This window comes from Streptococcus mitis (assembly GCF_000722765.2).
Taxonomy (GTDB): domain Bacteria; phylum Bacillota; class Bacilli; order Lactobacillales; family Streptococcaceae; genus Streptococcus; species Streptococcus mitis_AQ.
Window position 1 is genome coordinate 1856959 of sequence record NZ_CP028415.1, and the last position, 85149, is coordinate 1942107.

The window sequence follows — 85149 nt, forward strand, 5'->3', positions numbered from 1 at the left end:
GCCTTGGTATCTTCTTCTGTCAGACTTTCTAAAGGATTGAGAACATCAGTTTTGACACCTGCCTCTTTTGAAAGTGTGTTAGCAAGAGCTTGTGAAGCATTTTCTTCAAAGTAGATATAGGCAATTTTATTTTTCTTGACATACTCTGTCAATTCTGCCAGACGAGCAGCTGATGGCTCTGCATCTGGAGAGAGACCTGAGATTGCGACCTGCTTGAGTCCATAGTCCAAAGCAAGATAGTTAAAGGCTGCGTGTTGCGTTACGAAGCTCTTTTGTTTGGCTTGAGACAAGCCTTCTGCATAAGCCTTATCCAAGGCTTGCAATTTTTCGATATAGGCAGCAGCATTCTTCTCAAAGGTCGCTTTTTTATCAGGATAATCTGCTGACAAGCTATCACGGATGTGCTCTACAAGTTTAATAGCACGAACCGGTGATAACCAAACATGGGGGTCAAACTCATGGTGATGGCCTTCTTCTCCATGGTCATGGTCTCCCTCTTCTTCCTCACCACCTGGCAAGAGCAACATATCACCTGTCGCCTTGATGGTTTTCACTTTTTTCTTATCCAGGGTATCTAGCAATTTAGGTACCCATGTTTCCATGTTTTCATTTTCATAAACGAAGGTATCTGCGTCTTGGATTTTGGCAACTGCCTTGGCAGACGGTTCATATTCATGGGGTTCTGTACCAGCACCGATTAGGAGTTCTACATTAGCAGTATCTCCTGCGACTTGCTTGGTAAATTCATAGACAGGATAAAAGGTTGTCACAATATTTAGTTTACCATCTGCCTGCTTTTGATTGGAACAAGCCACTAAAAACAAGGCACATAGACTGGCTAGTAATAAGCTAATTTTTTTCATGTTGGTCTCCTATTTGATAAAACGTCTTACTAAACTAATAAGTAAAAAGACAGTTACAAAAATAATGGTAATACTTGCACTTGCAGGTGTTTCTGCGTAGTAGGAAATGTAAAGTCCTGCCACCATTCCCAAAAATCCAATAGCACTGGCAAGTAGCATAACCGATTTAAAGTTTTTCCCCAAACGCAGGGCAATACTAGCTGGTAAGACCATGATGGTCGATACCAGAAGAGCTCCCGCAGCAGGAATCATAAGGGCAATGGCTACCCCCGTCACCATGTTAAAAAGAATGGACATGGTACGAACGGGCAAGCCATCCACAAAGGCCGTATCCTCATCAAAGGTCAGGATATACATAGGACGAAGGAAGAGGAAGGTCAAAATCAAAACAACCACCGCAATGACAAAGAGGGAAATGACCTGCTCTTCACTGATAGTCACAATTGAACCAAAAAGGTACTGGTCCAAACTCATTGAACTAGAGCTTTTACCCTTGCTCATGACAATTAGAGAAACAGCCAGACCCGTTGACATGAGGATAGCTGTCCCGATTTCCATAAAGCTCTTGTAAACCGTACGGAGATACTCCAAAAAGACCGCCGCAATCAAGACAATGGCAATCGTAGAAATAGTCGGAGAAATCCCTAGGACCAGACCAAAGGCTACACCTGAAAGCGAGACATGACTGAGGGTATCACTCATCAAACTCTGACGACGTAAGATAAGGAAGGTTCCCAATACCGGCGAGAAAAGACTCATGGCAATAACGGCCAGAAAGGCGCGTTGCATAAAGTCATAAGATAACAAACTAAGCATGGCCCACCTCCTGATCATTCTCATGAACGTTGAAACAACGCCATGGAGAGTCTTGGTTACGGACTAGATGAATATTGCGGTCCGCATAGTCCTTAACTTCTTCAGGGTCATGGGTAATCATCAAAACAGCCTTACCATGATGATGGGCGCTGTGGTGCATGAGTTCGTAAAATTCATTTTTACTTCCTGCATCCATCCCCGTTGTCGGCTCATCTAGGATAAACACATCTGGATCCGAAGCAAACATGCGCGCAATCACCGCTCGCTGCTTTTGTCCTCCAGATAGAGACCCCAAGCGTTTGTCTCGGTGTTCCCACATGCCAACTGAGTCCAGGCTAGCCTTGATATGCTCTTCATCATGAGCATTCAAGCGACGGAACCAGCCTTTTCGCGGATAGCGACCCGACTTGACGAATTCATAAACCGTACTTGGAAAACCTGCATTAAAACTAGCAATCTGCTGGGGAAGATAGGCCATTCTCAATTTCTTACCCTGCGTATTTGTCTTTGAAATAGTCACCTTTCCAATGCGTGGCTGAAGAATTCCAAGACTGGCCTTGATCAGTGTCGTCTTAGCCGCCCCATTCTCCCCCGTCAAGGTAACAAATTCCCCACTATCAACACTATAATTGATATGTTCAAGAACGGGCTCCTTATCATAATAGAAGGATAAATCCTCTACCGTAATATATCTCATTATTTGATTTCTCCTACTAAAGCAGTCAAAAACCGCTGGATCACTTTTTGTTCATTTGGAGTAAACTGAGTCGCCACTTGTTCATAGGTTAAAAGCGTATGCTCATGGTGATGGTGGTGCTCCTCAGCGATTGGACGAGCCAAATCAGTCAACTGATAAAAAATTACACGTGCATCTTTAGGATCCTTGGATGTCTCCAACATCCCTTCCTTAACCAAAGACTTAATGGCCTTGGTAACTGCTGCCTGACTGACATTGAGGCGACGAGCCAACTCTGAATTTGTTAAAGATTCCTCTGACAAGAGCATGAGAATGTGCTCCTGAGTATTGGTCAGAGCCACCTCGCTAGTACAATGACCTATTAGGATTTCATGCTGATTTTCTGCCTGCAAAATCACCTCATTCAAAAAAGCATCGATATCCTTCGCTAGCTGTCTCATATCTGACTCCTTTCCTTTTAGACTTCTCTTTTTTAAGAGAAAATACTATTCTTTGAAATTATTTACTGGTTAATTATATCACAACCAAAAAAAGAGTCAAGAAAAAACGTGAAAACTAGTTTCATTCTTGAACTCTTCTATATCATGATCTATTGAAATGCCTTGACATCTCCATCATAAGTCGCCCATCATCTGAATCTATTTTAGAAGACACAACACTTTTTATTCAAATTATATATAAAATGGAGAAGAGCAAAGCCTTCTCCAAATACATACCTTACCTCACTCAAGAGGTCTAGCAATCTATAACTAGAAACTCATTAACATTTTGAACAAATTTTACTCATTATCCTTCTTACGAAGAACGATACTTAGACCACTCAAAATTCCAACAAATCCGAATGCTGCCAAGGCTGCGTTCGATTCCGTACCAGTATTTGGCAATTGAGTTACCTCAGTTGATGGAGCTGGATAAGTGTTTCCATCCGGATTGTAATTTGAAGGTACTGGTTTGTTCGGAACTGCCGGTGTTCCCGAATCTCCCGCCACAGGTACAGGTGGTTTTGGAGTCTCGTTTCGTTGAGGTGTTGGAGCTGGTTGTGGTGTAGGTGCAGGAGCTGGATTTGGCTCCGGAGTTGGACTTGGCTCTGGCTGTGGTTTTAGTTTTTCAGGAATCTTCAGCTCTGGAATTTCCACAGTTGGCGGATCTAACGGAACTACTCCACCTTCAAATTCTGGCACTTCAACTTTTGGAGCATCAATTTGCATTACATATTGGTAAACAATAGTAGTAACACCTTCTTTAACCAATCCTTTTTCTTCCACAGTATTTTTAAACTTATCACCTGCCGGAAGAACACGTTTCAATCGGAATGTTACTCCATCTACTACGATAGTTTCAGGAGCTGTCACAGCGTACTCTTCTCCTGTAGCTTTGTAAGTCATTTCTTCTTTATCACCAGTAGTTGTAGTTGTTGCTTCAGCTACAATTACATTATTCTTAGCGACTACATCATCCGCAAGGAAATTTTCATTAATATCTACGAATTTAACGATAACTGTTCCTTTTTTGTCTTTTGCGTAATCACGTACACTGTTTGGTTTATTCTGAGAATACTTAACAATAACCGCTGAATCTTTAGATTCATGTGTTACAGCTAATTCATCTACCTTAGCTTTATCCACAGTGTAATCTTTGATTTCTGGTGATACTACTTCTGCGAGTTTTTGTTCTGGAGTCCAATCTGTAGTGTAGGTTACTTCACCTGTTCTACTGTTGATTTCGGCAGTTCTTGTGAAGCGAGCAGTTTGGTTAACAGGCGCACTTGCTTCTTGTCCTGCTTTTGGTCCATTTTCATAAACATAAGTGATATCACGTTTGACTTCTTTTAAGAGACCTAAGTCTTTGTATGAACGGTTTTGTGGGTCATTAGGAATCTTGTCCTCTGGTTTTGGAGGATTATTGTCACCTTCGTTAGGCTTCGTTGGATCTACTGGAATAATGTAGTCATATTGGTATACAACTGTTGTAATTCCTTCTTTTACCTTGCCAGTTTCTTCTAATACGTTGTTGTACTTATCAGAAACTTCATATACTCCACGGAAGACATATTTCTTACCATCTTTAGTGATTGTATCAACTTTCTTCTCAGCAGCATTGTAGTTTACATCATTTTCCGTTACTTCATCACGAGTTGATAACACAACATCACCTGATTTTGTAGCATATGTTTTCGTTGTTTTTACCACCGCATCTGTCACTACATTCGCAGAATCTTTGATTTCATTACCTTCAGCATCAACGTATTTAACAACTACTGAGCCTTTCGCTTCAACTGTTTTAGATGGTGTTGTTTCTTCTTGTTTATCTAGAGTATAGCTGTAGATAACGTGTTTTTCACCTTCAGTTACGTCCCCTGCTGCTGGAGCTGAGTCAGAGGTTTGTCCTACATATTTATATACTAATCCTGTAGCTTTGTCTTTAAGAGTTGGGTACTGTTTATCAGTAGTGTCATATCTTTCTGTAATTGTACGTTTTTCTTTACGTTCAGATACTTTTACACCTTTTGAGTAAGTTACATAAGTATCTTCATACTCAACTGGTACTTTATCTTTTACTACTTCTGTTTCTTTTAATGTTTTTAACGTTCCATCTTCATTGATCACAACGTGTTTCACATCAACAGAACCTGTCTTAGTCACAACTGAGCTAGATGGTGTTCTTTCTTCTTCACTTACTAAACGGTATTCGTAAACAACTTCTGTTGTTCCTTCTACTACTTTACCACTTGCAGCTGGAGACCCTTGTTTCAGACCTACATACTCATATGTAAATCCAGTATCAGCATCCACTAAAGTTGGATATTGTTTTGGCGTTGTATCGTAGTTTTGTTCTACTGTTTTAACATCAGTACGCTCATCAACTTTTGTTTCACCTGAATATAAACTTACGATAGTTTTTGTTTCTAATGTAACATTATCTTTATCAGTTTCTGTTTTTAATTGTTTTCCATCAGTTGTGACATACTTGATGACGACACTACCTTGTTTAGTAGCTGTTGCTTCTCCTGCTTCTTCTTTTGTGATTTTTAAGTTGTAATAATGAGTTACAACTGGTTTTTCTTCACCCATTACTTTATAAGCACGGATTGGTGTGATGATTTCTTTTTTAGTGAATGTCGCTGATTCAGTTGTTTCTGTACGTGTTCTTGTACCGTAATCACCACTAATGATGTATTTATTTTCAGCAACAGTTTCTGTAGGAATATACTTTTCATCTGTTACTTTTGCATCTCCTGTAACTGTTACTGTACCGTCTGCAGCAATTTCAACTTTTCCTTTATTAACTAACGTAGTTACAGTCGTTTCTTTATCAGGTTCAGTTTCCACTAATGGAATATAGTCATCTGGTGTACCATTATAAACTGTATACTCTTTAATTTTTTAGTTGTTTCTACATCGATATAAGCATTAGATCCTTCTGGAGAATATTTATACTCTGTTGTCGAAACAATTTTTCGATAGGTATTACCATTCAGTTCACTAGTTTCTGTAGGGTTCCCAGCACTTACTGTCAATTCTCCAATGATTTCAGGGAATCTCGCCAATGCTTCATCAAGTTTAGTAGCATCAGGAAACCCTGAATTTAAATCTATAGGAGTATGCAGTACAACTCTTCCTTCATTATAAGAAGTATCTCCTGGAGCATGTTTTAAAAGTCCCATATCTAGTTTTCCAGATTGAATGTCATCCTCTAGTTTTTTTAAGTGTGCATCTAAACGGGCTCTAGCTGCTTTTATATTTTCTATTTCAGTTGCATCTGTTGCTTTTCCTTCCAAAAAGTCTAAAGCTTTATAATTGGCAATCGTATAATCTTTTAATACATCTTTTAAGGATTTATTGAGCCTATCTCTATCTATTCTGTGATTATAACTATACACTTCACCTGTTGCTACATTTTCAACCTGTGAACCGTCATATCCGCCATTAAAAGCCATTAAAGCATAGGTTGGGTCTTCACTTGGTTTTATTTCAATATCATCTGCTGTTCCATAAATTCCATCAGCTCCAGGTTTCAAATAATGGTTAGCTGGAGCAATCGGTGTATCAAAAGTTACATCTGTCGTAATATGACTTGAAAAACTTTCTCTTCTGAATTTTAATTCCTTTTCATCTGGTACACTAAGAGCCGAAAAGGAAGTTGTTCCTTTTTTAGTTTTTGTAACAACCTTTCCTTGCCCCACTGCATAAGTATCTTTATCAAGAACAAGGATAGTATCTCCTTCTTGAAGTGTTACATTCTCTTTCGTAAACTCTTTAGCGTCAGCTTGGCCGTCATTCCATTTTGTTACTGCATCTTCATCGCTAGTTACTCCATTATCTGCCACAACATACTTACCATATTGACCATCAGCTGTTTCTTCTACTAAGTAGACTTTTCCTTTTGTTTTGGTATAGTCAATCTCACCTAGTTTGTTGTGCATTCCTTCGGGAGAGACTGCTGCTTCAATATCATTGAAACGAGTTTTATCATAAGTAAGTTTATCAGCACCTTCTACTTCAGATTTTCCAGCATACTCATAGACTTTACCGTTAGCTTCTACCGTATCTTTTTTTCCAGTATCTTTAGACACAACAGCTCCTTGTTGAGTCACAGTTGATTCTCGGTAGTCTTTACCATCTGTATCGTAAGCAAGACCTTTTTTGTCGTAAGGAGTAGTAACTGTACCTGTTCCTGCTTCTACTGTGTCTGTTTTTAGTAATGACTTATCAGAATCCAGTTTGTAATTTACAGTTGCTTCTGATTTAACATTTAACGTATCAGTCCCATCAGCATCGCCTGTATTGCTGTTGGCTTTTGTCGGTTCAGCAGTACCTTTTTCTAATACCGCATCTACTTTTACTGTTTTAGAAGCATCTTTATCATCTGTAAAAGTTGTGGCTGCTGTCGAAGATACTTTCGATGTATCGGTCACCATTGTAGCCGTATCTGTACCATTAGAAGTAATATTAGCAGCTACTGGGCTTGCACCAACAGCTAAAGCCACACCTGTTGCCAAAATCGTTGCCCCAATTAACTTAGAATCTGTTCGACCATCCTTGTATTTACGAAGAGAAAATTTCTCCTGTCTATCAGTATGAAACATAAAACATCGCCTTCCTAAAATTTCATTGTTTTTTATATTCTGAACCTATAAAATGTGCGCTAAGAACTTTAAAACTAAGAAAGTTTTACGCTTTCAATTATATCATATTTCTAAGGATAATACATACTTATACATATCCAGAATTTCCTTTTTTTGATAGTCTTTAGAGAATGTTGCTGACAAGTAACGACCTTCTTTTTGATAAGCATTGAGCCACAAAATTAACTCCCCAATGTCACCAAATGTTGTGACACCTTTGGACTGATTCTTATAATACCTATGAGCTAAATCTGTATCAGACAAAAGACAAACCAAGCCCTTGGCAGATGCTTCTACAGCCGAGTTGGCAAAGCATTCACTCATAGAACAGGAAAGATATCCTTGGTGCTTCTCATAAGGAACCTCTTCTAGAAAACCTGCATAATGGACATTCGACGGCAAGTCTTTTTGGCTATAACCATCTGGTAAGTTGCCATAAACCGTTAACTGGCTATCCGGCACTTGTCGAAATGCTTCAATCGCCCAAGCACATCGTTTGATCATCGTCATATTGCCAACGATACACCAATCAGTGACGCTTGCATATTCTTTTTCCAAAACGCCATCCACAAACATTGGAGGCAAAAAGCGAACCTTTTCTTTCCCTATCAACTGCTCCAAAACTGGACTTGCAACGATATTTTGGCACCACCCTTGTAAGACAAACTTCATCATGGGATCTAGGATATTGTAGTGAGTATAAGCAAATAACTTTCTTCCCGTATTTTGGAAAAATTTCCTCAATTGAAGAGGATATTCGTTGACCATGTCAATGATAAAGCAATCATTTACTGTAGAATTGTTGGCTAGATAGAGACTGACTAACTGCCATTGGGTATAGGTTTCCCCACTTCTTAGGTTTTGGTAAGAATGGTAATTTTCACTCACATCCCCCTTCAGCAACTCCCCTTTACTATCATAAAGAGTAAAGAGATTTTCGTGATATTGGAAACGATACAGTAATTGAGAGGTATAACATTCTACATCTCCATTTTGATAATGAACGAGTCCTACATAGCCCTCTTTTGTGTACTCGACTTCACTGACATGATCTAGTTCCTGAACAAATGCTTTTTCTACAATCGGCTGTTGTCTAGCCAAATCGGATTGGTCAAAAATAACATGATAGAAGTTTTCAAAACCAAGTTTTTCTAACGTTTCGACAAAATTCGGTACAAAATTATCCAGATTTGTTAAAACAATTTCTTGCTCTACTTGTAGACTTTTAAAAATTTCTTGACGTGCCAATTGACTTCTTTCAAAGCCATAAGTGCTTACAGGGACACCTTCTTTTATCGTAAATACTTTCACCATAGTTTAGTCCATCACATCTTCCAATCTTAATCCACGACTTCTTGCTAGTCTTGCACGGAAAGCCATCCCTCGTTTATGACGCTCCGATAAGCGATAGTAAGTTGTCATAACATTCAATACTAAAGCATTGTCTTTTGTGACCATGCGAGCCCATAAATGCCAATCTTCAAATCCATCATAATTAGCATCATAGCCTCCTGCTTCATCATAGGCAGAGCGTTTAAAGATAACAGTTGAATGGTTAAATACATTTTGATAAGCAAGCTCTAACCATAATTTTTCTCCCGATAAGTGATGAGATCGATTTCGTTTGATTTTATCTGTTATAGCATCTTCTTCTGCGACAACTCTAGCCCCGATAAGGTCAAGTTGAGGATTTTTCTCTAACTCCTGCAAGAGAAAATCGAGATGCCAAGGCATCCATACATCATCTGCATCTTGTCTGGCTATATAAGCCGTTTGAGACAAACCAACTCCACGATTTAACGTTTCTGAAATCCCTTTATGACCTTCCTTGATATACTGTATTCGCTCGTCTACTAGATATGGCTTACATACTTCCTCTGTATTATCTGTCGAACCATCATCCACAATGAGCAGTCGAAAGGCTTGATGGGTTTGATTTAAAACAGAGTCAATCGTTTGGCTAATGGTTTCAGCGCCATTATAGACAGGCATGACAATATCAACAGGTGTGTCCGATTGGGACACATTTTGATAAGGCACACCTTGTTTTGCAAAAACATTTGATTCATGAGTTGTTAAAAAGGTCCGATACCCATGAACCGATACACCCTCTATATCTTTGATCAATAAAAGCGAAGTTGAGTAAAAACCATGTACCTCAACAAACTCATATTCCTCTAGCAAAAGATAAATTTCTTCTTCAAAGCAAAATCTAGTTTCTTTCAATTTATCTTGATAGGGATTCAAAGGTATTCTAGGATGGGGATAGTAGTAATCAATCTTCTGTTCATCTACAACTTTAGCAGTCAATTTTTGAGTAAGTTCCAAATCTTCCTGATAAAGGAGAGAGCCTAAAAATTGCCCCAGAAAAACGCTTATTTTCTTATCATTTTTAGCCCTATGAAAATGATTTGGTTCAAGATGAAACTTTAACAAAATCTGCTTGTCTTTTGGAAAAAGGACACAGTCCTCAAATACCGTATAATGTCTATTTGACAAAGACATGATCTCTCTCAAGGTAAAATTTGTATAGGGAATGACCCTCTCAAGATTTTGTGTATAGAGATTGAGAGGTACAATGGAAGTACTACCATCATCAAAGGTATACAAATTCATTGTGCTAGGGTTAAAGATACTAATAGCCACAGGATTGTCTAAGCTGGCTAAATAGAGATTGCGAATTGACTTGTCTTTCAAAAACTCCTGAATATCATTCAAGACTGCCTTTCCTTCTAAAACAAGGACTTCCTTACAAAATTCCTCCATCCGTTCAGCATAGTAAGTCTGTCTCTCATCATTTGACATCTTTAAATAAATCCCGATAAAGTCTTCTGAAACAGCCTGTACAACTTCTTTAGCGACTAAAACCTGGAAGGGAGATGAACAAAAAATTATATTCTCCAAATTTAACTTCTCCTAATATTCTTACAAACTCTTACTTAGCATCTTGCTTTTGTGCAATCATCTCTTGCCACCAATCTTCATGGTCTTGATACCAACGGATCACTTCTTTTAATCCCTTATCAAAATCCACGTAGAGAGGTGTAAAACCTAATTCAGTATATAACTTACTAGCGTCAATTCCATAACGAAGGTCGTGTCCGGGTCTATCTGCTATATACTTGAAATCTTCCTGAGATTTTCCTAACTGCAACAAGATTTTCTGTAAAACTTCGATATTCGTGCATTCATTATTTACCCCAATCAAGTAGGTTTCACCAATCACACCTTTATCAATAATGGTATCAATAGCTCGACAATGGTCTTTGACATGAATCCAGTCACGAATATTAAGCCCTGCTCCATATAGGACTGCCTGCTGACCAGTTAAAAGATTGGTGATTTGTCTTGGGATAAATTTCTCAGGATTTTGATAGGGTCCATAATTATTTGAACAGTTGGAAATCGTAGCCCTGACACCAAAAGAACGAACCCATGCTTTCACCAATAAATCTGCAGAGGCCTTTGTAGCAGCATAGGGAGAACTTGGATTGTACTGCGTTTTTTCAGTGAATTTATCCTTACTTTCTAATGGAAAATCCCCGTAAACCTCATCTGTCGAAATATGATGGAAACGGATATCATACTTCCTGGCTAACTCTAAAAGATTGTGCGTCCCGACAATATTACTTTTCACAAAAACAGACGTGTCATGCAAAGACTTGTCATTAAAAGATTCTGCTGCGAAATGAACAATCAAATCAACTCCTTCATCGATATGGTTGCTTAATTCTAACTCATTTGCGATATCCAGTTTATGGAAGGCTACTCCGTCACCCAACAAATCTTCAATGGTCTTCAGAGAAGAGGCGTAAGTCAAATTATCCAAAATCCTAATCTGAATATCCTTATAAGTCTCTTTTAGGTATCGAACAAAATTCGAACCAAGGAAACCAGCTCCACCAGTCACAACGATATTTTTATAGTTCATTTAATTTTCCTTTAACACATTTTACTCAAAGCCAGTACGGTCAACACTGACAACTTCCCAGTCTCTTGTATCTGCAATTTGTTTTCCATTTTGTTCAAGTAAAGTATTAAAATCAGGAACAAACACTTTTACAAAAGGCTTTGCTAATCTTAAAATATAACCTACCCAATAACAATAAGTCGAATTGGGACAAATGAAATACTTGTTACAGCTATACAGTTGTAAAAAGTTGTCTTGAATATCCTGCTCCTCAACTATAATCGGATTTTCAAAATGGTACTGAGAATGTAGAAAAGGTACCAATTCTTCACGACACCAGGCAACATCATCTGAAGTAATTCGGATGGTTAAATGTTGAAAATTATCCCTTTCAATTGCTGCTATCTTCTCTAAACAAGAACCGATATACAATTGAGCGTTATAACCGTAATTTTTTCTATTTCGTTCATTGAGAAAATCCGTTCTTCTAATGGCAATTGTCACATTTTTCTCTTCAAATTGAGTAGAAGCTGCTACTACTGGTTCAATCAAATACTCTCTACAAAAAGAGTCCAATTCTTCTGAAGAATAGTCAACACCTGCCTCTTGGAAATAACCAAAATCTTCTAATTCGATACCATTTGCTTTTGAAAATAAGACAGCGGTTTTTGGAAAAAAGGTTTGGGCAAACTGAAAATATCCTGTTCGTAAGACATAACTTTCCTCATAGCCCATCATCCGATCTCTATGCGCTTGTAGTAAGAGATAGAGCAAATTTCCTAGTTGAAAACCTCTATTATTTTCATAAATTTTCAAGATTCGAATCTCCTTTTTGCTGTTTAAAGTACTGTCCTAAAATGGAATCATCAGGATTTTTCACTAAATTCTTAATTTGTTTACCTGTAAAAACTTCAGAATTATCGATACCCAATTTCACTCCATCAATCCTATTTAAATTCGCTACCAGATGACCAACCAAATCTTTTATTGCTGTTACTTGATAGCACATCTCATCAGGATAAATATCAGAAATTGGCTCTAAATCCATCAACAATTCATCTGGAAGAAGCTCTACTAAAGCCCACAATTGATCATTTACTTTTTGATAATATTTTTCTAACTTAGGCTTGCCCAAAACAATATCATTTGAAATATAAGTCCATTGTCTAGAAAGCAAATCGTTAATAAAGCCCTTTTTCAGCGTTTTTCCATATAAGGTGTCCATAATATAAATAGTATTGCTATTTTGATGAGCCTCAATCACGCCATTATAAATCTTTTGATGAATAGCGCTATATCTGGAACCACTATCAAATACAGACTTCGTAGATACTAAAATCATATGACCTGTCTGAATATTTTTTAGGACATTTACTAATTTCTCTATTTCCGCATCATCGTTTTTCAAACTTAAATTGGTTAATAATTTTTCTGATGACGGAGCAGTACAAATAACCACATCATAAAAATCTTTCAAAGCTTCTTCAATATTATTTCTATTGAAACAACTTAAATCAATATCAGATAGTTTACTTAATGTATCAAATAAAATTTTCCCAACTGCACCTGTTGAACCAATTAAGGCCACTTTCTTCTTGCTTGATTCAATTATTTCAAGAACTTCTTTAAAAGTTTTAGCAGCTTGGTCTTTTTCAGAAATGATTGGTTTTAAAAGAGAATCCCACGACAAATCAGCGTCCTTGTCCAATGGTGTAATACCTAAATAGTTTTTATGTGGATCATAATAATCAGCAACCAGGTAATTCAATATCCCATTGTTAACTAACGACTGTACACCATTAGCAACTCCGCCAGGGACAAAAACAGCCCTACCAGGTTTGACATCTATCACATCTACAGATTTGTAAGTTGGAGAATCTATTCGTAGATCGATAAAAATCATTTTGAAAGTCCCACAGGCTACTGTCATCAATTTTTCATAGCCCTGACAGTGCATCCCTCTGATAACCCCCTGCTTTGAAACAGACACATTATTTTGAAGTTTATGATGAAAGAATGATTCTGGAACCCCATTTGCAAGCAAATCTTTCTTTCGCCAATTCTCTAAAAAATAGCCACGCTCATCATGATGAAGAGGACTTTCAAACACCAACAAACCTTGAATCTGTACTGAAATAGTTCTATCTATATCCATCTTTTCCCCTCTATATCGTAATGCATCCATACTAAAGCTATTTTCATTATGTTTCTTAAATTATACCACTATATGAGTTCTCTAGCCAGATGAAGTTCATTCTTTTTAAACATCAATATCTATAAATACACATCTTTATTAGCAAAAAGAAAACCCTAAAAATCAGACTAATTGCCTAACTTTTAGAGTTAAATCATTGATTATTTCGTCATTCATCTATTGAAATTCTTTGACATCTCCATCGTAAGTCGCCCAGTCTTTACTGAAAAAACGCTCATTCAGATGGTAAGTCGGAGCTGGGGTGGGATTGGATAGGAAGGGATCAACGGCCTTATCAAATGCCAACCAACCTAACCAACCAAGGTGAATGGTATCTTTCATAAAGAAAGCTTCCCCACCGTCCTTAGAAAAATCTGCTATATTGGTAAACCCTTGACTTTCTAACTGGTAGCGAATCTTCTGCACCGTTTGTTGGTACATATCTTCTCGTAAACCAGCATAGTCCATCCATTTTTTATTAACAGGTGGAATGATAAAAATCGGGTTTACCTTGGATTTAGAAAACTGGGTTAACACCAACTGCAAGTCATTGTACTCTGGTGATTTGAGGTAGGTAAAGTTTTTCTGAGAATCCTTTAATTTCTTCAAATCCTTCTTAATCTGCGTATTATAGAAATAATTCTCTATTCCCAGATCATTATTAGAAGTATTCTTTTCTGCATCTGCTTTGACAACATCTTCTATAGCTTGATAAGAAAACTGATCTGGCAAGGTCTTTAAATACTTAGCTACATGCTTATCATAATTGACATAGCCTCTAACTAAAAACTGACCAAAAAAGGAAGCTTGGCGTTCATTAAACCGAGCCAATAATTCAATCATTTCATTGTCTGCAGACGACAATTCTTCTCTACTTGCCAACTTCTGAACCAGGTCCTTCATAGCCACGTTTGGGAACTGCTGCAGTAAGCGAGTCGCTGCATATTGACTAGCCTGATCTCCAGATTGATGTTCCAGAAAACTGGTCAACTGGTCTCCATTAAAATACTGCTGAAAAGCTGCTGGCTCATAGCCATTTTTACTAAACCACTGGGGCGAGATAACATATACAACTTGTTTATTCTCCAGTTGTGGCAGCATCTGTTGCATCCCAAAATACTGATTGAGCGAGGCAGCTCCCCTCTGTCCTAAAAGATAGGGGCGATAAGAGCGGTTGTATTTCTCAGCCAATACCGCAGGATGAGCACCGTCAAAACGAAGCCATTCACTGGAGCCAAAGAAGGGAACAAAACGCATATTTGGATCAGATAGGGCTCTGACCTTTTGACTTCGCTCCTTAAAACTATCGATGGTAGTAGCCACCGCCGAACGCTTCTCAGCTCCCAGATCATGATTCATCTCAGCAGGATAGAAAAAGATAAGCAGACAAACCAACAAACCAGCTATCAAGACCGGCCCGAAGATCATCCATAAGCGTTTAAGCATTTTGTAGCTCCACAATGCCAGCTATGATTTTATTAGCTGTATTCCAGTCATCACGACCAAACTCTGTTACAGGGACACGAATGTCAAAACGGTTTTCAATCTCCACAATCAACTCAACCGTTCCCATACTATCCAAGACACCTGCATCAAAAAGATCTTCATCCATCATGTCAGAAACATCTTCCATAAACAACTCATCAATAATTTCGATAACTTCTGATTTGATATCCATATTTTATTTCCTTTTATTTTTTAAACCATAAATCATTCAAAAATCCAGAAAAGATCAAGAATGACAGCATAACGACATGGAAGGTGATAACCATGCCAAGCAACTGAATCCAGCGATTCTCAGGTAGAGCAGGCTTCCCTGCTTTTTTCCGTTCCTTATTGAGTGTTTTTTTCTTACGAATCCAAGCGTCATTGATGACCATTCCAATCCCATGAAAGAGTCCATAGGCGATGTAGTACCAGGTCACACCATGCCAAAATCCCATAATCAGCATATTTACAATGTAGGCCACACTTGAGGTTACATTGCGATTTTTAAAGACCTTCTTTCTGGTCAATACCATGACCATTCGCATAAAGACAAAGTCACGGAACCAGAAGGACAGACTCATATGCCAGCGATTCCAAAATTCCTTTAAATCTCTTGATAAAAAAGGTTTGTTAAAGTTGATAGGGCTACGAATTCCCATCAAATTTGAAATGGCTAAGGCAAACATAGAGTACCCTGCAAAGTCAAAAAAGAGCTCCAGACCAAAGGTATACATGACTGCCAAGGCATAGTGGTTAAAGAAGCCACCTGACTGCAAGGCTAGATTCTTCAGAGGAGGGAGTAAGGTTTCTCCTAAAACATGAGCTAGGATAAACTTGTACAAAAATCCCCACATAATATAGCGAACAGATTCATCCAACATATCCATCAACTCATCCCGCTCAAGAATGGTCTGATAATTTTCATTAAATCGCTTAAAGCGATCGATTGGGCCACTTGAAAAAGTCGGCATGAAGAGAAGAAAACGGAGGAATTCCCAGAGGGTAAAATCCTTAATCACTCCATCTCTCAGCTCGATGATAATCCCAACCGAACGAAAGGTCAGGTAAGAAATTCCCAAAAACCCAAGCAAAGACTGCGTTCCATTGATAGCCGGCTGCACCTTGACAAAGATAATCGGAAGGAGGGACAGAAAACTAACTAGGTAGAAGACCCACTTGCCATCCTTACTTTTTCGATAATGCTTGTAGAAGAGTACGAGCAATATTTCCCAGCACAGATAAATACCCAAGGCAGCTAATTGATTGGTCTTCCCACCTACCAGCATGGTAACGATAAAGAAGAGACTAACCAATACCTCGTACCAGGCAAAGCGTTTCTTGAAAAAGAGACCGATAAAGATGGGCAAGGTTGCAGCAATCACATAGACAAAATACTGAGGATTCCCATATGGCTCTAAATGAGGAAGCTGTTGAAAGAACTCCATCATCTCTTATTCACCTCGTTAATCAATCCTTTGATGTCAATTTTTCCATTTGGAGTCAGTGGCAAACTGTCTCGATAAAGGAATTTGGACGGCATCATGTAGGACATCATGATATCTATTAAATCTTCCTTGATAGCCTTGGTAATATCGATATCTCGCTCAAACTGCTCACGAACACCGTCTTTTAAGATGACATAAGCCAGTAGATTTTGTACCTTGTGGTCCTTGTTATAACGTGGAACAGCAACAGCAGACTCAATAAAGCGAGACTTGTTGAGGTTTTGAGAGACATCTTCTAACTCAATGCGGTAACCGTTGAACTTAATCTGGAAGTCCATGCGTCCGCCGTAGAGAAGCAAGCCTTCATCTGTCATAGTTCCCACATCGCCTGTGTGATAGGCTGGCAACCCTTCAAATTCAAAGAAGGCTTCTGCCGTTTTTTCAGGATTGTTCATATAACCTTTTGAAACGGCTGGTCCAGAAACAATGATTTCTCCCTGTTCACCATTTGGCAATTTATTGCCGTCCTCGTCAATGATAAAGGTTGGAGAATCAGCCTTGGTATAGCCGATTGGTAGGCGTTTGAGAGTCACTAACATCTCGTCTGTCACAGCAACTGCTGACAGGGCTACTGTCGCTTCTGTTGGGCCGTAAGCATTGATAATACGGGCATTTGGGAAACGTTCGCGTAGTTTTTGAGCCGTTTTAACCGTCAATTCTTCACCATCAAAGTAGAAATGCGTGATTCCAGGCATTTTCTCACTATTAAAGTCTTCTGACAACATAGCCAAATCTGCAAAGGAAGGTGTTGATGTCCAGATAGCAATTGGCAATGAAAAGATGGTCGCAAAGAGTTGCTTAAAGTCCTGAGTAATAGCTGAAGGAAGAGCGAAAAGTGTACCACCAAGTGCTAAGGTCGGTGCCCAGTACATGACAGATAGATCAAAAGAATAAGGTGGCTGAGCCAGCATTTGCGGACGACTCGGTGTCGCAAATTCCTTGTCCGTAATCATCCAGTTGGTAAAGCTGAGGAGATTATCATGGGAAATCTGCACTCCTTTAGGCTTACCAGTCGTACCAGAAGTAAAGATAATGTAGTAATTATCATCTCCCTTGACTGGATGCGTGATCTCATAGCTAGTCCCTTGAGTAAAGGCTTCTTGAACCTGATCCAGAGTCATCATCGGTGTAGAAACCTGCTCCAATGGAAAGTCTGAGATGGCAATAATCAAACTTGGCTCTGCTACTTCTAAAATAGCCAAAACTCGCTCCAAGGCCGAATGGCTATCAATTGGAATGTAGGCATGACCTGACTTAGTCAGCGCTACAAAGGTTGCCAATATTTCATATTCTTGGCCACCAAAAACAACCACAGGAGACTTCTCAGACAAGCCTAGTTGGTCAATGGCTGCAGCCAAACTATCCGAATTAGCCTTCAAATCTCCATAAGTGTGTTCCTGTCCCAAAACATTGTAAACAGGATAGCTAGGCTGTGTCTGAGCAAAATGCTCAATGGTTTCAATCATATCTACTATTGGTTTATTTGACACAATAGGAATTCTCCTTCAAGTTAAAATTCATTATAGATAAAGCTTCCTTGACCCTGACCAAGATAGCTAAAGAAGTAAAGCAGCCCTAGAAAGATAAGAAAATACAAGGCTGTCCGACCAAGAAAGAGGTACAATTCTTTTCTCTGTTTCATCAAGAAAAACCATTCATTTCTGTAATTTTTACTAAATAAGATAGACTCTTACTATAGTATTTTTCTACCATTATACCACTTTCTAGGGTAATTTCTCAATTGTTTGCCGTAGATTTTCATTATATTTAAGCCAATTTTAAAATTATGCGGTTTTTCTATGTATATTTTCAAATAGAGTGACCCTGCTTCAAAACTCTATTTCAGGAGACAATGAAGTAAATCTTCCCGTAATAAAACGCACAATATCAAGTTTTTCAACACCTGATACTATGCGCTTTTCTAATTTTTCAAGACTTTTTAACTAGTCTCTCACCTAAAATAATCTCGTCTGATATAAATTAAAATAGCTTCTATCATCAGACAAATGGCTGATAGCCAAAAACTGATGCTAATACCAAAACTCTCAGTAATATAGCTCATTAGCAAAACAAATACTGAAAATGATAGTGTCGAAATCACTTCCAGAACGGAATAGACATTAACCAAGTTATTTTCCTCTACTGTTTCCTGAAGAAATACACTTTCAGGAACTTCTTTTAGCTGCGATAACATACCAACTAAAGCTGAAAATACTAAAAACATCTGTGCATTTGGAAAAAATAGAATAGTCAGCGTCACTATTGCCATGGCTATAAGAGAAAAAAGAATACTTTCCCACTTAAGAGCAAGAAACTTTTCAGATAGCCGAAAAGCAATTAAGCCACTAATTATAATCCCGATAGAATATGCTGTATTAGAATATCCCCAGTAACTTTCCGTTTCATTTAATAACTCAGTTACAAAGACAAGTATGATAGACGAAACCCAAATCGTATTTGAGAAAATTTCAAATAAATTTGCTGATACAAAAAGTCTTAATCTAGGATCTCTAGCAACTAACTTCCAACCTTTGAGTAAAATTTCAAGATTAGTTTCTGACTCTAACACCTCCACTTCAGCCTTAGGAAGCAATAACATCAGAAAGCTAGAAATGATATACAAGATTAAAATGATAAACGTGGTAGGTAAAAAACCAATTGTTGCAAATAAGAGTCCACCTAATCCCCAACCCACCAATTGAACAGCTTCACTACTCATTGACAAGGCTGAGTTAGCCTTGCCCAAATCGGTCGCATAGCGCGGCACAATAGCATAGGAAACGGGTGCTGCAAAACCATCTAATATGGAAATTGCAACAACAAATAGATAGATCACCAAAGGCGCTACGGATTGCATTACGGTAAACATTCCTACCAGTATCGTTAATAATATAGTCTTTCCAAATTGGGATAAAGATAAAACCCTATTTAGCGCTATCCTTTTAGTAACTAAAGGAACTAAAAGACTCGCAACAAAAGAGGATATCCCTATTAAAATGGGAACTAGTGACGTGGCAATTACTGATTTTGAAATAATGTATATGTTAGCAATGATTGTTACTCTAAAGAAAATATCTGCTAAATTTGCAAACAATTGAGAGACTAACAACTTGATAAATGAATTAGACATATAGCGCTCCCCCTTTAGTTGCCAACTTTGGAATTAAATTTGATTTTTAATATTTTAGCATAAAATAGCAGAAAACAAAAGTGAGATTTTTCACATAAAAAAGCAAAAACTATTGCCTTTATTATTCCTACTTTTAAAGGAATGATTATTATCGTTGTTGGATAGTACTAATAAGTTATACTCAATGAAAAAAGCCTGAGATACTCATCTCAAGCTCTATCAACATAATTGTTTTCTAGATTAGAAAAGCGAGAATACAAGAACGGCCAAGGCTGCTCCGATAACAGGTCCTACAACAGGAATCCAGGCATAAGACCAGTCTCCGTCTCCCTTGTTTGGAATTGGCAAGATGCTGTGCATGATACGAGGTCCAAGGTCACGAGCTGGGTTCAAGGCATATCCTGTTGTCCCACCTAGTGATAGACCGATACCAACAATCAAAGTGCCCACTGCAAAGGTTCCGATACCTGCCTGAAAATCGTAAAGACCCAAAGCAAAGATTGTCAACACCAAAACAAATGTTCCAAGGATTTCGCTAATCAAGTTTGATACAGTATCCTTGATGGCTGGACCAGTACTGAAGGTTGCCAAGATATTTCCTGCATTTTCTTCTGCCTCATAATGCGGTTTGAATTGCAACCAAACCAAAATCTGACCCAGCATAGCCCCTGCGAACTGGGCTAATATATAAGGGAAAACGGAAGCCCAAGGCAAACCACCTTTCAAGGCCACACCGATGGTCACAGCTGGGTTTAAATGAGCTGGACTGAGCTTGCCAGATACAAATACTGCAACCGCAACTGCAATCCCCCACCCCATAGTAATCACAATCCAACCTGAGCTGTTGCTCTTGGTTTTAGGAAGAACCACACCAGCCACAACACCATTTCCTAGAAGAATCAGGATTAAAGTCCCCAAAAATTCTCCAAATAATTCATTCATCATTTTTCTGTCTCCATTAAAAAGAAGGGGCGGGCGACAAGGAGTCCTGCCCTCCACCTCTTTTATTTTTTCTTAATTTTTTAATTCTGCTAAATCGTTGTTAGTGAGGGCTGCTTCGACGTCCGCACGGTAAGCTGCTTTTTCTTCTTCTGACCAGTCATAGAATCGTCCCATTTCATCCAAAACTGGCTCAACGATGCTATCCAAGCTATCACGCATAAAGAGCATATGGTTGGTACGACGAAGAAGGAAGTCAACTGGGCTAAGTGCCAACTCATTGCGCATTGCATAGTGAAGGGACAAGGTGTCCGCCAAGCTGAGTCCTGGCGCTTGTTCCAAGCTGTGAGCAAGAGCAAAGACCTTCGGTGCATTTGAACCATAGAGATTTGCTAGGTAATGAGCTTCCTTGCTATCCAAGCCACGTGACACTCCAAGTTGCGCAAAGGCTTCGATTTCTGAGTCCACATTTGCTGGGTTCAATTCCCCACCTGAAACAGGGTAAGTCTTAGAGTTGATGAGTTTAAAGCTACGGTCAAATTCTGCTTTGAGGATGTCAACCACGCGCTCCATAGCTCCTTCAGCCATCTTACGGTAGTCTGTGATTTTACCACCAGCAAGGGTCAAGAGACCATTATCATCTCGGTCCAAGCTAGAACCACGTGAAACTGCAGATGGATCCAAATGTTTCTCAGAGGTGCTGCTTTCAAGCTTGCTGACAGCAGACTCAACATCTTCACGCGTTTTTTCTTTAGAAAGATAAGATTCAACAGTCGCGATCAAGTTATTAAAGCTTTCATCACTGATAGTTCCGTTATTTCCGCCATTGTAGTCAGAAGCGCTATTGCCTGCGATCAATGGACGAAGACCTGCCCAGCTGCTTTCGATATCATCAATGGTGATGTTGGCTTCTGGGAAGCGGTTGTTAACAATGCCAAGTAGGTAATCTACATCTTCTTTAGTCACTTTTGGATGTTCTAAATCACCTGTGTAGTCTGTATCAGTTGTACCAAAGTAAGTCTTGTTTTCACGTGGGAGAACAAAGACCATACGGCCATCACCCAAACCTGTATCAAAGTAAACTGGCTGTGAAACCTTGATCTTGCTTGAATCCACTACCAAGTGAACTCCCTTAGTTGGACGCATTTGTGAGAATTGTGTTCCCTTATTAGACAAATTGCGTACCTTATCACTCCAAGGACCTGTCGTATTGATAACCAGACGAGCTTTGATTTCAAAGACTTGGTCTGTCAAGAGATCACGAGCTACAACACCTGTAATCTTGCCACTTTCGTCAAATAGGAAGCCTTCTGCCTTAACATGGTTAGCAATGAGAGCACCATCTTGGTTGGCACGTTTGATGTTTTCAATCACAAGACGCGCATCGTTGTTACGGAAGTCAAGGTAAACCCCACCTCCTACCAAGCCTTCTTTCTTCAAGTTTGGCTGGCGTTCCAAGACTTCTTCCTTGCTCAATACCTTGTTTGCAGCTGGTGTGTTGTTAACTCCTGCCAAAAGGTCGTACAAATCCATAGCTACTTTAAGACGGAAGAGGCTAAAGGTCGCTCCATCTTCATCGTAAACTGGCAAAAGCATTGGGTCCGGTTTTGGAATGTGTGGTGCGATTTGTTGAACCACTGCACGTTCAGAAACCGTATCTGAGACCACTTCTACGTCAAATTGTTTGAGGTAACGAAGACCTCCGTGAACCAATTTTGTTGAACGGCTGGATGTTCCTTCTGCGAAGTCCTGCATTTCAATCAAACCAGTCTCAAGACCGCTAGCTGCCGCCTGCAAGGCTACACCAGCACCAGTGATTCCTCCACCGATAATCAAGAGGTCCAAGGTACGTTCCTGCATTTTTTTAATTGATAATTCACGTGTTTTCTTTGAAAATTCCATATTTACACACTTTCTAACTGAGTCGCTTTATTCTTCCAGTATTAGTCGTCTACTTCCGCAAAGACTTGAGTTGCTTTTACAGCCTTCTTCCAACCCTTGTAGAGTTGTTCCTTACGTGATTCGTTCATCGATGGCTCAAAGAGTTCTCCTGTCTCGTTCAAGAGTTTCAACTCATCCAAATCCTTCCAGTAACCTACTGACAAACCTGCTAAGAAGGCTGCCCCCAAAGCTGTTGTTTCCAAGTTTTTGGCGCGTGCGATATCGATTCCCAAAATGTCAGCTTGGAACTGCATGAGGAAGTTGTTCATAGCTGCACCACCGTCTACTTTCAAGACTTGGATAGCTGTCTGCGCATCCACTTGCATGGTGTCAATGATGTCACGCACTTGATAAGCGATAGATTGCAAAGTCGCCTTGATAAAGTCTTCTTTACTTGTTCCACGAGTCAAGCCAAAGACAGAACCGCGAGCGTTTTGGTTCCAGTATGGAGCACCTAGACCTGTAAAGGCTGGAACGACATAAACTTCATCATTGTTGTGAGAATCAAGAGCGTATTTTTCAGATTCTGGTGAATTTTCAACCATGCGAAGACCGTCACGAAGCCACTGAATGGCACTTCCTGCGATGAAGATAGAACCTTCCAAGGCATAGTAAACCTTGCCGTTAATTCCGTAACCAATGGTTGTCAAGAGGTTGTTTTCAGACAACTGCATTTCTTCACCAGTATTCATGATGATGAAGGAACCTGTTCCATAAGTATTCTTAACCATACCTGGTTCAAAGGCCAACTGTCCAAAGAGGGCTGCTTGTTGGTCCCCAGCCATACCTGAGATTGGCACTTCTCCACCATAGAAATGGAATGGGGCTGTTTTACCGTAGATTTCAGAGTTAGAACGAACCTCAGGCAACATTGCTTTAGGAATGTTGAGAATTTCCAAAATCTCATCATCCCATTTGAGTTCTTTAATGTTATAAAGCATGGTACGAGCTGCATTTGAGTAGTCAGTCACGTGAGCCGCACCGTCTGTCAATTTCCAAACCAACCAAGTGTCAATAGTACCAAAGAGCAATTCCCCTTTTTCTGCTCGCTCTTGAGCACCCTCTACATGGTCCAAAATCCAACGAACCTTGGTCGCAGAGAAGTAAGCATCGATGATCAAACCAGTCTTTTCATGGAATTTTTCCACATAACCTTGGCTTTTTAGTTGTTCAGCCAGAGGTGCTGTCTGGCGTGATTGCCAAACGATAGCGTTGTAGATAGGGAGCCCTGTTTTCTTATCCCAGACAACAGTTGTTTCACGCTGGTTGGTAATCCCGATGGCTTCGATTTGATTTGGCTTGACACCACTTTCGATGAAAGCACCCGCAATAACTGACTGAACAGAGTTCCAAATTTCATTGGCATTGTGCTCAACCCAACCTGCCTGAGGGAAAATCTGAGTGAACTCTTTTTGACTCGAGCTAACCTTTTCCCCTTTTTTGTTAAAAATAATGGCACGAGAGCTTGTAGTCCCCTGGTCAATGGCCATAATGAATTTTTCTTGTGACATGTGCTGTCCTCCTGATAATGATCTTGAGGATGTCTCCTCTTTACAGTAACTAGTATACAAAATAAAGCGCTTTCTTGTTTATCAACTTTTTTTAATTTTTAAAAAAATGTGAGGAGATTGTGTGAATTTCACAAAAAAGACCTGGAACAACCAAGCCTTTTAAGTGAATAATAACTGACGAATCCCTGCCAAATCTTCCATATCCAAGTCATTTTTTAAATAATAAACTGGTGTTTGCTCCTTCTTATGAATCGGGTTATTGGTAACCAGCAAATCATAATGCCGAGTTCGGTCATAGGCTTCAATGGTAATAAAGCGATTGTATTCCAAATACCGTTTCAAAATGGCTACCATTCTTGAAAAAACAAGAAAACCAGAGGTCAAATCCAGACCAATCCGCATATGTTGACCACCATTTTCTGCCATATATTCGATCAACTGGAGCCATTCCCAAAGAATTTTCTTATCTAAGTCTGTCCCCTGATGAAAGGCAGGTAAAGCATGAAAAATCTCCTCTGCCGTTCCCCTAAAATCATGTTCCATCAGCAAATAAGGATGGCGATTCTCTAACTGGTACTTGTAGCGATCCTGTAAAATATAGCCCTTATAGAGATAGACTTGAGCACAAAGCTGACTGAGTTCATAGGTAACATGGTCCTCTGTATAATCACCCAGCAACTCCTCCTTCTTCATTTCTTGAATCAATTGTGTCAGCAAATCTGCCAACTGCCCTCCAAAACCAAGGATATACTCCATAGTATGAAGGGGAAGAATGCGATGAGATAGGAGGAAAGAGAAGAAAATCATCATCTCCCCATCCTCAGTTCCTAGAGGAAGGTGTTGTCCAGCGAAAAAGGACGGAGCCTTTCGATGCAAACGAAGGTAGAAAATATTGTCAAAATACCCTCGCATTTTCTCTTCTATGACTTGAAACTGACAGGCATTGGCCCGAAGACGTTGCTGACTGATGTGACTCCACAAAACCAAGTCCAATTTCTGACCCGAAGACAAACTTGCACCGCAGATTTCTTCTAAACTGGCAATCTCCTGTTTTCTCTCTGGTTTCTGCATGTGACCTTCCCACTCCTGACTGGACCAGATCTTGCGGAAAAGGCAGAAATAGAAATAGCGAATCTGATGCTCTGGACCCCGCCAACGTCCATTTTGGATGGATAAATCAAATTCTGACAAAATCTGATTTAAGCTAGCTAAGTGGCGACCAAGCGTAGCCTCACTAATCATCAATTCTTGAGCCAGCTGATGGGCTAAAAACTGTTGGTGGTAGAGAAGATAAACCAAAATCTGGTATTTAACAGCATTCTCCAAAAATAAGCTCCGGATATCTCTCCCCTTGGTAGCTGCACCGATTGACAGGCGCAGATTTTCATCTTCTAAGGAGATGTTCATCTCTAAGCCACTGTCCAAAGCCTTGTCATTGAGCAGGGTGACATATTTGGTTAGGGTTGCTTTTGAAAATCCTGTTTCCTCCATTACAGCCTTGACGGTCGTCTGAGACTCTTGTAATAGAAAGGAAAGGATTGAAAATTGACCACACTCGGCTTTCTCCATCAAATCTCCTAAATACATTTGTTACCCCTTTCATTTTCTATCTTAAGCATAGCATAAATCTTACAAATGCTGAAATAATCTGTTTCTCTTTTTGTTTTCATGCTGATTTCCTGGTCCATTATCCTGAAAATCAGCAAACACACGGCTCCCTCTTTGGGCATTTTTATGCTAAAATAGTAGCTATGGATAAAATTATTAAAACTATATCAGAAAGCGGAGCCTTTCGTGCTTTTGTCCTTGATAGCACAGAAACCGTCCGTACTGCTCAAGAAAAACACCAAACCCAAGCTAGCTCAACTGTAGCGCTTGGTCGAACTCTTATCGCTAGCCAGATTCTCGCAGCCAATGAAAAAGGAAATACTAAACTAACAGTTAAGGTGCTGGGATCTAGCTCACTAGGTGCTATCATCACCGTCGCTGATACCAAGGGGAACGTCAAAGGTTACGTTCAAAATCCTGGTGTCGATATCAAAAAGACTGCAACTGGTGAAGTCCTAGTCGGACCTTTTGTTGGAAACGGTCAATTCCTCGTTATCACAGACTACGGTACTGGAAATCCTTACAACTCTATGACACCCCTCATCTCTGGAGAAATCGGTGAAGACCTTGCCTTTTACCTGACTGAAAGCCAACAAACGCCTTCAGCAGTCGGTCTCAATGTCCTTTTGGACGAGGAAGACAAGGTCAAGGTTGCAGGTGGTTTCCTAGTTCAAGTCTTACCGGGAGCCAAGGAAGAAGAGATTGCTCGCTTTGAAAAACGCATCCAAGAAATGCCAGCTATCTCAACGCTTCTCGAAAGCGACGACCATATCGAAGCCCTTCTCAAGGCTATCTACGGTAACGAGGCCTACAAGCGTCTTTCTGAAGAAGAAATCCGTTTCCAATGTGACTGTAGCCATGAGCGCTTTATGAACGCTCTTGCTAGCCTTCCAAGCTCAGACTTGCAGGAAATGAAAGAGGAAGACCACGGGGCAGAAATCACTTGTCAATTCTGCCAAACAACTTATAACTTTGATGAAAACGACCTGGAGGAACTCATTCGTGACAAATCTTAATACACCCTTTATGATTGGCAATGTTGAGATTCCCAATCGTACCGTTTTAGCGCCTATGGCTGGCGTGACAAACTCAGCCTTTCGTACCATCGCAAAAGAGCTCGGAGCTGGACTCGTTGTCATGGAAATGGTCTCTGACAAGGGAATCCAATACAACAATGAAAAAACCTTGCATATGCTTCATATCGACGAAGGCGAAAACCCTGTCTCTATCCAACTTTTTGGTAGCGATGAAGATAGCCTAGCACGCGCAGCAGAATTCATCCAAGAAAACACTAAAACCGATATCGTGGATATCAACATGGGCTGCCCAGTTAACAAAATCGTGAAGAACGAAGCTGGCGCTATGTGGCTCAAGGATCCAGACAAGATTTACTCTATCATCAACAAGGTCCAATCTGTCCTTGATATCCCCCTTACTGTTAAAATGCGTACCGGCTGGGCGGACCCATCTCTTGCAGTAGAAAATGCCCTCGCTGCTGAAGCAGCAGGTGTTTCTGCCCTTGCTATGCATGGCCGTACCCGTGAGCAAATGTATACAGGTCACGCAGACCTTGAGACCCTTCATAAGGTTGCCCAAGCTCTGACAAAAATTCCATTTATCGCCAACGGTGATATCCGTACGGTCCAAGAAGCCAAACAACGCATCGAAGAAGTTGGTGCTGACGCTGTCATGATTGGACGAGCTGCTATGGGAAATCCTTACCTCTTCAACCAAATCAACCATTACTTTGAAACAGGGGAAATTCTACCTGATTTGACCTTTGAAGACAAGATGAAAATCGCCTATGAACACCTAACACGCTTGATTAATCTCAAGGGAGAAAATGTTGCAGTCCGTGAATTCCGTGGCCTCGCTCCTCACTACCTCCGTGGAACATCTGGCGCAGCCAAACTCCGTGGAGCCATTTCACAAGCTAGTACCCTAGCAGAGATTGAAGCCCTCTTGCAATTGGATAAGGCTTAAAATGGTTCATACTGCTCTACTGATTATCGATATGCAAAAAGCATTTAATAGACCTATCTGGGGAGAACGGAACAACCCTCAAGCTGAACAACAAGCATTGAGGGTACTGGCGTACTTTCGTAAACACGCTCTTCCAGTCTTACATGTTCAACACATATCTGACAATCCCCAGTCGCAATTTCATAACAAACAAAATCAGGTGTTTAAAAGTGGATTTGAACCGATCACCTCAGAACCTGTCTTTCAAAAAACGGTTAATAGCGCCTTTATTGGAACAAATCTTGAAACATATTTACGAAAAAAACAGATTTGTCATTTAGTCGTTGTTGGTTTGACTCTGCCTCATTGTATATCCACTACGACACGAATGGCAGCAAATCTTGGTTTTGAAGTCACTTTACTAGCAGATGCCACTGCCAGTTTTACCCTATCTAACAAAAACGGTCAGACCATCTCTCCTGAGACTATCCATGAGATTAATCTCCTTTCTCTACAAGATGAGTTTGCTCAAATTCTTACTACAGAAGAATTTTTAACCCAAGTACAAGTATAAAATAATCCGTCAACTCTTATTGAGCTGACGGATTTTGAATGCAGTAATGCAGTGAACCGAAACACAAATAGATAAATTTGGACCTTATACTCTTCGAAAATCTCTTCAAACCACGTCAGCATCGCCTTACCGTAGGTATGGTTACTGACTTCGTCAGTTCTATCCACAACCTCAAAACAGTGTTTTGAGCTGACTTCGTCAGTTCTATCTACAACCTCAAAGCAGTGCTTTGAGCAGCCTGCGGCTAGCTTCCTAGTTTGCTCTTTGATTTTCATTGAGTATTAGAACTGATGATTAACAATTATTCATAAATGTCTATAGATTCACTCATAACTGACCATACTAGTCTACCCCCTTTAGAGCACTAATCATGTCAATCTTTCTCATACGAAGACTAATAAAATAAGCAGTCCCTAAAGATGTAAACCAAACCAATAACGTAGCAGAAGCAAGGACATACATACTGACATAAGCGGTATACTCAATTCGAATCGTCGAAAATGTTGCTACATATTCTTTCAAAAACCATATGCCTAAAGGAATTCCTATTATCCACCCAATAAAGGTAGTTAGTATAGTCTCAAAAAGAGTTACCATCTGTAGATATTGATTAGAAAATCCTAATACTTGTAATGTAGCATAGTCTCTCATTCTCTCTACAAAGTTTAAAGAACCTAGATTATATAGAACAATAATAACAAGTAATAAAGCAAAGCCAATAATCATTAGAAATACACTCATTAAACTAGCTACAAAATCATAGGCATTTTTTTCTTGACTCCCTTTTTCAATGACAGATAGAACACCTTTGTCTTGCTTAATAGTGTCTTGATCCACCTCTGACCCAACTAATAAAGTATGGGGAGTAAAATCTCCCCCTGCTTTTTCAAAGACTCTAGCATGAAGATAAGCCCCTTGATTGGTTTCACTTGTGACAATCCCTTTTACTTCAAACTTGTAAGTATGACCATCTTGATAAGGAGTTACAGTTAAAACATCTCCGACTTTAATACCTGCCAAACGGGCAAATGATCTAGTTACATACAAACCATCATCTTTCAAAGATTCAGCACTCTCTGTTTTTGCTTGTATCATATCTCCATCATCAAATATAATCAATAAACGATTGTATCCATCATCTGGACTAAAATGTGCTTGTGAAATTTGTACACCTTGCCCACCATATTTAGACTTAGAAGTAGGATAATCCGCCACAGTCAGTCGTTTTGAGTAAGAAAAATCTTCATTATATGCCTTATCAACAAGATGATTCATAGATACAGGCATACCAATTCCAGCAATCAGTAACATCATACTTCCTGCAACTCCCACGATTCCCATCAAAACTCGAATACGATTAAACGAGGCATCACGAATTGCCCATCTTGAAGGATAAGAAATTCGTTGCCAGATAGACGAATATCTTTCCATAAATACAGATTTAGCAACTTTTTCTTTACCTCTTAAAAATATTGCTGGTAAGCCTCTAGCTGACTCTCTAGAAGCTAAATAGGCAGCTAAAATACAAATAATAATGACTACAATACCAACGACTATTGATGAAGATGAATAAGAGATTTGCCAATTTGGAAGTGTAAACATTGATTTTTGAGTTTCTAGTACAAACCATGACATCAATGGAGAAATAGCAAAGCCTGCGAAACTTCCTAATAAACTTACTACTAAGCCAAATAAAATATAATGTAAACTGATGGCTTGATTTGAAAAGCCTAAAGCCTTTAATACAGCAATCTCTTTTGTTTGGCCATCAATCAAACGCTGAATAGTTGTAAACATAGCCAAAATAGCTAACAGAATAAAGATAAAAGAAAATAAGTAAGATAAGTTTCTAATTTGCCCCACTCGATCGGTAGCTTCTGATATTTCAGTTAAACTTTTTTGATCTTGATAAGAAACTAAATCGCTCCCTAAAATAGACTCTAAATCTCCTCGCAAATCTACCTTAGAACCATAAATTTCTAAGGCATTATCTGACGATAAACCCAGAATTCCTTTTGCAATTTCATTATCGGCAATATAACCATAGGCATCATTGTCAGGATTTGGAGCTATATATTCCATACTACCTGTAAAATAAATCTTATCTGTTGCCTGAACAAATCCTACAATTTCTAAATCTATCTGTTTCCCCCTTGATGAAATAGAAATTGAATCTCCAATCTGTAAATGATTCTTCTTCGCATAATTCCCATCAATCCAAATCGAATCTTGTTTTCCCTCAGAAAAAGGACTTCCTTCTGTTACTGTAACCAGTTGATTATCTGTAATCGTTTCAAGATTGATTCGTCCGTCAGTCTTGTCTAAACGAACAATATTAGCAAAGCCTTTCTTTTTACTGACAACTTTTTCAACAGAAGATAATTGTTCAACCTGCTTGATTTTTGATTCATCAATCTGTCTCGCTTGAACCCAAACAACAGGAAGTTCAGATTGTTTCAAATAACTCTCTAGACTCTTTTCAAGTCCATGCCAAGCTCCTTGTAGACCTACAAAGATTAATACACTTAATAGAGACATCAGAAAAACAGAGAAAAATTGTTGCCAATTTTGCCGGAGATCTCTTAATAATTTTATATGAAGATACCTCATCCCAACACCTCTTCATTATTCTCTATTTTTTCAATACTTCCATCTTTCAAATATATAACTCGATCTGCAAATTTAGCAAACTCTCTATTGTGTGTAACCATTACAACTGCAGCATTCCCATTTCTAGAAACTTCCTTCAATAAAGTTAAAATACTATCGCCTGTCTTTGAATCTAACGCTCCTGTAGGTTCATCACACAATAATAGACTAGGCTCTTTAGCCAATGCCCTTGCAATTGATACACGTTGCATTTCACCTCCAGAAAGTTGATTAGGAAAATTATTTTTTCTATGAAGTAAACCAACTTGATCTAAATACATATCAATTTCTTTATTGTTTTTCACTAAATTTGCTGCAATACCTATATTCTCCTTGGCTGTTAAACTTGGAACTAAGTTATAAAATTGAAAAACAAAACCAATTTTATCTTTTCGATAAGCAGATAATTCCTTGTCTGTAAATTTTGTTACTAGTTCCTCATCAAATATAAAGGTTCCCGATGTCGCACGATCCATTCCACCAAGTAAATTTAGTAACGTACTTTTCCCTGAACCTGATGGACCTAAAATAACTGTAAATTTCCCTTTCTCAATGGAAAAACTAACTTGATCTAAAGCACGAACTTCTTGCTCCCCCACCTTATAAATCTTACTAACATTTTGAAACTGAATCATACATACTCCTAATATCTTGTCATAAATTTTATTTTTTCCTTTAATGTAGGCTCTTCATACTGCTCTATGATACGTTTAGATACCGCTTCCCTGTTTTCTCGTATAACCTTTTCAGCTAAGGAAATAGCCTCATCTACTGGAACAACTATTGGCAACCTATAATGTTGAATGATCTGATTTAACCGTTCTTTCTGACTACCTTTTACACAATAAGGTGTTATACCTAAATTCCTATAAGCTTCATATAATTCCTCATCTGATAAATTTCGATACTCTTCAGATACTGGTCTATGCCCATCTGGATCCATTGCAAACTCTACTGGTAAATGAACAACATCTGTATACCACAATTTCGCATGATTCTTAGATACAACCCCATAGGCAGTCAAATATTTTTTGAAAAATCGTCGACCTGGAATACCTAAAATAGATTTCATCAATCGATGAATGAATGCTGATCCTGGGTTAATTCCTACCCTCATTCGAACAGTCCCGTAAATCCATTCATTCAATACTGAACCATCTGATAGAAAACTTCCATGTTCCTTGTATAAAATTCCTTCCGTACGAATTCTCTCTTCAAAACGCTTTAGCCCTAGTGCCATTAATTCGGTTGATGACATATCCTGAAATCTTCTGCCAGGATATAAATCTGTCAAAATTTCCCTCGCAGATAAAGCGTCAATTAAGGGAAGTCCCGTTGCAATCGAAAGAGCTGTAGCAGTTGTTGTCTTACCTGTAGAATAAGTTCCTGATATGACTAACCTTAATTCTCTATTTCCCATCACTGTCCCCCTCCATCAGGTAATTTTTGAGCTATTTTACTTTTAAAGACTACCTTATGATCTATATCATATCCGGACATTTCGTAGACTTTCCAATACTCTTCTCTAATTTTTAATAATCTATTTTTTGAAACACTACCACTAAGCTCTACTACTCCGTTCAAAATTGGTGAATTCAAGTCTGCACTCACTTGCTTCATCCACATGGTATTGCTCTCTTCTCGAGATATCTCTTCTATATGGTAGGCCAACATCTCTGCCATTTGAGAAAAAATAATCAGAAGTTCTAACAAACTATAATAATTCTTTTCTAGACTACCTACACCACTATATTCAATATCTTTGATCAATACTTGCTCTGCTTTACAAGATATACTACTATCTGAAAACTCAACATCGTATATATCATGTTGTCTATCTCTCAAATGAGTTGATAAAAAATCTCTACCTTGTTCTCCTATAGCAGCTACATTTTCCATACATTCTAATAATTGATATCCTAAACAAACTTTCATATCCATTACCAAGCAATCAAATTCAATTACTTGGTTCGTCATTTTGAAATTTTGTAATTCTAATTTTAAATTTACCAATTCTTCTATAGCTTTTATCCCTGACTTTATCTCACAATGGCTTAACCTATACTGATTTAAGCTCACTCCCATTCTTTTCAGTATTTCACTTCCAAATAAATGAGCTAATACTATTCCATCTAATGTACTCAGGTGCTGCTGTATGATTTCAGATTGTTTACTAGACCACAAACCTTCTTGATGAAGAGACCCAACCCCTTCTAAAATATTTTTCAACTTATACTCAATGAAAATCAAAGAGCAAACTAGGAAGCTAGCCGCAGGCTGTACTTGAGTACGGCAAGGCGACGCTGACGTAGTTTGAATTTGATTTTCGAAGAGTATTAACTTCATAAGTCGTCCTCTTATACCCTCTACCAAAATAGCGATTTTTATTGTCTCCAAGTAAATAATCTACTGTTAGCATATCCTTCTCCAATCTTTTAAACTGATTCTATCTTAAACAAAAAAAGACAAGAAAGAATCCGTAATTTACGAAAACCTTCTTGCCTTTTTAGGATAAAATTATAAAGACACTAGATTTAATCGAATAGCCTCACGTACAGCTCCAACTCTACTCGTCACTCCCAACTTTGAACAAATATTTGAAACATGGGTATCTACTGTTCTCCTGCTGACAAATAAACTATTTGCTATCTTTTCATTAGAATATTCTTTTACAATAAGTTCCAATACACTTAACTCCGTATCTGTCAATAGATTATTTTCTTGCTTTTCTAACAAACCATCTGGGATAACATGATTGCCCTTATAAACAGCATAAATTGCACTTTTAACATCCAAATAAGAACTTTCTTTGGGTAAAAAAGCTTGAATCCCAAAGTCCATCGCTCTCTTATGTAACAAAGTGTCATAAAATCCTGATAAAAGAACTATCTTTGGAACTGTATTCAGAAATCTATTTATTTGACTAATAACATCAAATGCCGTTACTCCTTTCAGCATAAAATCCATAACTAGCACATCTACCTTTTCATGCTTGAGACAAAGAAGTAAATCTGCTACTTCTGTATAGGAACCAACAATTTTAAAGTCATCTTCCTTTAAAAAATAGTTCTCCAATCCTTGTAATACTAAACTGTGATCATCAATCAAAACCAAACGAATCATTTTTCTTCCCTTCTATAGGTATTCGTATCTTCACACTTGTAGGTTCTATATTTATCTGAACAGTTCCCCCCAATAAATGAACCTTCTCTACAATTCTATTTAAACCAAAATGATATTCATTAGACTGATAGTTTCCCTTAAAAATACCATCATCTATAACTACAATTGATAAAATCTTTTCTTTTGTAGATAAATCTACAGTAATTTCTCTAGCATTCCCATGAAGAATACTATTATTTACTAGTTCTTTAACTGTCCTTAATACAAACGTGCCCACTTTATCATTAACTTTTTCTTCATCTATTGAAAAAGTTGTCATAATCGAAACAGTTTCCATCTTCATGAATTGGTTTAATATGCTAGTAATAGATTCTTTCAGCCCTAATTCATGCACCATTAAGGGATAGATATTGGAACATAAATCTCTTAATTCAAAGACAATATCATCCAACATCTCTAATAAAGCTACCCTATTAATTTGTTCACTAATTTCTAACTGCTTTTTATAATAAATAACCTTCTGAATTGTAGTATCATGTATAAACGTTGCAATTTCTTCCCTCTCCAATTCAGTAGCTACAAAAGTATGAAAACTACTAAAGATTCCCTCCATTTTATGACTAATCAACATCATTTTTCTTATTTCAGGTAACAAAGCTAGCGAAAAAAGAAAAGTGTAAAGAACGAAAAAAATTGGAGAAAATTCTCTTAATAACAGACTAAAAAGAATAATTAAACTAGTAAAAAAAACGGCAAATATCAAGTTATATATGAACGGGTTCCACTTCCAAGCAACATATATCATTCGCTCTAGTATCAAGTTATTTACAATAGAGAACAAAATAAGCAACAATAGAGGAATACTATAAATAAACGAAACTTCCTTACCAATCGGAAAAATATATCCAAAAAATAGAGGAAATAAGGCAAGAACTGCTAAAAATAAGGTATGAATTGGCAACATTTCTCTTATCTGAGAGTAACTTATAAGCATCTTTAACAGCAGGATAACTAAAAAGAAAAATACTAAATAAAATACCCCCCTAGAAAAAAAGATAGTCAAAAAATCAATGGGCTGTATAAGATTATAAACAAACAAAAGTTGAGTGATGAGTGAATAGCCCAGTATAATACGAGAAAAGTTAGAAATGGTTGAACCTTTTATCTTCAGGACTAACACTCTAATGAAAATATCCATGAATAATGGAAATAAAGTCAAGTATGAAATTAATAGACTACGACCAAATACATCTCCTATACTTGATGGAATAATCGATAATAACATCAGACTAGTATAAATAATAAAATAAAAATATCGTTTTCCAGTTTTTCCTCTACTTCTCCCTTTTATGTATAAGCGAAATAACAGTAGAATCAGAAAAGCAATGGTTGATAAAACAAGAAAGATAATTTGGCTTGATTTCCCAGATTCTATTATTAAATTCTTTGAAATTCCTCTATCTAACACTGTCACAGAATGAAGCGGTTCAACAATTAAGAATCGAGATAATAAGAAATTACTATCTGGACTCTGACCGTCTATTTGTATAATTGATGACCCTATTATCTCTTGATGATTTGCAAAGCTTCCCAGATTATGGACTTGTCTAACTATCCACTCATTATCATGTTTATCTACGGTGATTCCACTGTACGTTCGGTTAAATATTGAAAACGAAAAATAAAAAAAGAAAATAAATAACAAAACAAAATAAAATCGAAACATTTTTGACTTCATTGTTTGCAACACTCCACATTTCACTTGATATTGATGTTTATTCTACCATTTTTTCATTCAATAAAACAGGTTTTATAGTTAAATTTATTCTTTTTTCTTTCGAAATATAACTGATACAATCTTCTAGTAGGTAAAATCCTACCTGATTTGACCTTTGAAGACAAGATGAAAATTGCCTACGAACACTTGAAACGCTTGATTAACCTCAAAGGGGAAAATGTCGCAGTTCGTGAATTCCGTGGCCTCGCTCCTCACTACCTCCGTGGAACATCTGGCGCTGCCAAACTTCGTGGAGCCATTTCACAAGCTAGCACTCTAGCAGAGATTGAAGCTCTCTTGCAATTGGATAAGGCTTAATAGTTTAAAACCCGTAACTCTCTTAAAGGTTACGGGTTTTTGATTGTAAAAGCTTAAATACTGAGGATTATTATTGATTCAAAGCAACACTGGAAACCTTACCATCCGCTCCTGTTGTAATTTGGATGACTTTTCCTCCACCGATTTTGGCATTATACTTACCATCATCAAGAGTATAAGAATAGCCTTTGATAGAGTAGTTTTCTTTCTTTCCATCAGAAGATTCTACTGTAAATTGACCGCCGGATGAAACTGTGATAGTTTCGCCATTTGCTCCCTTCCAATTACCCGCTGCAGCTGAGAAATCACCATCTACCATGGTTAAAACACCCTTGTAGCGTTTATTTTGCTCTGCTTGCTTGTCTTGAAGTTTGCGGTCAGTTGTAGGATCATAGCTTGATTGGTTAGACTGGACTTGAGGAGCCTGTTGAGTTGAAGGAGCCTGAGCAGGAGTTTGTTGACTAGCCGCCTGTTGATTAGCCACTTCTTGACCTTGTCTTTGCTCTGGTGCAGGTGCCGCTTGTGATGGCGTTGCAGTTGCTGAAGATTGATCAGTAGATGCCTTGGCCTTTTCAGATGAAGCTGAACTTGAGGACTTCTGAGTCTTGCTTTCTTTGTTAGAAGAGGTTGCTTTAGAACTTGATGACTGGCTTGTCTTAGCAGAACTGCTTGCTTGAGTTGTTTCCTTTTTATTTCCACAAGCTCCTAATAGCAAGGTAGAAGCCAATACAGTTGCTGCCATCAATTTGATATAGGTTTTCTTTTTCATTTTTCTACTCCTTTGTAATACTTTAGAAATATAAAGAAATCTTTTTGTAATATAATTGTAACACTCGGATTTGAATATGTCAACAATTTATCTAAACTATTTTAAAAATCTTAAATACTTTAGATACATTTACTCCTACTACTCTTCTATTCGTAATAAAACAGAAAAACAGGAGATTTTTCTATTAAAAATTTGAATTTATTTTTGTGTAATCGCTTGCATCTTCAACTGCAAAGGAATATAATAACATTGAAATAGAATATAGGAGGTGTAGGCTTATGTTAAACAAGTATTACAAGTATCTTCCTTGGTTGATTGTGACAGCTATTGTCTCTTATCAATCAGCAACTTACTATGCGCGAACTGCATTTGATGTGTTTTATCTGACTACAATCTTTTTGATTTTCTATATCGCTTTGTTAGTTTTGCATGAGAAATATCTCAAGCAACGATACAAAGACTTCTTTACTCACATATTGAGCAATTCTAAGAAAGATAGCCACCCATAAAAGCAGCGGTCACAACACAAAACCATCTCATGATGGTACATAAAGAGGTCGGGAACTTTTTCCCGGCCTCGCTTTTTATTTCAATCGATAGGTTTTTCTTGGTTTCTTTTTAGGTACTCGTTTGAGTCCAACCTCTTCTACATATTCTCCGTATTTTACGAGAAAGTTATTGCTGACGATGGGACGACCGGGGTTGATAAGATTGACCAGTTCAGTCCCTTCATAGACAGTGAACTCCTCCTCCAGCAGATAAAGGAAGGTCGGATTCCAGTCGAGACGGCCTTGGATTCGTTTGATGGATTCTTGGATAATGGCATAATGGTCAAAAGCGAAGGCTTGCTCCTCCAACTCTACTCCCTCTAGGTAGCATTTTCCTGTCTGAAAATCGACATCTACGAAAACGACATCCTTGGCATCGTCTCCTGCTTGAACAAGTTCTAATGCACGACTAGGCAGATAAACCAAGTGGGCAATGGTCACTGTCCAGCCCCGTGGGTCACGGCCGGGAGTCGATACGGTCATCAATTGCTCGATTTTTTCCAAAGGAAGATCGAGATTGACTTCTTCTCTCACCTCACGCTGACAGGCATGCGCAGCATCTTCGCCCTTGTCCATAAATCCTCCAACCAAGGCCAAACAGTTTTGATAAGGGTGAGCCTTGCGGCGAATTAATAAGAGCTTGATCTTTCCTTCAACAAAGCAGTAGGCTACCATATCCACTGTCACACTTGGTTTTTCGTATTGAGGGAGTTCCTGCTTGTAGTACCAATCCAAAAACTCCTCCTGACTGGCATGGATTTCAAAATATTCTTTTTCCGTCATCCCTGCTGGAATCATCGTTTCCGTCATTTTACGCCTCCTTACGAACTGCCTTGGTCCATTGGTACCAACCTACTAGACTATTGAGTGTGTAAACCCAGTACATCCCTTGGATGTGGATATTTTCACCCCACCAGAGGTAAATACTAAAGAGATTAGTTGCAATCCAGAAAATCCATTGCTCACGGTAGAGACGTGTCATCAAGAGCTGGCCAACACCATTGGTCGCATCGGTAACACTATCACGGAAAGGGCGAGCACTATGGATACTTTGGTAAGCTAAGCCCATACCAATCCAGATGATAGCAGTCAAGGCTAAGTACTTAAGCCAGTCAAGCACAGATAATTTCTTGGCCTCAAAGTGAGATTCTTCTGCTTTTCCTTGGTCATTGATACGGTTGGACAGCCAAGCATAGAGACCAATCGGCTGCATGACAAAGAAGTAAACGGTCGTCAAGACTTCACCATAAAAAGTCGCATTCATAGCCAAAACCAAATAGATAGCAGAGTTAATGGCCCCAAAGAGATAATTGCTTGCACGCCCTTCTGCTACCAAAATAACACAGACAATCCCCGTCCAAGATGCAAACAAGCTCAGCCAGTCATGACTTTCTGTATTTTGCGTGAATTCCAAGATCAAGGGAACACTTGACAGGACGATGAGATACAACCACTGGAAAAGACTCCGGCCAACAAAGAGATCTTTACAGAGCAGGCGCATGATTCCTGCAAAACCGATCTTGCGTGCTTCCGCATGGACATTTTTAAAGTTTTCGATAAATTGTGTGATTTTTTCAGTTAGTTTTTTCATATTTTTCTCCTAATCTGCTTGGTAAATAGCATCAATAGCCACTTTTGCTGCTTCATAATTGCCTAGGTAATCCTCAGCTAGATAAACTAGTGGAATGGTGGTTAAATATCGCTCTCTCATCTGGTCCAAATGCTGGGAAAAACTATGACGAATATGGTCTTCTGCCATGGTCATATCTCTAAACCCATCATTGACATAGGAGCCGACAGGTTGCACAAAGAGAATCAAGTCCCATTTTTCCTTAGCCAAGATAGATGCAAAGAGATTGTCAAAGGTCTCCCCTGATAAATCCCCTTGGTCCTCAGCCTCCATGTAATAATCATAGTAGCCCTTGGTTACTAAGGAGTTGGTGTCAGCTATCACTAGGCCTCGATTGGCATTACTGTCAATTAACTTAGAGGTCTGGTCATACTGCCCTAAAAGGAGATAGTAGTAATCCTTTGGAGTCAATTCATCGTCGCGGACATTGTTTTTGATCTGGTACTCGCGTGCGTATTCCAAGCTGACCGGCGCATCGTAATACCTTGCCAAATCCTTAGCTAAAGTGGTCTTCCCATTGCTGGCACTTCCCATAATCAACACTTTCTTTGTAAACTGACGTCGGAAGGGTTGAGCAATATATTTCCAATATTTGCTTGGATTTTCTCGAATCATAGTCGCTGAAATATCAAACTTTCTTTCTTGCAAAACAGTCTCAAAACCACGATTTGATAATTCTTGCTGGTAGTCACGTTCTCCCACAAAGAAGATTAGTTCTTGCTGGGTTTCATCATAAGAAATCTCCGCTAACATTTGATCCAACCACTCCTGCCAACCCATAGGGTAACGTGGAAGATTAGTCTCATCTAACTTGCAGACAGAGGTCAATTCGTCATCACGAAAAGCCTCTCTGATATAGCGAAATCTTTTTTGAAGCGTTAAGCCTACCTGCTCCCCTCTGTCTCCCTCATAGCCTGAAACGACAACCCAGACCTGGTCACACTGCCGCTTCGCTCGCTGAATCAGATCGATATGTCCTTGATGAAGTGGAGCAAAGGTTCCAAATACCACTGCTGTTTTCTTTTTCATAAACCTATTACCTTTTTATAATTTTTGATATTTTTATTATAAACTATATTTTTGTTTTGTCAATAGGTTTTTATTATTTTTTATAAAAAAGTAGCAAAAAAGAGAATCAAGATTGCTCCTGATTCTCCATTTTTATGCAATATCAAATTTTAACTGGCCTGCTTTGACACCAATCTTAAGTGTGTTACCTGCCACCAAATCTCCCTTAAGAAGAAGTTCTGCCAACTTGTCCTCCACTTCTGTTTGCAGGGTTCTGCGAAGTGGACGAGCCCCCATCTCTGGGTCATATCCTTTATTTGCCAACAATTTCAGTGCTGAAGCTTGTAATTTCAAGTCAATGCCTTTTTCAGCCAAACTTGCCACTAAAGGTTTGACCATAATCTTCACCACTTCCTGCATATGATCGCTAGACAGGCTATGGAAGACCACCTTTTCATCAATACGATTAATAAACTCAGGTCTATAAGCTTTTTTCAGCTCTTCAAACATGCGTTTTTCCATATTTTCCTGGTCAAAACGAATGTCCTTAGCTCCAAATCCGACAGTCTTATCATCCCGAAGGGCTGTCGCACCAAGGTTTGACGTCATTATGATAATAGTATTTGAAAAGTCAACCTTGCGTCCCTTGCTATCGGTTAAGACACCGTCATCCAAGACCTGCAAGAGAACATTAAAGATGTCTGGGTGAGCTTTTTCTACCTCATCAAAGAGGAGAACAGAGTATGGTTTATTGCGAACCTTCTCGGTCAACTCCCCACCTTCTTCATAACCCACATAACCCGGAGGAGCTCCATTGAGACGACTGGCTGCAAATTTCTCCATATACTCACTCATATCAAAGCGGATAAGGGCTGATTCGTCGTCAAAAAGAACTTCTGCCAAAGCCTTGGCCAATTCGGTCTTACCGACACCTGTAGGCCCTAGGAACATAAAGGAACCAATCGGACGCTTATGACTACGAATCCCTGACTGGTTGCGGCGAATCGCACGGCTAATGCTTGAAACAGCTTGATCTTGACCGATGACACGTTTGTGCAATTCAGCTTCCAAATTCAGGTATTTCTTAGCGTCTGTCTGAGTCAGTTTTTGGACTGGAATACCTGACAAGCGACTCAAGGTGGTCAAAATATCAGACTCTGTCACCAAGTCTTTATAGACAGGCACTTCCTCTTCTTTTGCGATTAGCTGGGCTGCCTGTTTCCACTTGCCATCTATCAAGGCCTTGTCAGCTGGACTCAAACCTGAATCATCTGCTTTTACATGCTTAGCCTTATTTTGCACTGTTGCTGCTGCTTCATCCAAGAGATCAATAGCAGAGTCTGGCAAGTGACGACTAGTCAAATAACGATGAGCCATCTTAACAGCTGTTTCAACCGCTTCATCTGTGATTTGCACACGGTGATGTTTCTCATAAGTCGCCTTCAAGCCTTGTAAAATGGTCATGCTGTCTGCCACACTTGGCTCTTCAATCGTCACTTTTGCGAAACGACGAGAAAGGGCTGCATCTTTTTCGATATGTTTTTGGTATTCTTCCTGAGTGGTCGCACCAACTGTTCTCAAAGTTCCACGCGCCAAGGCTGGCTTCAAGATATTGGCCGCATCTAGAGTTGAGTCAATCCCACTACCAGAACCCATGATGGTATGAAGTTCATCGATAAAGAGGATGACTTGGCCATCTTCTTCAATATCCTTGATGATATTGTTCATGCGTTCTTCAAAGTCACCACGGAAACGTGTCCCTGCAACAACATTCATCAAATCAAGCTCTAACACGCGCATCTTAGCCATTTCTGCAGGTACATCACCACTAGCAATACGCTGGGCAAGCCCAAGCGCCAAGGCTGTTTTCCCGACACCAGCATCCCCAACCAAGACAGGGTTATTCTTGGTTTTACGGCTCAAGATTTGAATCATACGCGAGATTTCCTTATCTCGACCGATGACTGGTTCTAACTTGCCAGAACGCGCTTGCTCTGTCAAATCATGCGTATAGTCCTCGAGACCACCACTCGGAGTCTGGGGCATGCCCATCATATTAGCCATAGAATTTTGCTTATCAGCTACTGTACGATGGCGTTGGCGTAAAGCCTTGAGATCTTCACGAGTCCAACCTGCTCGTTCTTCTAAATTTCGACGAAGGGTAGCAATCTTAACCTGATCCTTCTTGTCTTCATAAGAAAAACCAGCCCTCTCCAAGATACGAGTCGCCAAGGCATTGCCATCATGCAAAATCGCATAGAGGACATGCTCTGTCCCTAGCACCTTAGCATGGACCACTGACGCTACATACTCTGCTTCGTCAAAAAGGACCTGCAAACGATGAGAGAACGGCAATTCCGTAAAGGTTTCATCCTGGCTATAGTCCGTTTCAGTCAACTCCAAAGCAACTTCTTCTAAACGATCCATCTCATATGGATAATCATTTAAAGTTGCCCCTGCCACACTATAACTGTGATTAGACATGGCAATCAACAAGTGCCAAGACTCTAGGTAACGAGCTCCAAAATGGCCAGCAACCATGTAGGCACTTTCGATACATTCATTCAATGCTTTTGAATAGTTCATCTTACTTCCCTTTTCTATCTACCTCTTGTATAACCTGTCGTAGCATGTTAGCTCGAAGGACTGGAGCTTCTTCTCCTAGAACGCGATCCAAAGCTACTGTCATCAGCAAATTCATCTCCTGCTTGGTCATCAATTCCTGCTCAACCAAAAGTTGTAGAATATCCTCATAAATTTCTTGACTGACCCGCTCACCAATTGAGTAAAGCAGCTCCCTGAGCATTTCATGATGACTAGAAAACTCAATCCGTCCTATACGAATGTAGCCTCCACCACCACGCTTACTTTCAACCAAGTAGCCTCTACTTTCCGTAAAGCGTGTCTTGATTACATAGTTAATCTGACTAGGAACAACCTGAAAGGTATCTGCCAACTGACTCCGTTGCAACTCCACAATACCAGATTGATCTAAAATCGCCTTGATGTAGGCCTCAATATGATCCGATGTATTTTTAAATCTCATTACAAACCCACCTCTCTCTTTAAACCTTGACTATCTTTGACTATTATACCGAAATTTTCTCATTTTTAAAAGAAAAAGGGCGCTGGTAAAGGATAATCTTCACCAACTCCCTATTTTTCTACTTATCTAAGCCTAATTCTACCAAGATTTGACGTTTGTAGGCAATCTTTTGGACTTCCTTGTCCTCATCTTCAGACCAATCTAGTTTAATTTCTGAAACAATCTGCCCAGGGCGATTTTTCAAGATATAGATGCGGTCGCTGAGACTGAGGGCCTCCTCGATACTATGCGTGATGATCAAGGTTGTTAGCTGCAACTGCTTGTGAATCTCAAGGTACCAAGCGTGTAGTTCCATCTTGGTCATCTCATCCAAGGCGCTAAAGGCTTCATCTAAGAGAAAGAGCTTATGCCCGAAAAGATAGGTACGAAGCAAGGCCACACGCTGGCGCATCCCACCACTGAGTTCATGAGGGTATTTATCTCTTACAGCTGTCAACTGGAAGGTCGCAAGAATTTCATCCGCGCGGGCAATAGCTTCTGCCTTATCCACCTTTTGAATCAAGAGGGGCAGAATGATATTACCAAGCACCGTCTTGTGTTCCAAGAGCAGATCCTTTTGCAACATATAACTCACGCGCCCCTTGGGATTTTCTTCACCATCAAGGACAATTCTCCCTGACTGAACTTCTAAAATCCCCGCAATTAGATTAAAGAGGGTGGTCTTCCCAACACCACTTGGGCCTAGGATAGAAACCACTTCACCTGAAGTTACTTTCAGATTGATATCCTCTAAAATCCTCTCTTGACCATAGGCATAACTGACGTGTTCTAATCTAATTTCTGTCATTATTTCACAAATTCATTGGTAAAGCCTTTGTCTGTCAAATCTTCTTTAAGGATACCATTTTCTCTATCCCATTTGTAGAAGGCATTCCAGCGAGCTGCATCAAATTGACCCCATTTTTCCTTGTCGCTTGCGTATTCTTTTGACAAGTATTTTTGAGATTCGATGACAAAGTCACGTTTTTCCTGAAGTTCAGGTGCATTTTTGATGAGGATATCAGCTGCTTCTTCTGGATGCTCCATGGCATATTGGTAGCCTTTTTTGATAGCTTGGATGACTTTACGAGCTTCTTCTTTGTTGTCTTTCAAATAGTCGTTGTTTGCGATAATAACTGGTGAGTAGTAGTCAAACTCCTTGACATAGTCTTTCAAGTACAAGAAGTTAGCATCTACACCTTGAGATTTTGCAAGGATACCATCCCATCCGTAGTAGATCCATGCAGTATCAAATACTCCATTAGCAATCGGTGTGATAGAGTTTGAGTCGTTGTTTGGTACTTTTTCAACCTTCTCAAAGTCCCCACCTTGTGATTCTACCAAGGTTTTCAACATAGCAAGTTCAGTTGGGTCATTCCAAGTCCCGTATTTCTTACCAACCAAGTCCTTTGGACTAGCTACATTGTCAGATTTACGAGAGATGATTCCTGATGTATTGTGTTCTACGATAGCTGCAACAGCAGTAATTCCTGCTCCTTTTTCCAATTTTTTAGCCATATAGTCTTGGAAATACACTGCAAATGGTGCCTTACCGTTAATAACTAAGTCAGAAGAACTTTCTTCTGGTGGCAATTTCAAATCAACATCCACTCCAGCTTCTTTGAAATAACCTTTTTCCTTGGCAACATAAAGCCCTGTGTGGTTGGTATTTGGTGTCCAGTCTAGGATAAAGTCAATCTTCTTAAGTTCTGCTTCCTTATTATCCTTAGAAGCAGTTCCTTGACCACAGGCCACAAGCACAACAGCTACAAGAGCTGTTAAAACAGTTAAAAACACTTTCCATGTTTTTTTCATTTTGATTTCCTCTTTTCTTTTTCAGAAACATTCTAATTCTACGAACGTTTCCATTTAATAACATATTTTTCACTGACATCAACCAGCTTCATACCCAAAAGGCTGATAATCGATACCAGAATAATAATAGCAAACATGGTATCATACTGAAACAGTTTCTTGGACTGAATCATGTAGACACCTAGTCCTTCAAAGCCTCCCAACCACTCAGATACTACTGTTGTGATAAAGGCATAGGAGACACTGACTCTCAGACCTGCATAAAAGTAAGGCAGGCTGACTGGGATTTTAAAATGCCACAGGATTTGCCAAGGCTTGGCCCGCATCAGACTAAACAAGGTCAACATATCCTTGTCACAATGCCTAAAACCATCCAAAATGCTGACGATGATAGGAAAGGTTGTCGTCAAGATAATCAAGACAATCTTGGGCAAAATCCCATAACCTAGCCACAAGACCAGAATAGGAGCTATAGCAATGGTCGGAATGGTCTGAACAACCACCATCATAGGGTAAATCAGGTCATTGAGCCAAGTCAAACTGTCCATAAGCACAGCCATGAGACAGGCAATCAAGACTCCCAAAACCAGCCCCAGTAAAGCCACTCTCAAGGTCGCCCAGCTATGGTGCCAGAGAAATTCTCTATCACGAACAAAGGCCTGGAGAATTTCAAGAGGTGTCGGCAGGATAAACTTGGGGAGAAGTTTAAGAAAACCTGCTAACTGCCAGATTGACAAGACTCCGAGAAAGCCCAATAGACTAATGTGTCGTCTCAGTATACTTTTCAAGTTTCTCATCAATACTTAAAATCTCTCCTACATTTATTTTGACATTGGCAAAGACATTATCTGCCTCCTGCCTTGCCACTTCCAGCGCTTCTTTGAAAATGCGCATGAGCTCATCAAACTCCCCTTCCAAGACCGTTTCAAATGGTGTCACCACCATAGTCACCTCTTGAGCTTGCAGATAAGCAATGACCTGATCAATAACATCTATCCGATCAATCCCCTGTGATAGGGGTAAAACTTGCAAGGCAATGCTTGCTTTCATAACAACCTCCTCTTCTCGTTTTCCTTTGACAAAAAGAAAAACCTTTACCATATATGGAAAAGGTGCAGAATAGACTAAGTATCGTTCCCTACGCTGGCATTACCCAGATCAGGTGCGGTCGAAGCTTAACGCTTCCTCTCAGACTGTACACAGACTCCCATATATTATATGGACATATGATAGCGCAAAATAAAAAAAATGTCAAGGAAACTGCTTACAGAAAAGAGTAGGAAAAATTTCCTACTCCCATTTTCTATACTCGTTCTCCATCACTATTTACTCTGTAGCCATCCACCGTCGTATTAACAGCTAAGGCGCCTGAAGAGTAAGAATAATACCACTTACCAGAGACTTGATACCAACCTGTTTTCATTGCCCCTGAACTATCCAAATAATACCACAGACCATTTTCCTTTAACCATCCTGTCTGCATTTCACCAGATGATTTCAAATAATACCAGCTAGAGCCATCTTTCAGCCATCCCGTCGCCTTAGAACCATCTGATTTGAAATGATACCAACTACCATTTATTTTCTTCCAACCGACAGTTGAACTGTTATTGGATCCATAGTTAGAGCTATTTCCTGATTGATTCTGATAATTCTGTGAAGAGCTTACTCCCTCTAGCTGGATATAGCGACGACTTCCGTTATAAGCCGTATAACTCAACCACTTGTACCCATCTTTTTCGAGAATTTGATCATAATGAACATTCTCTCCAGGATAATAGTAATCAATTGCAGTTGCGCTAGCTAGAGGCTGATTTTTGATAGCAGCCTTAGTCTTAAAATAATGTGTTCCTCCTGTTGAAACTGAGGATTGACTATTCCCAACACTGCCACCAGCTAAATCTTTAAAATGAATAAAACCAGTCATAGTATTCGCCTTCACGACGCGCTTATTGTAAGATTCCCTTATTCCATAGTTGTATTCTTCAATCTCAATCTCATCTCCTATTACATTTGACACCCAAGCAACATGACCATAAGTTCCTGCAGTAGACCAAGCAATAGAGCCAATCGTCGGTGTATTATCTACACGATACCCTTCACGACGAGCACGATGACCCCATTCATTCGCATTTCCATAAGCTGCCGGAATCTCAAAACCATTTACACCACTTAAGCGAAAGGCTGCAAAAGAAGTACACTGACGAGAATACATGCGCCACTTGTCAATCTCCTGACTGCCATTTTTATAATAAGCAGGATAATCATCCCCACGCGCAATCGATCCATTTCCTCCGGAATAGGCATATACACTATCACCCGCTGCTAGCATCAATCCTACTACTAAAAAGGGAACAACTTTTTTAGCTGATTTTCTAAAAGAAAATCCTGTCTCTGTTACTTTGAATGGTAAAACTTTCATTCTTCCTCCTTGAAAAATAATATAAATCGAAGATTACCTTCACTTAAACTATTCGGAGAAAAAAAGAAAAGTGAGAAAATTTCTCACTTTAGTCAAGATAATGAATCAAATTCTTTTCTGTAAGGATATCTGAGTAAGTAAAGGATTCAACGTAAACATTAGCTTGTTTATCTCCTTCAACATTCCCAAATTCAACGATAAATAGGGATGGATAAACCTCAATTAGCTTACCCAATCTATTTTTTTGGCGCTTACGACCATTCTCCAAAGTCATTTCTACGACTTGTCCCTCATGTGCCTTGATTTCTTCTTTGATTTTTTTCATCTTGGCTACATCTGTAAATGCATCTGACATCTTATGCCTCCCTCTTTGAGATACTTGAAAATTTATTGTATTCTTTTTGGAAAATTAATTCCACCGTTCCACGAGCTCCACTACGGTTTTTCTCGATAATAACTTCTACCTTATTATTTGGTATGCCTTCCTCTTCTTCACCACCACGCTCATAGTAATCGTCGCGATAAAGAAAGGCTACGATATCAGCGTCCTGCTCAATAGATCCAGATTCACGAATATCAGACAAGACCGGTCTCTTATCCTGACGTTGTTCTACACCACGAGAAAGCTGACTGAGAGCGATTACTGGAACCCTCAGTTCCTTAGCTAAAATTTTCAACTGACGTGAAATTTCCGAAACCTCTTGTTGACGATTTTCCCGACCAGTTCCCGAGATAAGCTGCAAATAGTCTATTAAAATCAAACCAAGATTTCCAGTTTCTTGAGCCAGTTTACGAGAACGAGAACGAATCTCTGTAATTCGAATCCCTGGCGTATCATCGATATAGATACTTGCATTAGCTAGATTCCCTTGAGCAATGGTATATTTTTGCCACTCCTCATCTGTCAATTGCCCTGTACGGATAGAATGTGATTCCACCAAGCCTTCTGCAGCTAGCATACGATCCACTAGACTTTCCGCACCCATTTCGAGTGAAAAAATAGCAACCGTTTTGTCCAACTTAGTCCCAATATTCTGAGCAATATTCAATGCAAAGGCTGTCTTACCAACCGCCGGACGGGCTGCTAGGATAATCAACTCCTCCTCATGAAGTCCAGTCGTCATATGATCCAAGTCACGGTAGCCTGTCGCAATACCTGTAATATCGGTCGTTTGTTGCGAGCGAGCTTCCAGATTTCCAAAGTTGATATTCAACACATCTCGAATGTTCTTAAATCCACTTCGATTAGCATTTTCGCTGACATCAATCAGACCTTTTTCTGCCTGAGCAATGATTTCATCAGCTGGTTGCGAAGCCTCGTAAGCTTGATTGACAGACTCTGTCAACTTGGAGATTAATCGCCGTAACATAGCCTTTTCTGCAACGATTTTAGCATAATACTCCGCATTAGCAGAAGTTGGCACAGAATTGACAATCTCAACTAGGTAAGACAGGCCACCAATATTCTGTAAATCACCTTGATTATCAAGAATGGTACGAACCGTTGTTGCATCGATAGCATCGCCACGATCGGATAAATCGACCATAGCTTGGAAAATCAAACGATGGGCATACTTAAAAAAGTCCCGAGATTCAATATATTCTCGTACAAAAACAAGCTTACTCTCGTCAATAAAGATAGCCCCCAAAACGGATTGTTCAGCTAAGATATCTTGAGGTTGTACTCGTAACTCTTCTACTTCTGCCATCAGACTTCCCTTCCTTTTACAATCTTGTCAAGAAGGTGTAAATTTATCCTTCTTTCACACGAAGATTGATTACACTTGTGATATCTTGATAGATTTTCACTGGCACATCAATCAAACCAACCGCTCGAATCGGAGCTTGTACTTGAATATGACGTTTATCAATCTTAATTCCAAATTGCTTTTGCAATTCTTCTGCAATTTTCTTATTGGTAATAGAACCAAAAGTACGGCCATCTGGACCAACCTTTTCAACAAATTCTACAACAGTTTCTTCTGCTTCAAGTTGGGCTTTAATTGCTTTTGCTTCTGCAATCATCTCAGCGTGAGCTTTCTCTTCAGATTTTTGTTTACCACGAAGTTCACCTACAGCTTGAGCAGTTGCTTCTTTGGCTAGATTCTTTTTGATAAGAAAGTTTTGTGCATACCCTGTTGGTACTTCCTTAATTTCGCCTTTTTTACCTTTTCCTTTAACATCTGCTAAAAAGATTACTTTCATTCTTCTTTCTCCTTTTCCTTTATTTCATTTAATACAATTTCTGTCAGTTTTTCACCTGCTTCTGACAAGGTTGAATCCTTAATTTGAGCTGCTGCCAAATTAAAGTGGCCTCCACCTCCCAGCTCTTCCATGATCCGTTGTACATTCAGCTTACTACGACTGCGAGCTGAGATAGAGATAAATCCTTGTACATTTTTCGCAAGAACAAAACTCGCTTCAATACCTGACATAGCTAACATGGCATCTGCTGCCTTACTAATAACAACTGTATCATAGCATTTGGAGTCCTGAGCCTCTGCTATCAATACATCTGAACCTAATTTACGCCCCTGTAAAATCAGTTCATTGACCTCACGATATTCTTCAAAATCTGTCGCAGCCATTTCCTGAATAGCAATACTATCACTTCCGCGCGTTCTGAGATAGCTAGCAACATCAAATGTCCTACTAGTCACTCGTGATGTGAAATTTTTAGTATCCAACATCATACCAGCCATTAAAACACTTGCTTGCATACGACTCAAACGATTTTTCTTAGAATTCTGGAACTGAATCAATTCCGTTACCAACTCACTGGCACTGCTTGCACCACTTTCGATATAAGTAATAACCGCATTATCTGGAAAATCCTGATCCCGTCTGTGGTGGTCGATGACGATGGTTTGGGTAAATAAATCATAAAAATCTTTTGATAAAGTTAAAGCTGTCTTTGAATGGTCTACAAGAATCAACAAAGAACGATTGGTCACCATCCCCATTGCGTCCTTAACAGACAACAACTTTGTAACTCCTTCTTTTTCTAAGAATGAAACAGCTCGTTCAATATCCGGCGACATTTGTTCTTCGTCATAAATAGCATAGCTATTTTCAGTCACATTGCTGGCAAACAACTGCATACCTACAGCAGAGCCAAGAGCATCCATATCTAGATTTTTGTGACCAATTACAAAAACCTGATCCACACTTCGAATCTTATCTGAAATAGCCGTCATCATAGCACGCGTACGAGTCCGTGTACGTTTAATTGAGGCAGCAGATCCACCACCAAAATAAACTGGATTTTTCGTTTCGTCGTTTTCCTTGACAACCACCTGGTCCCCACCACGCACTTCAGCCAAGTTCAAGTTAAGCAATGCAACTTTCCCTATCTCATCATGATTTCCATCACCATAAGAAAATCCCATACTTAAGGTCAAGGGCAACTGTCTCTGTTTGGACTCTTCTCTGAAAGAATCAATAACAGAAAATTTATCGTTCATCAATCCCTCAAGCACCGTGTAGTCCGTAAATAGATAAAAGCGATCCATACTCACTCGACGGGAGAACATGGCATGCTTCCCAGCAAATTCTGAAACAAAATTGGCTACAAAACTATTAATATGACTGATATCAGACTCCGATGTTTCATCTTCTAAGTCATCATAGTTGTCAACGGAGACAATCCCAATAACAGGTCGACTTGTCACTAACTCAACAGTCGCTTCGTATTCTCCAGACACATCAAAGAAGTAAAGAACTCCAGATACCTTGTCCATATGAACCGAATAGCGAGTCTCACCCAAGGTTGCATAAGAACCTGGATTCCCCACAGACGCCTTTATAATTGTTTGAATTAATGTAACATCAATCTCGCCCACTTCATTAGTCAAAATCAATTCAGCGTAGGGATTGAACCATTCAACTTCACCTGACGATAAGTCTAGTTTAATAACTCCGACAGGCATCTGTTCTAACAAGGTTGTCAAACTATCTTCAGCTTGGTGGTTTACATACTGAATTTGTTCTACTTCACTCCTTGAGTAGTACTCTCTTTGATGAATGAATAATAAAATATATGAACCCAAAATAAGTAGCAAAAGAAATAGCGTTACCAGTGTATTCGTTACAAAAACAAGTTGCACAGATAGCACTCCGAACGCCACTATTCCTAATATTAAGGGGAAAATAGGACTTACATAAAATTTTTTCATTCCAAACCTCTTGGCACCCATTATACCATAATAACCACTAAAAAGCGACTTTTTAAAAGTGTAATCAGTAATTCTATCAATTATAAGAAAAAGGAGGTTTACAATTCAGTAAACCTTCCTTTACACATATTGAAATTAAGATTCTTTAACTTCTAACAAACCAATTTCGCCATCTTCACGACGATAAATCACATTAGTTGTTTGATCTTCAACATCTACATAGATAAAGAAATCATGTCCCAACAAATCCATCTGTAGAATAGCTTCTTCCAAATCCATTGGTTTTAAATCAATTTGTTTTGAACGAACAACTCTAGACTGGACAACATTTGGATCTTCTACCAAAGCATCTGTAAATAATTGACTAGTTGCTACCTTGTTTTTATTTTTACGCTCGATTTTTGTTTTATTTTTACGAATCTGACGTTCAATTTTATCGGTTACAAGGTCAATTGAACCATACATATCTTGAGACACATCTTCTGCACGAAGAGTAATTGAGCCAAGCGGAATCGTCACCTCCACTTTAGCTGTTTTTTCACGATACACCTTCAAGTTAACTCGAGCATCCAACTCTTGTTCAGCTTGAAAATACTTTTCGATCTTTTCGAGTTTAGAAACTACATAATCACGAATTGCTTCTGTTACTTCTAGGTTTTCACCACGGATACTATATTTAATCATATGAGTACCTTCTTTCTAAACATTTTTGTTTTTCTGATTTCATTATAACGCTTTCATTTTATTTTTGCAAATTTTTTCCTCATCTTACAAGGGAAAATGTTTTTACATCCTCAGCACCAGCCTCTTCCAATAGTTTCTTCACACGATTTATAGTTGTTCCAGTAGTATAAATGTCATCTATAAGTAAGATTTTTTTAGGAATAGTAACTCCACTTTTAATAAAGAAAGGAAGTTCTGTTGCCAAGCGTTCTGAACGACTTTTAGAATAACTAGCTCTCTCTTCTCTCTTATCCAGTAAGTCTTGAAAAGAGAACCCTGCTACTTCAACTAAACCTTCAACCTGGTTAAATCCCCTCTCGAGCAATCTTTCAGGACTTAGGGGAATTACAACAAATTGATACTCTTTGTACTTTTTTAACTCCTCACTTAAAAATGAAGCGAACACTTTTCTTAAAAGGAAGTCTCCATCAAACTTATACCGACTGAAAAAATCCTTCATAGCTTGATTGTAAGTAAAAATCGCTCTATGACTCACCTCAACTCCTTTTTTACACCAAAATTGACAGTCTTGACACTTCGTTAACAAACCTGTTTTCATACAGTTTGGACAGTACTCTTCTCCAATCCTCTCAAAAGTAGAGTCACAGTCTGAACAAAGACAAGAGTCATCATTCTTCAGAAGTAAGAGACTACTAAAAGTTAAAATAGTCTTCATAGTCTGCCCACACAACAAGCACTTCATAGCCCCGCCTCCTTATTCATCTGCTGAATTTCCTTAATTGCCTTCTTGATTGAAGCATTTAACCCATCATGGAAAAAAAGCAAATCTCCTGTTGGTCTATCCATGCTTCGTCCAACTCGTCCACCAATCTGAATCAAGCTAGACTTGGTAAAAAGGCGATGATTGGCCTCTACTACGAAAACATCCACACAAGGGAAAGTAACTCCGCGCTCCAATATCGTCGTACTGATAAGTATTGTCAATTTTCCATCTCTAAAAGCTTGTACCTGCTCTAATCGATCTTCTGTGATAGAAGATACAAAGCCAATTTTCTCATGCGGAAATTGCTCCTGTAAGATTTCTTTTAACTGCTCCCCTTTCTTAATTTCTGAAGCAAAAATGAGTAATGGATAAGCTGTCTTTCTCTGCTTCTCAATATAAGACTTTAGCTTTGGTGACAACCGACTTTTCTCTAAACAGTGATTAAAATCGGATAACCAGACAGGTTTAGGAATAATCAAAGGATTTCCATGAAATCGTCTTGGCAAACTCAATAGTTTTAATTCTCCGATGCGAACCTTCCTATCTAACTCATCGGTAGAAGTCGCTGTTAAAAAGATTCTCAAGCCATTCTCCTTTACACTATTCTTGACAGCATGGTAAAGCGTGGGATTGTCAACATAAGGAAAGGCATCTACTTCATCCACTATCAGCAAATCAAAAGCTTGATAAAACTTCAATAACTGATGGGTCGTCGCAACAACTAGTGGTGTTCGAAAATACGGCTCTGATTCTCCGTGTAGTAAAGATATCTTGCAAGCAAAATCCTGTTGCAGGCGCTTGTACAGCTCCAAACAAACATCTATGCGAGGACTAGCCAAACAAACTGCACCACCCCTATTAATCACCTTAGCCACAACTTGATAAATCATTTCTGTCTTTCCAGCCCCTGTCACCGCATGAACTAAAGTTGGCTCTTGCTTGTCTACTGCTTGAATCAGTCCCTCTGATACCTTCTCTTGAAAAGGAGTTAATTGACCACGCCATTTAAGAACATCTTGTTTCGAAAAATCCTCCTGCGGAAAATAGTATAAAGCTTGATCACTCCTGACTCGCTTCATCAGTAAACACTCCCTACAATAGTAAGCACCGATGGGCAAATACCATTCATCTAAAATAGCACTATCACAACGTTGACAGAAAAGTTTCCCTTTCTCCTTTCTCATTGCTGGAAGTTTCTCCGCCAACTGATGTTCCTCTTTAGTTAATTCATTCTCAGTAAACAAACGACCGAGATAATTTGGATTTACTTTCATACTTCTTTATTCGTAAAAACCTAGCGCTTTAGATGATTTTTTAGTACAATTAAATCATGGAATTTAGAACAATTATAGAGGACGGACAAGTCCAAGAAGAAATCAAAAAATCCCGCTTTATCTGTCATGCCAAGCGTGTTTATAGCGAAGAAGAGGCTCGTGACTTCATTACTGCCATCAAGAAAGAGCACTACAAAGCTACGCATAACTGCTCTGCCTTCATTATTGGGGAACGTAGTGAAATCAAACGGACAAGTGATGATGGTGAGCCTAGTGGTACTGCTGGCGTTCCCATGCTTGGGGTACTAGAAAATCACAATCTCACCAATGTCTGTGTGGTCGTGACACGCTACTTTGGTGGTATTAAACTAGGCGCTGGAGGACTGATTCGTGCTTACGCCGGCAGTGTCGCCTTAGCTGTCAAAGAAATTGGCATCATTGAAATAAAAGAACAAGCTGGCATTGCTATTCAAATGTCTTACGCTCAGTACCAAGAATACAGTAACTTCCTTAAAGAACATGATCTCATGGAACTGGATACAAACTTTACAGATCAAGTCTATACGATGATTTATGTTGATAAAGAAGAAACAGAAAATATTAAAGCTGCACTTGTAGAGTTTTTTAATGGAAAAGTCACTTTAACTGATCAAGGTTTACGAGAAGTTGAAGTTCCTGTAAACTTAGTGTAAATAATAGATAATGCAGTGTTTCACTGACATTCTCACCACTACTTTAATTAGCAAAATAAAAAGATGCTTGCCCAGACCCACTAGAAAATGAAGCAATTCAAAAAGAAAACAGATATCGTTCCACTTTACACCTATTTACTAGAATTAGCTTATCACAATCGCTTGAAAATTAACTGCTTAGACCTATGATATAAAAAAATCCTATCACTTCGATAGGATTTCTATATTTTACAAATGGTATAGATAGCGTTATACTAGAAATATCTTATACAAAGAGGTATTCATATGTCTATTTATAACAACATTACTGAATTAATCGGTCAAACTCCGATTGTTAAACTCAACAACATCGTGCCAGAAGGGGCTGCAGACGTCTATGTAAAACTTGAAGCATTCAACCCTGGTTCTTCTGTAAAAGATCGTATTGCTCTTAGCATGATTGAAAAAGCTGAACAAGACGGTATTCTGAAACCAGGTTCTACAATTGTTGAAGCAACAAGTGGAAACACTGGTATTGGACTTTCATGGGTAGGTGCTGCTAAAGGATATAAAGTTGTCATCGTTATGCCTGAAACTATGAGTGTAGAACGACGTAAGATTATCCAAGCTTATGGAGCTGAACTCGTCCTAACTCCTGGTAGCGAAGGAATGAAAGGTGCTATTGCTAAAGCTCAAGAAATCGCTGCTGAACGTGATGGTTTCCTTCCTCTTCAATTTGACAATCCAGCTAATCCAGAAGTACACGAAAGAACAACAGGAGCTGAGATATTAGCTGCTTTCGGTAAAGATGGATTAGATGCCTTTGTTGCTGGAGTTGGTACTGGTGGAACGATTTCTGGTGTTTCTCATGCACTCAAATCAGCAAATTCAAGCATTCAAGTTTTTGCAGTAGAGGCAGACGAATCTGCTATTCTATCTGGTGAAAAACCTGGACCACACAAAATTCAAGGTATCTCAGCTGGATTTATTCCTGATACACTGGATACAAAGGCTTATGATGGTATCGTTCGTGTAACATCAGACGATGCACTAGCACTCGGCCGTGAAATTGGTGGAAAAGAAGGATTCCTTGTAGGTATCTCTTCAGCTGCAGCTATCTACGGAGCCATCGAGGTTGCCAAAAAATTAGGTACAGGTAAAAAAGTTCTTGCTCTAGCACCAGATAACGGTGAACGTTATCTCTCTACAGCACTCTATGAATTTGAAGTGTAGTCTCCTAAATACACTTAGCCCTTATTATAGGGCTTTTTATTTATACCTTAAAAATAGGAACATCTCCCTATAAAAAGCGACTGCATAGAAAAAGGAAGCAATTTGGCTTCCTTTTTCTTATTAGTTATTCAAGGCTGCTGCCATTGTAGCTGCAACTTCAGCTTCGAAGTCATTTGCAGCTTTTTCGATACCTTCACCAACTTCAAAGCGAGCGAACTCAACTACTGAAGCGTTAACTGATTCAAGGTATGCTTCAACTGTTTTGCTGTCATCCATGATGTATACTTGTGCAAGAAGTGTGTAAGCTTGGTCAACTTTAGTGTTGTCAAGCATGAAGCGATCCATTTTACCTGGGATGATTTTGTCCCAGATTTTTTCTGGTTTACCTTCTGCAGCCAATTCAGCTTTGACGTCAGCTTCAGCTTGCGCAATCACTTCATCAGTCAATTGAGCTTTTGATCCATACTTCAAGTGTGGAAGAGCTGGTTTGTTAACCATTGCACGACTTTCATTGTCTTGGTCGATTACGTGGTTCAATTGTGCCAACTCATCTTTAACGAATTGCTCATCCAATTCTTTGTAAGAAAGAACTGTTGGTTTCATCGCTGCGATGTGCATTGACAATTGTTTAGCAAGTGCTTCGTCTCCACCTTCAACAACTGAAATAACACCGATACGTCCACCGTTATGTTGGTATGCTCCAAAGTGTTGTGCATCTGTTTTTTCAATCAATGCAAAGCGACGGAATGAGATTTTTTCTCCGATAGTTGCTGTTGCAGATACATATGCAGCTTCAAGAGTTTCACCTGAAGGCATTGTCAAAGCAAGTGCTTCTTCATTATTAGCAGGTTTTCCTTCAGCAATAACTTTAGCTGTAGTATTTACCAATTCAACGAATTGAGCATTTTTCGCAACGAAGTCAGTTTCAGCGTTTACTTCAATAACTGCAGCAACATTACCGTTAACATAAACACCAGTCAAACCTTCTGCAGCAACACGGTCAGCTTTCTTAGCTGCCTTAGCCATACCCTTTTCACGAAGCAATTCAATCGCTTTTTCGATGTCACCGTCTGTTTCTACAAGCGCTTTTTTAGCGTCCATAACTCCGGCACCAGATTTTTCACGCAACTCTTTTACAAGTTTAGCTGTAATTTCTGCCATTTTGATTCTCCTATATTTTTTGAAAATAGGAGAGCCGGGCTAAGCCCTGCCCTCCTAGGTAATTACTATTTATATGAATTAAGCGTTGTCGCCTTCTACAACTTCAACGATTTCTTCAATTGAATCTGCTTGAGCTTCAGAAGCTGCAAATTCTGCTTCAACTGCTGCTGCATCTTCACCTTGACGTCCTTCGATGATAGCGTCAGCTAATTTAGCTGTGATCAATTTAACAGCGCGGATAGCATCATCGTTAGCCGGGATGATTACATCGATATCATCTGGATCAGTATTTGTGTCAACCATCGCTACAACTGGGATTCCCAATTTTTTAGCTTCTTTAACAGCGATTTGCTCTTTATGTGGATCAACTACGTACATCACATCTGGGATACGAGGCATATCTTCGATACCACCCAAGAATTTTTCAAGACGTGCACGTTGTTTGTTAAGAAGTGCAACTTCTTTCTTAGGAAGAACTTCAAAAGTTCCATCTTCTTCCATACGTTTGATTTCTTTCAAACGAGCGATACGTTTTTGGATTGTTCCCCAGTTTGTAAGAGTTCCACCCAACCAACGGTGGTTGATGAAGTATTGACCTGAACGTACTGCTTCTTCAGCAACTGCATCAGCTGCTTGTTTCTTAGTACCAACGAACAATACAACTGCATCGTTAGCTGCTGCATCACGCATAAAATCGTAAGCTTGGTCAGCATATTTTACAGTTTGTTGTAAGTCGATAACGTGAATGCCGTTACGCTCAGTGAAGATGTACTTAGCCATCTTAGGGTTCCAGCGACGAGTTTGGTGACCAAAGTGTACACCAGCCTCAAGAAGTTGTTTCATTGAAATTACTGCCATGAGTATTTCTCCTTTTTGTTTTTTCCTCTTCTTGACTTCAACTCGCAAAACGACCCAAGGGCAACTGTTTCACAATTCATCAAGAATGAGTATTATCGTTCATACGACAAGTTCCATTTTACCATACTTTTTCAATATTTTCAAGCTATTTTAGTAGATTTTTAAAATAAGTTAACTATATAAATCATAAAAGAGACTCCAATCGAGCCTCTTCGTTTTATTCATTAGTTTGGATAGATATATGTTACAAAACCTTCTGAAGTTGTAGTAGGATTGAACCAACCACGTTTATTTCCGATTGTACGATTTCCACCATAGTTTGATTCAGATACTTGGATACTTGTTGATGATGACACAGCTGTAACTACGGCTACGTGTCCATATCCACCATCATTCCAACATGCAATCGCACCAACTTGAGGTGTAGATCCTGTACGGAATCCTGCAGCTGCTGCACTTGTAGCCCACTGTGCTCCATTACCCCAGTAGTCTCCAGCCCAAGGTGCCAATGTCTTAGCTCCCCATGTACACTCTCCTGTTGGATAACTTGAAGCATTTGTACTGTATGTTGGGCGATGTTTTACTGGTGCAGGAGTGTAGCTTGTTGATTCTGTTGAAGCACTGCTTGAAGATGATTCAGACGAACTTGACTCAGATGAACTTGATGAAGAAGTAGTAGATACTGCTTGAACCTGTGCTGTAAAAGTTGTATTTCCAGAAGCAACTACTGTTTGTTGTTGACTTGCTTGTTTAGCTTTATAAGCTGCTTCTGCTTCTGCAGCTGCTTTAGCTTCTGCTTCTGCTGCAGCTTTTTTCTCAAGTAAACTTGCTTTTTCATCCTCTGCAGTAGCCTTTTCAGCAGCAAGATTCAATTCTGCAGCTTTTAACTCAGCTTGTTTTGTAGTTAATGATTGAGCATCATCAGCTAGTTTTTGCTGATTTGCAATAACTGTATTAATTGCATCATTGTTTGCTACTTGTTTTTCAGAAATAGCTTTTTTATCTGCTTTTTGTTGTTCCAACATTTTGTTGTTTGCAGATACGATTTCACTCATTGCAGCAACACGTGAAATAGCTTCTGTAATTGATTTTGAGTTTACAATTGTATTAATGTAATTTGTTGCAGCTCCATTTGTTTGAGCACTACGAGCTTGTTTTTGCAATGAATCATTGCGAGATACAATATTCTTAGAAAGTTCTGTAATTTCACCCTCAAGCTTTTTAGATTCTGCTTGTAGTCTATCATTTTCAGATTGCAAGTTTGATTGCTCTGTTTGAATAGCAGACACTTGCTCCTGAACTTGATCAACTTGTTTTTGGGCTTCTTGTTGTTGTGCTGTTAAGTTACTAATTTTATTATCTTGAGCAGCAATTTTGTCATCAGTAGTTTCTGCATGCGCAGTTGTTAAAACAGCTACTTGAGAAACCATTACTGTACTTAGTAAAAGTGACGCTAAGATTTTTTTCTTCATATTTCGTAGATACTCCTTCTTTTAAAGACATTACTAGTATACCAAAAAAAGGCCTAATGAATATTACGCCTTTGTTACATTTTTATTTCTTTCTTATAGATAAAATTTTTCAAAAATAAACTGAAAGATAATCATCCATATAAGATTCAAAATCATTGATGGTACTAAACTATAGACTATAAACAAAGACATACTATCCACAGTTAAACCTACCACTATTGCAAGTATATAAGCTCCCATCTCAAATAGAAAAGTCATGACAATAATTGCCAACATTCTCGTCCAACGATTCAATAAGATAACGCTATTAAATTTATGGAGAAATGCCCCCAATAAGACGAACAACAAAGTCGCAATCCCTATCAAGTGGAAAAAGTAAATGTCATAAACCAAACCCACTACAAAACAATAAGCTAAATAGAAATACTCTGATACTTCAATCGTCTCAAATAAGAGAAACAAAAATAGAAAATGACTGGCTAACTGTACATGGGGAAAAAATGAACCCAAAAGCTGGCTAATATGGGCATCAATTAGAACAAAGAAAGGAAGCAATAAAAATACTCCAACTCGCTTCAACTGTCTCATTATGAATTCCCCACTAATTCTATCACACTCACATTATGAGTATCTGCACTTAATTTAACAGTTACTTCTCGTGTCAAGTAGTCCGTACTATGCGTTGTGGCAACCACTTCACCAACAGGAATATCAGCAACGTTAAAGTTTCCTAATCCACCAGTGGTCACCTTATCTCCTGCACTAATATCGCTACTACTATTTAATTGACTAATTTTTAGAACTTCATTTTCCTTGTCATAGCCAACGATAATCCCATAAATTGTAGTAGAACCATGTTGAATTTTAACAGAAATCTTATCAGCATTTTCTGTATTTGTCAGAAGGTTGACCATGGTAGAGTTCTCCTCTACTTTTGAGACACTCCCAATCAAGCCACCATTTGCAATTGCTAACATATTCTCAGAAGCCCCTTTTGATTTGCCTGCATCTAAGGTCAATTCCTGTTTCCAAGATACTGGAGAACGCATAATAACATCCGCTGCTAAAGTCTTTGTAGCTTGCAACTTGGACTTCATATCAAGCAATTGGCGCAGTTGTTCATTTTCCATCTTTAAACTTTCCGCCTCATTTGATTTAACTTCTAATTGGTAAATCTGTTTCTTCAAACTTTCATTTTCATTATAAGTTCGTGTCAAATGAGCCAGATCTGATTTGACAGAATCAAACCACTGAAAAGGTTTTTGAACAACCCTATCAACCAATGAGATTCCATCTCCTAATCTTGTCACAATTGTACTTGAATAAGTCGTCGCTAAGAGAGCTGAGACAAGCAGAACAGTGACAAAAACAATAATGACATATTTTGATTTTTTAAAACGGTTCATATCCCTACCTTTATATCAAAAACTGTTACAGTAACTTTTTATCAATTCCTGAAAGCTACTAAGATTTTAAGAAAAATAAGCAACAACCAAGTATGATAATAACAAGAATGGTCAGCGTATCCTTTTGAGTCCATTTCAATTGTCGGTATTGACTTCTGCCTTTTCCCCCCTGATAACCACGCGCTTCCATAGCGATAGCCAAGGAATCCGCACGTTTTAAACTTGTTGCAAAAAGAGGAATCAAAATGGGAATCATCGCCTTCACCTTTTGAACAATGCTTCCTTCACCAAAATCCACTCCACGCGCTTTCTGTGCATTCATAATCCGCGTCGTATCATCCATTAAGGTCGGAACAAAACGCAAACTCATAGATAGCATTAAGCCAATTTCATGAACTGGAACTTTCACACGCTTTAAAGGCGCTAATAAAGCTTCTACAGCTGATGCCAAACTTAAGGGCATGGTCGTTAAGGTTAACAAAGTTGAAAAGAAAATAATCAATACAAAGCGACAAAAGATAATTCCAGCTTGTTGCAAAGCATAATCCGTGATTCTCACAAACGAAAACTCAAATAAAACATTCCCATTAGAAATGAAAAACAATTGAAAAATAGTTGTGAAGGCAATCAAGAAAAACATAGATTTCAAGCCCTGAATAAAGAATGAAAGAGATACTCCTGACAAGGCAATAAATATCCCTGTCGCTATAAAAAGAATTAGATTCGTCAAGGGATTATTAGCCCAAAAAACGATTAAAATCAGTAGCATCATAGCCAGTAATTTGCTACGTGGATCCAATCGGTGAACAATCGAATCTCCTGGGATATAACGCCCCAAAATCATACTATCCATTTAGCGACTCCTTGAACTCCTCTATCTTAATCGGTAATCGTTTAAATGACACGCCCCTATCAGCCAATCGTTTACAAAAGGCTGTAATTTTAGGTACTCCCAACTGCACTTCTTCCATAAAGACAACATCTTGAAAGACATCACTTGGTTTACCACCCTTAACTAAACGTCCCTTTTCCATCACATAGACTTGATTCGCATATTCAGCCACATCATCCATCAAATGCGTTACCAAAACAATGGTCATCCCTGACTGGTGGAGTTTTTTGAACAAGTTCATCAACTCTTTTCTCCCTAGAGGATCTAGGCCAGCTGCTGGCTCATCTAAGACTAATATAGCTGGCTCCATGGCAAGTATGCCTGCAATGGCCACACGTCTCATTTGTCCACCTGATAGCTCAAACGGACTGCGATCAAAAAGTGATTCATCAATTCCAACCAAAGCCAGTTTCTCACGCGCAATCTGCTCCGCATCTTCTTCAGAAACTCCAAAATTTTGCGGTCCAAAAGCAACGTCTTTCAAAACCGTTTCTTCAAAAATCTGATTTTCAGCAAACTGAAATACCAAGCCAACCTGTTTTCTAATTTGACGAATGTCTTTATTTTTAGAAGTCGAAGTGATTAAGGTATCAAAAACTCGCACACTCCCTTGGCTTGGCACCAATAAACCATTTAAGAGTTGTAAAATAGTTGATTTACCACTACCTGTGTGGCCAATTAAAGCCGTATAAGAACCATCTTCAATCGTCAAAGAAACATCTGACAAAGCTGTTGAAGCTAAGGGAGTCCCTTCTTGATACGTAAAACTCACATTTTCTAGAGCAATTCCCATAGCTTATCCTCTAGCTCACTTTCTGTCAAATAATTTTCAGGTAAATCATAGCCATTCTGACTCAGAGAATGTTTTAATTGATTAGCAAAAGGATCGTCTAATCCAATTTGATCTAAATCATTTCGAGAGAAAAGTTCTCTTGGACTGCTGGTTGATTCAATTTCCCCTTTTTTCATGACCAATACACGATCACTCATGGCAACTTCTTCCAAATCATGTGTAATGGAAATGACCGTCATATCATAGTCTTTCCGAATTCCTTTTACTGTCTCAATCAGTTCTCTACGTCCCTCAGGATCCAACATACTCGTTGCTTCATCTAGGATTAAAATAGCTGGTCTTAGGGCTACAACACCTGCAATAGCCACACGTTGCTTTTGACCACCTGATAGACGCGCTGGTTCTCTTTTTTTAAAGTCCAACATGCCAACCAAATCCAGAGCTTCTTCCACTCTCTTTTTCATTTCTTGACGAGAAAGTCCCTGATTTTCCAAACCAAAGGCAACATCATCTTCAACAGTCGCTCCAACAAATTGATTGTCTGGATTTTGAAAAACCATACCGATTTGACGACGTATATTCCAAACATTTTCCTCAGTCAGCCGTTGGCCATCAATTACAATCTCTCCGGATTCTGCTTCCAGTAAGCCATCAATTAAGCGAACCGTCGTTGATTTACCACTACCATTATGCCCTACAATCGAAAGCCATTCTCCACGTTTCACGTGAAACGTAATATCCTTCACATCGTAATATTCCTGACTTTCCTTATAGCAAAAAGAAAGATTTTTTACATTAATTATTGATTTCATTTCGAACCAAATGTCCCTTTAAATACATAGGCACTACCCTTAAAATAATCATAGCCAGAGTAGATAGTGAAAAACAAGGCTACATAAAGTAGAACTTGACCAAACAAAGTCCAATGTAATAGCAAGAAAATAATGGCAAACATCTGACTAAAAGTTTTAATTTTTCCAGGCATTGCTGCTGCTAAAACTGTTCCACCAGTTTCAACCAATAAAAGCCTTAAACCTGTCACAGCCAATTCACGACAGATGATCACTGCAACAATCCAAGCTGGAGCCATTCCTAACTCAATCAGCATAATAAAAGCCGACATAACTAGTAGCTTATCCGCCATAGGATCTGCAAATTTACCAAAATTACTAACCACATTCCATTTACGAGCTAAATATCCATCTAAATAGTCTGTAATACTGGCAATAGCAAAGATAATAGCTGCTAGCATATGACTCTCTATCGAATTTCCTACTGTTAAAATAAAGATAAAAATAGGTATAAAGAGAATTCGACCTATTGTTAAGAGATTTGGAATTTGTTCTTTTTTCATTCGTTTTTCCTTAATTTTTAGTAAAGGTTACAGCGATTTTTCCAGTCTGAGCTGTTAATTTCGATAAATCAACAGTCTGATTGTCTACTGTTAAGGCAACACCTTTGACAACACCTAAAGTAATGGTCACAGGATTTTTAGTTGAAACGGTTGTTTCCGCACTTTTATTATCCGGTGATAAAGTCACACCACCCTCAAGATCACTTTCTGAAACACTAACCCAACTTCTAGCATCTGACACTGATAATTGCAATTTTGCAGTTTCCTTGCTCGTTTTATAAGCAACTTCTACTCTATTTCCTTCACCTGATACCGTTATAGCTGGTTCAATATTAGAAGAACTACTTGATGAACTACTACTAGTTGAAGATGGAGTTGCAAAACTAGTCGAGCTTGTTGCTTGGACCACACTATAACTAGACGCAGATGAACGCTCCGGTTGAGTCTGGAGATAATTCCAAACATAATAAGTCACAAAAATGACAATCGATAGTGCAAAGAGTATAAAATAAAATAAAGGTAAAAATGATGTCCTATTTTTCTTACTTGAACGTCTCCTACCTGTCAACTCCTCTTCATCAACATCTACTTCCTCATAAGTAATCATGCTCCCAGAATCATAAGCATCCAAAACAATTCGCTCATCAAGTTCAACTGCCCACGCATACTTCCTCAAAAAAGAACGAGTATAAAATGGACTAGGAAGTTGATCAAAATCATCAGCTTCCATTGCCTCCAACATATCCAACTGAATTTCTGTTTTTTTGTGTAATTCTTCTAAAGTCAACCCTTGGTTGGTTCTAGCTAAACGTAAAACCTCACCAATTGTTTTTTTCCTCATACTTGTCATTCCTTCTTTCTAGTGTCTATTATGATAGGTTGCTACGATGGAAATATTGTAAAATCAACTATGTCACCATCATCTATTAAATGGTGTCCAGCATCAAGGACATCCTCTAAAGTAATTTCCTGTAAAATTTTCGGCAAATCGAAAATTGTCTCACCTTGTCCAAAAGCATCATACTGCGTTGCAATAAATTCAAGAGAGTTCATGCTACTAAAAAATTCTCCAAACATCTCTCTTTTGATAATATCTAAATGATCCTCTGTAATATCTAAATCCTTTGTAAATTTACGAATAGCCTTCCTAAACTGATGAGATAAAGCAACTGGCTCTTTTGTATCCATTGTCAACATGACAAAATGAAAGCGACTTGTTACTTCAATTTCAAGAGATAGGGAAGCATCTATTTTACCTGATTCATATAACTTTTGAAAACGATCCGAAGTCCAACCAAACATCATTGCAAACAATAATTTTAATAAAATATGATGTCGATAGCAATCCGCCTCAGCAACTTCACGATTACCTCTAATTCCAATCGCTAGTTTGGGAGAAGATACTTCCATTCTCATACTGTCTGTTTGCTTTACATCTTTTAAAACAAACTTTTCTCTTGCTACTTCCTTAACATCTAAACCTTCCAGTTCTTTTCTTTCAAAGTAGTCCTGTACTTGATCCACATCAAAATTACCAACTAAAAACAGAGACATGTTTACAGGTTTGTAAAATCTTGTAAAATTTTCTTGCAAATTAGTTAGATTTATTTGGGAAATGGACTCCTCACTGCCAACTATATCAGTTGCTAAAGGTGTGCCTGGATACAAATTCGCTAAAGTTGAAAAGAATAAACACGAATCTGGATCATCTTGATACATTTCTCGTTCTTGCTGAATAATATCCTGCTCTCTTAAAATGGAATCTTCAGTAAAATGTGCTGATGTTACCAATTCATCAAGTAAGTCTACATTCTCTAAGAGATAATCCGTTGCTGAAAAAAGATAGTTTGTTTTTGTAAAACTTGTAAAGGCATTACTATCTGCACCTAGACTCGTAAAAGCCGACATCAAATCGCTAGAATCTTCTCTCTCAAATAATTTATGTTCAAGAAAATGAGCAATTCCCGCAGGATATTGTTTTACATCTCCGTCAACTTCTGTGACAAGCGTATCTACCGAACCAAACTGAACAGTGACACTCCCGTAAACCTCTTTAAATTCCTTTTTAGGCAAAAGAGCAACTGTCAATCCATTGGCCAAACGAGTTCGATAAACCATTTCTTTTACAGCTGGATAGTATTTTTCTTCAAAAACAACCTTTGTCATTCTATTCCTTCCATAAAGTAAATCGCCTGTAGTTTCACATTATTAGCTGCTCTACAAATAGCATCTTTGTCAACTTGCTCGAGTTTTGCAATCCAACCTTTAAAGTCTGCTGAAGATTTTCCAAGTAAGGCATTTTGATAAGCACGTTCAATCAATGAACTTTGATTATCTTGAGAAAGTAACAAAGACCGACGAATCATTTCCTTGGTCTGCTCTAGCTCAAGCTCTGTAAAATATCCTTTTTTTAAATCAAGCAGTTGATTATTCATCATTTTACGAGCCTGGTTCCGATTTTCTCGATCAATACCAGCATACATCCTCAAGAACCCACTAAATAAATCGAGCTGACTGGAAATGGTATAAGCTAATCCAGCATTTTCACGGACATTTGTAAAGAGTTTAGAGTGAGCAAATCCACCAAGTAAACCATTCATTACAATCATGGGTAAATGTTGCTCATCACCATATTCAGAAGGGCAATGATAACCTAATTCCAAAATAGATTGTCCCACATTTTTCCGAACCATACCTTCTTGTAGTATATTGGAATAAGGTTGACAATACTGAACCTTCACATCTCCTTTTCGACCTTTAAAGGCAAATGATTCTAATACATTTTGAATTTCAACCTCATTAAAATCACCTAGGAAAAAGAAATCTATTCGATCATTGGTCAAAAATTCTTGGAAACAAGAATAAGAACTCTGTGGAGTTTCAGCTAAAATACGATTTCGTAAATCACTGTATTCCAATCTGAGACGTTCATCATGAAAAAAGAGTTTATCTAGTTCTTTATGTGCGAAATAAAAAGAATCATCCATATCAGCTGCTAAATTTGCTAGCAATTGCTTTTTCTCAATTTCAAATAAGGACGGATCAAATCCATTATCAACTAGTATGGGTGAAAAAAGAGTTTCTTTTACAAGTTCCAAAACCTTAGAAGTTAGAACATTTTTCCTACTTAAAAACTCATCACGAACATAGGTAAATGTCAATTCTACAATGTGACTTTGTCCTCTTCTGAAACAATTGGTTGACATATCTGTACCGTATAGACTGGCCAAATGTCTTCTCAAATTTTGAGAAGTGGGATACATCTGATTAGCAGTCTCTAGCATACTCGCACTCAACATGCGACCTGCAATCGTATCAAGGGATAATGGAGCGGTAAAACGCACGGTGATTTTGTTCGTTTTAAACTTTTTTGATTGGATAAAATGTGTTGAAATTCCATGCACTAACTCCATGATTTACCTCCTCATATACAGACTTTTATTATATCACGAAAACCTGAAATTTTCTTGTTCTCTGTAACATTTTTGAAATAAAAATCGCTTACATTTCTCCCTGTTTCTCTCACTATTTTTAGGAAAATATGGTATAATACCAAAGATTGAGGTGAATTATGGAATACAAATTATTTGAAGAATTTATTACCCTCCAAGCACTACTCAAAGAACTTGGAATTACACATAGCGGAGGAGCTATCAAATCATTTCTCTCTGAACATTCTGTATACTTTAATGGGGAATTAGAGAATCGTCGTGGTAAAAAACTTCGTATTGGCGATAAAGTTGACATACCTGACATGAACATTGACATCTTATTGACACAACCTACTTCTGAAGAACAAGAGGAATACCAAGCTGATAAAGTTGAAAAAGAACGGATTGCTAAACTTGTCAAAGAGATGAATAAGGGAGTTAAAAAAGACAAATCTAAACCTACTTCATCACCTAAAAGCAAACAAGCTCCACGATTCCCTGGTAGATAATCATGTGGCTACAAAACCTATCTCTCAAAACTTTTCGTAATTACAAAGAGACGAAAATAGACTTTAATCCTAAATTAAATGTCTTTTTAGGACGTAATGCACAAGGAAAAACAAACATGTTAGAGGCTATCTATTTTTTAGCCTTAACACGTAGTCATCGAACTCGAACAGATAAAAATCTCATTCATTTTGATGAGGAACAACTTCATCTTTCAGGTCTTGTTCAGAAAAAAACTGGATCCATTCCCCTAGAAATCGAACTAACACAAAAAGGCCGTGTGACAAAAGTTAATCATTTAAAACAAGCACGCCTTTCAGATTATGTAGGACACATGAATGTTGTTTTATTTGCTCCTGAAGATTTACAACTAATTAAAGGAGCACCTTCGGTTCGACGGAAATTCATTGATATGGAACTTGGACAAATCAAGCCAATCTATTTATCTGACTTAACTAATTATAACCACATCCTAAAACAAAGAAACACTTATCTAAAATCAGCTCAAAAAATAGATGAAACCTTTCTTTCTGTGTTGGATGATCAGCTAATTGATTATGGATGTCGTGTAATGAATCACCGCTTAGATTTCATAAAAAAACTAGAATCATTTGGTCGTAAGAAACATTTTGAACTCTCTAATCAGATTGAAGAGTTATCAATATCCTATCAATCCTCTGTCAAGATAACTGACAAAGAAGACTTATCAGAATCTTTCAAAATTGCTTTAGAAAAAAGTAGGTCCAGAGATTTATTTAAAAAGAACACTGGCGTCGGTCCTCATCGAGATGATATTTCTTTTTATATAAATGGGATGGACGCTAGTTTTGGAAGTCAAGGCCAACATCGTAGTCTCGTCCTCTCTATAAAATTAGCAGAAATCGAGTTAATGGAAAGTATTACTACAGAATCTCCGATATTATTGCTTGACGATGTTATGAGTGAACTTGACAACACTAGACAATTAAAATTATTAGAAACGATTTCTCATTCAATCCAAACCTTTATCACAACAACAAGCTTAGAGCATCTTCAAAATCTACCAGAAAATCTAAGTATTTTCACTATTCAAGGTGGTAAAGTTGTTGTAAACAAAACTTGACAATATTGTAAAAAAACTCCTGTTTTCGCAGGAGTTTTTCATTTCTTTTACATAGAATAATTTGGTGCCTCATTAGTAATTTGTACATCATGAGGGTGGCTTTCTTTCAAACCAGCACCAGACATTTCAATAAATTGAGCATTATCATGCAACTCTTTAAGGTTAGCTGCACCACAATAACCCATACCAGAACGGATACCACCAATCATTTGGAAGACAATATCAGCTGCCGCTCCTTTATAAGCAACACGACCTTCAATTCCTTCTGGAACGAGTTTGTTTGCTTCATTGACAGAACCTTGGAAGTAACGATCGCTTGAACCTTTCTTCATTGCTGCGATTGATCCCATACCACGGTAAGTCTTGAATTTACGTCCTTGGAAGATTTCAGTTTCACCTGGTGCTTCGTCTGTTCCAGCAAACATTGATCCAAGCATAACAGCATTTCCACCTGCAGCAAGGGCTTTTACAATATCTCCAGAATACTTGATTCCACCGTCAGCAATGATCGTTTTACCATATTCACGCGCAACGGCTGCAGCATCATAGATAGCTGTTACTTGCGGAACACCAACACCAGCAATCACACGAGTAGTACAGATAGAACCTGGTCCGATACCAACCTTAACAACGTCTACACCCGCTTCATAAAGAGCACGTGCACCTTCAGCAGTAGCAATATTTCCAGCAATTAAGGTACGATCTGGGAAGTGAGCACGAATTTCAGCAATTTTACGCAAGACACCTGCAGAATGACCATGTGCAGTATCAATAACAATCGCATCCGCTCCTGCCTCAAAAAGAGCCTCTGCACGTTCAAATGTATCTGAAGTAACACCTACTGCACCTGCAACTAGAAGACGACCAAACTCATCTTTAGCAGCATTTGGAAATTCAATAACTTTTTCAATATCTTTTATAGTAATCAAACCAGAAAGACGACCTTCTTCATCTACCAAAGGAAGTTTTTCAATACGGTGTTCTTGAAGAATACTCTCAGCAGTTGCAAGATCTGTACCCACAGGAGCAGTAACAAGATTTTCACTAGTCATATGATTTGAGATTGGTTGGTTATAGTCTGAAATAAAACGAAGATCTCGGTTTGTCAAAATACCAACCAATTTACGATTTTCAAGTGTTTCAACAACTGGAACACCACTGATGCGGTAACGACCCATAAGCTCATCTGCTTCAGCAATTGTATGTTCAGGCGTCAAGAAGAACGGATCAATAATAACTCCATTTTCAGAACGTTTTACCTTACGAACCTCGTCTGCTTGTTGAGCAATTGACATGTTTTTATGGATAACTCCGAGACCGCCTGCACGAGCAATAGCAATAGCCATTTGACTCTCTGTAACTGTGTCCATGGCAGCGGTAATAATTGGGATATTTAAAGTCAAATTATCTGCCAATTTAGTTGTTAAATCTGCATCGTTAGGCAACACATGACTTTCAGCTGGAATAAGCAATACATCATCAAAGGTAAAACCTTTTTTCAAAAATTTAGTGTCCCAATTAGACATTCGATGTTTCCTCTTTTCTTTCTTTTTGAGCTTGACTCTTTTTATATTGTATCTATCATACCATTCTATAAAAATTTGTCAAATATTACAGGAGTAAATAAAAACTATCTTTTCTTCGAGATAGAAATGATAGTTTCTTGTAAAATAAACTTAGTTAAAGTAATGAAGTCCCATTGCTCCTTTAACCTCAGATAGGGTTTGACCTGCAACTTCACGCGCTCTTTCACTACCTTTTTGAAGCATATTATAAACTTCTCCCATATCCTTAGCAAATTCAATACGGCGCTCACGAATAGGACCAAGTTCACGTTCTAATATTTCAAGTAGATAACGCTTGGTTTTCACATCACCAAGACCACCTCGTTGATAATGTTCTTTCATGTCAGTAATTTCTTGAGCATCTTCTGGACGACCGAAAACATCTAGATAATGGAAAACCATATTTCCCTCAATCTTACCTGGATCTTCCACTCGAATATGATCTGGATCTGTATACATACTCATCACTTTTTTACGCAAAGTATCCGCATCATCAGCTAAATAAATACCATTATTGAGTGATTTAGACATTTTAGCATTTCCATCTAAACCAGGCAAACGCCCTGCTCCCTCATTTTCTGGATAAATACCTTCCGGCTCTACCAAGACATCACAGTTATATGCATTATTAAAAGAACGAACAATCTCGCGAGTTTGCTCAATCATTGGTTTCTGATCTGTCCCAACAGGAACATAATTAGCCTTGAAAGCTGTGATGTCAGCTGCTTGAGCTATTGGATAAACCAAGAATCCTGTCGGAATGCTTTCTCCAAATCCCTTCTGAGCAATCTCTGTCTTGACTGTTGGATTACGCTCCAAACGTGCTAATGAAACTAGATTCATATAGTACATAGATAGTTCAGCCAACTCTGGAATTTGGCTTTGAATAAAGATAGTTGATTTACTTGGATCCAATCCAACTGCAAGATAATCCAAAGCCACATTTCCGATAGACTCTACAATTGTTTGAGGGTCTTTAGCATGATCTGTCAAAGCTTGTTGGTCAGCCAAGAACACAAACATATCATACTTATCCTCTTCCTGTAATAATACTCGATTTTTGAGACTTCCAACATAATGTCCAATATGCAATTTTCCTGTTGGACGGTCTCCTGTTAAAATAATGGGTTTAGTCATTTTGTTCTCCTTCGATATAGTCCCTTCAATTATAGCATTTTTTTAATGAAATAACTGTAATTTATCAAAATAAATCAGCCTTGCTATTTACGAATTCGTGTAAAGTATGCTGTAAATATAATTTACACAAAATTGACAGATAAAAATTTGAATATTTCCGTATTTTCTAGTAGAATAAATATATTACACATATAGGAGAAAAACATTGCTTACAGTATCTGATGTTTCACTACGTTTTAGTGATCGCAAACTTTTTGATGATGTCAATATCAAATTTACAGAAGGAAATACTTACGGATTAATCGGTGCTAATGGTGCCGGAAAATCTACCTTTTTAAAAATTTTAGCCGGAGATATCGAACCTACTACTGGTCACATCTCTCTTGGTCCAGATGAACGTCTCTCTGTTCTTCGTCAAAATCACTTTGACTATGAAGATGAACGTGCCATTGATGTTGTTATCATGGGAAATGAAAAACTTTATAGCATCATGAAAGAGAAAGATGCCATCTACATGAAGGAAGATTTCTCAGATGAGGATGGAGTGCGTGCTGCCGAACTTGAAGGAGAGTTTGCCGAGCTTGGGGGCTGGGAAGCAGAAAGTGAAGCCTCTCAACTCCTTCAAAACCTAAATATCCCAGAAGAATTGCACTATCAAAATATGAGCGAATTGGCCAACGGTGAAAAAGTAAAGGTTCTCCTCGCCAAAGCACTTTTTGGTAAACCAGATGTTCTTCTTTTAGACGAGCCGACCAATGGTTTGGATATCCAATCTATTACTTGGTTAGAAGATTTCTTGATTGACTTTGATAACACAGTCATAGTAGTATCCCATGACCGTCACTTCTTGAATAAAGTATGTACCCACATGGCAGACCTTGACTTTGGAAAAATCAAACTCTATGTCGGAAACTACGACTTCTGGAAGGAGTCTTCTGAACTCGCTGCTAAATTGCTAGCAGACCGTAATGCCAAAGCAGAAGAAAAAATTAAGCAATTGCAAGAATTCGTTGCTCGTTTCTCTGCCAATGCTTCTAAATCAAGACAAGCAACATCACGTAAGAAAATGCTTGATAAGATTGAACTAGAAGAGATTGTACCATCCAGTCGTAAATATCCATTTATCAACTTTAAAGCTGAGCGTGAAATTGGTAATGATCTCTTGACAGTAGAAAATCTAACTGTAAAGATTGATGGTGAGACTATTTTAGATAATATCAGCTTTATCTTGCGTCCAGGTGATAAGACAGCGCTTATTGGACAGAATGACATCCAAACGACTGCATTAATTCGTGCAATCATGGGAGATATTGACTATGAAGGAACTGTCAAGTGGGGAGTTACAACTAGTCAATCTTACCTGCCAAAAGATAACTCAGCTGATTTTGCAGGGGGAGAATCAATTCTTGACTGGTTGCGTCAATTCGCAAGTAAAGAAGAAGATGACAATACTTTCCTACGTGGTTTCCTTGGCCGTATGCTCTTCTCTGGAGATGAAGTTAACAAACCTGTAAACGTCTTGTCAGGAGGAGAAAAAGTCCGCGTCATGCTTTCCAAACTCATGCTCTTGAAATCAAATGTTCTTGTCCTCGATGATCCAACCAATCACTTGGACCTGGAATCTATCTCAAGCTTGAACGATGGATTGAAAAACTTTAAAGAATCAATCATCTTTGCCAGTCATGACCACGAGTTTATTCAAACTCTAGCTAACCATATCATTGTCTTGTCTAAAAATGGCGTCATCGACCGTATCGATGAAACCTATGATGAATTCCTAGAGAATGCAGAAGTACAAGCAAAAGTTAAAGAACTTTGGAAAGACTAAAAAAATTCAAAACTCAGTTGGGTTAACCAGCTGAGTTTTCTAACATTTTATGAGGTAACATGAAATTATTTTTTAAAACATATTGGACCTATTTTGTTTCTTTCATCATTCCCATAATCATTATGACAGGAGTATATCTATCTCAAGGTATCTACTGGAATAGCGATACATCTCCATTATTAGGAGATGGGTTTCATCAATACGTTATTTTTGATGTAGCTTTACGAAATATCCTACATGGAAATGGTAGTCTATTTTACACCTTTACAAGTGGCCTCGGATTAAATTTCTATGCCCTATCTAGTTATTACTTGGGAAGTTTCCTTTCACCTCTAGTTTACTTTTTTTATCTGTCGAATATGCCAGATGCTGTCTATCTGACAACTCTCTTAAAATTTGGATTGATTGGTTTGTCAACTTACTTTAGTTTAAATAAATTATTTCAATCGATTACTAAGCCTTTAAAACTAGGTTTATCTACTTCCTATGCTCTAATGAGTTTCACTGTCAGTCAATTAGAGATAAAAACCTGGCTAGATATTTTTATCTTGATTCCTTTAATTATAACTGGTTTACAGCTACTGATAACTGAAAAGAAATCCCTATTGTACTTTACAAGTCTGTCAATCTTATTTATCCAAAACTATTATTTTGGCTATATGACAGTATTGTTTCTTATTTTCTGGTATCTCTGTCAAATTTCGTGGGACTTTAAGACTCGAAAATCATCTTTTCTTGATTTCATAATCACCTCCGTTTTAGCTGGTATGACTAGTTTGATTATGACTCTTCCCACTCTGTTTGATTTACAGACACATGGGGAAAAATTAACTGAAATTACAAAGTTTCAAACTGAAAGTAGCTGGTATCTTGATCTCTTTGCTAAACAATTCATTGGTTCCTTTGACACAACAAAGTATGGGGCCATCCCAATGATTTTTGTTGGACTACTTCCCTTTATTTTGACCATTTTATTTTTTACGCTGAAATCTATTAAGTTTCACGTGAAACTTATCTATGCAATCTTCTTTACATTTCTAATTGCAAGCTTTTATATTGAAGCTCTTGATTTATTTTGGCAAGGCATGCATACTCCAAACATGTTTTTACATCGCTATGCTTGGATTTTCTCTACCTTGTTAATTTACACAGCAGCAGAAGTCTTAAATCGTCTGAAAGAAATTAAAATCTGGAATTTTTTAGTTTCGCTTTTTCTTATAGTAACAGGATTTTTAGCTACCATCTATCTAAAATCACATTATTCTTTTTTAACAGATTTGAATATCCTACTGACTCTTGAATTTTTAGTTGTCTATTCTCTTTTACTCCTTGCGGTTATCAAAAAATTTATTTCTGTGAATCTGTTTGCCATTCTAATTTCTTTATTTATAATGATTGAAGTGAGTTTAAATGCTTCATCTCAAATAGACGGAATTGCTAAGGAATGGGGATTTGCTTCTCGAAGTGCTTATAGTCGAGATATCCCAGCTATGGAATCTTTCTCAACATATATCGGAAATCAATTTACTCGTACTGAAAAACTACAAACTCAGACAGGAAATGACAGTATGAAATTCAACTACAATGGAATATCTCAATTTTCATCTGTTCGAAATCGTTCAGCAAGCTCTACTTTGGATAAACTTGGGTTTAGATCCTCTGGGACCAATCTCAATCTCCGCTATGCCAATAATAGTATTTTAGCTGATAGTTTATTTGGCATCCAGTACAATATCTCAGAAAACCCTATTGATAAGTATGGTTTCCAAGTTGTATATCAAAAAGATAATCTTGCCCTATATGAAAATCAATTCTCTCTTCCGATTGCATTTGCTAGTCAATTTGTTTACAATGATGTCAAGTTCAATGAACATACTTTAGATAATCAAGCCTCGTTTTTAAATCAACTTGCTAACGTCGATTTTGATTATTTTTCTCCAATCCCTTATGACAAAACAGAAAATACTGATGATTTGATTAGTGTTACAAGTTCTTCAAATGAGGATGCAGCAATCCAGTATCAAATTGAAGTACCAGAAAACAGCCAAGTTTATCTTTCTTTCACAAATCTTCACTTTTCTAATGATAAACAAAAGAAGGTTGATATCCTTGTAAATGGAGAAAAGAAAACTTTTACAACTGATAATGTCTTCTCCTTCTTTAATCTAGGCTATACAAAAGAGAAAAAGACTTTCAATATCAATGTTAGTTTCCCTGGAAATTCACAAGTATCATTTGAATCTCCTACCTTCTATCGTTTAGATACCCAAACTTTAACTGAGGCAATTCAAAAAATCAAAGAACAACCTGTCACAATATCAACTTCTAAAAACAAGGTTTTTGCTACATATGATGTCCAACAAGATACATCTATTTTTTTCACCATTCCTTATGACAAAGGTTGGTCTGCCTACCAAGATGGTAAGAAAATAGAAATTAAACAAGCTCAAACTGGATTTATGAAAGTTGACGTTCCCAAGGGGAAAGGAACTATTACACTTTCCTTCATTCCCAATGGTTTTATTGCTGGAGCAATTTGTTCCTTTACTTCTCTCTTACTATTTGGAACCTATAATCACAGACGAAAGTCATCTAAGGCATAAAAAATCGACCAATTAATCGGTCGATTTTTTTAATCTTCTTCCATTTTCTTAGGTTGATAGGCTAGCATACCTAAACCAGTAAATAGGGCTAATATCACGGCAAGGAAAACGACTTGATGATGAATATTTCCTGTCATAGAGATTGTTTGTCGTAATCCCGAAACTGAATAACTCATTGGTAACCAGGGATTAATAGCTCTAAAGAAATCATTTGTCAAGGCAAGTGGATAAGTACCTGCACTTGATGCTAACTGTAATAAAAGCAAAATAAGAGAAAAGAAAGCTCCTATACGGCTATTCCATGTTGTTAAAGCGGTCACCATGGACATGAATACTAAACTTGTTAGGATAATGAGAATAAATGTTCTCATCTCATGATTTGCAGTTAAACCAATAAGATGAACTCCTCCATATACCAAAATTCCTGCTAAAACAGCTATAATACCATTTATTTCAGCTCGAGATTTCAACCAAGCCCAACGGCTATCCGGATGACGTCCTGAAGGTAACTTCGCAAAGATCATATTCGTTGATATTGCTGCAACAAAAAGAGCAACTGATATCATATAAGGAGACATTGCAATTCCATTTACAGGAACTTGATCATTGTCTGTTTTTGAAAGATTGAGTGGATTTGACAAAATCTCTGCATTTTTAGATTCCGTAGATGATGATTTGAGTTGATCACTAGCATTACTTAGTCCTTGTCCTAAAGAAGCAACTCCTGTCTGTAAACCTTCCAATCCAGAAGTTAACTTTGTTCCACCTTCTGCTAGTTTCCCAACTCCATCTGCCAATTTATTAGCTCCACTTTCTAATTGAGAAGCACCTGAAATTAACTGACTGGATTTGTCAGCTAGTTGGCTAGAGCCTGACTGCAATTTATCAACTCCTGCTATCAATTCTTGACTCTTTTGATTCAATTGGTTAGAGCCAGTTGATAATTTTTCAATACCAGACACTAATTCTGGAGTTTTTTCAACTAATTGACCAACTCCTGCTGTCAATTTAGAAGATTTTTGTGTCAAGGTAGTTGAGCCTGAAACTAATTGGTCCAAACTACCTGTCAAGGTGGAATTCTTTTCACTTAGTTGACTTGCGCCCTGAGAAACTTTATCAACACCTGCAGTATATGCGTTTACCCCCGATGTAATAGACTGACTAGCAGGAACTAATTTACTCGTCAATGTTCCCTGTATCTCTGTTAATCCACTTGACAATCCTGTCAAAGAAGTAGAAGCAATAGGTAATACTTGATTAGCTTGATTTTTTAATGTCGAAAGATTAGAAGATTGATTTTGTAAGTTTTCTAAACTTCCCTGTAAACCTTGAACTAAAGCTACAATTGACTGTGCTAATTGAATACTATCAGTCGAATTTTGAGATACAGAAGCACTTATTTCAGCTCGTTGCTCACTTGTCAAAGATTGATAAGCTGCTGTCGATTGAATATTGGCTAATGTAGTCGCTTTATCAGACTGAGCACTTGCTAACATTTGATTAGAAAGAGATACTATACTTGATAAAACAGAATCTAAGTGTTTTGTATCTCCAACATCAATATTTTGAATGGCTTGATTTAACTGATTCAGACCAGAAGATAATTGATTAATTTGATCTTTTTGCTCAGACGAAGCATCTAACTTGCTAGAAAGTTGTTGAATCCCTTCACTTAATTGCTCCACCCCCATTCGAAGTGTAGCTGATTGATTGGATAACTGATTAGCACCTGTTGCAAGATTTCCCACTCCATTTGTATAGGCACTAACACCAGATGAAAATTGATTAAGACCAGTATTGAGCTGAGAAACACCGCCAGTATAGGCCTCTACACCAGTATATAATTGATTGATTCCCCCTACTAATTCAGGACTTTTAGAAGATAATTGACCTAACCCACTATCTAATTGACTCACTGCACCAGTATATGTAACTAAACCACTATTAAAATTCCCTAAGCCAAGATGAAGTTGTTCAACACCAGAGACATAAGAGGATAATCCTTTAGTAAACTGCTCCGTTCCATTTGAAAATGTTAAACTTGAATCTGCTAAATAGTGTAGGTTAGTAGTTAATGTTTGACTTCCTGCCACTAACTGATTCGCTCCATCAGTTAATTTTTCACTACCAGAAGCTGCTTGACTCATGCCATCCTTTAAATCGACCATTTTGTTGAATAAAGCTTTAGTATAGGTCTCGGTTACATTGGTAGAAACACTCTGCTTTAATTGTGTCATAGCAGAATCACTCATCTTGCTTGCAATAAAGCTATGACCACTTGAAGTCTGATAATCGATTTGCATTTGCTCTGGATGATACGTTAAAATAGAAGCTGCTTTTTCAGATAAATCACTTGGTAAAGTGACTACCATATAGTAATCGCCATTTTCTAAACCCTTCTTACCTTCTTCTTCATCTACAAAATGAAAATCCAAGGTTTTATTTTCTTTTAAATTGGTCACCATGTCTTTTCCTATAGACATGCTATTACCATTATAGGAAGCCTCTTTATCATTATTGACAACTGCCACAGGTAAGTCAGACAATTGACCATATGGATCCCACATTGAGGACAAAAATATGATATTGTACAGAGCTGGAATAAGAGAAATCCCTATTATGACAATAATAAAGATTGGTTTTTTAAAAATTGCTTTCCATTCTTTAAACATAGTTTCTCCTTTTTTAAACATATTGTCTAAAATTTTGATATAATAGATTATACATTAAAAAATCTAAATTACAAGATAAAAAATCCATTTTTAGACATATAGTCTAATTTGTTTACAAGGAGGAAATATGCAAGAAAGTAACAAACGCTTAAAAACAAAGCGAACTATTGAAAATGCTATGGTACAATTACTCATGGAACAGCCATTTGATCAAATTTCTACTGTCAAGCTAGCAGAAAAAGCCGGAATTAGTCGTTCCAGCTTCTATACTCACTATAAAGATAAGTATGATATGATTGAGCACTATCAAAGCAAGCTATTCCATACATTTGAATATATTTTTCAAAAACATGCTCATCACAAAAGAGATGCTATTTTAGAAGTATTTGAATATCTAGAGTCAGAACCACTCCTGGCTGCTCTTCTTTCTGAAAATGGGACCAAAGAAATCCAAAATTTCTTACGAAATAAACTTCATATCATGCTCAGCACAGATTTACAAAAACGCTTTATGCAACTGAATCTCAATACCACTGAATTAGAATATAGTAGCATCTATCTAACTCACGCACTTTTTGGTGTCTGCCAAACTTGGATTGCACATGGAAAAAAAGAAAGTCCTCAAGAAATAACAGACTTCCTTATGAAGATGCTTGGTGATATAAATTGATACAAAAAAGGGAACAACACTATGTTCCCTTTTATCTATACTCCGCCAGTAGGACTCGAACCTACGACATCATGATTAACAGTCATGCGCTACTACCAACTGAGCTATGGCGGATAAAATAGTCCGTACGGGATTCGAACCCGTGTTACCGCCGTGAAAAGGCGGTGTCTTAACCCCTTGACCAACGGACCTTCTATCTGTAGCAGATATAACCATTATATCAATTTCTTGCTAATTGTCAATTACTTTTGAGATTTTTTCTCTAGAATATCTTTTAATTTTCTAATTTTTAATCTTGAAATAGGACAACGATGGTCTTCATAGAAAACAATTTCTAAGTTTTTTCGATCAATTTCTCTGATATTGCCTATATTTACCAAAAATGACTTATGAGGAGAATAAAATCTCTGAGTATGTTTGTCCTTTTCCTGAATATCTGTCATGGTACCGTAAAACTCTTTGGCAAAATTTTTACCAATAATGCGCAATTTATGAGAAACTCCTGTCGTTTCAATATACAAAATATCATGGTAAGGAATTTTTAAATCATTTCCCTTGTAATTGTAGTCAAAATAATCTACCACATCTTCATTTTCAAGTAACATACTCTTCGTGTAGAATATATTTTGCTCAATTCTCTTCTTAAATAACTCATCATTGATATCCTTATCAACAAAATCTAAGGCTGATACCTGATATTTATATGTTAGAGTCGCAAACTCTGATCGACTTGTGATAAAGACGATAATAGCGTAAGGATTGTAATGACGAATGAGCTGAGCCACTTCAAATCCCTTTTTCTCAATTCCATGAATATCGATATCTAGGAAATAAAGCTGGTTTACTTCGTCGTTTTCAATGTATTCTTCAAATTCACGGACTTTTCCCGTTGTCTTGTATGATATTGGAATATTCGATTCTTTCGAAATTTCATCCAATATTCTCTCTAGTCTCACTTGATGTTCAATAACATCTTCTAAAATTAAAACTTTCATTCAAATTCCCTCTTAAATCTAATGATTTGTCTAAATGTACTGCCTTCCATCTCTGTTTCTAAAATAATGTTGTTGTACTTATCTAGTAGTTCTTTCACATTATTTAATCCTACTCCGCGATTTCTTCCCTTAGTGGAGAATCCTAAAGCAAATAGATCTCCTGAAGGAGTCATCGTCATTTTACATGAATTCTGAATCACAATAACTGTTTCAGTTTCCATCTTAATAACTGCTACTTCCATCTGCTTTTTATAACTATCAGCCGATCCTTCGACAGCATTGTTCAATAAAACACTCATAATACGAACCAAATCCAATAGTTCAATTGGAAGATTAGTAATCGTATCTTTTACTTCCAGTGTAAACTCTACACCATTATTTCGAGCATAGACAATTGACTGAGCAACTAAACTTCGTAAAGCTGAATCTTCTATGTTGTTCAAATCAAAGTAAGTGTACTTATCTGAACGCAATTTATGATTTGCTTTAACTAAAACTTCATTGTAAACTCTGTCAATTTCCTGTAAATTACCACTGTCAATTGCCATCTGCATACTGACAAGCATTCCAGCATAGTCATGTCGAAAACCACGAATTTCATTATACAGTCCGACAATTTCATCTGTGTAGTTTTGTAAATGTTTCTGTTCAAATTTCTTCTGCTTCAAAGCAATCTCTTTCTCCATTTGTTCTTTATGCGAATTCATTGCAAAGAAGGTCAAAAATAGAGAAATAAAGACAATAGATGACAAAATACTTCCAAAACTATTCAAATGTTTAACCGTACTTACCATATCTGAAACGAACGATACAATATGGAGCAGTAGTAAAGCAAAAAATACTTTTTTCAAGAAAGGATAAAGGTAGTCCTTATCAAAATAGTTTAGTTCTAAATGGAAATAATGAATGATTTTTAAGATAATAAAATAGGTCAACACCGTTACAACGAAAAAGAATAACCCATAATATTGTAAAACAAAATTGTCTCCTGTTATAGAGGAGAACGTTACGGACAGAAAGGTGTGAGGACTCTCATATAAAAGAGATAGTAGTAAACTTAGGAATAATCCTCTATCCCTCTCATACTGTTTAATCCATCGAAAATAGGAATATAAGCCCAAAGGAAATAAAAATGTTGCAATCCCTAACCCATCTAAAGATAGAAGATAAAAGGGAAGACCAAGGACTATTTGTAATAGTAGTGTATAAGCACCAAAAATGTATAATTCCTTTGCTTTTATTTGATCTTTACAAATTAAATGGTAACTGTGACTAATAATTAAAAAATATAATATAAAATCTACTACTAAGAAAAAATCCATTCTGACACCCCTTTATATTCTTCTTAAGAAATGAAAGAAATTATTATTTGATTTCCTCATCTCCCCACCTTGAATTTTTTGCAAGTCTTTTTCCTTCAAGGCTACAAACTGTTCCAATTTAACTGTGTTTTTCATAATAAAATCTCCTCAATGTTTTTTTCTTGTAAGCTAACTTACAAAAACTATTATACAAAATGGAATTTTGTTTTAGATAAAATTCTCTCAACTGTCATTTTTTTATCCCCAAGTGTACTTTTTTAAGAAAAAAGCCGGGAAAATTCCCAGCTTTGCTACTATATTGATCCCAGCAGGATTCGAACCTGCGACCGTTCGCTTAGAAGGCGAATGCTCTATCCAGCTGAGCTATGAGACCTAATACAGATATTCTACCAAAAATTCACTTGAAAGTCAATTTTCTATTTATGATAGGGCGAGCCCTGCTGTATTGTAAAAGCTCGATAGATTTGTTCAACAAGGACTAATCTCATTAACTGGTGGGGCAAGGTTAAGCGGCCAAAACTAACAGAGAGATTGGCTCTCTTTTTTACATCCTGTGCTAATCCCAGACTCCCTCCAATAATAAATGTAAGAGTAGAAAATCCTTTTATAGAAGCTTCTTCTAACTGCTTACTAAATTCTTCTGAAGCAAGTGTTTTCCCCTCAATGGCTAACACAATAACAAAATCACGATCACCAACTTTTGATAAAGTTCTCTGACCTTCTATTTCTAAAATCTTTTGATTTTCTGACTCACTAGCCCTATCTGGTGTTTTTTCATCTGCTAGCTCAATCATTTCAAGCTTAGCAAATCGAGAAATTCGTTTTGAATACTCCGCGATACCATCTTTTAAATACTTTTCTTTCAGTTTCCCAACTGTTACAACTTTAATTTTCATGACTCTATTCTAACATATTCTTTATTTTTTAACATCTTATTCACAAAATAAAAGGTTAATTTTAACCGAGAAAACCACAGATTTTTGAAAGTTATCCACAATCTGTGAAAAACTTTTGTGTTTAAGTTATAATTAAGCTAGTCAGTTTATACTTTCAGTAATTTCAAACATATGGAGGAAAATATGAAACATCTAAAAACATTTTACAAAAAATGGTTTCAATTATTAGTCGTTATCGTCATTAGCTTTTTTAGTGGAGCCTTGGGGAGTCTTTCAATAACTCAACTAACTCAAAAAAGTGGTGTAAATAACTCTAACAACAACAATAGTACTATTACACAAACTGCCTATAAGAACGAAAATTCAACAACACAGGCTGTTAACAAAGTAAAAGATGCTGTTGTTTCTGTTATTACTTATTCAGCTAACAGACAAAATAGCGTATTTGGTAATGATGATACTGACACAGATTCTCAGCAAATCTCTAGTGAAGGATCTGGGGTTATTTATAAAAAGAATGATAAAGAAGCTTACATCGTAACCAATAATCACGTTATAAATGGCGCCAGCAAAGTAGATATTCGTTTGTCAGATGGAACTAAAGTACCTGGAGAAATCGTCGGAGCTGATACTTTCTCTGATATTGCTGTCGTCAAAATCTCTTCAGAAAAAGTGACAACAGTAGCTGAATTTGGTGATTCTAGTAAGTTAACCGTAGGAGAAACTGCCATTGCTATTGGTAGCCCATTGGGTTCTGAATATGCAAATACTGTCACTCAGGGTATTGTATCTAGTCTCAATCGAAATGTATCTTTAAAATCTGAAGATGGACAAGCCATTTCTACAAAAGCCATCCAAACTGATACTGCTATTAACCCAGGTAACTCTGGTGGCCCACTGATCAATATTCAAGGACAGGTTATCGGAATTACCTCAAGTAAAATTGCCACAAATGGAGGAACATCTGTAGAAGGTCTTGGTTTCGCAATCCCTGCAAATGATGCTATCAATATTATTGAACAGTTAGAAAAGAACGGTAAAGTGACTCGTCCAGCTTTGGGAATTCAAATGGTCAATCTCTCAAATATTAATACAAGTGATATTAGAAGACTTAATATTCCAAGCAATGTAACATATGGTGTAGTTGTTCGTTCTGTGCAGAGCAATATGCCTGCTAATGGTCACCTTGAAAAATACGATGTTATTACAAAAGTAGATGACAAAGAGATTTCTTCATCAACAGACTTACAAAGTGCTCTTTACAATCATTCTATCGGAGACACCATTAAGATCACTTACTATCGCAACGGTAAAGAAGAAACTACATCTATTAAACTTGACAAGAGTTCAGGTGATTTAGAATCTTAATTGACATCTATGTAAAGAAAGCTTTACATAAAAGAAAAGATGTGTTAGTGTAGAATCATGGAAAAATTTGAAATGATTTCTATCACGGATATACAAAAAAATCCCTATCAACCTCGAAAAGAATTTGATGGAGAAAAACTACATGAACTAGCACAGTCTATCAAAGAAAATGGGGTCATTCAACCGATTATTGTTCGTCAATCTCCTGTTATTGGTTATGAAATTCTTGCAGGAGAGAGACGCTATCGGGCTTCACTTTTAGCTGGTCTAAGGTCTATACCAGCTGTTGTTAAACAACTTTCAGATCAAGAAATGATGGTCCAGTCCATCATTGAAAATTTGCAAAGAGAAAATTTAAATCCAATAGAAGAAGCACGCGCCTATGAATCTCTTGTAGAGAAAGGATTTACCCATGCTGAAATTGCAGATAAAATGGGCAAGTCTCGTCCTTATATCAGCAACTCTATTCGCTTGCTTTCCTTGCCAGAACAGATCCTCTCAGAAGTAGAAAATGGCAAACTATCACAAGCGCATGCTCGTTCGCTAGTTGGGTTGAATCAGGAACAACAAGACTATTTCTTTCAACGAATCATAGAGGAAGACATTTCTGTAAGGAAGTTAGAAGCTCTTCTGACAGAGAAAAAACAAAAGAAACTTCAAAAAACGAATCATTTCATACAAAATGAAGAAGAACAGTTAAAAAAACTACTCGGATTAGATGTAGAAATCAAATTGTCTAAAAAAGATAGTGGCAAAATCATTATTGCTTTCTCAAATCAAGAAGAATACAGTAGAATTATCAACAGCCTGAAATAAGGCTGTTCTTTTATTTTTTTATCTCACAAGGTTATCCACTATTTTTTTAATAAAAAGCTTAATAAATCAATAGTTCCTGCCTTTATCCCCAACC

The 85149-nt window shown here is 38.0% G+C and carries 77 protein-coding genes, 3 tRNA genes, 2 pseudogenes and 1 riboswitch (1 of these 83 only partly in view); of the genes and pseudogenes, 15 read left to right on the forward strand and 67 right to left on the reverse strand.

Annotated features, from left to right (window positions below):
* From adcA to SK637_RS09370, 21 genes are all read right to left on the reverse strand, one after another.
* Positions 1–863, reverse strand: the 5' portion of a protein-coding gene (adcA, locus tag SK637_RS09270; protein WP_033689522.1) for a zinc ABC transporter substrate-binding lipoprotein AdcA. Its footprint begins 643 nt before the window's first position; the window shows 863 of its 1506 coding nt (coding positions 1–863); it begins with the start codon at positions 861–863; its stop codon lies beyond the left edge, outside the window.
* 9 nt (positions 864–872) lie between these two features.
* Positions 873–1679 carry a metal ABC transporter permease gene (locus SK637_RS09275; RefSeq protein WP_000950031.1) on the reverse strand — a complete coding sequence of 269 codons (807 nt, stop codon included), beginning with the start codon at positions 1677–1679 and terminating at the stop codon, positions 873–875.
* Positions 1672–2376: a metal ABC transporter ATP-binding protein gene (locus tag SK637_RS09280; RefSeq protein ID WP_033689523.1), complete on the reverse strand. Its 705-nt coding sequence runs from the start codon at positions 2374–2376 to the stop codon at positions 1672–1674. Before SK637_RS09280 ends, SK637_RS09275 begins: the two co-directional genes overlap by 8 nt.
* Positions 2376–2816 carry a zinc-dependent transcriptional regulator AdcR gene (adcR, locus tag SK637_RS09285; protein ID WP_001249308.1) on the reverse strand — a complete coding sequence of 147 codons (441 nt, stop codon included), beginning with the start codon at positions 2814–2816 and terminating at the stop codon, positions 2376–2378. The genes SK637_RS09280 and adcR overlap by 1 nt, the downstream gene beginning before the upstream one ends.
* A 339-nt stretch (positions 2817–3155) precedes the next feature.
* The gene (locus SK637_RS09290; RefSeq protein WP_237397631.1) at positions 3156–5705 is read right to left on the reverse strand and encodes an SIALI-17 repeat-containing surface protein; all 2550 of its coding nucleotides are present in this window, start codon (positions 5703–5705) and stop codon (positions 3156–3158) included.
* Positions 5705–7462 (reverse strand): hypothetical protein, encoded by a 1758-nt coding sequence (locus SK637_RS09970; protein ID WP_050489886.1) that lies wholly within the window; start codon positions 7460–7462, stop codon positions 5705–5707. Before SK637_RS09970 ends, SK637_RS09290 begins: the two co-directional genes overlap by 1 nt.
* A 102-nt stretch (positions 7463–7564) precedes the next feature.
* Positions 7565–8815, reverse strand: a complete 1251-nt coding sequence (locus SK637_RS09300; RefSeq protein WP_033689524.1) for a glycosyltransferase family 4 protein — start codon at positions 8813–8815, stop codon at positions 7565–7567.
* A 3-nt stretch (positions 8816–8818) separates the two neighbouring features.
* Positions 8819–10405 (reverse strand): glycosyltransferase family 52, encoded by a 1587-nt coding sequence (locus tag SK637_RS09305; RefSeq protein WP_033689526.1) that lies wholly within the window; start codon positions 10403–10405, stop codon positions 8819–8821.
* A gap of 31 nt (positions 10406–10436) precedes the next feature.
* On the reverse strand, positions 10437–11432 hold the full coding sequence (gene rfbB / locus SK637_RS09310) for a dTDP-glucose 4,6-dehydratase (RefSeq protein WP_033689528.1): 996 nt from the start codon (positions 11430–11432) through the stop codon (positions 10437–10439).
* A 21-nt stretch (positions 11433–11453) separates the two neighbouring features.
* A complete protein-coding gene (locus SK637_RS09315) occupies positions 11454–12227 on the reverse strand; it encodes an alpha-1,2-fucosyltransferase (protein ID WP_033689529.1) in 774 nt (257 codons plus the stop codon).
* A complete protein-coding gene (locus tag SK637_RS09320; protein ID WP_237397632.1) occupies positions 12214–13596 on the reverse strand; it encodes a dTDP-4-dehydrorhamnose 3,5-epimerase family protein in 1383 nt (460 codons plus the stop codon). Before SK637_RS09320 ends, SK637_RS09315 begins: the two co-directional genes overlap by 14 nt.
* A 186-nt stretch (positions 13597–13782) precedes the next feature.
* Positions 13783–15051 carry a D-alanyl-lipoteichoic acid biosynthesis protein DltD gene (dltD, locus tag SK637_RS09325; RefSeq protein ID WP_033689531.1) on the reverse strand — a complete coding sequence of 423 codons (1269 nt, stop codon included), beginning with the start codon at positions 15049–15051 and terminating at the stop codon, positions 13783–13785.
* Positions 15044–15283: a D-alanine--poly(phosphoribitol) ligase subunit DltC gene (dltC, locus tag SK637_RS09330; RefSeq protein WP_000351967.1), complete on the reverse strand. Its 240-nt coding sequence runs from the start codon at positions 15281–15283 to the stop codon at positions 15044–15046. Before dltC ends, dltD begins: the two co-directional genes overlap by 8 nt.
* Positions 15284–15296: 13 nt before the next feature.
* Complete coding sequence (gene dltB, locus SK637_RS09335) at positions 15297–16541, reverse strand: D-alanyl-lipoteichoic acid biosynthesis protein DltB (RefSeq protein WP_033689535.1); 1245 nt, start codon at positions 16539–16541, stop codon at positions 15297–15299.
* A complete protein-coding gene (gene dltA, locus SK637_RS09340) occupies positions 16538–18088 on the reverse strand; it encodes a D-alanine--poly(phosphoribitol) ligase subunit DltA (RefSeq protein WP_033689536.1) in 1551 nt (516 codons plus the stop codon). Before dltA ends, dltB begins: the two co-directional genes overlap by 4 nt.
* A gap of 20 nt (positions 18089–18108) precedes the next feature.
* On the reverse strand, positions 18109–18240 hold the full coding sequence (locus tag SK637_RS09345; protein WP_000813667.1) for a teichoic acid D-Ala incorporation-associated protein DltX: 132 nt from the start codon (positions 18238–18240) through the stop codon (positions 18109–18111).
* Positions 18241–18549: 309 nt separating this feature from the next.
* On the reverse strand, positions 18550–19728 hold the full coding sequence (locus SK637_RS09350) for a ryptide export MFS transporter (protein ID WP_033689537.1): 1179 nt from the start codon (positions 19726–19728) through the stop codon (positions 18550–18552).
* Positions 19729–19968: 240 nt separating this feature from the next.
* Positions 19969–20673 carry an MIP/aquaporin family protein gene (locus SK637_RS09355; protein ID WP_000980822.1) on the reverse strand — a complete coding sequence of 235 codons (705 nt, stop codon included), beginning with the start codon at positions 20671–20673 and terminating at the stop codon, positions 19969–19971.
* Positions 20674–20742: 69 nt separating this feature from the next.
* Complete coding sequence (gene glpO / locus SK637_RS09360) at positions 20743–22569, reverse strand: type 1 glycerol-3-phosphate oxidase (RefSeq protein ID WP_033689539.1); 1827 nt, start codon at positions 22567–22569, stop codon at positions 20743–20745.
* Between the two features lie 41 nt (positions 22570–22610).
* On the reverse strand, positions 22611–24119 hold the full coding sequence (glpK, locus tag SK637_RS09365; protein WP_033689542.1) for a glycerol kinase GlpK: 1509 nt from the start codon (positions 24117–24119) through the stop codon (positions 22611–22613).
* Positions 24120–24278: 159 nt separating this feature from the next.
* Entirely contained in the window at positions 24279–25706 is a 1428-nt protein-coding gene (locus SK637_RS09370) for an AcpB/EbpR/MafR family transcriptional regulator (protein ID WP_033689545.1), read from the reverse strand.
* Between the two features lie 164 nt (positions 25707–25870).
* On the opposite strand from SK637_RS09370, the gene hslO reads away from it, so the two are divergent.
* Genes hslO through SK637_RS09385 form a run of 3 tightly spaced genes read left to right on the forward strand, consistent with a single transcriptional unit; the run spans position 25871 to position 28263 of the window.
* Positions 25871–26743, forward strand: a complete 873-nt coding sequence (gene hslO, locus SK637_RS09375; protein WP_033689547.1) for an Hsp33 family molecular chaperone HslO — start codon at positions 25871–25873, stop codon at positions 26741–26743.
* Positions 26730–27710 (forward strand): tRNA dihydrouridine synthase DusB, encoded by a 981-nt coding sequence (gene dusB, locus SK637_RS09380; RefSeq protein ID WP_000183309.1) that lies wholly within the window; start codon positions 26730–26732, stop codon positions 27708–27710. The genes hslO and dusB overlap by 14 nt, the downstream gene beginning before the upstream one ends.
* A gap of 1 nt (position 27711) precedes the next feature.
* Positions 27712–28263: a cysteine hydrolase family protein gene (locus tag SK637_RS09385; protein WP_033689549.1), complete on the forward strand. Its 552-nt coding sequence runs from the start codon at positions 27712–27714 to the stop codon at positions 28261–28263.
* A 342-nt stretch (positions 28264–28605) separates the two neighbouring features.
* Here SK637_RS09385 and SK637_RS09395 read toward each other — a convergent pair whose 3' ends face one another.
* The 6 genes from SK637_RS09395 to SK637_RS09425 form a co-directional block, all read right to left on the reverse strand.
* Positions 28606–30873 carry an ABC transporter permease gene (locus SK637_RS09395; protein WP_033689550.1) on the reverse strand — a complete coding sequence of 756 codons (2268 nt, stop codon included), beginning with the start codon at positions 30871–30873 and terminating at the stop codon, positions 28606–28608.
* Positions 30870–31547, reverse strand: coding sequence for an ABC transporter ATP-binding protein (locus tag SK637_RS09400; RefSeq protein WP_033689553.1), 678 nt, complete (start codon positions 31545–31547; stop codon positions 30870–30872). Before SK637_RS09400 ends, SK637_RS09395 begins: the two co-directional genes overlap by 4 nt.
* A gap of 8 nt (positions 31548–31555) precedes the next feature.
* On the reverse strand, positions 31556–32332 hold the full coding sequence (locus SK637_RS09405; RefSeq protein WP_033689554.1) for an AAA family ATPase: 777 nt from the start codon (positions 32330–32332) through the stop codon (positions 31556–31558).
* Positions 32332–33258 (reverse strand): AvrD family protein, encoded by a 927-nt coding sequence (locus SK637_RS09410; protein ID WP_050489887.1) that lies wholly within the window; start codon positions 33256–33258, stop codon positions 32332–32334. The genes SK637_RS09405 and SK637_RS09410 overlap by 1 nt, the downstream gene beginning before the upstream one ends.
* Before the next feature lie 171 nt (positions 33259–33429).
* Positions 33430–34035, reverse strand: coding sequence for a response regulator transcription factor (locus tag SK637_RS09420; protein ID WP_033689555.1), 606 nt, complete (start codon positions 34033–34035; stop codon positions 33430–33432).
* Positions 34013–35773, reverse strand: coding sequence for a sensor histidine kinase (locus tag SK637_RS09425; RefSeq protein ID WP_033689556.1), 1761 nt, complete (start codon positions 35771–35773; stop codon positions 34013–34015). The genes SK637_RS09420 and SK637_RS09425 overlap by 23 nt, the downstream gene beginning before the upstream one ends.
* A gap of 129 nt (positions 35774–35902) precedes the next feature.
* Between SK637_RS09425 and SK637_RS09430 the strand changes: the two are divergent.
* A pseudogene (locus SK637_RS09430) lies at positions 35903–36130 on the forward strand (tRNA dihydrouridine synthase DusB); the annotation flags it as partial.
* Positions 36131–36200: 70 nt separating this feature from the next.
* On the opposite strand, the gene SK637_RS09435 reads toward SK637_RS09430, so the two are convergent.
* Positions 36201–36899: a hypothetical protein gene (locus SK637_RS09435; protein WP_033689558.1), complete on the reverse strand. Its 699-nt coding sequence runs from the start codon at positions 36897–36899 to the stop codon at positions 36201–36203.
* A gap of 278 nt (positions 36900–37177) precedes the next feature.
* Here SK637_RS09435 and SK637_RS09440 point away from each other — a divergent pair, with 278 nt between their 5' ends.
* Positions 37178–37408, forward strand: coding sequence for a hypothetical protein (locus tag SK637_RS09440; RefSeq protein WP_033689560.1), 231 nt, complete (start codon positions 37178–37180; stop codon positions 37406–37408).
* A 75-nt stretch (positions 37409–37483) separates the two neighbouring features.
* On the opposite strand, the gene SK637_RS09445 is transcribed toward SK637_RS09440, so the two are convergent.
* The 17 genes from SK637_RS09445 to SK637_RS09525 all read right to left on the reverse strand — a co-directional run bounded on the left by SK637_RS09445 (position 37484) and on the right by SK637_RS09525 (position 54303).
* A complete protein-coding gene (locus SK637_RS09445; RefSeq protein WP_033689561.1) occupies positions 37484–38257 on the reverse strand; it encodes an NUDIX domain-containing protein in 774 nt (257 codons plus the stop codon).
* A gap of 1 nt (position 38258) precedes the next feature.
* On the reverse strand, positions 38259–39038 hold the full coding sequence (gene pnuC, locus SK637_RS09450) for a nicotinamide riboside transporter PnuC (protein WP_000736873.1): 780 nt from the start codon (positions 39036–39038) through the stop codon (positions 38259–38261).
* Positions 39039–39047: 9 nt separating this feature from the next.
* Positions 39048–40106 (reverse strand): AAA family ATPase, encoded by a 1059-nt coding sequence (locus SK637_RS09455; RefSeq protein ID WP_033689562.1) that lies wholly within the window; start codon positions 40104–40106, stop codon positions 39048–39050.
* Between the two features lie 132 nt (positions 40107–40238).
* The gene (locus SK637_RS09460; protein WP_033689564.1) at positions 40239–42671 is read right to left on the reverse strand and encodes an ATP-dependent Clp protease ATP-binding subunit; all 2433 of its coding nucleotides are present in this window, start codon (positions 42669–42671) and stop codon (positions 40239–40241) included.
* A 1-nt stretch (position 42672) separates the two neighbouring features.
* Positions 42673–43131 (reverse strand): CtsR family transcriptional regulator, encoded by a 459-nt coding sequence (locus SK637_RS09465; RefSeq protein WP_033689565.1) that lies wholly within the window; start codon positions 43129–43131, stop codon positions 42673–42675.
* A gap of 118 nt (positions 43132–43249) precedes the next feature.
* Entirely contained in the window at positions 43250–43978 is a 729-nt protein-coding gene (locus SK637_RS09470; RefSeq protein WP_020902628.1) for an ABC transporter ATP-binding protein, read from the reverse strand.
* A complete protein-coding gene (locus SK637_RS09475) occupies positions 43978–44985 on the reverse strand; it encodes an ABC transporter substrate-binding protein (protein ID WP_033689566.1) in 1008 nt (335 codons plus the stop codon). Before SK637_RS09475 ends, SK637_RS09470 begins: the two co-directional genes overlap by 1 nt.
* 38 nt (positions 44986–45023) lie before the next feature.
* Positions 45024–45782, reverse strand: a complete 759-nt coding sequence (locus tag SK637_RS09480; RefSeq protein ID WP_161970147.1) for an ABC transporter permease — start codon at positions 45780–45782, stop codon at positions 45024–45026.
* A complete protein-coding gene (locus SK637_RS09485; RefSeq protein ID WP_033689568.1) occupies positions 45745–46035 on the reverse strand; it encodes a thiamine-binding protein in 291 nt (96 codons plus the stop codon). The genes SK637_RS09480 and SK637_RS09485 overlap by 38 nt, the downstream gene beginning before the upstream one ends.
* A gap of 68 nt (positions 46036–46103) precedes the next feature.
* A riboswitch (TPP riboswitch) is annotated at positions 46104–46206 on the reverse strand.
* Positions 46207–46288: 82 nt separating this feature from the next.
* Positions 46289–47407 (reverse strand): choline binding-anchored murein hydrolase CbpD, encoded by a 1119-nt coding sequence (gene cbpD / locus SK637_RS09490; protein ID WP_033689569.1) that lies wholly within the window; start codon positions 47405–47407, stop codon positions 46289–46291.
* 88 nt (positions 47408–47495) lie between these two features.
* Complete coding sequence (locus tag SK637_RS09495; RefSeq protein WP_001278169.1) at positions 47496–47762, reverse strand: Veg family protein; 267 nt, start codon at positions 47760–47762, stop codon at positions 47496–47498.
* A gap of 1 nt (position 47763) precedes the next feature.
* Positions 47764–49116 (reverse strand): replicative DNA helicase, encoded by a 1353-nt coding sequence (gene dnaB / locus SK637_RS09500; RefSeq protein WP_033689570.1) that lies wholly within the window; start codon positions 49114–49116, stop codon positions 47764–47766.
* Positions 49117–49159: 43 nt separating this feature from the next.
* Positions 49160–49612 (reverse strand): 50S ribosomal protein L9, encoded by a 453-nt coding sequence (rplI, locus tag SK637_RS09505; protein ID WP_000864214.1) that lies wholly within the window; start codon positions 49610–49612, stop codon positions 49160–49162.
* Entirely contained in the window at positions 49609–51582 is a 1974-nt protein-coding gene (locus tag SK637_RS09510) for a DHH family phosphoesterase (RefSeq protein WP_033689571.1), read from the reverse strand. The genes rplI and SK637_RS09510 overlap by 4 nt, the downstream gene beginning before the upstream one ends.
* Positions 51583–51717: 135 nt before the next feature.
* Positions 51718–52266, reverse strand: a complete 549-nt coding sequence (gene hpf, locus SK637_RS09515; protein ID WP_000599100.1) for a ribosome hibernation-promoting factor, HPF/YfiA family — start codon at positions 52264–52266, stop codon at positions 51718–51720.
* Positions 52267–52345: 79 nt separating this feature from the next.
* Positions 52346–53008: a ComF family protein gene (locus SK637_RS09520; RefSeq protein ID WP_033689572.1), complete on the reverse strand. Its 663-nt coding sequence runs from the start codon at positions 53006–53008 to the stop codon at positions 52346–52348.
* Positions 53005–54303, reverse strand: coding sequence for an ATP-dependent helicase ComFA (locus tag SK637_RS09525; protein WP_033689573.1), 1299 nt, complete (start codon positions 54301–54303; stop codon positions 53005–53007). Before SK637_RS09525 ends, SK637_RS09520 begins: the two co-directional genes overlap by 4 nt.
* A 56-nt stretch (positions 54304–54359) precedes the next feature.
* Here SK637_RS09525 and SK637_RS09530 point away from each other — a divergent pair, with 56 nt between their 5' ends.
* From SK637_RS09530 to cysK, 3 genes and pseudogenes are all read left to right on the forward strand, one after another.
* Positions 54360–54995 carry a YigZ family protein gene (locus SK637_RS09530; protein WP_033689575.1) on the forward strand — a complete coding sequence of 212 codons (636 nt, stop codon included), beginning with the start codon at positions 54360–54362 and terminating at the stop codon, positions 54993–54995.
* Positions 54996–55088: 93 nt separating this feature from the next.
* Positions 55089–55184 (forward strand): annotated as a pseudogene (locus tag SK637_RS10210) (PH domain-containing protein); the annotation flags it as partial.
* Positions 55185–55280: 96 nt separating this feature from the next.
* Positions 55281–56207, forward strand: coding sequence for a cysteine synthase A (cysK, locus tag SK637_RS09540; protein ID WP_000029885.1), 927 nt, complete (start codon positions 55281–55283; stop codon positions 56205–56207).
* 120 nt (positions 56208–56327) lie between these two features.
* Here the strand turns inward: cysK and tsf are convergent, their stop codons facing one another.
* The 12 genes from tsf to yfmF all read right to left on the reverse strand — a co-directional run bounded on the left by tsf (position 56328) and on the right by yfmF (position 67556).
* Complete coding sequence (tsf, locus tag SK637_RS09545; RefSeq protein ID WP_033689577.1) at positions 56328–57368, reverse strand: translation elongation factor Ts; 1041 nt, start codon at positions 57366–57368, stop codon at positions 56328–56330.
* Positions 57369–57446: 78 nt separating this feature from the next.
* Positions 57447–58226, reverse strand: a complete 780-nt coding sequence (gene rpsB, locus SK637_RS09550; protein ID WP_000268459.1) for a 30S ribosomal protein S2 — start codon at positions 58224–58226, stop codon at positions 57447–57449.
* A gap of 224 nt (positions 58227–58450) precedes the next feature.
* Positions 58451–59698 (reverse strand): peptidoglycan hydrolase PcsB, encoded by a 1248-nt coding sequence (pcsB, locus tag SK637_RS09555; protein ID WP_000727024.1) that lies wholly within the window; start codon positions 59696–59698, stop codon positions 58451–58453.
* 93 nt (positions 59699–59791) lie between these two features.
* The gene (mreD, locus tag SK637_RS09560) at positions 59792–60286 is read right to left on the reverse strand and encodes a rod shape-determining protein MreD (RefSeq protein WP_033689579.1); all 495 of its coding nucleotides are present in this window, start codon (positions 60284–60286) and stop codon (positions 59792–59794) included.
* Positions 60286–61104, reverse strand: a complete 819-nt coding sequence (gene mreC, locus SK637_RS09565; RefSeq protein WP_001078993.1) for a rod shape-determining protein MreC — start codon at positions 61102–61104, stop codon at positions 60286–60288. The genes mreD and mreC overlap by 1 nt, the downstream gene beginning before the upstream one ends.
* A 58-nt stretch (positions 61105–61162) precedes the next feature.
* Positions 61163–61957: an energy-coupling factor transporter transmembrane component T family protein gene (locus SK637_RS09570; protein ID WP_033689582.1), complete on the reverse strand. Its 795-nt coding sequence runs from the start codon at positions 61955–61957 to the stop codon at positions 61163–61165.
* The gene (locus SK637_RS09575) at positions 61950–62789 is read right to left on the reverse strand and encodes an energy-coupling factor transporter ATPase (RefSeq protein WP_033689583.1); all 840 of its coding nucleotides are present in this window, start codon (positions 62787–62789) and stop codon (positions 61950–61952) included. The genes SK637_RS09570 and SK637_RS09575 overlap by 8 nt, the downstream gene beginning before the upstream one ends.
* Positions 62774–63601, reverse strand: coding sequence for an energy-coupling factor ABC transporter ATP-binding protein (locus SK637_RS09580; protein WP_033689585.1), 828 nt, complete (start codon positions 63599–63601; stop codon positions 62774–62776). The genes SK637_RS09575 and SK637_RS09580 overlap by 16 nt, the downstream gene beginning before the upstream one ends.
* Entirely contained in the window at positions 63598–64143 is a 546-nt protein-coding gene (pgsA, locus tag SK637_RS09585; protein ID WP_033689587.1) for a CDP-diacylglycerol--glycerol-3-phosphate 3-phosphatidyltransferase, read from the reverse strand. The genes SK637_RS09580 and pgsA overlap by 4 nt, the downstream gene beginning before the upstream one ends.
* A gap of 10 nt (positions 64144–64153) precedes the next feature.
* Positions 64154–64984, reverse strand: coding sequence for a cytoskeleton protein RodZ (rodZ, locus tag SK637_RS09590; protein WP_033689589.1), 831 nt, complete (start codon positions 64982–64984; stop codon positions 64154–64156).
* 41 nt (positions 64985–65025) lie between these two features.
* Positions 65026–66309 (reverse strand): EF-P 5-aminopentanol modification-associated protein YfmH, encoded by a 1284-nt coding sequence (gene yfmH, locus SK637_RS09595; RefSeq protein WP_033689591.1) that lies wholly within the window; start codon positions 66307–66309, stop codon positions 65026–65028.
* On the reverse strand, positions 66306–67556 hold the full coding sequence (gene yfmF / locus SK637_RS09600) for an EF-P 5-aminopentanol modification-associated protein YfmF (protein WP_033689593.1): 1251 nt from the start codon (positions 67554–67556) through the stop codon (positions 66306–66308). Before yfmF ends, yfmH begins: the two co-directional genes overlap by 4 nt.
* Positions 67557–67714: 158 nt before the next feature.
* On the opposite strand from yfmF, the gene yaaA reads away from it, so the two are divergent.
* Both yaaA and recF read left to right on the forward strand, forming a co-directional pair.
* On the forward strand, positions 67715–68083 hold the full coding sequence (gene yaaA, locus SK637_RS09605; RefSeq protein WP_033689596.1) for a S4 domain-containing protein YaaA: 369 nt from the start codon (positions 67715–67717) through the stop codon (positions 68081–68083).
* 2 nt (positions 68084–68085) lie between these two features.
* A complete protein-coding gene (gene recF / locus SK637_RS09610) occupies positions 68086–69183 on the forward strand; it encodes a DNA replication/repair protein RecF (RefSeq protein WP_033689598.1) in 1098 nt (365 codons plus the stop codon).
* A 47-nt stretch (positions 69184–69230) separates the two neighbouring features.
* Here the strand turns inward: recF and guaB are convergent, their stop codons facing one another.
* Both guaB and trpS read right to left on the reverse strand, forming a co-directional pair.
* On the reverse strand, positions 69231–70709 hold the full coding sequence (gene guaB, locus SK637_RS09615; protein ID WP_000073418.1) for an IMP dehydrogenase: 1479 nt from the start codon (positions 70707–70709) through the stop codon (positions 69231–69233).
* A 150-nt stretch (positions 70710–70859) separates the two neighbouring features.
* Positions 70860–71885, reverse strand: coding sequence for a tryptophan--tRNA ligase (gene trpS / locus SK637_RS09620; RefSeq protein WP_033689600.1), 1026 nt, complete (start codon positions 71883–71885; stop codon positions 70860–70862).
* A 205-nt stretch (positions 71886–72090) separates the two neighbouring features.
* On the opposite strand from trpS, the gene SK637_RS09625 reads away from it, so the two are divergent.
* On the forward strand, positions 72091–73713 hold the full coding sequence (locus tag SK637_RS09625) for an ATP-binding cassette domain-containing protein (protein WP_000958772.1): 1623 nt from the start codon (positions 72091–72093) through the stop codon (positions 73711–73713).
* Between the two features lie 59 nt (positions 73714–73772).
* Positions 73773–76316, forward strand: a complete 2544-nt coding sequence (locus tag SK637_RS09630) for a YfhO family protein (RefSeq protein WP_033689603.1) — start codon at positions 73773–73775, stop codon at positions 76314–76316.
* A gap of 29 nt (positions 76317–76345) precedes the next feature.
* Here the strand turns inward: SK637_RS09630 and SK637_RS09635 are convergent, their stop codons facing one another.
* On the reverse strand, positions 76346–78988 hold the full coding sequence (locus SK637_RS09635) for a YhgE/Pip domain-containing protein (protein WP_033689605.1): 2643 nt from the start codon (positions 78986–78988) through the stop codon (positions 76346–76348).
* A gap of 127 nt (positions 78989–79115) precedes the next feature.
* Between SK637_RS09635 and SK637_RS09640 the strand changes: the two genes are divergently transcribed.
* Entirely contained in the window at positions 79116–79658 is a 543-nt protein-coding gene (locus SK637_RS09640) for a TetR/AcrR family transcriptional regulator (RefSeq protein WP_033689607.1), read from the forward strand.
* Between the two features lie 40 nt (positions 79659–79698).
* Here SK637_RS09640 and SK637_RS09645 read toward each other — a convergent pair.
* From SK637_RS09645 to rlmH, 7 genes are all read right to left on the reverse strand, one after another.
* Positions 79699–79772: transfer RNA gene (locus SK637_RS09645), tRNA-Asn, on the reverse strand.
* A 5-nt stretch (positions 79773–79777) separates the two neighbouring features.
* A tRNA-Glu gene (locus SK637_RS09650) sits at positions 79778–79849 on the reverse strand.
* A gap of 51 nt (positions 79850–79900) precedes the next feature.
* A complete protein-coding gene (gene comE / locus SK637_RS09655; RefSeq protein ID WP_000866062.1) occupies positions 79901–80653 on the reverse strand; it encodes a competence system response regulator transcription factor ComE in 753 nt (250 codons plus the stop codon).
* The gene (gene comD / locus SK637_RS09660) at positions 80650–81975 is read right to left on the reverse strand and encodes a competence system sensor histidine kinase ComD (RefSeq protein WP_033689609.1); all 1326 of its coding nucleotides are present in this window, start codon (positions 81973–81975) and stop codon (positions 80650–80652) included. The genes comE and comD overlap by 4 nt, the downstream gene beginning before the upstream one ends.
* 12 nt (positions 81976–81987) lie before the next feature.
* On the reverse strand, positions 81988–82110 hold the full coding sequence (gene comC / locus SK637_RS09665; protein WP_033689611.1) for a competence-stimulating peptide ComC: 123 nt from the start codon (positions 82108–82110) through the stop codon (positions 81988–81990).
* A gap of 164 nt (positions 82111–82274) precedes the next feature.
* Positions 82275–82348: transfer RNA gene (locus SK637_RS09670), tRNA-Arg, on the reverse strand.
* 43 nt (positions 82349–82391) lie between these two features.
* Positions 82392–82871 carry a 23S rRNA (pseudouridine(1915)-N(3))-methyltransferase RlmH gene (rlmH, locus tag SK637_RS09675; RefSeq protein ID WP_000695939.1) on the reverse strand — a complete coding sequence of 160 codons (480 nt, stop codon included), beginning with the start codon at positions 82869–82871 and terminating at the stop codon, positions 82392–82394.
* A 183-nt stretch (positions 82872–83054) separates the two neighbouring features.
* Here rlmH and htrA point away from each other — a divergent pair, with 183 nt between their 5' ends.
* Positions 83055–84239 carry a serine protease HtrA gene (gene htrA, locus SK637_RS09680; RefSeq protein ID WP_033689613.1) on the forward strand — a complete coding sequence of 395 codons (1185 nt, stop codon included), beginning with the start codon at positions 83055–83057 and terminating at the stop codon, positions 84237–84239.
* 57 nt (positions 84240–84296) lie between these two features.
* Positions 84297–85055 carry a ParB/RepB/Spo0J family partition protein gene (locus tag SK637_RS09685; RefSeq protein WP_033689615.1) on the forward strand — a complete coding sequence of 253 codons (759 nt, stop codon included), beginning with the start codon at positions 84297–84299 and terminating at the stop codon, positions 85053–85055.
* Positions 85056–85149 lie beyond the last annotated feature (94 nt).

What these genes read in the sequence shown, in the direction of transcription:
- rlmH (WP_000695939.1), bottom strand. Translation starts at nt 82,871, where the DNA reads ATGAAAATTAAAGTTGTAACAGTTGGGAAACTGAAAGAAAAGTATTTA.
- SK637_RS09635 (WP_033689605.1), bottom strand. Translation starts at nt 78,988, where the DNA reads ATGTTTAAAGAATGGAAAGCAATTTTTAAAAAACCAATCTTTATTATT.
- comC (WP_033689611.1), bottom strand. Translation starts at nt 82,110, where the DNA reads ATGAAAAACACAGTTAAATTGGAACAGTTTGTAGCCTTGAAGGAAAAA.
- SK637_RS09435 (WP_033689558.1), bottom strand. Translation starts at nt 36,899, where the DNA reads ATGAAAAAGAAAACCTATATCAAATTGATGGCAGCAACTGTATTGGCT.
- SK637_RS09475 (WP_033689566.1), bottom strand. Translation starts at nt 44,985, where the DNA reads ATGAAAAAAACATGGAAAGTGTTTTTAACTGTTTTAACAGCTCTTGTA.
- SK637_RS09480 (WP_161970147.1), bottom strand. Translation starts at nt 45,782, where the DNA reads ATGAGAAACTTGAAAAGTATACTGAGACGACACATTAGTCTATTGGGC.
- SK637_RS09470 (WP_020902628.1), bottom strand. Translation starts at nt 43,978, where the DNA reads ATGACAGAAATTAGATTAGAACACGTCAGTTATGCCTATGGTCAAGAG.
- SK637_RS09460 (WP_033689564.1), bottom strand. Translation starts at nt 42,671, where the DNA reads ATGAACTATTCAAAAGCATTGAATGAATGTATCGAAAGTGCCTACATG.
- SK637_RS09370 (WP_033689545.1), bottom strand. Translation starts at nt 25,706, where the DNA reads ATGTATTTAGGAGATTTGATGGAGAAAGCCGAGTGTGGTCAATTTTCA.
- SK637_RS09525 (WP_033689573.1), bottom strand. Translation starts at nt 54,303, where the DNA reads ATGAAAGTAAATCCAAATTATCTCGGTCGTTTGTTTACTGAGAATGAA.
- cbpD (WP_033689569.1), bottom strand. Translation starts at nt 47,407, where the DNA reads ATGAAAGTTTTACCATTCAAAGTAACAGAGACAGGATTTTCTTTTAGA.
- SK637_RS09385 (WP_033689549.1), top strand. Translation starts at nt 27,712, where the DNA reads ATGGTTCATACTGCTCTACTGATTATCGATATGCAAAAAGCATTTAAT.
- yaaA (WP_033689596.1), top strand. Translation starts at nt 67,715, where the DNA reads ATGGAATACAAATTATTTGAAGAATTTATTACCCTCCAAGCACTACTC.
- hslO (WP_033689547.1), top strand. Translation starts at nt 25,871, where the DNA reads ATGGATAAAATTATTAAAACTATATCAGAAAGCGGAGCCTTTCGTGCT.
- SK637_RS09575 (WP_033689583.1), bottom strand. Translation starts at nt 62,789, where the DNA reads ATGGGAATTGCTCTAGAAAATGTGAGTTTTACGTATCAAGAAGGGACT.
- SK637_RS09530 (WP_033689575.1), top strand. Translation starts at nt 54,360, where the DNA reads ATGGAATTTAGAACAATTATAGAGGACGGACAAGTCCAAGAAGAAATC.
- cysK (WP_000029885.1), top strand. Translation starts at nt 55,281, where the DNA reads ATGTCTATTTATAACAACATTACTGAATTAATCGGTCAAACTCCGATT.
- trpS (WP_033689600.1), bottom strand. Translation starts at nt 71,885, where the DNA reads ATGACTAAACCCATTATTTTAACAGGAGACCGTCCAACAGGAAAATTG.
- dltD (WP_033689531.1), bottom strand. Translation starts at nt 15,051, where the DNA reads ATGCTTAAACGCTTATGGATGATCTTCGGGCCGGTCTTGATAGCTGGT.
- hpf (WP_000599100.1), bottom strand. Translation starts at nt 52,266, where the DNA reads ATGATTAAATATAGTATCCGTGGTGAAAACCTAGAAGTAACAGAAGCA.
- rfbB (WP_033689528.1), bottom strand. Translation starts at nt 11,432, where the DNA reads ATGAACTATAAAAATATCGTTGTGACTGGTGGAGCTGGTTTCCTTGGT.
- yfmH (WP_033689591.1), bottom strand. Translation starts at nt 66,309, where the DNA reads ATGACAAAGGTTGTTTTTGAAGAAAAATACTATCCAGCTGTAAAAGAA.
- SK637_RS09640 (WP_033689607.1), top strand. Translation starts at nt 79,116, where the DNA reads ATGCAAGAAAGTAACAAACGCTTAAAAACAAAGCGAACTATTGAAAAT.
- SK637_RS09445 (WP_033689561.1), bottom strand. Translation starts at nt 38,257, where the DNA reads ATGACGGAAACGATGATTCCAGCAGGGATGACGGAAAAAGAATATTTT.
- guaB (WP_000073418.1), bottom strand. Translation starts at nt 70,709, where the DNA reads ATGTCTAATTGGGACACTAAATTTTTGAAAAAAGGTTTTACCTTTGAT.
- comD (WP_033689609.1), bottom strand. Translation starts at nt 81,975, where the DNA reads ATGGATTTTTTCTTAGTAGTAGATTTTATATTATATTTTTTAATTATT.
- SK637_RS09405 (WP_033689554.1), bottom strand. Translation starts at nt 32,332, where the DNA reads ATGGGAAATAGAGAATTAAGGTTAGTCATATCAGGAACTTATTCTACA.
- SK637_RS09495 (WP_001278169.1), bottom strand. Translation starts at nt 47,762, where the DNA reads ATGTCAGATGCATTTACAGATGTAGCCAAGATGAAAAAAATCAAAGAA.
- pnuC (WP_000736873.1), bottom strand. Translation starts at nt 39,038, where the DNA reads ATGAAAAAACTAACTGAAAAAATCACACAATTTATCGAAAACTTTAAA.
- SK637_RS09465 (WP_033689565.1), bottom strand. Translation starts at nt 43,131, where the DNA reads ATGAGATTTAAAAATACATCGGATCATATTGAGGCCTACATCAAGGCG.
- adcR (WP_001249308.1), bottom strand. Translation starts at nt 2,816, where the DNA reads ATGAGACAGCTAGCGAAGGATATCGATGCTTTTTTGAATGAGGTGATT.
- yfmF (WP_033689593.1), bottom strand. Translation starts at nt 67,556, where the DNA reads ATGGAGTTAGTGCATGGAATTTCAACACATTTTATCCAATCAAAAAAG.
- recF (WP_033689598.1), top strand. Translation starts at nt 68,086, where the DNA reads ATGTGGCTACAAAACCTATCTCTCAAAACTTTTCGTAATTACAAAGAG.
- dnaB (WP_033689570.1), bottom strand. Translation starts at nt 49,116, where the DNA reads ATGGCAGAAGTAGAAGAGTTACGAGTACAACCTCAAGATATCTTAGCT.
- htrA (WP_033689613.1), top strand. Translation starts at nt 83,055, where the DNA reads ATGAAACATCTAAAAACATTTTACAAAAAATGGTTTCAATTATTAGTC.
- SK637_RS09300 (WP_033689524.1), bottom strand. Translation starts at nt 8,815, where the DNA reads ATGGTGAAAGTATTTACGATAAAAGAAGGTGTCCCTGTAAGCACTTAT.
- SK637_RS09350 (WP_033689537.1), bottom strand. Translation starts at nt 19,728, where the DNA reads ATGTCTAATTCATTTATCAAGTTGTTAGTCTCTCAATTGTTTGCAAAT.
- SK637_RS09485 (WP_033689568.1), bottom strand. Translation starts at nt 46,035, where the DNA reads ATGAAAGCAAGCATTGCCTTGCAAGTTTTACCCCTATCACAGGGGATT.
- SK637_RS09420 (WP_033689555.1), bottom strand. Translation starts at nt 34,035, where the DNA reads ATGATTCGTTTGGTTTTGATTGATGATCACAGTTTAGTATTACAAGGA.
- SK637_RS09345 (WP_000813667.1), bottom strand. Translation starts at nt 18,240, where the DNA reads ATGAAACAGAGAAAAGAATTGTACCTCTTTCTTGGTCGGACAGCCTTG.
- SK637_RS09400 (WP_033689553.1), bottom strand. Translation starts at nt 31,547, where the DNA reads ATGATTCAGTTTCAAAATGTTAGTAAGATTTATAAGGTGGGGGAGCAA.
- SK637_RS09455 (WP_033689562.1), bottom strand. Translation starts at nt 40,106, where the DNA reads ATGAAAAAGAAAACAGCAGTGGTATTTGGAACCTTTGCTCCACTTCAT.
- SK637_RS09570 (WP_033689582.1), bottom strand. Translation starts at nt 61,957, where the DNA reads ATGGATAGTATGATTTTGGGGCGTTATATCCCAGGAGATTCGATTGTT.
- glpK (WP_033689542.1), bottom strand. Translation starts at nt 24,119, where the DNA reads ATGTCACAAGAAAAATTCATTATGGCCATTGACCAGGGGACTACAAGC.
- glpO (WP_033689539.1), bottom strand. Translation starts at nt 22,569, where the DNA reads ATGGAATTTTCAAAGAAAACACGTGAATTATCAATTAAAAAAATGCAG.
- SK637_RS09440 (WP_033689560.1), top strand. Translation starts at nt 37,178, where the DNA reads ATGTTAAACAAGTATTACAAGTATCTTCCTTGGTTGATTGTGACAGCT.
- SK637_RS09280 (WP_033689523.1), bottom strand. Translation starts at nt 2,376, where the DNA reads ATGAGATATATTACGGTAGAGGATTTATCCTTCTATTATGATAAGGAG.
- SK637_RS09630 (WP_033689603.1), top strand. Translation starts at nt 73,773, where the DNA reads ATGAAATTATTTTTTAAAACATATTGGACCTATTTTGTTTCTTTCATC.
- rplI (WP_000864214.1), bottom strand. Translation starts at nt 49,612, where the DNA reads ATGAAAGTAATCTTTTTAGCAGATGTTAAAGGAAAAGGTAAAAAAGGC.
- SK637_RS09520 (WP_033689572.1), bottom strand. Translation starts at nt 53,008, where the DNA reads ATGAAGTGCTTGTTGTGTGGGCAGACTATGAAGACTATTTTAACTTTT.
- mreC (WP_001078993.1), bottom strand. Translation starts at nt 61,104, where the DNA reads ATGAACCGTTTTAAAAAATCAAAATATGTCATTATTGTTTTTGTCACT.
- SK637_RS09580 (WP_033689585.1), bottom strand. Translation starts at nt 63,601, where the DNA reads ATGAAATCAATAATTAATGTAAAAAATCTTTCTTTTTGCTATAAGGAA.
- SK637_RS09510 (WP_033689571.1), bottom strand. Translation starts at nt 51,582, where the DNA reads ATGAAAAAATTTTATGTAAGTCCTATTTTCCCCTTAATATTAGGAATA.
- rpsB (WP_000268459.1), bottom strand. Translation starts at nt 58,226, where the DNA reads ATGGCAGTAATTTCAATGAAACAACTTCTTGAGGCTGGTGTACACTTT.
- SK637_RS09970 (WP_050489886.1), bottom strand. Translation starts at nt 7,462, where the DNA reads ATGTTTCATACTGATAGACAGGAGAAATTTTCTCTTCGTAAATACAAG.
- pcsB (WP_000727024.1), bottom strand. Translation starts at nt 59,698, where the DNA reads ATGAAGAAAAAAATCTTAGCGTCACTTTTACTAAGTACAGTAATGGTT.
- mreD (WP_033689579.1), bottom strand. Translation starts at nt 60,286, where the DNA reads ATGAGACAGTTGAAGCGAGTTGGAGTATTTTTATTGCTTCCTTTCTTT.
- SK637_RS09395 (WP_033689550.1), bottom strand. Translation starts at nt 30,873, where the DNA reads ATGAGGTATCTTCATATAAAATTATTAAGAGATCTCCGGCAAAATTGG.
- SK637_RS09320 (WP_237397632.1), bottom strand. Translation starts at nt 13,596, where the DNA reads ATGGATGCATTACGATATAGAGGGGAAAAGATGGATATAGATAGAACT.
- SK637_RS09410 (WP_050489887.1), bottom strand. Translation starts at nt 33,258, where the DNA reads ATGAAGTTAATACTCTTCGAAAATCAAATTCAAACTACGTCAGCGTCG.
- pgsA (WP_033689587.1), bottom strand. Translation starts at nt 64,143, where the DNA reads ATGAAAAAAGAACAAATTCCAAATCTCTTAACAATAGGTCGAATTCTC.
- SK637_RS09685 (WP_033689615.1), top strand. Translation starts at nt 84,297, where the DNA reads ATGGAAAAATTTGAAATGATTTCTATCACGGATATACAAAAAAATCCC.
- SK637_RS09425 (WP_033689556.1), bottom strand. Translation starts at nt 35,773, where the DNA reads ATGAAGTCAAAAATGTTTCGATTTTATTTTGTTTTGTTATTTATTTTC.
- dltC (WP_000351967.1), bottom strand. Translation starts at nt 15,283, where the DNA reads ATGGATATCAAATCAGAAGTTATCGAAATTATTGATGAGTTGTTTATG.
- tsf (WP_033689577.1), bottom strand. Translation starts at nt 57,368, where the DNA reads ATGGCAGAAATTACAGCTAAACTTGTAAAAGAGTTGCGTGAAAAATCT.
- SK637_RS09355 (WP_000980822.1), bottom strand. Translation starts at nt 20,673, where the DNA reads ATGATGAATGAATTATTTGGAGAATTTTTGGGGACTTTAATCCTGATT.
- SK637_RS09275 (WP_000950031.1), bottom strand. Translation starts at nt 1,679, where the DNA reads ATGCTTAGTTTGTTATCTTATGACTTTATGCAACGCGCCTTTCTGGCC.
- dltB (WP_033689535.1), bottom strand. Translation starts at nt 16,541, where the DNA reads ATGATGGAGTTCTTTCAACAGCTTCCTCATTTAGAGCCATATGGGAAT.
- comE (WP_000866062.1), bottom strand. Translation starts at nt 80,653, where the DNA reads ATGAAAGTTTTAATTTTAGAAGATGTTATTGAACATCAAGTGAGACTA.
- rodZ (WP_033689589.1), bottom strand. Translation starts at nt 64,984, where the DNA reads ATGAGGAAAAAAACAATTGGTGAGGTTTTACGTTTAGCTAGAACCAAC.